The 115,343-nt window shown below is 67.9% G+C and carries 101 protein-coding genes, 1 pseudogene and 2 riboswitches (2 of these 104 running past the window's edge); of the genes and pseudogenes, 60 read left to right on the forward strand and 42 right to left on the reverse strand.

All coding sequences use genetic code 11. The features are described from left to right. Positions 1–1,991: the 3' portion of a magnesium-translocating P-type ATPase gene (gene mgtA / locus G6N34_RS10050; protein ID WP_085153386.1), read on the forward strand. The gene continues 604 nt to the left of window position 1, outside the view; the window shows 1,991 of its 2,595 coding nt (coding positions 605–2,595); the start codon falls outside the window, past its left edge; the stop codon is at positions 1,989–1,991. 97 nt (positions 1,992–2,088) lie between these two features. On the opposite strand, the gene G6N34_RS10055 is transcribed toward mgtA, so the two are convergent. Continuing rightward, a complete protein-coding gene (locus G6N34_RS10055) occupies positions 2,089–2,730 on the reverse strand; it encodes a VldE C-terminal domain-containing protein (RefSeq protein WP_085153384.1) in 642 nt (213 codons plus the stop codon). A gap of 143 nt (positions 2,731–2,873) precedes the next feature. On the opposite strand from G6N34_RS10055, the gene G6N34_RS10060 reads away from it, so the two are divergent. The 5 genes and pseudogenes from G6N34_RS10060 to G6N34_RS10080 all read left to right on the forward strand — a co-directional run bounded on the left by G6N34_RS10060 (position 2,874) and on the right by G6N34_RS10080 (position 6,649). Next, positions 2,874–3,155, forward strand: a complete 282-nt coding sequence (locus G6N34_RS10060; protein WP_085153382.1) for a DUF1876 domain-containing protein — start codon at positions 2,874–2,876, stop codon at positions 3,153–3,155. A 27-nt stretch (positions 3,156–3,182) separates the two neighbouring features. Further along, the gene (locus G6N34_RS10065; protein ID WP_085153380.1) at positions 3,183–3,380 is read left to right on the forward strand and encodes a hypothetical protein; all 198 of its coding nucleotides are present in this window, start codon (positions 3,183–3,185) and stop codon (positions 3,378–3,380) included. Positions 3,381–3,456: 76 nt separating this feature from the next. Further along, entirely contained in the window at positions 3,457–5,802 is a 2,346-nt protein-coding gene (locus G6N34_RS10070) for an AAA family ATPase (RefSeq protein ID WP_085153378.1), read from the forward strand. Between the two features lie 48 nt (positions 5,803–5,850). Further along, a pseudogene (locus G6N34_RS10075) lies at positions 5,851–6,048 on the forward strand (FAD-dependent oxidoreductase); the annotation flags it as partial. A gap of 169 nt (positions 6,049–6,217) precedes the next feature. Continuing rightward, positions 6,218–6,649, forward strand: coding sequence for a VOC family protein (locus tag G6N34_RS10080; RefSeq protein ID WP_234812973.1), 432 nt, complete (start codon positions 6,218–6,220; stop codon positions 6,647–6,649). 9 nt (positions 6,650–6,658) lie between these two features. Here G6N34_RS10080 and G6N34_RS10085 read toward each other — a convergent pair whose 3' ends face one another. Genes G6N34_RS10085 through G6N34_RS10100 form a run of 4 tightly spaced genes read right to left on the reverse strand, consistent with a single transcriptional unit; the run spans position 6,659 to position 13,211 of the window. Beyond that, the gene (locus G6N34_RS10085) at positions 6,659–7,603 is read right to left on the reverse strand and encodes a phosphotransferase (protein ID WP_085153374.1); all 945 of its coding nucleotides are present in this window, start codon (positions 7,601–7,603) and stop codon (positions 6,659–6,661) included. Positions 7,604–7,649: 46 nt separating this feature from the next. Beyond that, positions 7,650–11,030 (reverse strand): ATP-binding protein, encoded by a 3,381-nt coding sequence (locus tag G6N34_RS10090; RefSeq protein ID WP_085153372.1) that lies wholly within the window; start codon positions 11,028–11,030, stop codon positions 7,650–7,652. Continuing rightward, a complete protein-coding gene (locus G6N34_RS10095; protein ID WP_085153370.1) occupies positions 11,014–11,730 on the reverse strand; it encodes a DUF4194 domain-containing protein in 717 nt (238 codons plus the stop codon). Before G6N34_RS10095 ends, G6N34_RS10090 begins: the two co-directional genes overlap by 17 nt. Beyond that, the gene (locus G6N34_RS10100) at positions 11,727–13,211 is read right to left on the reverse strand and encodes a DUF3375 domain-containing protein (protein WP_085153368.1); all 1,485 of its coding nucleotides are present in this window, start codon (positions 13,209–13,211) and stop codon (positions 11,727–11,729) included. The genes G6N34_RS10095 and G6N34_RS10100 overlap by 4 nt, the downstream gene beginning before the upstream one ends. 235 nt (positions 13,212–13,446) lie before the next feature. On the opposite strand from G6N34_RS10100, the gene G6N34_RS10105 reads away from it, so the two are divergent. From G6N34_RS10105 to G6N34_RS10120, 4 genes are all read left to right on the forward strand, one after another. After that, the gene (locus G6N34_RS10105) at positions 13,447–13,626 is read left to right on the forward strand and encodes a hypothetical protein (RefSeq protein ID WP_133057791.1); all 180 of its coding nucleotides are present in this window, start codon (positions 13,447–13,449) and stop codon (positions 13,624–13,626) included. A gap of 211 nt (positions 13,627–13,837) precedes the next feature. Further along, positions 13,838–14,395 (forward strand): hypothetical protein, encoded by a 558-nt coding sequence (locus G6N34_RS10110; RefSeq protein WP_133057790.1) that lies wholly within the window; start codon positions 13,838–13,840, stop codon positions 14,393–14,395. 99 nt (positions 14,396–14,494) lie between these two features. Next, positions 14,495–16,732: an NADP-dependent isocitrate dehydrogenase gene (locus G6N34_RS10115; RefSeq protein WP_085153364.1), complete on the forward strand. Its 2,238-nt coding sequence runs from the start codon at positions 14,495–14,497 to the stop codon at positions 16,730–16,732. A 418-nt stretch (positions 16,733–17,150) separates the two neighbouring features. Further along, positions 17,151–17,627, forward strand: a complete 477-nt coding sequence (locus G6N34_RS10120; RefSeq protein WP_085153362.1) for a DUF5994 family protein — start codon at positions 17,151–17,153, stop codon at positions 17,625–17,627. Here G6N34_RS10120 and G6N34_RS10125 read toward each other — a convergent pair whose 3' ends face one another. Continuing rightward, on the reverse strand, positions 17,628–18,125 hold the full coding sequence (locus G6N34_RS10125) for an Rv2253 family sensor-like surface protein (protein WP_133057789.1): 498 nt from the start codon (positions 18,123–18,125) through the stop codon (positions 17,628–17,630). Between the two features lie 197 nt (positions 18,126–18,322). On the opposite strand from G6N34_RS10125, the gene G6N34_RS10130 reads away from it, so the two are divergent. Genes G6N34_RS10130 through G6N34_RS10140 form a run of 3 tightly spaced genes read left to right on the forward strand, consistent with a single transcriptional unit; the run spans position 18,323 to position 23,327 of the window. After that, entirely contained in the window at positions 18,323–19,660 is a 1,338-nt protein-coding gene (locus G6N34_RS10130; RefSeq protein WP_085153359.1) for an acyltransferase family protein, read from the forward strand. Positions 19,661–19,715: 55 nt separating this feature from the next. Continuing rightward, complete coding sequence (locus G6N34_RS10135; protein ID WP_085153357.1) at positions 19,716–20,897, forward strand: zinc-dependent alcohol dehydrogenase; 1,182 nt, start codon at positions 19,716–19,718, stop codon at positions 20,895–20,897. A gap of 36 nt (positions 20,898–20,933) precedes the next feature. Beyond that, a complete protein-coding gene (locus G6N34_RS10140) occupies positions 20,934–23,327 on the forward strand; it encodes a Tex family protein (protein WP_109788570.1) in 2,394 nt (797 codons plus the stop codon). Between the two features lie 20 nt (positions 23,328–23,347). Here G6N34_RS10140 and aceA read toward each other — a convergent pair whose 3' ends face one another. Further along, positions 23,348–25,636: an isocitrate lyase ICL2 gene (aceA, locus tag G6N34_RS10145; protein ID WP_085153353.1), complete on the reverse strand. Its 2,289-nt coding sequence runs from the start codon at positions 25,634–25,636 to the stop codon at positions 23,348–23,350. A gap of 192 nt (positions 25,637–25,828) precedes the next feature. Between aceA and G6N34_RS10150 the strand changes: the two genes are divergently transcribed. Continuing rightward, entirely contained in the window at positions 25,829–27,265 is a 1,437-nt protein-coding gene (locus G6N34_RS10150) for an HNH endonuclease signature motif containing protein (RefSeq protein ID WP_170311421.1), read from the forward strand. A 196-nt stretch (positions 27,266–27,461) separates the two neighbouring features. On the opposite strand, the gene G6N34_RS10155 is transcribed toward G6N34_RS10150, so the two are convergent. From G6N34_RS10155 to G6N34_RS10165, 3 genes are all read right to left on the reverse strand, one after another. Continuing rightward, positions 27,462–27,824, reverse strand: a complete 363-nt coding sequence (locus G6N34_RS10155; RefSeq protein WP_085150824.1) for a heme-binding protein — start codon at positions 27,822–27,824, stop codon at positions 27,462–27,464. Between the two features lie 86 nt (positions 27,825–27,910). Next, entirely contained in the window at positions 27,911–28,972 is a 1,062-nt protein-coding gene (locus G6N34_RS10160) for a phosphotransferase (protein ID WP_085150825.1), read from the reverse strand. 2 nt (positions 28,973–28,974) lie between these two features. Then, entirely contained in the window at positions 28,975–30,051 is a 1,077-nt protein-coding gene (locus G6N34_RS10165; protein ID WP_085150826.1) for an FHA domain-containing protein, read from the reverse strand. A gap of 166 nt (positions 30,052–30,217) precedes the next feature. Between G6N34_RS10165 and G6N34_RS10170 the strand changes: the two genes are divergently transcribed. Both G6N34_RS10170 and G6N34_RS10175 read left to right on the forward strand, forming a co-directional pair. Further along, the gene (locus G6N34_RS10170; RefSeq protein ID WP_085150827.1) at positions 30,218–31,105 is read left to right on the forward strand and encodes an FAD binding domain-containing protein; all 888 of its coding nucleotides are present in this window, start codon (positions 30,218–30,220) and stop codon (positions 31,103–31,105) included. Beyond that, a complete protein-coding gene (locus G6N34_RS10175; protein WP_085150828.1) occupies positions 31,098–31,571 on the forward strand; it encodes a (2Fe-2S)-binding protein in 474 nt (157 codons plus the stop codon). The genes G6N34_RS10170 and G6N34_RS10175 overlap by 8 nt, the downstream gene beginning before the upstream one ends. Before the next feature lie 70 nt (positions 31,572–31,641). Here the strand turns inward: G6N34_RS10175 and G6N34_RS10180 are convergent, their stop codons facing one another. Together G6N34_RS10180 and G6N34_RS10185 are read right to left on the reverse strand one after the other, a co-directional pair. Next, positions 31,642–32,325 (reverse strand): SRPBCC family protein, encoded by a 684-nt coding sequence (locus G6N34_RS10180; RefSeq protein WP_085150829.1) that lies wholly within the window; start codon positions 32,323–32,325, stop codon positions 31,642–31,644. Positions 32,326–32,327: 2 nt separating this feature from the next. After that, positions 32,328–34,694 carry a xanthine dehydrogenase family protein molybdopterin-binding subunit gene (locus G6N34_RS10185; protein ID WP_085150830.1) on the reverse strand — a complete coding sequence of 789 codons (2,367 nt, stop codon included), beginning with the start codon at positions 34,692–34,694 and terminating at the stop codon, positions 32,328–32,330. A gap of 106 nt (positions 34,695–34,800) precedes the next feature. Between G6N34_RS10185 and G6N34_RS10190 the strand changes: the two genes are divergently transcribed. Beyond that, the gene (locus G6N34_RS10190; RefSeq protein ID WP_085150831.1) at positions 34,801–35,265 is read left to right on the forward strand and encodes a hypothetical protein; all 465 of its coding nucleotides are present in this window, start codon (positions 34,801–34,803) and stop codon (positions 35,263–35,265) included. On the opposite strand, the gene G6N34_RS10195 is transcribed toward G6N34_RS10190, so the two are convergent. From G6N34_RS10195 to G6N34_RS10205, 3 genes are all read right to left on the reverse strand, one after another. Then, positions 35,249–35,686, reverse strand: coding sequence for a nuclear transport factor 2 family protein (locus tag G6N34_RS10195; protein WP_085150832.1), 438 nt, complete (start codon positions 35,684–35,686; stop codon positions 35,249–35,251). The genes G6N34_RS10190 and G6N34_RS10195 overlap by 17 nt on opposite strands. Next, positions 35,683–37,167 (reverse strand): aldehyde dehydrogenase family protein, encoded by a 1,485-nt coding sequence (locus G6N34_RS10200; RefSeq protein ID WP_085150833.1) that lies wholly within the window; start codon positions 37,165–37,167, stop codon positions 35,683–35,685. The genes G6N34_RS10195 and G6N34_RS10200 overlap by 4 nt, the downstream gene beginning before the upstream one ends. Positions 37,168–37,253: 86 nt before the next feature. Further along, a complete protein-coding gene (locus tag G6N34_RS10205) occupies positions 37,254–37,880 on the reverse strand; it encodes a TetR/AcrR family transcriptional regulator (protein ID WP_085150834.1) in 627 nt (208 codons plus the stop codon). 117 nt (positions 37,881–37,997) lie between these two features. Here G6N34_RS10205 and G6N34_RS10210 point away from each other — a divergent pair, with 117 nt between their 5' ends. Next, the gene (locus G6N34_RS10210; RefSeq protein ID WP_085150835.1) at positions 37,998–38,918 is read left to right on the forward strand and encodes a TIGR03619 family F420-dependent LLM class oxidoreductase; all 921 of its coding nucleotides are present in this window, start codon (positions 37,998–38,000) and stop codon (positions 38,916–38,918) included. Positions 38,919–38,922: 4 nt separating this feature from the next. On the opposite strand, the gene G6N34_RS10215 is transcribed toward G6N34_RS10210, so the two are convergent. After that, entirely contained in the window at positions 38,923–39,702 is a 780-nt protein-coding gene (locus G6N34_RS10215) for an SDR family NAD(P)-dependent oxidoreductase (protein WP_179965739.1), read from the reverse strand. A 243-nt stretch (positions 39,703–39,945) separates the two neighbouring features. Here G6N34_RS10215 and G6N34_RS10220 point away from each other — a divergent pair, with 243 nt between their 5' ends. Next, positions 39,946–40,794: an aldo/keto reductase gene (locus G6N34_RS10220; RefSeq protein WP_085150837.1), complete on the forward strand. Its 849-nt coding sequence runs from the start codon at positions 39,946–39,948 to the stop codon at positions 40,792–40,794. Here G6N34_RS10220 and G6N34_RS10225 read toward each other — a convergent pair. Further along, the gene (locus tag G6N34_RS10225; protein WP_234812814.1) at positions 40,791–41,549 is read right to left on the reverse strand and encodes a DUF2993 domain-containing protein; all 759 of its coding nucleotides are present in this window, start codon (positions 41,547–41,549) and stop codon (positions 40,791–40,793) included. The genes G6N34_RS10220 and G6N34_RS10225 overlap by 4 nt on opposite strands. Before the next feature lie 111 nt (positions 41,550–41,660). Between G6N34_RS10225 and G6N34_RS10230 the strand changes: the two genes are divergently transcribed. Then, positions 41,661–42,533, forward strand: coding sequence for an SDR family NAD(P)-dependent oxidoreductase (locus tag G6N34_RS10230; protein WP_234812815.1), 873 nt, complete (start codon positions 41,661–41,663; stop codon positions 42,531–42,533). Here G6N34_RS10230 and G6N34_RS10235 read toward each other — a convergent pair whose 3' ends face one another. The 3 genes from G6N34_RS10235 to malQ form a co-directional block, all read right to left on the reverse strand. Continuing rightward, positions 42,534–42,953: a hypothetical protein gene (locus tag G6N34_RS10235; RefSeq protein ID WP_133057730.1), complete on the reverse strand. Its 420-nt coding sequence runs from the start codon at positions 42,951–42,953 to the stop codon at positions 42,534–42,536. Positions 42,954–43,080: 127 nt separating this feature from the next. Then, a complete protein-coding gene (locus G6N34_RS10240; RefSeq protein ID WP_085150841.1) occupies positions 43,081–44,550 on the reverse strand; it encodes a serine/threonine-protein kinase in 1,470 nt (489 codons plus the stop codon). A 55-nt stretch (positions 44,551–44,605) separates the two neighbouring features. After that, positions 44,606–46,780 carry a 4-alpha-glucanotransferase gene (gene malQ, locus G6N34_RS10245; RefSeq protein ID WP_085150842.1) on the reverse strand — a complete coding sequence of 725 codons (2,175 nt, stop codon included), beginning with the start codon at positions 46,778–46,780 and terminating at the stop codon, positions 44,606–44,608. 64 nt (positions 46,781–46,844) lie between these two features. Here malQ and G6N34_RS10250 point away from each other — a divergent pair, with 64 nt between their 5' ends. Then, positions 46,845–48,041, forward strand: a complete 1,197-nt coding sequence (locus tag G6N34_RS10250) for an MFS transporter (RefSeq protein WP_234812816.1) — start codon at positions 46,845–46,847, stop codon at positions 48,039–48,041. Here G6N34_RS10250 and G6N34_RS10255 read toward each other — a convergent pair. Both G6N34_RS10255 and G6N34_RS10260 read right to left on the reverse strand, forming a co-directional pair. Further along, positions 47,995–48,321, reverse strand: coding sequence for a DMT family transporter (locus G6N34_RS10255; protein WP_085151192.1), 327 nt, complete (start codon positions 48,319–48,321; stop codon positions 47,995–47,997). The genes G6N34_RS10250 and G6N34_RS10255 overlap by 47 nt on opposite strands. Next, on the reverse strand, positions 48,321–48,674 hold the full coding sequence (locus tag G6N34_RS10260; protein ID WP_085151194.1) for a DMT family transporter: 354 nt from the start codon (positions 48,672–48,674) through the stop codon (positions 48,321–48,323). The genes G6N34_RS10255 and G6N34_RS10260 overlap by 1 nt, the downstream gene beginning before the upstream one ends. Before the next feature lie 97 nt (positions 48,675–48,771). Between G6N34_RS10260 and G6N34_RS10265 the strand changes: the two genes are divergently transcribed. The 7 genes from G6N34_RS10265 to G6N34_RS10295 all read left to right on the forward strand — a co-directional run bounded on the left by G6N34_RS10265 (position 48,772) and on the right by G6N34_RS10295 (position 56,080). Next, positions 48,772–50,319, forward strand: coding sequence for a carboxylesterase/lipase family protein (locus G6N34_RS10265; RefSeq protein ID WP_085150843.1), 1,548 nt, complete (start codon positions 48,772–48,774; stop codon positions 50,317–50,319). A gap of 47 nt (positions 50,320–50,366) precedes the next feature. Further along, positions 50,367–51,287: a sterol desaturase family protein gene (locus tag G6N34_RS10270; protein WP_085150844.1), complete on the forward strand. Its 921-nt coding sequence runs from the start codon at positions 50,367–50,369 to the stop codon at positions 51,285–51,287. 45 nt (positions 51,288–51,332) lie between these two features. Continuing rightward, entirely contained in the window at positions 51,333–51,815 is a 483-nt protein-coding gene (locus G6N34_RS10275) for a cation:proton antiporter regulatory subunit (RefSeq protein ID WP_085150845.1), read from the forward strand. 4 nt (positions 51,816–51,819) lie between these two features. Continuing rightward, the gene (locus G6N34_RS10280; RefSeq protein ID WP_085150846.1) at positions 51,820–53,001 is read left to right on the forward strand and encodes a cation:proton antiporter; all 1,182 of its coding nucleotides are present in this window, start codon (positions 51,820–51,822) and stop codon (positions 52,999–53,001) included. Between the two features lies 1 nt (position 53,002). Next, positions 53,003–54,418 carry an NAD(P)/FAD-dependent oxidoreductase gene (locus tag G6N34_RS10285; protein WP_085150847.1) on the forward strand — a complete coding sequence of 472 codons (1,416 nt, stop codon included), beginning with the start codon at positions 53,003–53,005 and terminating at the stop codon, positions 54,416–54,418. 151 nt (positions 54,419–54,569) lie between these two features. Continuing rightward, positions 54,570–55,178 carry a LysM peptidoglycan-binding domain-containing protein gene (locus tag G6N34_RS10290; protein ID WP_085150848.1) on the forward strand — a complete coding sequence of 203 codons (609 nt, stop codon included), beginning with the start codon at positions 54,570–54,572 and terminating at the stop codon, positions 55,176–55,178. Positions 55,179–55,399: 221 nt separating this feature from the next. Continuing rightward, a complete protein-coding gene (locus tag G6N34_RS10295; protein ID WP_109788386.1) occupies positions 55,400–56,080 on the forward strand; it encodes an Rv1815 family serine proteinase in 681 nt (226 codons plus the stop codon). Between the two features lie 7 nt (positions 56,081–56,087). Here the strand turns inward: G6N34_RS10295 and G6N34_RS10300 are convergent, their stop codons facing one another. Continuing rightward, positions 56,088–56,528 carry a nitroreductase/quinone reductase family protein gene (locus tag G6N34_RS10300; protein WP_085151195.1) on the reverse strand — a complete coding sequence of 147 codons (441 nt, stop codon included), beginning with the start codon at positions 56,526–56,528 and terminating at the stop codon, positions 56,088–56,090. Between the two features lie 100 nt (positions 56,529–56,628). Between G6N34_RS10300 and G6N34_RS10305 the strand changes: the two genes are divergently transcribed. From G6N34_RS10305 to G6N34_RS10315, 3 genes are all read left to right on the forward strand, one after another. Further along, positions 56,629–57,315, forward strand: a complete 687-nt coding sequence (locus G6N34_RS10305; RefSeq protein WP_085151196.1) for a TetR/AcrR family transcriptional regulator — start codon at positions 56,629–56,631, stop codon at positions 57,313–57,315. A 91-nt stretch (positions 57,316–57,406) separates the two neighbouring features. Continuing rightward, entirely contained in the window at positions 57,407–57,907 is a 501-nt protein-coding gene (locus G6N34_RS10310) for a VOC family protein (protein WP_085150850.1), read from the forward strand. After that, positions 57,904–59,391, forward strand: coding sequence for an FAD-binding protein (locus tag G6N34_RS10315; RefSeq protein ID WP_085150851.1), 1,488 nt, complete (start codon positions 57,904–57,906; stop codon positions 59,389–59,391). Before G6N34_RS10310 ends, G6N34_RS10315 begins: the two co-directional genes overlap by 4 nt. Here G6N34_RS10315 and G6N34_RS10320 read toward each other — a convergent pair. After that, positions 59,388–61,295: an ABC transporter ATP-binding protein/permease gene (locus G6N34_RS10320; RefSeq protein WP_085150852.1), complete on the reverse strand. Its 1,908-nt coding sequence runs from the start codon at positions 61,293–61,295 to the stop codon at positions 59,388–59,390. The genes G6N34_RS10315 and G6N34_RS10320 overlap by 4 nt on opposite strands. A 125-nt stretch (positions 61,296–61,420) precedes the next feature. On the opposite strand from G6N34_RS10320, the gene secA2 reads away from it, so the two are divergent. From secA2 to gcvP, 11 genes are all read left to right on the forward strand, one after another. After that, the gene (gene secA2, locus G6N34_RS10325; protein ID WP_456320145.1) at positions 61,421–63,778 is read left to right on the forward strand and encodes an accessory Sec system translocase SecA2; all 2,358 of its coding nucleotides are present in this window, start codon (positions 61,421–61,423) and stop codon (positions 63,776–63,778) included. Positions 63,779–63,802: 24 nt separating this feature from the next. Further along, on the forward strand, positions 63,803–64,405 hold the full coding sequence (locus G6N34_RS10330) for a CDP-alcohol phosphatidyltransferase family protein (RefSeq protein WP_085150854.1): 603 nt from the start codon (positions 63,803–63,805) through the stop codon (positions 64,403–64,405). Then, a complete protein-coding gene (locus G6N34_RS10335) occupies positions 64,402–65,307 on the forward strand; it encodes a DUF881 domain-containing protein (RefSeq protein ID WP_085150855.1) in 906 nt (301 codons plus the stop codon). The genes G6N34_RS10330 and G6N34_RS10335 overlap by 4 nt, the downstream gene beginning before the upstream one ends. Continuing rightward, positions 65,279–65,671, forward strand: a complete 393-nt coding sequence (locus G6N34_RS10340; RefSeq protein WP_179965740.1) for a small basic family protein — start codon at positions 65,279–65,281, stop codon at positions 65,669–65,671. Before G6N34_RS10335 ends, G6N34_RS10340 begins: the two co-directional genes overlap by 29 nt. Before the next feature lie 91 nt (positions 65,672–65,762). Then, positions 65,763–66,485, forward strand: coding sequence for a DUF881 domain-containing protein (locus tag G6N34_RS10345; protein ID WP_085151197.1), 723 nt, complete (start codon positions 65,763–65,765; stop codon positions 66,483–66,485). Positions 66,486–66,543: 58 nt separating this feature from the next. Continuing rightward, positions 66,544–66,939 carry a glycine cleavage system protein GcvH gene (gcvH, locus tag G6N34_RS10350; RefSeq protein ID WP_085150856.1) on the forward strand — a complete coding sequence of 132 codons (396 nt, stop codon included), beginning with the start codon at positions 66,544–66,546 and terminating at the stop codon, positions 66,937–66,939. A 153-nt stretch (positions 66,940–67,092) separates the two neighbouring features. Then, positions 67,093–67,572, forward strand: coding sequence for a glycogen accumulation regulator GarA (garA, locus tag G6N34_RS10355; RefSeq protein WP_085150857.1), 480 nt, complete (start codon positions 67,093–67,095; stop codon positions 67,570–67,572). Continuing rightward, the gene (gene ftsR / locus G6N34_RS10360; RefSeq protein ID WP_085150858.1) at positions 67,572–68,318 is read left to right on the forward strand and encodes a transcriptional regulator FtsR; all 747 of its coding nucleotides are present in this window, start codon (positions 67,572–67,574) and stop codon (positions 68,316–68,318) included. Before garA ends, ftsR begins: the two co-directional genes overlap by 1 nt. A 48-nt stretch (positions 68,319–68,366) precedes the next feature. After that, the gene (locus G6N34_RS10365) at positions 68,367–68,861 is read left to right on the forward strand and encodes a bifunctional nuclease family protein (RefSeq protein ID WP_085150859.1); all 495 of its coding nucleotides are present in this window, start codon (positions 68,367–68,369) and stop codon (positions 68,859–68,861) included. Positions 68,862–69,063: 202 nt separating this feature from the next. Beyond that, positions 69,064–69,669 carry a MerR family transcriptional regulator gene (locus G6N34_RS10370; protein ID WP_085150860.1) on the forward strand — a complete coding sequence of 202 codons (606 nt, stop codon included), beginning with the start codon at positions 69,064–69,066 and terminating at the stop codon, positions 69,667–69,669. 41 nt (positions 69,670–69,710) lie between these two features. Then, a riboswitch (glycine riboswitch) is annotated at positions 69,711–69,808 on the forward strand. Beyond that, positions 69,809–69,917, forward strand: a riboswitch (glycine riboswitch). A 29-nt stretch (positions 69,918–69,946) separates the two neighbouring features. Further along, the gene (gene gcvP / locus G6N34_RS10375) at positions 69,947–72,769 is read left to right on the forward strand and encodes an aminomethyl-transferring glycine dehydrogenase (protein WP_109788416.1); all 2,823 of its coding nucleotides are present in this window, start codon (positions 69,947–69,949) and stop codon (positions 72,767–72,769) included. Positions 72,770–72,899: 130 nt separating this feature from the next. On the opposite strand, the gene G6N34_RS10380 is transcribed toward gcvP, so the two are convergent. The 5 genes from G6N34_RS10380 to G6N34_RS10400 form a co-directional block, all read right to left on the reverse strand. Further along, entirely contained in the window at positions 72,900–75,188 is a 2,289-nt protein-coding gene (locus tag G6N34_RS10380) for a substrate-binding domain-containing protein (protein WP_085150862.1), read from the reverse strand. Between the two features lie 63 nt (positions 75,189–75,251). After that, complete coding sequence (locus G6N34_RS10385; protein ID WP_085150863.1) at positions 75,252–77,441, reverse strand: malate synthase G; 2,190 nt, start codon at positions 77,439–77,441, stop codon at positions 75,252–75,254. 139 nt (positions 77,442–77,580) lie between these two features. After that, positions 77,581–78,462, reverse strand: a complete 882-nt coding sequence (locus G6N34_RS10390) for a 3-methyladenine DNA glycosylase (RefSeq protein ID WP_085150864.1) — start codon at positions 78,460–78,462, stop codon at positions 77,581–77,583. Position 78,463: 1 nt separating this feature from the next. Next, positions 78,464–79,519, reverse strand: coding sequence for a hemolysin family protein (locus G6N34_RS10395; RefSeq protein WP_085150865.1), 1,056 nt, complete (start codon positions 79,517–79,519; stop codon positions 78,464–78,466). Continuing rightward, positions 79,519–80,889 (reverse strand): hemolysin family protein, encoded by a 1,371-nt coding sequence (locus G6N34_RS10400; protein WP_085150866.1) that lies wholly within the window; start codon positions 80,887–80,889, stop codon positions 79,519–79,521. The genes G6N34_RS10395 and G6N34_RS10400 overlap by 1 nt, the downstream gene beginning before the upstream one ends. Before the next feature lie 338 nt (positions 80,890–81,227). Between G6N34_RS10400 and G6N34_RS10405 the strand changes: the two genes are divergently transcribed. Genes G6N34_RS10405 through G6N34_RS10415 form a run of 3 tightly spaced genes read left to right on the forward strand, consistent with a single transcriptional unit; the run spans position 81,228 to position 84,908 of the window. Further along, positions 81,228–82,274, forward strand: coding sequence for an iron ABC transporter substrate-binding protein (locus tag G6N34_RS10405; RefSeq protein ID WP_085151198.1), 1,047 nt, complete (start codon positions 81,228–81,230; stop codon positions 82,272–82,274). A gap of 5 nt (positions 82,275–82,279) precedes the next feature. Then, the gene (locus tag G6N34_RS10410; protein WP_234812817.1) at positions 82,280–83,836 is read left to right on the forward strand and encodes an ABC transporter permease; all 1,557 of its coding nucleotides are present in this window, start codon (positions 82,280–82,282) and stop codon (positions 83,834–83,836) included. Next, positions 83,829–84,908: an ABC transporter ATP-binding protein gene (locus tag G6N34_RS10415; protein ID WP_085151200.1), complete on the forward strand. Its 1,080-nt coding sequence runs from the start codon at positions 83,829–83,831 to the stop codon at positions 84,906–84,908. Before G6N34_RS10410 ends, G6N34_RS10415 begins: the two co-directional genes overlap by 8 nt. Here G6N34_RS10415 and G6N34_RS10420 read toward each other — a convergent pair. From G6N34_RS10420 to G6N34_RS10435, 4 genes are all read right to left on the reverse strand, one after another. After that, positions 84,861–86,297, reverse strand: a complete 1,437-nt coding sequence (locus tag G6N34_RS10420; protein ID WP_085150867.1) for a GuaB1 family IMP dehydrogenase-related protein — start codon at positions 86,295–86,297, stop codon at positions 84,861–84,863. The genes G6N34_RS10415 and G6N34_RS10420 overlap by 48 nt on opposite strands. 44 nt (positions 86,298–86,341) lie before the next feature. Continuing rightward, complete coding sequence (gndA, locus tag G6N34_RS10425; RefSeq protein ID WP_085150868.1) at positions 86,342–87,805, reverse strand: NADP-dependent phosphogluconate dehydrogenase; 1,464 nt, start codon at positions 87,803–87,805, stop codon at positions 86,342–86,344. 72 nt (positions 87,806–87,877) lie between these two features. Then, positions 87,878–88,828: a M56 family metallopeptidase gene (locus G6N34_RS10430; RefSeq protein WP_085150869.1), complete on the reverse strand. Its 951-nt coding sequence runs from the start codon at positions 88,826–88,828 to the stop codon at positions 87,878–87,880. A 14-nt stretch (positions 88,829–88,842) separates the two neighbouring features. Then, positions 88,843–89,259 (reverse strand): BlaI/MecI/CopY family transcriptional regulator, encoded by a 417-nt coding sequence (locus G6N34_RS10435; RefSeq protein ID WP_085150870.1) that lies wholly within the window; start codon positions 89,257–89,259, stop codon positions 88,843–88,845. Between the two features lie 240 nt (positions 89,260–89,499). Here G6N34_RS10435 and G6N34_RS10440 point away from each other — a divergent pair, with 240 nt between their 5' ends. The 8 genes from G6N34_RS10440 (at position 89,500) to G6N34_RS10475 (ending at position 95,305) form a co-directional block, all read left to right on the forward strand. After that, positions 89,500–90,309, forward strand: a complete 810-nt coding sequence (locus G6N34_RS10440; protein ID WP_234812818.1) for an iron reductase — start codon at positions 89,500–89,502, stop codon at positions 90,307–90,309. Positions 90,310–90,476: 167 nt separating this feature from the next. Continuing rightward, the gene (locus G6N34_RS10445; protein WP_085150872.1) at positions 90,477–90,887 is read left to right on the forward strand and encodes a PaaI family thioesterase; all 411 of its coding nucleotides are present in this window, start codon (positions 90,477–90,479) and stop codon (positions 90,885–90,887) included. A gap of 70 nt (positions 90,888–90,957) precedes the next feature. After that, entirely contained in the window at positions 90,958–91,260 is a 303-nt protein-coding gene (locus tag G6N34_RS10450; RefSeq protein ID WP_085150873.1) for an urease subunit gamma, read from the forward strand. 26 nt (positions 91,261–91,286) lie between these two features. Then, positions 91,287–91,598, forward strand: coding sequence for an urease subunit beta (locus G6N34_RS10455; protein ID WP_085151201.1), 312 nt, complete (start codon positions 91,287–91,289; stop codon positions 91,596–91,598). Continuing rightward, the gene (locus tag G6N34_RS10460) at positions 91,598–93,319 is read left to right on the forward strand and encodes an urease subunit alpha (RefSeq protein WP_085150874.1); all 1,722 of its coding nucleotides are present in this window, start codon (positions 91,598–91,600) and stop codon (positions 93,317–93,319) included. The genes G6N34_RS10455 and G6N34_RS10460 overlap by 1 nt, the downstream gene beginning before the upstream one ends. Before the next feature lie 11 nt (positions 93,320–93,330). After that, positions 93,331–93,966 (forward strand): urease accessory protein UreF, encoded by a 636-nt coding sequence (locus G6N34_RS10465; protein WP_085150875.1) that lies wholly within the window; start codon positions 93,331–93,333, stop codon positions 93,964–93,966. A gap of 26 nt (positions 93,967–93,992) precedes the next feature. After that, the gene (gene ureG / locus G6N34_RS10470; RefSeq protein ID WP_085150876.1) at positions 93,993–94,670 is read left to right on the forward strand and encodes an urease accessory protein UreG; all 678 of its coding nucleotides are present in this window, start codon (positions 93,993–93,995) and stop codon (positions 94,668–94,670) included. Then, positions 94,670–95,305: an urease accessory protein UreD gene (locus G6N34_RS10475; RefSeq protein WP_085151202.1), complete on the forward strand. Its 636-nt coding sequence runs from the start codon at positions 94,670–94,672 to the stop codon at positions 95,303–95,305. Before ureG ends, G6N34_RS10475 begins: the two co-directional genes overlap by 1 nt. Here the strand turns inward: G6N34_RS10475 and G6N34_RS10480 are convergent. The 3 genes from G6N34_RS10480 to G6N34_RS10490 all read right to left on the reverse strand — a co-directional run bounded on the left by G6N34_RS10480 (position 95,302) and on the right by G6N34_RS10490 (position 98,456). Then, entirely contained in the window at positions 95,302–96,672 is a 1,371-nt protein-coding gene (locus G6N34_RS10480) for a type II NADH:quinone oxidoreductase Ndh (RefSeq protein ID WP_085150877.1), read from the reverse strand. The two genes, G6N34_RS10475 and G6N34_RS10480, sit on opposite strands and share 4 nt — an antisense overlap. A gap of 101 nt (positions 96,673–96,773) precedes the next feature. Continuing rightward, positions 96,774–97,691, reverse strand: a complete 918-nt coding sequence (locus tag G6N34_RS10485) for an LLM class F420-dependent oxidoreductase (protein WP_085150878.1) — start codon at positions 97,689–97,691, stop codon at positions 96,774–96,776. 87 nt (positions 97,692–97,778) lie between these two features. Further along, complete coding sequence (locus tag G6N34_RS10490; RefSeq protein ID WP_179965741.1) at positions 97,779–98,456, reverse strand: SDR family oxidoreductase; 678 nt, start codon at positions 98,454–98,456, stop codon at positions 97,779–97,781. A 322-nt stretch (positions 98,457–98,778) separates the two neighbouring features. On the opposite strand from G6N34_RS10490, the gene G6N34_RS10495 reads away from it, so the two are divergent. Together G6N34_RS10495 and G6N34_RS10500 are read left to right on the forward strand one after the other, a co-directional pair. Next, positions 98,779–99,783 (forward strand): APA family fibronectin-binding glycoprotein, encoded by a 1,005-nt coding sequence (locus G6N34_RS10495; RefSeq protein ID WP_085150879.1) that lies wholly within the window; start codon positions 98,779–98,781, stop codon positions 99,781–99,783. 157 nt (positions 99,784–99,940) lie between these two features. Then, on the forward strand, positions 99,941–100,261 hold the full coding sequence (locus G6N34_RS10500) for a GlsB/YeaQ/YmgE family stress response membrane protein (protein WP_085150880.1): 321 nt from the start codon (positions 99,941–99,943) through the stop codon (positions 100,259–100,261). Here the strand turns inward: G6N34_RS10500 and G6N34_RS10505 are convergent. Continuing rightward, the gene (locus G6N34_RS10505; RefSeq protein WP_085150881.1) at positions 100,258–101,250 is read right to left on the reverse strand and encodes an Acg family FMN-binding oxidoreductase; all 993 of its coding nucleotides are present in this window, start codon (positions 101,248–101,250) and stop codon (positions 100,258–100,260) included. The genes G6N34_RS10500 and G6N34_RS10505 overlap by 4 nt on opposite strands. Positions 101,251–101,377: 127 nt before the next feature. Between G6N34_RS10505 and G6N34_RS10510 the strand changes: the two genes are divergently transcribed. Then, entirely contained in the window at positions 101,378–102,382 is a 1,005-nt protein-coding gene (locus tag G6N34_RS10510; RefSeq protein WP_085150882.1) for a zinc-binding alcohol dehydrogenase family protein, read from the forward strand. Here G6N34_RS10510 and G6N34_RS10515 read toward each other — a convergent pair. Together G6N34_RS10515 and G6N34_RS10520 are read right to left on the reverse strand one after the other, a co-directional pair. Next, positions 102,379–103,146: a CPBP family intramembrane glutamic endopeptidase gene (locus G6N34_RS10515; protein WP_085150883.1), complete on the reverse strand. Its 768-nt coding sequence runs from the start codon at positions 103,144–103,146 to the stop codon at positions 102,379–102,381. The genes G6N34_RS10510 and G6N34_RS10515 overlap by 4 nt on opposite strands. 47 nt (positions 103,147–103,193) lie before the next feature. Beyond that, on the reverse strand, positions 103,194–105,659 hold the full coding sequence (locus G6N34_RS10520) for a phosphoketolase family protein (protein ID WP_085150884.1): 2,466 nt from the start codon (positions 105,657–105,659) through the stop codon (positions 103,194–103,196). A 157-nt stretch (positions 105,660–105,816) separates the two neighbouring features. On the opposite strand from G6N34_RS10520, the gene G6N34_RS10525 reads away from it, so the two are divergent. From G6N34_RS10525 to G6N34_RS10540, 4 genes are all read left to right on the forward strand, one after another. Continuing rightward, positions 105,817–108,165, forward strand: a complete 2,349-nt coding sequence (locus G6N34_RS10525) for a CaiB/BaiF CoA transferase family protein (protein ID WP_085150885.1) — start codon at positions 105,817–105,819, stop codon at positions 108,163–108,165. Beyond that, positions 108,162–109,598: an aldehyde dehydrogenase gene (locus tag G6N34_RS10530; RefSeq protein WP_085150886.1), complete on the forward strand. Its 1,437-nt coding sequence runs from the start codon at positions 108,162–108,164 to the stop codon at positions 109,596–109,598. The genes G6N34_RS10525 and G6N34_RS10530 overlap by 4 nt, the downstream gene beginning before the upstream one ends. 30 nt (positions 109,599–109,628) lie before the next feature. Next, positions 109,629–111,113 (forward strand): acetyl-CoA acetyltransferase, encoded by a 1,485-nt coding sequence (locus G6N34_RS10535; RefSeq protein ID WP_085150887.1) that lies wholly within the window; start codon positions 109,629–109,631, stop codon positions 111,111–111,113. A gap of 87 nt (positions 111,114–111,200) precedes the next feature. Next, entirely contained in the window at positions 111,201–113,261 is a 2,061-nt protein-coding gene (locus tag G6N34_RS10540) for an NAD-dependent epimerase/dehydratase family protein (protein ID WP_163645364.1), read from the forward strand. Here the strand turns inward: G6N34_RS10540 and G6N34_RS10545 are convergent. From G6N34_RS10545 to G6N34_RS10555, 3 genes are all read right to left on the reverse strand, one after another. Further along, positions 113,252–114,472 carry an NAD(P)/FAD-dependent oxidoreductase gene (locus G6N34_RS10545; RefSeq protein WP_085151204.1) on the reverse strand — a complete coding sequence of 407 codons (1,221 nt, stop codon included), beginning with the start codon at positions 114,470–114,472 and terminating at the stop codon, positions 113,252–113,254. The two genes, G6N34_RS10540 and G6N34_RS10545, sit on opposite strands and share 10 nt — an antisense overlap. Before the next feature lie 31 nt (positions 114,473–114,503). Beyond that, entirely contained in the window at positions 114,504–115,133 is a 630-nt protein-coding gene (locus G6N34_RS10550; RefSeq protein ID WP_085150889.1) for an HhH-GDP family DNA glycosylase, read from the reverse strand. Between the two features lie 92 nt (positions 115,134–115,225). Continuing rightward, positions 115,226–115,343, reverse strand: the 3' portion of a protein-coding gene (locus tag G6N34_RS10555) for a nitroreductase/quinone reductase family protein (RefSeq protein ID WP_085150890.1). The gene runs 269 nt beyond the window's last position; the window shows 118 of its 387 coding nt (coding positions 270–387); its start codon lies off the right edge, out of view; it ends in the stop codon at positions 115,226–115,228.

A 115,343-nucleotide genomic window follows, 5' to 3' on the forward strand; every position in this document is an offset into this window, starting at 1 on the left:
GGACCGTGGTGAGCGCGGGCGATGCCACCGCCGTGGTGTATGCGACGGGTGCCGATGCCGAGTTCGGCCGGATTGCGGCTGGGCTGGGGGAACGCGAACCGGAAACCGAGTTCCAGGTCGGGCTGCGCCGATTCTCCTACCTGCTGTTGCGCGTCGCGATGATCCTGACGGTCGCCATCATCATCATCAACCTGATGCTGGATCGACCGCTGGTCGAGTCCGCGCTGTTCGGTCTGGCGATCGCCGTGGGCATCACGCCGCAGCTGCTGCCTGCCGTCGTCAGCACCAGCCTGGCCGCCGGCTCGCGACGGCTGGCGCGGCGCAGAGTCCTGGTGAAACGGCTCGTGTGCATCGAGGACCTCGGCGACATCGACATCATCGTCACCGACAAGACGGGCACTTTGACGGAGAACCGGATCGAGCTGATCGACACCGTCGACCCCGAGGGCAGACTCTCCGAGTCGGTGCTTCGGCTCGGGATGCTGGCCACCGAGATCGACCCGTCGGTCGGGGGCACGTGCGCCAATCAACTCGACGCGGCGCTGTGGGCCGACCGCGGTCCCGTCACCGATGCCAGGCGGATCGCGCTGCTGCCGTTCGACCACACGCGCCGGGCCACGACCGCGCTCATCGAGGACGCTGCGGGACGTCACCTGGTGTGCAAGGGCGCGCCCGAGCAGATCATCGCAACATGCGATCGGGTGCCGGCCGCCGCCGAGCGGACGCTGGCCGCCCTGTTCGCCGAGGGCAGGCGAGTGGTCGCCGTGGCGACTCGGCCGGCTCCCGAACTGTCCAGCGTGTCGGCCGCCGACGAGACGGGTCTGGAACTCTGCGGCTTCCTGGTATTCGCCGACCCCCCCAAGGCGGCCGCCCGCGAATCGCTGCGACAGCTGGCCGCTTTGGGCATCGAGGTCAAGGTCGCCACCGGGGACAATCCCGCGGTCGCCGAAAAGGTCTGCGCTGACCTGGGTTTGCCGATCAAAGGGGTGGTCATCGGCGCGGACTTGGAGGGGATGGCCCCGGATCAACTGGATGTCCTCACCGCGGACAGCACGATCTTCGCCCGCGTCTCACCGGAGCAGAAATCCCGGGTGATCTCCTCGCTTCGGCGCCGCGGGCGTTCGGTGGGGTTCCTCGGCGACGGCGTCAACGACGCGCTCGCACTCCACTCGGCCGACGTGGGCATCTCCGTCGACAGCGCCACCGATGTGGCCAAGGATGCGGCCGACGTCGTGATGCTGGACAAGGACCTCGGGGTGTTGGCGACGGGGGTGGCCGAAGGGCGTCGCATCTTCGCCAACACGATCAAGTACGTACTCATGGGCACGTCGAGCAACTTCGGCAATATGTTCAGTGCGGCAGCGGCTTCGGCGGTCCTGACCTTTCTGCCTATGTTGCCGAGCCAGATCCTGCTCAACAACCTGCTCTACGACACGTCGCAGCTGGCGATTCCGACCGACCGAGTGGACGACGAACAGCTGCACGCTCCGTCGCACTGGAACATCGGGTTCATCCGTCGATTCATGCTCACCTTCGGCCCGATCAGCTCGCTGTTCGATTTCCTGACCTTCGGCCTCCTGCTCGGGGTGCTTCACGCCGGCCCGATCGAGTTCCGCACGGGTTGGTTCGTGGAGTCTCTCGCTACGCAGACCCTGATCATCTTCGCCGTGCGGACGCGGCGGGTGCCGTTCTTCCGCAGTCGGTCCAGCGCATCACTGATCCTGGCGACCGCGGCGGTGATCGCGGCCGGTGTCGCGCTGACCGTATCCCCGCTTTCCGGCCAACTCGGATTCACGCCGTTGCCCTGGCAGTTCTTCGCCGCGCTGGCGGGGATGACCGTGGCCTATCTGATCCTCGTCGAGGCGGCCAAGAAGGCCTTCTACGCCGAGCCCGAACTGGCGGCTGCCCCACCGGTCCGTACCCGCGGCCACGTCCATCGTGTGCATCGCCGTGCGGCGCGGTTCAACTCACCTGTCCGCGCGCGTCCGTAGAGATTGCCGAGTTCGGGTGGGTCGAAGGATGGACCTCAGTTCATCCGAAAGGACTGCCATGGCATCGGGCACCGTCATCGCCAAGGCGCCCGTCAGCTCAGCGCATCGAGTCGAGGTAGAAGACCTCGTCACCGGTCGGGTAGCCCCCGCCGATGGTGGCGATGTGGACGTGGTCGAAGTGGTTGGCCGTCTCATTGCCGTAGTCGGCGGTCCAGCTCGGCGCCCCGATGCCTGGATAGAAGCCCTGGCGCCAGATGACGTGCAGAACACCCCACCGTTCGGCGTTGGCCAATGCCAGGCCGGCGATCTGATTGCCCAGATCAATGCCCTGCTGGCTGCCGTGGTTGGGGATCATGACGTCGATCGCGAGGCCGTTGGGATGCCATTGCAGCGGATCCTGCCGGTACCCGCCGATGGTTTTGATCTCGGGGAACATCGCGCTGATGGCCCGGGCCGCCCAGATGGTCTTGACCTGCAGTCCACCCTCGGGCGCGACGCCCTGCGGCAACTCGAGTTGGAAGACCTTGGGGTCCGGAGGGCGGGTTGCGGCCAGCAGCTCGGCCTCCGCGGGCGCGGGCGCCGACGCCCCCGGCGCTGACGGTGAGTGAACCGCGGAGTGCGGCGGGTGGGTCTTCTCCGGGGTTGCGCTCTGCGCGTAGAGCATGCCCGCGGACAACGCAACGGAGGCGATGATCGCCAACCAGCGACCCCGTCCGTTCCCCAGCAGCTTCTTAGGCACGGAAAGCACTTTAGCTCTGTGGCCAGACGGTGAAGTGCAGAACCGTCTTCCAACTCTGCGTGCGCGGACATGGGACTTCCGCCCCTACCGCCGACCCATCGTTGTCTGGTCTTCTCGATGCATCGAGGTGTGGGGATGACGAAATGGCGACGAACGATCTCTCGGCCCGGGCGTGGCAGCTCGAATTGGCCGTCGACGAGCGGGACGAACGCACCCGTGCAGAGGTGCGGATGACTTGGCGGGGCGCCGAACTGGTCGGGGTCGGTCTGGCTCGACTCAATCCCGCCGACGAACCGAGCGCCGAAATCGGCGACGAGTTGGCGGTTGCGCGTGCACTGCACGATCTGGCGAACCAGCTGTTCGCGCTGACCGAATCCGACATCGAAGCCTCGACCCATGTGCCCGTGACCGGACTGCATCACTGAACACGGGCCACGGACTCAGGGGGCACGATGAACTCACCGGCAGACGCGGTTGGCGCGGATCGGGATGGCGACACCGCCGACTGGGCCCGAGCCGTCGACGAGGACGATCAGGCACCGGACGCAACGGCAGAGTACTGGTCCGCCTGGGAACTCACTGCGCTCACGACCCGCCGGTCGCTGATCGAGGACTTGGCGTCGCGCCACCAGCCGCACTGGCCACATTGATGACCACGGACACAGCCGGCAGCGGGGCGGCCCCGGACAGCGGGAGACGCCCCGTGTAGCTGGGTAGGGTGCACGCGTGGCGGATCTGGTGCTCACCGAGGAGTTTCGTGAGGCGCTGGCCCGGCTGGCCGCCGGCCAACACGTGTTCCTCACCGGTAAGGCCGGCACCGGCAAATCCACGCTCATCCGGCATTACATGGCCACCACCGATCGCAACGTCGTCGTGGTCGCCCCGACCGGCATCGCCGCGCTCAACGTCGACGGCTACACCATCCACCGACTGTTCGGATTCCGTACCACCACGACACTCGCCGACGTCACCGGTGGCGCCTATCGGCCCGGCAGGTTTGCCAAGACACTGGCGTCGCTGCAGACGCTGATCATCGACGAAGCCTCGATGGTGCGCGCCGACGTCTTCGACATGGTGGCCGGTGCGCTGCGGCGCTTCGGACCGCACCCGGACACCCCGTTCGGCGGCGTCCAGATCGTGCTGGTCGGTGACCTGTATCAGCTTCCGCCCGTCGTCGCCGAAGGGGAGAAGCACTACTTCTCCACCACATACGACACGCCATATTTCTTCTCGGCGCGCAGTTTCGAGCGCGCGGACTTTCCGACGGTGTCGTTGACGACGGTGTTCCGGCAACTCGGTGATGACCGGATGACGGCCATCCTGAACGAGATTCGTGAAGGTGTGCTGCTCGGTCACGCGCAGGAGCACCTCAACGCCCGCGTCGACAGTGACTTCGTGCCCCCCGACGACGAGTTCTGGTTGACGCTGGCGCCGACGAATCGGCTTGTGACGGCGCGCAACCGGCAACAGTTGCAGCGGTTGCCCGGCGACGAGATGGTGCACCGCGCGACGGAGACCGGAGACCTGTCGCTGTTCGACAAGCCGATCGAGGAGGAACTGCGGTTCAAGGTTGGCGCCCAGATCATGATGCTGAACAACGATCAGGGCAACCGCTGGGTCAACGGATCCATCGGACGTGTGGTGGGTGTCGGCTACGACCGCTACGGCGCGGTGGTCGACGTCGAATTCCCCGACGGCACAGTGGCCGACGTCGCGCCGTTCGTCTGGGAGGCCACCCGACCGGTCGTCGACGGCGGGTCACTCCGCCGGGAGGTCGTCGGCACGTTCACCCAGTTGCCGTTCAAACTGGCCTGGGCCATCACGATCCACAAGAGCCAGGGCCAGACGCTGGATCGCCTCGTGGTGGACCTGACCGGCGGCATGTTCTCCACCGGGCAGCTGTATGTCGCGTTGAGCAGGTGCACGTCGCTGGCCGGTCTGGTGCTCAAACGCCCTGTGCTGCCCAAGGATCTGAAGGTGGACCGGCGTATCGCGCGCTACCTGCGCGGGTCGGCGGGCAGCGGGCAGGATCGGCGGTTCTGCGCGATCGGACTGCTGACCGTCGGCGACGAGGGGCGCATGTCCCGCCCACGACCGGTGGAGTTCGCGGTCGCCTTCGACGACGGCACCGCGGTGACGACTCTCATCAATCCGCAGCGTGATCTGGCGGATGCGAGGACCGCCTACGGCATCGGGGTCTCCGATGTGCTGTTGGCGCCCACGCTTCGCGAGGCGTGGGCGGTGATCGCGCCGATGCTGGCCGGTTGCACGCCAGTCGGAGTCGGAGTGGATGAGACGTTGGGACTGATCGACTTTGAACTCAAACGCCTCGGCCACGTCACGCCGATGCCGCTGGGTGTCGATCTGCGCGGTGTGCGGGTGACGGGTGAGACTGCACTGGAACGTGCCCGCTCGGCGCTGGAAGCCCATGCCGCAGCAGATGTCTCGACCGGATCCACACCGTTCGACGAGCCTGAGGCCACCGAAGTCCAGTCGGGTCTGCTGCTGAGCCGCGATCCCGACGTGCCCACACCCGCAGCGCGGCACCTGCCTGCGCTCTCGGCGCTGCTGAGGCTCAGCCGCCACGTGGGTGCGGCGCTGCTCGGCGAAAGGGCGCCGGCCGGCGGTCCCGATGGCTGGGATGCCGCGGCCGCGCAGGCGGTGGCCGATCAACTGCGTGCCGCGGCGGCCCGGACAACGCTGCCCGACGTGGTCGTGGCCCGCCTGCACGAGGTGTCGGCGCTGCTCGGGATCGACGTCGTTGCCGACGCGGCCGACGCTGTGCGGCACGACATCGGCGCGGTGCTGGTGCCGGGTGCTCGCATCTGTTTCACCGGCACCGCGATGAACGACTCCGGCCGCATCGTGGAACGCGAGGAGATGGAACAACTGGCTGAGTCCGTCGGGTTGGCGCCGGTGCGCACGGTCACCAAGACCCGGTGCGAAGTGCTGGTGACCGCCGAGGCGGGCACGCAGTCCGGCAAGGCGCGCAAGGCCCAGGACTACGGCAAACCGGTGTTCACCGCCGAGGAGTTCTTCGCCTGGATTGAGTGGACGCGCGCCGCATATTGACGCCACCGTTCATCGGGAGTAGGCCTGAACCGACGGGCGGGGGCAGTCATGGATGTCGAATACTGCGTGGTGGGGGCGGGCTTCGCGGGGCTGACGGCGGCACTTCGACTCAAACAGGCCGGTCACTCGGTGACGCTGCTCGAGGCGCGAGATCGAGTGGGCGGGCGGACGTTCACCGAGACCCGCGAGGACGGAACGTGGATCGACCGTGGCGGCGCGTGGATCGGGCTGGGCCGGAACGGAATCCTCGGCGATCATGTACGGCTTCATCGACGGCGCCGTGCGCTCGGGGGAGCGGGCCGCGGCCGAGGTGGTGGCCAGCGAGACGTCGACATCGGGCACTCCTGTTTGACCTCAAGCGGCGTTGAGGTTCTAGCCTCTGGTGTGCCGATTGAATGACCGATGAGGAATGCTCGTGATTACTGATGTCGCCGCACAGTGGCCCACCGCGCTGCGGGTCGCGCAGGTCCGCGTCGCCCGCCCGACCGCCAAGCTGACCGAGATCGAACAGTTCTACGCCGGAATCCTGGGACTGCCTGTGCTGTACCGGTTTGAGAACCACGCGGGCTTCGACGGCGTCATGCTCGGTCTGCCGGGCAGCGCCCACCACCTCGAGTTCACCAGCAGCCACGCCGGCAGTCCCTGTCCGGCACCGTCGAGGGAGAACCTCCTGGTTCTGTACTTCGAGTCCGAGAACGCGATGTCCGACGTCGTGGAACGCCTGGCCGCGGCCGGGTGCGAGCCGGTGGAGGCCGAGAACCCATACTGGACCGACACCGGCGCGTGGACCTTCGAAGACCCCGACGGATGGCGCGTGGTGCTCGCACCCCGAGTGGTGGAGTTCTAGCGAGGCGGGTCAGTCGATCTCCGTGACCTCCGGAAGCTGGCGCCACCCGTCGAGCGCGGGGGCGACGGCATCGACCAACATGGGCAGCTCAGGTGCCATGGCCAGCACCGCCACGCTGGCCAGACGACCCGCGGCCTCGGTCAGCCGGAGCACCCGTCGGTCGACCCGACGCAGCCCGAGTTCGGTTGCCGCCGCGTCGTACGCGTTCACGGCGTCGTGACCGGCCATGGCCAGATCGGACTCGACGGCGCCCATGCTGACCATCTCGAAGTCCGACCACAGCAGGCCGTCGGCGGTGGGAATCATGTTGTAGTACGGCGCATCGCCGTGAACAGGTTGGACCGGCACCCCGGGAAATGTCGCCTCAAACGCCGCGCGGGACGTGAGCACCGGTGCCAGCGCCTCCCACTCACGTTGTGCCCGAGCCAGATCCGTGGCGTCGACCAGGCCGGGCAGATGCTCCAGCGCTGCCAGCGATTCCGGAATGTATGCGCCGAAGGGCGTCCAGAAACCGAGGCCGCTGCCGTCGTAGTCGCGAAGTTCGGCGTGCAGGCGTGCGGTGTGGGCAGCGCGGCGTACCAGGTCGAGTTCGGGCTCTTCCACCGCCTCGACCAACTGCCAGAACGTGATCGAGAAGCCGTCGTGGGGCACGGGCTCGCGCGGAACCAGTGGGCTCGGCCCCACCACCGGGCAGCCGCGGTCGGCCAACCAACCTGCCACGGCCAATTCGGCGCGCTGCTGCGCGTTCTGAACGTCCGGGGCGTCCAGATAGGCCTGCGGCAGCACGGTCGGAACCCGCGCCACCACCGGCGATGGCGCCAGATGCACGATGACGGAGAACATGTCGTGGAGCACCCGCGGAGTCTCGACCGCCAGGCCGAGATCCGCGGCAGCGAAGGTGGCGGCCGCGACGGCACGGTTGGTCCGCGCGGCGAGGTCATCTGGCGTGAGCATCCCTCCCAGTATCGGAAGGGATCACGCCCGCGTCGAATGAATAACGTCAGACCGGGGCGGGAACGCGCGCCTTGGCGGCCGAGGCGCTCATCTCCTTGCGCAGTGTGGTGAAGTCCGTGATCGTCTTGGTCGACACGGTCGCGACCGGACGTGCGTTGCGGCCCGTCGCCTCGGTCTTGGACACCATCACCACGTTGTCGATGTAGGGCTGGATCGTCGTCGCGTTCTGCACGGTCGCGACGATCACCAGCTGGAAGCCGAACTTGCGGAACGCCTGCAGGGCCTGCTGGGCGAACTGCGGGTCGGACTTGGAGAACGCCTCGTCGAGCATCAACTGCGCGAAGACAGGTCGGTTGTCGTCACTGTCGGGGTTGGCCAGGTTGAAGCTCAACGCGCCCGCAAGACAGAACGCCATGAGCTTCTCCTGCTCGCCACCGGAGTTGTCGCCGGCGTTGCTGTGTGTGCGGATGAGCTCATCACTGCGTACATCCCACTCCGCGCAGTCGAACGTGAAGCGATTCCGGACGTCGAGCGCATCGCGCGTCCACGCCTTGTCCTCAGGTGCTGTGGACGCCAACCGATTCCGCAGGCGAAGGATGTCGGCGTACTGATCGAGGATGGCCTGCTTGTCACCCAGACCGACCTCGGCGATGCGGCGCGAGATGGCCCTGACGATCTCGGTCAGCTCGGCGACCGCGGGCAACTGGCGCGGCGTGGCCCGCAGCGTCAACCGCGTGCCGCGGTTGAACTCGACCGCAGCCAAACCGGTGTTGACGCGGGCGATCTGCTCGCTGATGCGTCGAGTCTCCTGCTCGGCCACCCGGTGCAGCGTCAGGATCGCGTCGGGCGCCTGCTCGGTCACCAAGCGCATCATGCGCTCGTAGGCCTCGGGCAGTTCACGCTCGTCGATGTGGCGGCACAGCGCCACGTAGTCGTGCACCCGCTCGTCGAACACCTCGCTGTCGTTCGGGATGGCATCCGGGAACGCGGTGTCGAAGGTGTTGAGAATCCGCGCGAGTTCGTCGTAGGAGCGACGACGGCTCTCGCGCAACTGCTCCCGCTCGCGGCGCACCGCGGTGAACAACGCATCCCGATGCGGTTCCGGGTCCAGCAGTTCCAGCGACACCGGGACGTCGGCGGCGTAGCGGTGCAGAAGTTCGGTCAACGGTTCGGAGACGAACGCCGGCGACAGCCGTTCCTGCAGTTCCAACAGTCGGGTCCGGCGGGTGTCGAGGTCGTCCCGGCGGGTCTGGATGACACCGCGCCGGGTCATCAAGGACTGGATCTCCTCCCAGCACGCCTCGGCCCGCCCGTTGAGGGCCTCGATGTCGGGATGGTCAGCCATGAGAAGTTCGAACTGCTCGCGCAAGCGCTCGGCGTGCCCGTCGGCGGTCTCGGTGTCCACCTGATTCCACTGCGGGAACTGATCGCAGATCGCCTTGCTCGCCGCCGCCCGGTCCCGCCACTGCTGTCGTTCCGCGGCAAGGTCGTCGGCCTTCCGGCGGGCCGCCTGATAGGCCTCCTCGGCAGCCGCCAAGTCGAGGGTGAGCGCGTCGATCTTCGTCGCGACGTCACCCTGGTAGATGTACTCCGACGGCTTGATCGGACGCCGGTCATCCTTGACCGCGAGGCGCTCGGAGTCCTTGTAGAGGCCTGAGTCGGTGACGGCGCGCCGGAACCGGGGGAACGCGTCGGGGGAGCCGACGCAGACATGGTCACCGGCGCTGGCGATGATGTCGAGCGCCTCGGCCGCGCACGGGTGAGCCTGGTCGACGACGAAAAGCTTGCCCGCCAACGTGTTAGGGGCGGGCGTGACATCATCGGAGCCCGGACGCTGACGACGGACGTGGTGCAGCTGCAGGCGCCCGCGCATGTTCGTCTCGTTGACGAACCGGAGCACCGCCGCGTAGTGCTGATCGGGGACCAACAGGCGCAGGCCGACACCGCGCAGCACCTTCTCCACCGCCACCCGCCAACGACTCTGCTCGGGCCGCAGATCCAGAAGTTCGGCGATGTAGGGCAGCTCACCGGCATCGACGCCCACTGCCGTGCAGATGTGTTCGCGCATCATGAGCGCCGACTCCGGGAGTGCCGAGCCGACATGCTGCACACGCTGCAGTTCCTTGGCGGCGTCGTCGCGGGCGATGCGCGCGACCTTCTGCGTGTATTCGGCGTCGGTGGACCGCTCGCGCCCGCGCTCCAACCGCGCGAGCAGTTCGTTGGCCTGCGTGCTCAGTTCCTCACGCAGATTCCAGAACTCGTCGGCGGTGTCCGGGATGTCCAGACCCTGCGCGGTGAGCAGCGACTCGTAGGCGGCACGGCGCCGCGAGATCTCCTCGGCCTTGGCCTCGGCCGCGGCCACCTGCGACTGCAGCGGGCCGATGCTGGAACTGGTGCCACTGATCTGCGCGTTGAGCGAATCCGCTTCGGCCTTGGCCAGATTCAGTTGTCGGGTGACATCCTCGTACTCGTCGCCGAGCTGGTCGATCGTGGTGTCCAGCGCCTCGATCTGCCCGGGGCACTGCGCCAGGCGGACATGGTCGGTGTAGGCCCGCACCATCGGCTGATCGACCAGGTCGATGATGCCGAGGTCGCTGGACTCCGTGGCGTAGCGCTGCTGAATCTTCTCGATGTCTCCGAGGATTTTGCGTTTACGCTGCGCCACCGCGAGCAGTTCGCGGGCCTCCACCAGGGGGTCGATCTGCTTCAGCGCCTCGGGAAGCCGGGCCAGGCTGTCGGGTTCGTCGAGCATGAACTCGCGGACGAACTGCTCCAACCCGCCCACGCTCTTGAGCGACTTGGCCTTGCCGAGCAGTTGCTGCGCCGCGTCGGACCCGCGGATGCCGATGGTGGCGTAAAGGTGGGCCAGATACTGCGACTCCACCTTGGTGGTGAATCGCCAGCCGTCCTCCTTGAACACGCCGGTGTCGAATCGACCTGCCGCCCAACGGTTGCAGATCTGCTCGATGTCGCGGTCCCCGTCGGAGAGCACGAACCTGCTCGAGGAGTCCGATCGCGATTCGCCCGTCAGCCACTTCAGCACCAGGCCCGTGACGGTGCGTCCACTGTCGCTGCGGTACGTGACGGCCACGGCCGACCACACGGTGCCCTCGCCGCGCAGGTACATCACCCTGCTGGTGGAACCGTCGCTGCGCTGACCCCAGGCGCCGCGGACGTACTTGTCGACGGTCCGTCGTCCCGCGCTGGACCCGGCGGCCGAGTTGTCACCGGAGGCGTTGAAGTTACGTCGGTTGAACGGCAGGAAGCCCAGCGAGATCGCGTCCAGGAGAGACGATTTGCCGCTTCCCGAGGCGCCGGCGATCAGGGCGCCGCCCGCGCTGAACGGAATCGAGTGGTAGCCGTCGAATACGCCCCAGTTGATGATCTGCAGGCGCGAGAGGTGGAACTGCTCAGTCGTCTGCGTCATCGGTGCGGTCCTCCTCGTCCTGCGCCTCCTGCGGGGCCCCGCCCCGCAGCAGAAGCTCGAACTGCTGCTGCAGTTCGGTGATCACCGATGCCGTCATGACCGCGGTGATCACGGGGCTGATGGTGTAGCTGTCCTCGTCGTCGCGGCTTTTGCGGAGGATCTCCAGCGAGGCCAACCGCGCGATCGCGGCGTCGATGCGGGCCGTGAATGTGACCGTGTCCCGGTCGATGTCGTTGAGCACGCCGGAGAACAGGCCGTGCATCTCGTCTCGGCTGATCAACACGGCCTGATCGCCGGAGGCGCGCATCATCTGCGCCAGGTGCAGCGCCAGGATCGAGTCGTAGGTGCCCAACGGCTCACGGCGCAGCAGCTTGACCCCACGGGCGGAGTCGTACCGGGCCTGCTCTATGAAGGCGACGCCGCCATTGTCGAACACCCCCTCGACGACGCGCAGGATCAGGTCCAATTCGGACAACCGCACGCTCAGCTGATTCCGGTACTCGAGTACCCAGCTGTACACATCGGGTTCGGTTTCACTGCTGAGGTAGCGCCGCGTCAACAACTGCTGCAGCGCCCAGCAGGCACGGTCCGGGAGTTCCGAGACGTCGCCGTCGAACCGCGGCCGACGCTGGTGCGGTGGCCGGGCGGCCTGGTCGACCTGGGGCAGCGACGAGAAGTCGATGTCGGGTTCGGTGGTCATGTCGCAGCTCCCAGGAGGCTGGAGACGGGTTCGGTGAACATCAGATGGGGCACCTCGATCTGCCGGTCGTGGCCGTCCAGGGACTGGAATCGCACGGTGACCGATTCGGCGTCGGCCGACGCATTGGGTTGTTTGAGGGCCCACGACCACAGCACGATGACGTGTCCGAGGTAGGCGGAGTCGAGCATCGACACGGCATCCGGCAACGACAGCGGAGCCTCGACGATCGCGGTGTTGATCATGTCCGTCATCGCGGGGGCGTCCACCTGCGTGGTCAGTGCCGCGAAGCTGGTCAGGTCGAGTTCGCCGTGCGCGGCCTCGGCCGGCTTGGGTGCGGACAGGTCGCTGATCCGGAAACTCAGCGCCCCGACCGAGCTGATGGTGTGCCGGGCCAAAGGGACCTCAATGTCGAGGCGGGAGTCGGTCAGCGAGGACTTCAGCAGTGCCCGTGCCGCGCCGATCGCGTCGTTCAACTGGCGGGCCACGCCCCGGCTCTGCTCCAGGGTGCCGTAGGCCGTGAAGCGTTTGACCCGCTGGGCGCAGCGCTGCTGAATGCGCTCCACCTCGTCGATCTGGTGGCCGACGAGTTCGAAGAAGCCGGCCATCATCCGGCGCAGCGCTGGATCGAGGGCCGGCAGCGCCTCGGCGACCGCGGCGACGTCGGCCTCGAACTCGGCACGCTGGTCGGGATCATTGATCATCCGCAGGAATGCGCGGTGGGAGTCGCGGCCCTGCGACTCCCAGGCGGCCTGATAGTCGGCGTACATCTGTCGTTGCCGGTCGCGGTACTCGACGTTGCTGTCGATCGGTTCGTCGAGTGCGGCGGTCGCCTGTTCGAGCATCGTCCCGTATTGGCCGATGTCGGTGATCAGACGCTCCATCTGCAGAGCGATGGCCCTGGCCTCGTCGTAGGAGTCCGTGACCTCGAGGTCCGACTGGGCGCCGACGTCGAGGCCCTGGTCGAGCTTGTCGAGTTCGGCGTGCAGCTTGGCGATCTCGGCCTCGATGCTGGCCCGGATCCGGTCAGGGTCGTTGCAGACCCGGACCGCGACCTGTTTGAGCCGTGCCGCGATGCCGTTGATGGACCCGCCGGTGGCGATGGTGTCGTTGCGGCGCATCCCGCGCAGGAAGTCCAGCGCACGGCGGGCGTCTTGGGTGAGGTAGCAGACGTTGCGGTCACGCCCGTCCCGCTGCTCGATCACCCGGTGCAGCCAGCCCTGGCTGGCCCACGTCTTGATCAGCGCCAGTCCGGATTGTCCGTCGGGATGGCCAAGGTCGTCGAGGTCGCGTTCGAGGGCGACGACGAGTTCGGTCTCGGGCACCAGTCCGCCGGCCAGATGACGCTCCATGAGGGTCGCGTATACGCCGAGGTTGAGGGTGGCGAGCAGGCGGATCGTGGGGGAGGACTGGATGTCGCGATTGAGTTCCAGAAGCTCATCAGCCGACATCATGGTGTTGTCGTCCAATTGGCTCCCCTGCATCGACTCCCGGCCGATCCAAGATAGGCCACGGAGCCGACAACTCCGCGGAGCGGGGGCTTGGTTGCTGGGTGGTGTCGGCCTCATTGCGACGGGAGTTGCCGGTGGGGTTGCTGGGACTGTGCCGAGAGGCCTTAGCTCCGAGCGGAAGCCGGTGAACACGATCCCTGGTCGGCTGTCCACGGACTCCTCTGCGCGAGGAAATGTCGGCGGACTGGCTTTTATTTATTTTCCAGGTATGGTCGCGATTGAAGCTTCAATTGTGACCAATGCAAGGGAGCAGAGAATGGGTGTCAAGTCCAAGAACGCCACTTTGAAGAAGCCGCAGATGTCGCTCAAGGAGCGGCGGGCAGAAAAACGTGCCAGGGTTGCCGAGGTGCAGAGCGCGGTGTACCGCCGCAAGCGCGACCGCGCCTGAAATAGACTGCACCGCACGGTCGGCCGGGCTCAGCCCCGGCCGGCCGGCTCCCATCTGTGGGCGGATCATCCGCCGGGCGGCCGCCGCGCGTATGGCTTTTCATGTGAATTCCGGTGCGGCCATAAAAATGGCGCATTTGCGGAGTTAGTGTTTTTTCGAATTTGGAGGCGGGCTCATGGCTGTGCATAAAACGCCTTCCAACGTGGGCGCGGTGTCATTGGCTCCAGTCGTGGTGATGGGCCGTGCCGGGGATCTCTCGGCCGCCATCTCCTGCGCGCTGGCAGAGGCACGCATCGAGGCGGCGTTCGTGGGTGAGCCGCTGCCGTCGCCGGAGGCGGGGCAGCGCGGACCCGAACTCGATGGCGTCCCGTCAGAGGCCGACGCCGTCCTGGTGCTTGTGGACCGCGCCGCGGTTCAGGGCATCGTCGGCGAATCCGACTCGTGGTGGAAGCGCAGGGTGAACCGCACTCGCGAAGGCGACATCTGCGCCGTCGTGACCGACGCGGTTCTCGGGATCGGGGGGCGTCGACTCCTTGTGCTGTGCGACGGTCGCGGAACCACACCTCACCAGCGCTCTCGGGTCATCCGCTGGGTTCGGCACTTGACCCTGCGTATCCATTACGAATGTTCGATCAACGGTCTCGACGGCCTGGGCGTCGCCTATGAGGTCGTCGTGGACGACGCCGAGGCGAAGCGAATTGCGAGGTCGGTGGTGGAATGGCATGTCGGTGTGACGGGCGGCACACCGAACCCCCTCGCGCCCCTCTGAGCACCCCGCGCGATACTGGTAGCCGTCACACTGGGGTAGCCGCCATCGCTGGCGGCGGCCTTACGACCTGACCCAAAACTGAACGCCGGGAGAGAAGCAATGAGCGCCGAGCAGCCGACCATCATCTACACGCTGACGGACGAGGCGCCGTTGCTTGCGACCTATGGCTTCCTCCCGGTCATCCGCACCTTCGCCGACGCGGCCGGCATCGACGTCAAGACCAGCGACATCTCCGTGGCCGCGCGCATCCTCTCCGAGTTCAGCGACTACCTCTCCGACGAGCAGAAGGTGCCCGACAACCTCGCCGCGCTCGGTGAGCTGACGCAGGATCCGTCGGCCAACATCATCAAGCTGCCCAACATCAGCGCCTCCGTACCCCAGCTGCTCGCGGCCATCAAGGAGCTCAAGAGCAAGGGCTACGACCTGCCGGACTACCCGGGTGACCCGAAGTCCGACGAGGAGAAGGCGATCAAGGCCCGCTACGGCAAGATCCTGGGCAGCGCCGTGAACCCGGTTCTGCGCGAAGGCAACTCGGACCGTCGCGCACCCAAGGCGGTCAAGGAGTACGCCCGCAAACACCCGCACAGCATGGGCGAGTGGTCGCAGGCCTCGCGCACCCACGTCGCGACGATGAAGCACGGCGACTTCTACCACGGTGAGAAGTCGATGACCCTGGACAAGGCGCGCAATGTGCGCATGGAGCTGGTCACCGCGGCGGGCCCGACGATCGTGCTCAAGCCCGAAGTCAAGCTGGATGCCGGCGACGTCATCGACAGCATGTACATGTCCAAGAAGGCACTCATCGAGTTCTACGAAGAGCAGATCGAGGACGCTTACAAGACCGGCGTCATGTTCTCGCTGCACGTCAAGGCGACCATGATGAAGGTCAGCCACCCCATCGTCTTCGGCCACGCGGTCAAGGTCTTCTACAAGGACGCATTCGCCAAGCATCAGAAGCTGTTCGACGAGCTGGGCGTCAACGTCAACAACGGCCTGTCTGACCTCTACTCCAAGATCGAGACGCTGCCGGCCTCGCAGCGTGAGGAGATCATCGAGGATCTGCACCGCTGCCACGAGCACCGGCCCGAACTGGCGATGGTGGACTCGGCCAAGGGCATCTCGAACTTCCATTCGCCGTCCGACGTCATCGTCGACGCCTCGATGCCGGCAATGATTCGACTCGGCGGAAAGATGTACGGCGCCGACGGTCGCACCAAGGACACCAAGGCCGTCAACCCGGAGTCGACGTTCTCCCGGATGTACCAAGAAGTCATCAACTTCTGCAAGACGAACGGCCAGTTCGACCCGACCACCATGGGCACCGTGCCGAACGTCGGCCTGATGGCACAGCAGGCTGAGGAGTACGGCAGCCACGACAAGACGTTCGAGATCCCCGAGCCCGGCTATGCCCGGATCGTCGACAACGACACAGGCGAGGTGCTGCTGAGCCAGGAGGTCGAAGAGGGCGACATCTGGCGCATGCCGATCGTCAAGGACGCCCCGATCCGGGACTGGGTCAAGCTGGCTGTCACCCGTGCCCGGCTGTCGGGCATGCCGGTGGTGTTCTGGCTCGACGATGAGCGTCCACACGAGAACGAGTTGCGCAAGAAGGTCAAGACCTACCTGAAGGATCACGACACCGAGGGGCTGGAGATCACGATCCTGCCGCAGGTGTGGGCCATGCGGTACACGCTGGAGCGGGTGATCCGTGGGAAGGACACCATCGCCGCGACAGGCAACATCCTGCGCGATTACCTGACCGACCTGTTCCCGATCCTTGAGTTGGGCACCAGCGCCAAGATGCTTTCGATCGTGCCGCTGATGGCCGGTGGCGGGCTGTACGAGACCGGTGCCGGTGGTTCGGCGCCCAAGCACGTCAGCCAGCTGATCGAGGAGAACCACCTGCGCTGGGATTCGCTCGGCGAGTTCCTGGCCATCGGTGCCAGCCTCGAGGATCTGGGCAATAAGACCGACAATGCGAAGGCGAAGGTGCTCGCCGACACGCTGGACGCCGCTGTCGGAAAGCTGTTGGACGAGAACAAGAGTCCGTCCCGCAAGACCGGTGAGCTGGACAACCGGGGCAGCCAGTTCTACCTGTCGCTGTACTGGGCGCAGGCGCTGGCCGCGCAGACTGAGGACAAGGAGCTGGCCGAGCACTTCGCGCCGTTGGCCAAGTCCCTCGCCGCGAACGAGGAGACCATCGTCGCCGAGCTCAACGAGGTGCAGGGCCGGGAGGCCGACATCGGTGGTTACTACTACCCGGATCCGGAGAAGACGGCTGCGGTGATGCGTCCCAGCAAGACGTTTAACACCGTGCTGGAGTCCGCCCGGACGTAGTCCGCGGACGGGTGGTGCGTGGGGTTGGGGTGCTGGAGTCCGCCCGGACGTAGTCCGCGGACGGGTGGTGCGTGGGGTTGGGGTGCTGGAGTCCGCGCGGACGTAGTCCCTGACTTCAACTCCAGCCCAGACGTGGTCCTTGACTTCAACTCCAGCACAGACGCGGTCCAGATGGGAGAGTAGGGTCAGTTCATCGGTGACCCATGCATGCGGAACTCTTTTCGCGTCGTCGCCGGTTTGAACTGATCTGACCGATTCGCGGTCAAGACGGGAGCGTCGTATGACGCTGAGTTCGTCCTGGGATCGTCAGCGGGTTCTGCTTTGATGCGCCGATCGTGGCCGTTCCGGGGGCACCTGCGGGCCGCCGCGTCGATGAGCGGTTGTCGATCAGATGCCTGCTGAGAGACCGGTGTTGCGGATGACGTCCGCTGCGATGGGGCCGCCGTCGTTGCCGCTCGCGGTCTCGTCAGTCGCACAATCGCACCGCCTCGTGCTGTGCCCCCAGGAATCGCCCCGCGCAGGTGTGGACGGGGTGTGGTGGCCGAGGTCATCCGACCTGAAGGCCGAACTGCCGGATCTGGTGGCCGTGTTCAGTCGGTGGCTTGGCACTGTGCACCGCGTGGTCTATGACCCCGCAGCATGGATGTCGGCACCCTCGCGGATCATCCGGCACAACTCGGCGGTGACGGTCGACCCCTACCAAATGGTTGACCGCGAACTCGTCTACCTCATGGGAACGCATTCCAGAGACGCAGTCCTGTTTGCGGTCCCGTCGTCATGCACGCAGGTGACGGCCCGCAGGGTGCTGCGCCGAGCCGAGAGATCCGCAACTCCTCTCGGCGCCCGCGAGTTGAGACAGATCTGCGCTGAGTCGGCGCAGGTCGACGGCCTCTGATCAGGCGGGCTTCGCGGTCAGCGGTATCGTGACGGTGCCCTCGCAGGCGCCGGTGGTGATTGTGGTTTCGAACGTCCCCTTGAGCGTGCCGTCCGGTTGCGGCGTGTAGGTGGTCACGGACTTGGCGGCGTCATAGGTGATGGTCCCGTCGGGCAGCAGGCAGTCCCAGTTCCAGTTGTTGGAACGCGACCACACAGACCCCGTCCAGTCGAAACGCATTGCGCGCGTGACGTTCTCCTTGGGCACCGGGCCGTCGGTCGCAGAGGCCACGCAGGTTCCGGACGAACAGTCCGTGCTGAACACATAGGACGCGGTGTAGGGCGTCTCGATCTGCGTGGCGGCGATGCTGGTGCCGGTCTTCTGATCGGTGTGAAAGGTGACCTTGTACCGACCGCCCCAGAATGCCTCGTCGGCGGCGTGGGCGACTGGCGCCGCGGCGAGGGTCGCACTGACGACGGCGGCGGTGACGATCAGGGTGTGACGGTGGTGCCTGCGCATGGTGTCCACTGTGGCAGACGTGACGCACGGTGACGCCGGGAACTGGGGAAAACCGGGAACGCCGCGAGCGCGCAGCCACGTACGGTCCTGCGGTGGAAATGCGTACCTGAGTGCGCGCTGGGCGAGGAAGGGGCGCTCGCCCGAGAAAAGTAGTCCTACTCACGTGCGCCAGGGCCTGTCTCGGGCAGGCTGGCGTCATGTCGCTCACCAGGTCCTCGTCCGACCGCGCCGCCGCAGCGGACAAAGCCGTCACGACAGACAAAGCCGCCGCCCCGGTCGGCCGGGATCGCGCCGTCGACGTCGCTCGCCTGGCCGCACTGGTCGTCGTCATGTTCGGGCACTGCGCACTGTTGCTGGCCACCATCACGGACCAGGGTCTGTGGGTCGGCAACCTGCTCGGCGAGGTGCCCGCCCTCACGCCGATCACCTGGGTGGTGCAGGTGATGCCCCTGTTCTTCCTCGCAGGCGGTGCCGCCGGTGCCTACGGCTGGAAGCCCGGAACAGCTTGGGGAACATGGCTTTTCACCCGTGCGCAGCGGCTGTGCCGACCGGTGTTCTGGTACCTGGCGGGATGGACCGTCGGCCTGCTGGCGACGAAGGCCATCCTCGGGACGGAATCGGCCGACCGGCTCGGGCGCGAGTGTGTGGCCCTGCTGTGGTTCCTCGGGGTCTACCTCGTGGTGCTGGGTTTCGTGCCCGCCCTGACGCGACTTCGCAGCGGACGATCCGCGTCCCTCGTCGTGGCCGCGCTGCTGCTCGGTGCCACCGGGGTCGACGCGATCCGGTTCGCCGTCGGCACCCCGGAGTCCGGAACCGCGAACTTCCTCATCGTGTGGCTGATCCCCGTGGCCATCGGAGTGGCCTACGCCCGTCGCCTGGTGCGGCAACTGGTGGCGGTGCTGGGTGCCGTGCTCGCTCTGGCGGTGCAGGTCGTGCTGGCCGCGACGGGCACATACGAGGTGTCACTTGTGGTCACCGGGACCGAGCACATGTCGAACGTGTCGCCTCCGACGCTGCTGCTGGCACTGCAGTGCACCTGGATGTCGTGCGCGTTCGTCGCAGCGGCGGGTGCGGTCAACCGATGGGCCGCGTGGCCTCGCGTCTGGCGCGTCGTGGCGGTCGGCAACGGTGGCGCCATGACGCTCTACCTCTGGCACATTCCGGCCATCGCGATCGCGGCGTTCTCCCTGCATGCCGCCGGTCTGGACGCCTATGACGTGCACGCTCCCGGATTCTGGGGCCTGCTGGCCCTGCGAGCGTTGGTGTTCGCTGTCGTCATGGCGGTGATCTTCCGTGTGCTCTCGCCGCTGGAACATCGCCCGCTGCCGTGGTGGGACGCACCGGCCTCGGCACGCGGTGTCAGCTCAACCGCGGCGGGGGTGGCGATCTGTGTCGCGGGCGTTGCGCTGGTGCTGATGGCCAAGAACGGCTTGGCCGGCGCGCAGGGGTGGGCCGCCATGGGCGCGTTCATCGCCGCGGCCGCCGTCGCGCGGATGTGCGTGGGCGTTCGACGCATGCCGCCCCGCCGGGTTTGACAGTCCCGATCACGGGTAGCCGCTATCGCATCAGCGCAAGCGAGGAGATGTGGCGATGAAGGCCGTGACGTGGCAGGGCAAACGCGATGTACGAGTGGAAGAGGTGCCCGACCCGAGAATCGAGGAACCGACGGACGCGATCATCGAGGTGACGTCGACCAACATCTGCGGTTCGGATCTGCACCTCTATGAGGTCTTGGGCGCCTTCATGAACCCCGGCGACGTCCTCGGTCACGAACCCATGGGTGTGGTCCGAGAGGTGGGCGCCGGCGTGGACAACCTCAAAGTCGGTGACCGAGTGGTGATTCCGTTCCAGATATCGTGCGGGCACTGCTACATGTGCGGTCACCAGCTGTACACACAGTGTGAGACCACTCAGGTTCGAGATCAGGGCATGGGTGCCGCCCTGTTCGGCTATTCCGAACTGTACGGTTCCGTCCCCGGTGGTCAGGCCGAACTTCTCCGCGTGCCGCAGGCACAGTTCACCCACATCAAAGTTCCAGTGGGGCGGCCGGATTCGCGCTTCGTGTACCTGTCCGACGTGCTGCCCACCGCGTGGCAGGCGGTTGAGTACGCCAACATCCCGGACGGCGGGTCGGTCACGGTGCTGGGGCTGGGGCCCATCGGCGACATGGCTGCCCGGATCGCGAGCCGTCGCGGCCACCGCGTGTTCGCTGTTGACCGCGTTCCCGAGCGGTTGACCCGGGCCGAACTGTTCGGGGCCTACACCATCGACCTGGAATGCCTGGACGGGTCGGTCGGAGACGTCATCCGGTCGGAGACTGATGGCCGAGGCACGGACGCCGTGATCGACGCCGTCGGCATGGAGGCCCACGGCTCTCGTGTCGCCCACGTCGCCCAGCAGGCGGCGGGACTGCTGCCCGACGCGATCGCCAAGCCGATGATGCGCAAGGCGGGGATCGACCGCCTGGACGCGTTCTACACGGCCATCGACGTGGTGCGGCGGGGTGGCACCATCTCTGTGATCGGTGTGTACGGCGGCATGGTCGATCCGGTGCCGATGCTCACGCTCTTCGACAAGCAGGTGACGCTCCGGATGGGTCAGGCCAACGTCAAGCGGTGGGTGGACGACATCATGCCGCTGCTGACCGACGACGACCCGTTGGGTGTCGACGGCTTCGCCACCCATGTCCTGCCACTGGAGGAGGCGCCCCACGCCTACGAGATCTTCCAGAAGAAGACCGACGGGGCTGTCAAGGTGATCCTGAGGCCCTGACGAGGCAGTCCACAGGCTGGCCGTGTCCCGCCCGGGATGTGTCAGGAGAGTTCGGTAGGGTCTCGCTCCGTGAATTCGAGCGCCGCCCTCAAGTCTGTGAACGCCCGCCTCGCCGAGGAACTGGAGATCAGAGAATCCCAGGTCGCGGCGGCTGTCGGCCTGCTCGACGATGGCGCGACCGTCCCGTTCATCGCGCGCTACCGCAAGGAGGTCACCGGCAGCCTCGACGACGGGCAACTGCGCACGCTGGAGGAGCGCCTGCGCTATCTGCGCGAACTCGATGAGCGTCGTACCGCGGTCCTGGCCTCGATCGAGGAGCAGGGCAAGCTGACCGATGAACTGCGTGCGGCCCTGCTCGCCGCTGACACCAAGGCCCGCGTCGAGGACATCTACCTGCCCTACAAGCCCAAGCGTCGGACCAAGGCGCAGATCGCCCGGGAAGCCGGCCTCGAACCACTGGCCGAGCGCCTGCTCGCCGACCCGACGCTGGTGCCCGAAACCGAGGCCGCGGGGTTCCTGAACGACGACGTGGCCGACGTTGCCGCGGCGCTCGAAGGTGCCCGTCACATCCTGGTCGAACGCGCGGCCGAGGACGCGGAACTGGTCGGCGCGATCCGCGAGAAGTTCTGGTCCAACGGTGCCCTGCGCACCGCGCCCTGGTCGGAAGAGACCGTCAAAAGCGCTGATGCGCAGAAGTTTCGGGATTACTTCGAATTCAGTGAACCGCTGGAGAACATGCCGTCGCACCGTGTGCTCGCGGTGATGCGCGGCGAGAAGGAGAAGGTCCTGGCGCTGACCTTCGACGGCGGCGAGGATGCCGGATACGAGGTCATGACGGCTCAAGCCCTCGGTGTCGACCTGACGGCCGACGCCCCCGGCACCCCGTGGCTGGCCAGCACCGTCCGATTCGCGTGGCGCACCAGGCTGATGTTCTCGGCGTCCGTCGACGCCCGGGTCCGTCTGCGGCAGCGCGCCGAGGAGGACGCGGTCTCGGTGTTCGCCACGAACCTCAAGGACCTGCTGTTGGCGGCGCCCGCCGGCGCGCGCACCACGCTCGGCTTGGACCCGGGTTTCCGGACCGGTGTAAAGGTCGCCGTTGTCGACGGCACCGGCAAGGTCGTCGACACGTGCGCGATCTTCCCGCATCAGCCCCAGAAGCAGTGGGACACGGCCAAGGCCACGCTCGCCGCGCTGGTGGCACGGCACGGCATCGAGTTGATCGCCGTGGGCAACGGCACGGCCTCCCGCGAAACCGACGCCCTGGCCACCGAACTCATCGCCGACATCCGGGCCGCTGGGGCCAAGCCGCCGGCGAAGGCCATGGTCAGTGAGGCCGGCGCTTCGGTGTACTCGGCCTCGGCCTACGCCGCGCACGAACTGCCCGAACTCGACGTCACCCTGCGCGGCGCGGTCTCCATCGCCCGACGCCTGCAGGACCCGCTGGCCGAACTGGTCAAGATCGAGCCCAAGTCGATCGGCGTCGGCCAGTACCAGCACGACGTCACGCCCGGGACGCTGGCGCGCAGCCTCGACGCGGTGGTCGAGGACGCGGTGAACGCCGTGGGCGTCGACCTGAACACCGCGTCCGTCCCCCTGCTCACCCGGGTGTCGGGGATCTCCGAATCACTGGCTGAGGCCATCGTCGCGCACCGCGACAAGACCGGACCGTTCGGCAACCGCCGCGGTCTGCTGGAGGTTCCGCGGTTGGGCCCCAAGGCTTTCGAGCAGTGCGCGGGATTCCTTCGGATCCGCGGGGGAGACGATCCCCTGGATGCATCCGGTGTTCACCCCGAGGCCTACCCAGTGGTGCGGCGCATCCTCGACCGTGCCGGGGTCACCCTGGCCGAGATCATCGGCGACGAGCGTTCACTGCGGTCCCTCAAGCCCGCGGACTTCGCCGACGACAAGTTCGGCGTCCCCACGGTGACCGACATTCTGGCCGAGTTGGAGAAGCCGGGACGGGATCCGCGCCCCGCGTTCACCACCGCGACGTTCGCGGCGGGCGTTGAGAAGGTCGCCGACCTGAAGGCGGGCATGATCCTCGAAGGTGTCGTCACCAACGTCGCGGCGTTCGGCGCGTTCGTCGATGTCGGTGTTCACCAGGACGGCCTGGTGCACGTCTCGGCGATGTCGGACCGCTTCGTCTCCGATCCGCACGAGGTCGTGCGGTCCGGTCAGGTGGTGCGGGTCAAGGTCGTCGACGTGGACGTTGAGCGTCAGCGCATCGGACTGAGCCTGCGCCTGGGTGACGAGCAGCGGGGCGAACGCGGCAAACCGGCACGTGACACCCGCGCGGCCCCCAGTGGTGGAGGCCGCAGCGGCGGTCAGCAGCGAAATAACAACCGCGGCAAGGGATCCGGGCGACGCGAGTCCAGTGCCCCCGCCGGTTCGATGGCCCAGGCCCTGCGCGACGCCGGCTTCGGGCGATAGGCGCAGGGCCGGGGGCCGGCTCAGTCCTCCTTGCGAATCAGCCGGCCCAGCGCCTCGCGATCCGGTGCCAGGAGTTCGTCGATGCGTGGCTGGTTGACGTCGGCCACGATGATCTCGCCGACCTCCTGGTAGACGTTGCTGAAGATGCCGTGCGACTTCATCTTCTCGGTCTGATAGATGTTGTCCTCGGTGGGCGTCACGTAGTACACGATCTCGGGCTTGAACCGGTGGATCAGCCAGAGGTGGATCAGATCCATGAGGCGCTTCTGACGCATCTTCTCCGCGAACGTGTTCTGGTCGCGGACCGTCAGGATGTTGCGCCCATGCCGGTCCTTGATCGGGTCGACGACGACGTTGGCCAGCGGATCCTCGCCCTTGCCGAGGATTTGGAGGTCCAGCACGTCGGATCCGGCGCGGCGTGGCCGCAGTTGGACCCGCAGCGTCTCGCCCAGCTTGTAGTGCTCGGCCCACATGGCCAGCCACTCCTCGAGCAGCTTCTTGGGCACCTCGGTCTGCACCAGGTGCTGATGCTGGGTGGAACCCTTGCCCATCGACTTGGTCGTTGCGGTCCGACCCGACGACGCGGCCAGCGCGGCGTCGCTGCGCGGGCCGCCGACCAGTGTCTGCGGTGTGCGGTAAGGCGATTCGACCAGTCGCATCTTGCGCTGCAGCCTGGCGAGCGCCAGCATGCCCTCCTGCCGCAGTGACGTCGCGAACTCCTCACAGGCGACGCCGTCGACCTGATGACCGCCGTAGGTGATGAAGTTGAAGACGAAGCCGAGCTTGCCGAGTTCCTCGGGGAAGGCCCGCATCTCCTCGTCCGTCATACCGGTGGTGTCCCAGTTGAACGACGGCGAGAGGTTGTAGGCCAGCATCTTGTCGGGGTGGACGGCGTGGATCGCATCGGCGAACTCTCGTGCGTCGGCCAGGTCGGCGGTCTTGGTCTCCATCCACAGGATGTCGGCAAAGGGCGCTGCCGCAAGGGATTTGGCAATCGCGTACGGGATTCCGCCGCGCACCTGATAGTAACCCTCGGGTGTCTTGACGCGTTCACAGTCCCACGCCACGTCGGCGCCCAGTTCACGGGCCTTCTCGCGGGCCGAGTACAGCGATGCCCGCTCCGCGAACTTCCGCCATTCGGTCGCGCTCATGCCGGCCGATTCACCGTCGCGCTCACGGAATTCCAGCAGTTCGGCGACCGCTTCACCGTAGGTGTTGAGCCCGGCGTCCTCCTGCCACACGTCGACGAACTTGGATTCGGCCTGGTCGAACAGCCCGTCGACAGAGGTCTCGGTGCCGTCGAGCCACGCTCTGGCCGACTCCGCGACCAACGCGCCGATGCCCTGGCGGTCGAGCCAGGCGTCCGCGATGGCGTACTCACCCTCCGGCAGGGCATAGAGCATGTGGCCGTTGAGTTCGGTGACGCCCTCGTTGTAGAACCGGCGCATGAGCGCCAGGAAACAGGACTTGTAAGACGGCACCTTGAGGTTGGTGGCGCCCAGGAGGAACGGCTGATCGCGTTCGTCGGCCCGGCTGTCAATGAGATTCGCGGCCTCAGCGTCGGTGCGCGCGACGATGATGCCCGGCACACGCATGACGTCGAGTTGGAATCGTGCGGTGTTGAGTCGCTTGATCTGCTCGTCGGACGGCACCAGCACCTTGCCGCCCTGGTGGCCGCACTTCTTGGTTCCGGGGCGCTGGTCCTCGATGTGGTAACCAGGCACGCCAGCCTCGACAAATCGGCGAATCAGGTTGCGCACATGGGGATCTCCGCCGTGTCCAGTGTCGGCGTCGGCGATGATGAAGGGCCGGTAGTCGTACTCCGGTGTTGCGGCGCGCTGCTGCTCAGTCATCTTCAGGCGCAGATACTGCTGATTGCGGTCGGCGGTCAGCAGGGCTCGAACCAGTCCGGCGGCCTCTTCCGGCACCTGGCTCAGTGGGTAGCTGGCGAGGTCGGGGCCGGGGTCCTCGCTGATCGACCCCTTGGCCGAGGTGGCCCACCCTCCGAGATAGATGCCCTCGATGCCCATGCGTTTCATGACCACTGCCTGGCCGGGGGAGTACGGGCCGAACGTCGTGATGCTCTTCTTCTTGGCGAACAGCTCGCGCAGATGCGGGTGGAACGCGGTCGCGGCCTCGCGCGCGATGGGGTAGTCGGACGGGATGGTGCCGCGCTGCTCGGCGACCTGCCGCGCCGAGTAGAGGCGGATGATGCCTTCGAACCGGGGGCTGTCGAAGTACGCCTGGGTGGCGGTGACGTCCTTCTCGAAGGGTGAGCTGATCTCAGGGTGGGTTTCGATGGTCGACATGCGCAGTGCTCCTCTTCGAGCTCGGGTATGAGTTGATTATCCAGAGCCGAGCAGGGTGGGCGGGGCGGTTCCGAGGCTGAGTTTCCTGTGGGTCGGGATACCCGCCCGTCCGTGCTCTGGAACCCCTTCTGTCTCTTTGGTTTCTGGGGTAACATCTGCGTTTTTGTCGGTGGATCGAACTAGTGTTCGAGTATGACTTCCGCGATGGTGACTCGTGATGACGTGTTCAGCGTCCTCGCCGAGCTGGCTGCCGCGCAGGAGAAGTTGGCCGCGTTGCCGGTCGATGGGCTCAGCGCCCGCGAGGTGCTCGACGTGCTGGAAGTTCGCCAGCAGTTGGTATGGGCTGATGCCGCCGTCGACCACAAGCTGGTGGCCCGGTTGGGGGAGCTTGGCCCCGAAGCGTTGGGTGGGGACAAGGTCGCCAAAGTCCTGAGCCATCGGTTGCGAATCTCTGCCGAGGAGGCCCGCCAGCGCGTCGCCGACGCCGAGGTACTGGGTCCCCGCCGCGCGTTGACCGGTGAGGTGCTGGAACCGGTGATGCCCCACGTCGCCGCCGCCGTCGCTGAGGGCCGGGTGGGGCCCGCACATGTGAAGAGCTGCCGGGAGTTCTTCAAGGCGTTGCCTGATCATGTGGATCTCAGCGCCCGGGTTGAGGCCGAGAAGTTGGCCGCCGAACACGCCTTCACCCTGGGAGTGTCCGACTTCCGGGCGGCGTTGAACCGGATGCTGCTGTGGCTCGACCCCGACGGTGCCTTCAACGACGCCGACATCCAACGCCGCCGCGGCCTCACCTTCGGCAAACAGGGTGCTGACGGGCTCATCCGAGTCAGTGGACACCTCACCCCGGAAGCGTGGGCGGTCTGGGAGCCGGTGATGGCCAAGAACGCCGCACCCGGGATGTGCAACCCCGACGACGAGGCACCGTGTGTCACCGGCAGGCCCTCAGAAGCGCAGATCAAGGCCGATCACCGCACCAAAGCTCAACGCCAGCACGACGCTCTGCTCGCCGGCGGCCGGACGATCCTGGCGTCGAAGAAGCTCGGGAAACTCAACGGCCTGCCCGTCACGGTGGTGGTGACGACGACGCTCAAGGAACTCGAATCAGGCGCGGGGTTCGGGATCACTGGCGGCGGGTCTCTGCTGCCGATGCGCGACCTGATCCGGATGGCCTCCCACGCCTTCCACTACCTGTCGGTGTTCGACGATGACGGGCAGGCGTTGTATCTGGGGCGGGCCAAACGGATCGCCACCCCAGCACAGCGCCTGGTGCTGTTCTCCAAGGAGCGTGGCTGCAGTGCACCCGGATGCACCGCGTCGTTCTACCAATGCCAGGTTCATCACGCCGCCCAAGACTGGATCGAGGGCGGGGAGACGAATGTCAACGAACTGACCCTGGCGTGCGGGACCGACAACCGCAAGGTCGGCCCCGAACCTGAGAAATGGACCACGCGGATCCGCGATGACGGCCGCTGCGAATGGATCCCCCCACCGCACCTCGACAACGGTGGGCCCCGGGTGAATGACCACCACCACCCCGAAAACCTCCTCAACCCCTACAAGGAGGGCAACGAAGGGCGGACCGGGTCACCCCAACCGGGAGCCGATGGCCCCGACCCCGACGGCACCTGAGCTGTCGAGGTCACACGGGGTGCGCGCAGCCGGAACAGGCATGGCGCAACTGGCATGGCGCATGTGGGGTGACCGGTACCGGCGCAGCCAGGTTCGCGCCGCAATAAGAGACTGGCACGCAGACATATGATCTGCGCGCCAGTCAGGTAGACAGCGTGACCTCAGGTCACCAGGGTGAGTTCAGGTCAGTGTGACCTCAGGGCGCAAGCGGGAACTCGTCGACCGGGTTGCCGCAACGGGCCTTGGTGTCGACCATGGGCCGGCGGATGCCCGCGAGCTCAGCGTGGATCTGCGGGTTGGCAGCGAAGTATTCCTTCTGCTTCGCGACGATGGTCTCGCGGTCCAGGCCCTCGAGGCTGGTGAAGAACTCGTTCACGTCGGGGTGGGTGAACAGGTAGGCCGAGGTCGATGCGGCCACGCTGGACGCGACACCGGCCAGGTCGGCCGCGGTGCAGTTCGGCGGACGCTCGGCGCTGGCGGTGGGGGCGGCGACGAGCATTGCCGCTGCAGCACCTGCGCCGACAATTCCCGCAATGATGCGGCGGGCGGTGGAAGCCATGTGTCGCTCCTCTTTCAGGTCTGAAGGGTCGCTAAGAATTAAATCACCGCCACGTGGGGCGTGCCGGTGTTCGAGCAAACGAGAACCTACAACTGTTGTGCCAGAGCCCAACCGCGTTCGGCGATGTCACGATACCGGTTGCGGAACACGTCGGTGCCCGCGCGGGCATCGGCGGCGTTGCCGTCGAGTCCTCGACGCCACACGCCGGCGACGATGGATGCTAGGCGGAACATCGAGAACACCACGAACACATCCAACGACTCGGGAATCTCCCGGCCCGCGTGCGCACAGTACTGGGCAACGAATTCGCTCTGGCTTGGAATCCCGGTGCCGGTCAGATCCTCACCCGCGACGCCCTCCAAACCCGTTGGCCCCGCGTCGAAGTGGTACGTCAGGCAGGCATAGGCCAGGTCCGCGAGCGGATGGCCGATTGTCGCCAGTTCCCAGTCCAGGACCGCAACCACCCTGGGTTCGGTGGGATGCAGCAGCACGTTGCCCAGCCGGTAGTCGCCGTGCGCGATGCACGCCGGTTCGGTGTCGGGTGGCAGATGGCGGGGTAGCCAGTCGGCCAGGAGGTCCATCGCGGGCATGTCCTCACAGCGCGCGGCCTGCCACTGCCTGGTCCACAGGGAGACCTGGCGTTCCATGTATCCGTCGGGTCTGCCGAAGTCCTCGAGTCCCGCGGTGCGCCAGTCGACCCCGTGCAGTGCCGCGAGCACCCGCGCCAGGTCGGCGTAGACCGCGGCACGTTCGTCGGGCGTGCCCTCGCGCAGCACGCGGTCCGGGTAGATCCGGCCGGGCACATGGTCCATCACGAAAAAGGCCGTGCCGACCACGGATTCGTCCGTGCACAGCAGGCGGGCGGGCGGCACGGGCACATCACTGTCGGCCAACGCCGCTATCGCGCGGTACTCGCGCTCCACCGCGTGCGCGCGGGGCAGCAGCTTCCCGGGCGGCTTCTTGCGCAGCACGTACTCGTGACCCGGGACCTGCAGGTGATAGGTCGGATTGCTCTGCCCGCCCTGGAACTGGCGAACCACCAGGGGCCCGTCGAAACCGGGCAGGCGCTCACGGAGGTACGCCGACAACGCAGCCTCGTCGATGCGATGGGCGGGCAGCACCGGGACCAGTTCAGCGACACCGCCCATGCTCAGGATGCCTCGAGTTCGGCGAGCAGTGAGTCCACCGCCGACTGTGCCTGCGGCGGCAACGGTTGATCGGCCTCGGCGGCCTCGATCATGGTCGCGGGCAGGCCCGAAGCCAGCGCGGCGTCCTCAACGGTCAGGCTGGTCCGGTGCCGGGCCGCGAAAAGGCGTTGTCCGACAGTCGCATTGGGGGTGGCTGCGATCTTCAGCATCAGGTCGTCGTATCGGCGTCGCACTCCGCCCATCGCGATGACCAGCGCCGGCGCGCGAGGGGCATTGCGGGCCGCATCAGTGGCCACCGCGAGCAGGTTGCGCAGATCGCCCAGGATCGACGTGGCCGCCGCATGGAACTCGGGACTCGACGAACTCGGGAGCGTGGCCAACGCGGTGTCGACGCTCTTGAGGGCCAGGTTGATGGTCTGCGCGATCAGCGGCGAGGCCACCGACGTCGAGATCACCTGGGTCTTCTCCTCATCCGGTGAGGGCGCCCCCTGCCGGATCCCCGCGATCGCACCCTGCGGCCACTGCAGCACCTCTTCGAGCTTGGTGCGCGTGTTCTCGTGCGGCCAACTGCGCCCCTTCTCGAAGGAGATCAGGGCGCCGGCGTTGATGATCTTGTCGCGGGCCAACCCGCGTTGGGTGAGTTCGAGTTCCCGACGGCGGGCCGCAACAGCGGCACCGGCGCGAGCGATGTCCGGGTCGACCGCGACGGTCGACTCGTCGTCGTCGATCTCGTCCTCGTCCCACCCGAACGACAGGTCGACGGCGAACCCCTCGGCGTCGCCGAGCTTGATCGTCATCCCGTCGGTGACCACCACCGACTCATGGCGTTGCCCGTCGACGAACATGCCGTTGCGGCTGTTGTCGATCGCCACCCAATGAGCCCCCTCGGGACGCAGACGCATGTGGGTGCGCGACATCCAGTTGAAGTCGAAATGGATGGACGCGGTCGGATCCCGTCCTATCGTCAACTCACCGTGTGACGGATCGGCGCGGCGCACCCGGCCGCCGCAGCGGATCGTCAGGTCTGGGGCGGTGACGGGAACCGAGGGGTTAAGACCTCCGGTGGCCGCGGAATCCATCGTCAGGGTGTCCTCCTGCTACGTCATTGCTACATATTCGCAGTTCGGAAGCAGCATACCGCAGTGTAAGTGTTGCACCGCTACATTTTGGCGAGTTGGCCCCACCCGCTTCGGTGTGACGGGCGATACCCTAAACTGAGCGAGTGCACAGCAACTGGGATTTCTCGTGAAACCGGCACCATTCGCCTACCACCGTCCCCGTGATCTCGAAGACGTCGTCGACCTGCTCGACGAGTTCGGGGACGACGGCAAGATCCTGGCCGGCGGCCAGAGTCTCACCGCCATGCTCGCGCTGCGGTTGACCCATTTCGACAACCTGATCGACATCTCGCGGTTGGCCGAACTCCAGTACATCGAGCGTCGCGCCGACACCGTGTGGGTCGGGGCGGGCATCACGCACGCCGAGGTCGGCGCCCACGACCTCGTGCGCACGGACGTGCCCCTGCTGACCAAGGTCACGCCGCTGATCGGGCACTTCCAGATCCGCAACCGCGGCACCCTCGGTGGCGCGGTCGCACATGCCGACCCGGCGGGGGAGTTCCCCACCGTCGCGCTGACCCTGGACGCCACCATCGAAGCGACGTCCTCGTCGGGACGCCGGACGATTCCGGCCACAGAGTTCTTCACCGGCCTGTGGGAGACGTCGATGGCGCCCAGCGAAGTGCTCACGGCGGTGGGATTCCCGGTGTGGGGTGCCCGAAGCGGCTTCGCCGTGCATGAGTTCGCGCGCCGCCACGGCGATTTCGCGATCGCGGGAGCCACAGTGGCCACCGAGGTCGGCGACGACGACCGGGTGCGTCGGTGCGCCATCGGACTGATGGGGCTCAGTTCCACGCCGCGTCGCGCATTCGACGCCGAGCAGGCCGTCATCGGGCAGAAGCTCTCCGACGTCTCCGCCGAGGAACTGGGCCAACTGGCCATGCGGGGACTCGACGACGTGCCCTCCGATCTCCAGGGATCGGCGGGCTACCGAACCCGAGTGGGCGCCGCGATGGTCTCGCGCGCCTGGACCGATGCCAGCACCGAAGCCGCAAGGGAGAGCGTCAATGCATGAACACATCGTCGAGATGACCGTCAATGGTCGCCCGGTCGAAGCGGTGGTCGAGCCGCGAATGACGTTGGCCGACTTCGTCCGTGAGCGCTGCGGCCTGACAGGCACGCACCTCGGCTGTGAGCACGGGTCGTGTGGCGCGTGCACGGTGCTGCTCGACGGCAAGGCCGTCCGCGGGTGCCTGGTGTTCGCGGTGCAGGCCGACGGGGCCGAAGTGTCGACGGTCGAGGGAGTTGCGTCGCCGGACGGCGAACTGTCACCGGTGCAGTCCGCGATGCGCGAGTGCCACGGACTGCAGTGCGGATTCTGCACACCGGGCTTCGTCATGTCGATCACCGCACTGCTGCAGGACAATCCGAACCCCACCGACGAGGAGATCCGCGAAGGGCTCTCCGGGAACTTCTGCCGATGCACGGGGTATCAGGGCATCGTCAACGCCGTGCACCGCGCGGCCGAGAGCATGTCCTAGGTTTCCGAGCCGATCGCCAAAGAGTCGGGGCCCGCAGATCTGATCTGCGGGCCCCGAGTCGTGTTCAGGCTCAGTCCGTCTGCGACGGCAGCACGATCACGTAGGGCTGCCGGCGTCGTCCGCCCAACAGCAGGCCAAGCACCAGACCCGCCGCCAGACCCGCGGCCACTGGCAGGGCCCGCTTGGCGAGTGGCCCGGCGATCAACGAGAACGCATCGAGTGACACCGCGGCGTCCTCGCTGGCCGCGGGAGCCGAAGCCGACGCGGAAAGACCTGCCGCCGTGGGAGTCTGGACCGCACGCGGCGCGTCGCCGGCCAGCAGGTCGGCCTCGAGGCGTGCGGCGAACTGATCGATCAGCTTGCCCGCGACGTCGGCGAGCACACCGCGACCGAACTGGGCCGCCTTACCGGAGATGGTCAGGTCGGTGGTGATCACACAGGTGGACGAATCACCTTCGTCCTTGAGTTCGAGCGTGACCAACGCCGAGGCGTTGCCCTGACCGCGAGTCTCCTTGGCGGTGCCCTTGATGACGGCGCGGTGGGACTGGGCGTCCTTCTCCTTGAACGCGCCCTTGCCCCGGTACTCGACCGTGATGGGCCCGACCTTGACCTTCACCGCCCCGGTGAAGTCGTCGCCGTCGACGGACAGCAGGCGCGCCCCCGGAATGCACGGGGCGACGCGCTGGACGTCGGTCAGCACATCCCAGGCCTTATCGATGGGCACCGGGACGCGAAACTCGTTGACCAGTTCCACTCTTACTGTCCTCTGTTCTCGTTGTTCTGAGCCGCTTCGATCGCCGCGACGATCGTGGCCGGGGTGGCGGGCAGGGAGGTGATCGTGACGCCCAGCGGAGCCAGCGCGTCGTTGATGGCGTTGATGACCGCGGGTGGCGATCCGATCGCGCCGCCCTCGCCGCAGCCCTTGTAACCGCCGACGCCGGGGCCGGGGATCTCGACGTGGCCGTGCTCGATCGTCGGCACGTCGGCGGCAGTCGGCAGCAGATAGTCCACGAACGTCGACGACAGCGGGTTGCCGTCGTCGTCGTAGGCCTGATTCTCCAGCAGCGCGCCCCCGATGCCCTGCACCGTGCCGCCCGCGATCTGTCCCTCGACGATGTTGGGGTTGATCATCGGGCCGACGTCCTCGCTGACGATGTAGCGCGTCAACGTCACCTGTCCGGTGACGACGTCGACCTCACACGTGCAGGCATGAGTGGCGTTGGCCCAGTGGATCATTGCCGTCGGCGGCGACACGAACCGGGCGGTGGCCTCCAGAGTGGCCGAGGTGCCGGGCGGCACCATCCCCGGCTCGTAGTGCGCGCGATACGCCAGGTCGGCGAACGTGACGCTCTTGGTGTCGTCACCACGCACGACGGCCTTCGAGTTGGCCAACTCGATCTCGGAGGGTTCGACAGACAGCATGGATGCGGCCAATGCGGCCAGGCGATCACGCAGGATTGTGCCGGCCTCGTTGACGGCGCCCGCTGTCATCGGCCCGCTTCGACTGCCCTGGGTGCCAGCGCCGTACGGGGTCACCGCGGTGTCGCCCTGGATGGTCGAGACATCCTCGATGTCGGCGCCGAGCGCGTCTGCGGTCAACTGCACGACGGTGGTCTCGATGCTGTTGCCGGTCGACCCGCCGTTGACGTAGACGTTGATCTTGCCGGTGGGCTCCATCCGGATGGTGCACCCCTCCGAGCCGAGGTTGCCCGTGGCCGCGCCGGTCGGTTCGATGTACGCCGAGAAGCCGAGTCCGATATAGCGCCCCTGCTCCAGCGCCTCGCGCTGTTCCTTGCGGAAGCCCTCGTGGTCGAGGATCTTCACAGCCTGCTCGAACGTATCCGCCGGAGCGACATGGTCATACGGCATGCCATTGGGGTTGAAGTACGGCATCTCGTCGCCGCGCAGGATGTTGCGGCGCCGCAGTTCGACGGGGTCCAGACCCATCTGCCGGGCACCGATGTCCAACAGGATCTCGCGCGAGAGCGTCTCGTACTGCCAGGGCCCCCGGTAGGCGGCCAGACCGGCCGTGTTGGAGAACACCGTCTGATAGTTGAAGCTGCACTTCGGAACCCGGTACGGGCCGGGGAAGAACATCCCGATGGCCGCGGTCGTCAGCACGGGATACGGCGTCGGGTAAGCGCCGATGTCCTGTACGAAGTCGATGTCGGCGGCGAGGATGTTGCCCTCGTCGTCGAACGCCATCCGGACGTCGCCGTCGACGTGGCGGGCCTGCCCCGCCGTCATGAGGTTCTCGCGGCGATCCTCGATCCACTTGAGCGGACCCGGAACCTTGCGGGAGGCGAGCAGGATGCACATGTCCTCGCGCATCGGGACGACCTTCTGGCCGAAACCGCCGCCGGTGTCGCGCATGATGACGCGCACCTTCTGCGCGGACAGACCGAGCAGGCGCGCGGTGAACGCGCGCAGTTCATGCGGGGTCTGGGTGGACGCCCACACCGTGAGTTCGCCTGGTGCGGCCTGCCATTCGACGACCATGCCGCGGGTCTCGATCGGCACGGGCACATAGCTCTGTTGATAGATGTGGGCCTTGGCGACGTGCGCGGCGCTGCTGAACGTCTCCTCGTCGGGCGGGGCGCCGCCCATACCGCCGGCCTGGTTGTTCGCGTACTCGGCGTGCACCAGCACGTCGGACGTCTGGGCCTTGGTGAAGTCGGCGATCGCGGGCAGCGGTTCATAGTCGACGTCGACCAGTTCGATGGCGTCCTCGGCCAGGTAGCGGTTCTCCGCGATCAGCAGGGCGACCGGGTCGCCGACGAACTTGACCTCATCCTCGGCCAGTGGAGGCCGCGGGGTGTCGGGCATGTCCTTGCCCGCCACCGCGTGCCACGCCTCGCGGACATCGGGGTTGAGGTCGGCGGCCGTGAACACCGCGATGACACCAGGCAGCGCGAGTGCCGCCGAGGTGTCGATCGAGTTGACCTTGGCGCGCGCGAACGGACTGCGCACGAAGCAGGCGTGCAACATGCCCGGACGGACCACGTCGTCGACGAAAGTGCCGTTGCCGGTCAGCAGTCGGGTGTCCTCGACCCGTGCGACGCGGGTGCCCGCGTACCTGCTGGGCGGCGCTGCGGTCGCAGTCTCGAGCGCGGTGTCAGCCATAGACGATGTCCCTACCTCTCCAAGCAGCGGACGGTGCTGCTAAGCAGTCGCTCAGCAGCCTACTAGGTGCCTCCCGACGAGTACAGAACGCGCTAGGTTCGGATCTGTGGGCCGATGGATCGGGCAGGCGGAGTGCACCGTCGACGGCGTGGTGCCCGCGGCGCCCGCGCAGGTCCGTGCGTTCTACGTGGACCTCGACAACATGGTCTGCATCCACCCGCTGGTGGTGGCCGTGGACTTGGTCGATCGAGATCGGGAGCGCCGGGAGTATCGCGTGGTGGACCGCATCCCGCTGGGGCCGCTGACGCTGCGCACCCGCTACGCGGTGACGCTCACGGTGCCCGACGGCGACGAGGGGAATGGCGACGTCACCGCGGTGTCCCGGCAATTCCCGCGAGTCCGCCTGGACACCACGGTCTCGTTCACCGCGCAGGCTCAGCAGACGGTGCTCACCGAGCACATGCGGATCACCGCGCCGCGCCCGCTTCTCGCGGTGACGGTCCGGCAGGCCGTCGCCGCGCACACGACGATGCTGGAGGGCATCGCCGCGCATTTCAGCTCGGGCCGTTGACGAACCAGACGTTCTCCTCGCGCAGGTTGCGACTGCGCCAACCGTCGGACGTCCTGACCAGTTCGTGGTGGTAGTACCCGCCGCAGTACGACAGGTCGGTCACGCCGGGCAGCTGCATCGGGTTGTAGAACATCGCCCGCACCTTCGCGGAGTCACCCTGGTGCTCGAGGATCTCGATGTTGGTGATGTAGTGCATCGACATCGGGATCAGCGCGCCGAAGCCCTGTTCCATCCAGGCCGTGACCTCGTCGCGCGGGCCCGCAGCCGCACCTGCCGAGCTGTAGTCGATATAGGCGTCCTCGGTGAACACCGACCGGTACAGCTCCCAGTCCTTGGTGTCGACGGCCCGGGCGTAGCGATGCAGCAGGGCGTTGATCGCGAGCTGGTCCTCTACCGACACTTCGTTGTGCGCCAAGGTCATTCCGGCATACCGATCGTCTTGATGGCCAGGTACTCCTTAAAGCCCTCGGCGCCGTTGCGGTAGCCCAGGCCGCTCTGCTTGGTGCCGCCGAACGGGCTGTCGATACCGAAGTGGCTCTTGGCGTTGATGGTGACGTTGCCGGTGCGCATGCGGGTGGCCACCGCGAACGCGCGGTCGACGTCGGCGCTGCTGACCTCACCGGACAATCCGTAGATCGAGTTGTTGGCGATGGCCACGGCGTGGTCGTCGTCGTCATACGGGGTTACCGTGAGCACCGGTCCGAAGATCTCCTCCTGGGCGATCTGCGAATCCGGGTCGACGTCAGCCAGCAGCGTGGGCTGCGTGAAGTACCCGACCGGCAGGTTCTCGGGGACGCCGCCGCCGGTGATCAGGCGGGCGCCGGAGTCGATGCCGCTCTGGATCAGGCCGAGCACCTTCTGGCGCTGCGTCTCGCTGATCTGCGGACCCTGCATCACGCCCGGGGTCCAAGGGTCGCCGACGGGGAAGTTCTCCATGCTGGCCTTGAGGATCGCCAGCCCCTCCTCATAACGGCTGCGGGGCAGCAGGATCCGGCTGGGCAGGATGCAGCTCTGCCCGGACATCACGCAGGCCATCATCGCGGCCAGCGGCAGCGAGGCCGAGAAGTCCGCGTCGTCGAGCACGATGTGCGCCGACTTGCCGCCGAGTTCCAGCAGGGTCTTCTTCACGGTCGAGGCGCCCGCGGCCAGGATCGCCCGACCGGTGGCGGTGGACCCGGTGAAGGTGATCATGTCGACCCTCGGGTCAGCCGACAGGGCCGCGCCGACCTCATTGGCGTTGGACGTGACGACGTTGAAGACACCCGCGGGGATGTCGGTCTCCTCGGCGACGATGCGCCCGTACTCGCTGCCCGACCACGGGGTCAGCTGCGCGGGCTTGAGCACCACGGTGTTGCCGGCGATCAGGGCGGGCACGGTCTCGGCGATGTTGAGGTAGAACGGCACATTCCACGGCGTGATGGCGCCGACGACGCCGACGGCCTCGTAGTGCAGCTTGCGCCGCGCGGGGCCCAGCGGAGTGTCGTGGACGCCGTTGTCCACGAGGTACTCGAACTTCCGGCCGTGTTCGGTCCAGTGCTTGACCTCTTCGATGGGGCTCTCGATCTGGCTGCCGGTGACGCTGACCGGGCAGCCCACCTCGGTGATCAGGACTCGGCGCAGGTGTTCCTTGTTGCGCTCGAGTGCCTCATGCAACTGGGTCAGGCAGTGCACCCGGAAATCGAGGTCACGCGACCAGTCGGTCTCGTCGAAGGCACGCCGGGCGGCGGCCACCGCGCGGCCCATGTCATCGACCGTGCCGTCGGCCGCCTGGCCCGCCACCTGCTCGCTGGCCGGATGGACGACGTCGAATGTCGCGCCGCCAGCGGTCTGGACCAGTTCGCCGTCGATGAGCATGCGCGGATCTCCGGCGAGCACTCCCTGCTCGGCCTGCACAGCAGTCACTTTTGTCCCTTCAGTTCGCACGACGGTGCGAAAATGGTTGTGCCACCTGGTTTTCTGTGTCGACAGTACTGAAAGTCTCTCTACAGTTATAGAGAATCGCGGAAATTGGCCGAACTTTCCTCCCCGACGCCGCGAACGATCCCGGAGATCAGCGAGTCGAGTTCGGTGGCGGTGTGGAACCTCCGGTCCCCGGACGCGCAGGCGAGCATCACGCCGCCAATGAACATCTGGACGGTGTAGGTCTGGGCGTCGATGAGCGCGGCGTCGACGTCGGCACCTTCGGGCTGCAGTCGCACGACCGCATCACGGATCAACGCCGTGAAGTCGTCGGTGTAGCGGCGCAGGGCTTTGGCCAGTTCGGGATCCCGCGGGCTCTGTAGCGCCAGTTCGTTGCGCGCTTTGGTTCTGGTCAGGCGCGCCCCGTTGACCGAGCGGAACACCAGGGTGGCCAGGCCCGACGGCTGCGAGGACGGGTCGGTGCGGCGGGTCGCCGCAGTCAGGTCCTTGAGGTCCAACTCGGCGATGCGCTCGGCGACCGCGCGAAGCAGTGCCGAACTGGTGCGGAAGTAGAAGGACGTGGTGCCGTCGGGCAGGCCTGCCTTGCGATCCACCTTCAGGTGCGTCGCACTCTTGACGCCGTCGTCGGCCAGCAGCTGGATCGCCGCGTCGCACAGCGTCCGGCGGCGCTGCTCGGGGTTGGGGCTTCGTCGCATCGTGAGGATGAACTCTAGCGACCAACATCGCCGATTGTGGGTACATCGGGCTCAATTGACTCTATTGTCGTAGAGTCGCGCCGTCCGGCGCCCGGCCTGCCCCCGAAAGGTTCAGCAATGAAATTCGTCTTCGCGCTGCCCCATATGCTGCGACTCAAGGCCATGATGCAGCCGTGGGAGGCCGAGGTGACCGGGGCAGACCAGACCCGGATGGCACGCCGCGCGGACGAGCTGGGGTACGACATGATCGCCGTGCCAGAGCATTTCGTGATCCCCGCCGAGCACGTCGAACTGTCCGGCCCGCACTATCTGTCCTCAACCGTCGCGCAGGCCTACCTCGCCGGCGCGACGCAGCGGATCCGCCTCAACTCGTGCATCACGGTGTTGCCCCTGCAGAACCCGATCGTGTTGGCCAAGGCACTGGCCACCGCCGACTGGATGAGCAGCGGCCGCATGATGGTCACCTTCGGAGTGGGTTGGCTCGAGCGCGAATTCGAGCTTCTGGGCGTGCCGTTCAAGGAGCGTGGCCGCATCGCCGACGAGTACCTGGCGGCCATCGTCGAACTGTGGACCAGCGAGCAGCCCACGTTCGAGGGCCGTTACGTCTCCTTCAACGATGTCGCGTTCGAGCCCAAGCCCGTGCAGCGCCCGCACCTGCCCATCTGGATCGGCGGCGACGCCGATGCCGCGATGCGCCGGGCCGCGAAGTTCGCCTCCGGATGGTGGTCATTCCTGACCCCGCCCGAAAAGATCGCCGAGCGCATCGATTTCATCAAGTCGCAGCCGGAGTACGACGGCCGGCCCTTCGAGGTGGTGCACGGTATGGGCACCAACCGGGTCGGGGAGGGGCACGTCGCACAGGACGATCCGAACGGGCGGCCCGGAATGAGCGCGGCCGAGATCGTCGACCGTCTGGGCTGGCTGTCCGAGCAGGGGGTGACGGTCAGTTCGGTGCCGATTCCGGCGGTGCGCGACACCGAGCAGTACCTCGACTACGCGCAGTGGGTGATCGAGGAGATCAAGCCCCAGGTGCCGTGAGCGGCTACAGCGTCATGGAGTAGCCGCCGTTGACGCAGATGGTCTGGCCGGTGATCCACGAACCGTGGTCACTGGCCAGCACCAGCGCCAGGTGGGTGAGGTCGTCGGGGGAGCCGGGCCGCCGGATCGCATAGCTGGACAGGATGGCCTTGGCCTGCGGGGAGGAGCCGCCGTCGGCCCACAGGGGTTCGGTCATCGGGGTCCGCATGGTGCCCAGTGAGATGTTGTTGGCCGTGATGCCGAAGCGTCCGTTCTCCAGGGCCAGCGAGCGGGTCAGGCCCGCGGCCCCGGCCTTCGCCGCGCCGTAGACGGCCCCGCCCGGGTCGCCCGTGCGTCCGGCATCGGACACGATCGTCAGGATGCGGCCCCACCCGCCCGACACCATCGCCGGCAGGACGGCCCTGGTGCAGTGCAGCACGCCGTAGAGGTTGACGCGCAGGAACGCCTCCCAGTCGGCGGGTTCGGTGTCGGCGAACCGATTTCGCGTCCCGAATCCCTCGGTGCCTGCGTTGCCCGCATTGTTGACCAGGATGTCGATCGAGCCGGCCTGGCCGACAGCGGAGGTCACGGACTCGTAGTCGGTGACGTCGAACGGTACCGCCAGTGCGGTCCCGCCCGCCTCGCGGATCTCGTCGACGACCTCCTGGGCGCGTTCGGTCCGCAGGTCGTTGACCAGGACGTCGGCTCCGGCGGCGCCGAACGCGTGGGCCAAGCCCCGGCCCACGCCCTGGCCGCTTCCGGTGATGAGAACGCGTCGGCCGTTCAGTGTGATCGCAGTGCTCACGTGGCTCCATCCTGGGATACATGGCGGTTCACGCGGCAGACAGAACACCGGCCGCTCTATGATCATAGAGCGGCCGGGCCGGTGACGGGGCCGGTTGCGCCTCTGGCGCGAGTGGTCGCTCGAAGCGACGGTTCTGTGTTGGGGGCCGGGGCAGAACGACACCGTCGCGCTTTTCAACGCACCGCGCGACCCCCTGTATTCCAGGCGTAGCGTCGTAGCCGATCCCGACGAACTGGAGCCCAGATGAGCACGATTCCCGACATCACCCTCAACGACGGCAGCACCATCCCGGCACTGGGATTCGGCGTCTACCAGATCCCGCCGGAGGACACCGCCGCAGCGGTTCGTCAGGCGCTCGAGATCGGCTACCGCCACATCGACACCGCCGAGATGTACGGCAACGAAGAGGGCGTCGGGCAGGGCGTGCGGGATGCCGGCCTGGACCGCAAGGACGTCTACATCACGAGCAAGCTGAACAACTCCCTGCACCGTCCCGACGATGCCCGCCGCGCATTCGACGCCACCCTCGCGGCGCTGGGGTCCGAGTATGTCGACCTGTTCCTCATTCACTGGCCGCTGCCCACCCGCTACGACGGCGACTTCGTCTCCACCTGGAATGTGCTCGAGGAGTTCGCCGAAAGTGGCCGCGCCCGCAGCATCGGCGTCTCGAACTTCACGCCCGGACAACTCGACACACTGGCTGCTGGGTCCAACACCGTGCCCGCCGTGAACCAGGTCGAAGTGCACCCCTATTACGCCAACAACGACGTGCGGGCGTACGGACGGGAACACGGCATCGCCACCGAGGCGTGGTCGCCGATCGCGCAGGGCCGAGTGCTCGGGGACCCGGTGATCACCGGAATCGCCGAGGCTCTCGGCCGGACGCCGGCACAGGTGGTGCTGCGTTGGCACATCCAGCGCGGTGACATCGTGTTCCCGAAATCCATTTCACCGGAACGGATGAAGGAGAACGCAGCACTGTTCGACTTCGAACTCGACGGTCAGACCATGGCCGACATCAGCGGGTTGGATCGGGGTGTGGACGGCAGGCTCGGTCCGGACCCCGAGACGTTCGACTGGATCCCCGGCTAGAGCCAGCGGGTCAGGGTCAGCACCCGTGCCGTGCGCAACTGGTGCAGCAGCACCTCGACTCGGCGCCGGGAGAACTCCAGGTGCCACTCCGGCACTGTGCCGCTCAGGCGCAGCAGATTCGGTTCGAAGTGCACCTGCGTCAGCTCCAAGCCGTGCGGGAGTTCGGGCAGACGGACCCGATAGGCCCGCAGTCGCATCGGTATTCGCCGATGCCGTCGGCCGAGGACCAGGCTGCGGGGTGCGAACACCACCGCGGGCGGTCCGGACTCCTGCAGTCGGGCGTCGACCACCAGGTAACCCCAGCCGGCGCGGCGAGCCAGATGCACGCGGGCCACGCCGTCGTCACCCACGTCGCCGACGAACCATCGTGAGACCTGTCGGAACAGCACGTCGAGCGTCGCGGCGGGGATGTCCAGGGTCAGGTGGACCGGCGCCGCGACCAGCACCGGCGGTGTCCCGGGCCTGATCCGTACATTGTGCAGTCGTGCGGTGCCGTGCGTGAAAACGCAGGTGTCCCAGGTGATGTCATCGGCACGCAGCCGGACGTCGTCGAGCCGCCCGCGGGCCATCGCGAGGACGTCGAGCCGGGAGTCGAACGCCGTCACCGTCATGGCGATGTCACCGCGGTCCAGTCGGGCTGTGATCCGCCGGCCCAGCACGAACCGGCGTGCGGTCAGGAACAGCGACCGGTATGCGGCGCCGGTCCCGGCCGACAGTGGGGGGACACCCGCGGCCGACGCCCAGAGGGTGCTCACCAGATCGCGTCGTGTCCTAGGTTCGGAACCCCGGTTGGCACTCATGGCAGTATTCCCACTCTAAGCCGCAGTCCAGCGTCGGGCAGTGCGGTCTGGAGGACGGAAGTGGCAGTGCGCGAACCCAATCTGGCCGGAAAATCAGCCATCGTCGTCGGCGGCACCCGAGGAATCGGACGGGCCGTCAGCGAACTGTTGGCGACCCTGGGCGCCAATGTCGTGGTCAACGGCCGAAGCGCGGATGCGGTGTCTGACACGGTGTCGGCGATCAACACTGCCGGCCGCACCGGAGTCGGCTTCACCGGGTCACCGACTGACGACGAGACTGCCGGGGCCCTTATCGCCGCGTGCACTGAGGCCTTCGGCGGCATCGACATCCTGATCAACTGCGCGGGAATTCCCGAACCGCCGCGGTCGTCGATCCTGACCATCAGCAGCGCAGAATTCGATGAACTCATCGACACGCACCTGGGCACGGCCTTCCACACCTGCCGGGCGGCGGCGCCGCTGATGGTGGCGCAGCGTTCCGGTGCGATCGTCAACACCAGTTCGTTCGCGTTCCTCGGCGACTACGGCGGTACGGGTTATCCGGCGGGCAAGGGTGCGGTGAACGGCCTGACCGTCGCGATCGCCGCCGAACTGGCCGAGCACGGGGTGCGGGCGAACGTGGTGTGCCCGGGTGCCAAGACACGACTGTCCACCGGCGCCGACTACGAGGAGCAGATCTCCGACCTGAATCGACGGGGCCTTCTTGACGACGTGTCCGCCCAGGGCGCGCTCGACGCCGCGCCTCCGGAGTACGTCGCGCCGTTGTATGCGTACCTGGCCAGCGACCTCGCGTCGGAGGTGACCGGTCAGATCCTGATCGGCGCGGGCGGGTTCGTCGGGCGGTTCGCCAAACCGACCCCGGCGCTGCTCGGTTACCGCGACCACCACGCGTCGGCGCCGTGGTCGCTGTCCGAACTGCACACGATGGTCAGCGGTTAGCTACCCGACTGGGCGCGGCGTGACCGTCACGGTGCCGGCGCCCGGAGTCGGCCGGCCGGGGTCGGCCGGTGCCTGCTGGCCCGCGGTGCCCCCCGGCACTGATCCGCCGGGCGGAACGAGCGAGTGTGTGTTGGGCGCCTTGGGCTGCTCCTGGCCGGGCTGCAGGTTGCAGTCGAGGCGCAGGCGAACGTTGCGGCCCGCGGGCTGCTGCTCGAGCACGACGCACTGTGACTGCGGCAGATCGTTGCCGATCGAACCGCCGAAGATGGGCTTGTAACCCTGGCTCTTGAGGATCGCCGCCGCACGGCCGAACGTCTCGCCGGTCACATCCGGCACGGCCGCGGTGGCCGCAGAAGCGCCGATCACCGCCATGGAAACGGCAGCTCCCGCGCCTCCGAGGAACAGAGCAAGCTTCTTCACGCACGACCTCCAATGGTTCTGCGGAGTGAAGATATCGCAGTTGGGACACCTGTGAAACTTATGGTTGATCGGCGCAGCGGCCCACAATGTTTCATCGCGTGGTCCACCGTGGTCGCCGGAGGCGCCGTCACTGGGCGTTTCCGCGCAGGATCTGCTCGGCGCAGCGCAGCCTGCTGTGGCCCGTCTGGTCCATACAGATGCGCACCGGTGACTCGGTCTCATACGGCGGCGCGGTCGCGGGGGACGTGGTGACCACGGGATTGGGGATGACGCCCGACGACAGGGACCACAGGTACCGGTCGGTGTACTGCAGGTTCGAGCAGTAGGCGGTGGCGCCCTCGGCCGTGGTGGCGGTGGCGCCGGGCTGACTGCAGGTGCCACCCACAACGACGGTCGCGTCGGCGGACGCGTCCGTCGTGGTGATCTCGGTCTCAGTCTCGGTTTCGACGACCACATCGGTCGTGTCGGTCACGGTCTCCGTCGGCGGAGCAGGCGCCGCGGTCGCCGCGGCGGGCGGGGAGGTCCGCGCGGTGGTCCGGGCTGTGGTGTGCCCCGACGTCGTTGCGCGGTCACCCTCGAACTCTCCGACAGCGAACGCCACGGCGGCCACCAGCAGCACCGCCAGCACAGCGGGCAGCAACACCGCCGGACGAAGCCAGGCCGGTTTGGGGGCCGCCGCGGCCCGGTGCGTATGCGAACTGTGCGACGCCGGGGCCAGTTGGGTCGGTTCGACGAATCCGGCCGCCTCCGTGATCGGCGTACCGGCCTGGGGATTGCCCAGGGCCCTGGCGAAGTCGAGGCACCGGGCGTACCGATCCGCGGGATTCTTCGACAGCGCTTTGGTCAGCGCGGGATCCAGCGGCGCGAGTTCCGGGCGAAGTCCGCCGAGTCGGGGCGGCGCCGCCGTCAGGTGCTGGCTGATCACAACCGCGGGATTCGAATGCGAGAAGGGCGGTGATCCGGTGAGCAGATGGAACGCCGTGGCGGCCAGCGCGTACTGGTCGGCGCGTCCGTCGAGGTCGGTGCCCATGAGCTGCTCAGGCGCCGCGTAGGACACCGTGCCGACCGTCATGTTGGTGGCGGTCAGGCTGTTGGTTTCATCGTCGCGCCGGGCGATGCCGAAGTCGGCCAAAAGAATTCGCTCGTCGGTGGTGCCGGGGTCGGCGACCAGGATGTTGGCGGGCTTGACGTCGCGGTGCAGCAGATGGCGGGCATGGGCGTAGTCGAGCGCCTCGGCGACCGCGGTGATGATCGGCACCACGGCGGCCAACGGCAGGCCCGAAGGATTGCGCTGCAGGAGTTCGGCCGCGTCGATGCCGTCGACGTAGTCCATGGAGATCCACAGCTTGCCCTCGTGTTCGCCGCGGTCATGCACCCCGACGATGTGGGGGTGCCACAGGGCGGCGACCACGTCGGCTTCGCGATCGAACCTGCTGCGGTATTCGGCGTCCTCGGTGCATGTCTCGGTCAGCACCTTGAGGGCGTCCTGGCGATTCAGCCGGGGATGGCGCGCCAGATACACCTCACCCATGCCTCCGGCGCCCAGGAGACGGATGATGGTGTAGCCCGCGAACGTGGCACCGTCGGCCAACGGCATGAGGCGAATATACAAGCGCCAGCGAAATCCGCTCGGCGAATGGAGCGCTGCCCGGTCAGGTCCCGGTGATCTCGCGCAGAACCTCACACAGGGCGGCGGCCCGAGCGTCGGCGAAGACGTCCTCCAACAGCACTGGTCTACCAGTCGAATCAGACAAGGGCACACGCCAGTTCGGATATTCGTCGGTGGTCCCCGGCTGATTCTGCGTGCGGGGATCGCCCAACGCGTCCGGCAGCGCCAGGGCCAGAAGCCGCGACGGCGTCCGGCCGAGGTACCGGTAGAGCGCGGCGATGACGGCTTCGCTGTCCGAATTCTCTTGTCCGACAGCACCCGAATTGTCGCTCGCGACAGTATCTGTGGCATCGTCGAGCAGGCCCACGCGGCGAAGTTCGGCCAGCCAGGCCTCCTGCGCGCGACGGTCGTCGGCCATCTCCTCGTCGGCCGAGCGCGTCAATAGGCCCAGGGAATCCCGCAGGCGAACATGCGAACCGGCCAGATAGCCGGCCGTCGGCGGCAGATCGTGTGTGGTGACCGAGGACAGGCAGTATTCGCGCCAGTGCTCGGCCGCCAGTGGGCCACCGTGGTATTCGTCCTGTTCAAACCACAGAATCGACGTGCCGAGAATCCCGCGGCCACGCAGATAGTCGCGCACCCAGGGTTCGACGACCCCGAGGTCCTCGCCGACCACCACGGCGTTCGCGCGCTGGGCCTCCAAGGCGACGATGCCGATCATCGCCTCGTGGTTGTAGCGCACATACGTGCCCGCGTCGGGTGGCGCGCCCTGCGGAATCCACCACAACCGGAACAGGCCGATGATGTGGTCGATCCGGACCCCGCCGGCGTGGCGCAGCACATGCGCGATGAGTTCGCGGAACGGGCGATACTCCTGCTCGTCGAGTTGGTCGGGCCGCCACGGCGGCTGCGACCAGTTCTGGCCCAGCTGGTTGAACTCGTCGGGCGGAGCGCCCGCGGTGACACCCAGCGCCAGCACATCCTGCATGGCCCATGCGTCGGCGCCGTTGGGGTGCACGCCGACCGCCAGATCGTGCATGACTCCCAACGCCATTCCGGCCTGCACCGCGGCGGCCTGCGTCGCCGTCAGCTGCTCGTCCAGCTGCCACTGCATCCAGCGATGGAAATCAACTGCGGCCCTGTTCTTCTCGGCGAACGCCGCCACCGCGGGCGATTCCGGATGCTGCAGTTCCGCGGGCCAGTCGTGCCAGTCGGCGCCGTAGGTCTCGGCCAGCGCGCACCAGATCGCGAAATCGTCGAGGGCAGCGCCACGACGATCTCGGAACGCCGCGTAGGACAACTCCCGTCCGGCCGATCGCGGCACCCGGAACACCATTTTGAGCGCCTTGCGTTTGGCCTCCCAGGCGGCATCGCGGTCGATGGCGTCGAGGTCGCGCGTGCGTGCACGCAGATCGGCACGCAACCGGCGCAGCCGGCGGCGCTTGGGAAGGTCGCCGTACTCCGTGATGGCCTCGACCCGCAGGTAGAGGGGATTGACGAAGCGACGCGAGGTGGGCAGGTACGGTGAGGGTTCCATGGGTCGCGTCGGGGCGGCCGCGTGTAGTGGGTTGACCAGGACGTACCCGGCGCCGTGTCGCGAGGCCGACCACACCGCCAGATCGGTCAGATCGGTCAGGTCACCCACGCCCCAGGACCTTTCCGAGCGCACGCTGTACAGCTGGGTGGCCAGGCCCCAGGTGCGGCCATGCCCCATCCGGGCCGGCAGTCCCAGCCACGCCGGCGTGACGATCAACGCCGCGCTCGCCTCGGTGTCACCGCTGCTCAGATGGAGGCGGTGGTATCCGGGCGGCAGGTCGGCGGGCACCGCGAACGTCGCCTCGCCGACCAGCCGTCCGTCGAGATTGAAAGGGGGAGTGAGGTTCTCGAGCTGACGCAGGCCGGACCGAACGGTGCCGTCCTCGAGTCTGATCCACAGGTGCGCCGGATCGCCGTGGGTGACGTGCACCCAGAACGCGGTTTCGCCGCCCGCGGTGCTCACGATGGTCGGCGGCAGTGACCTGGCCCAACGCGCGCGGTCGACTTTCCTCAGTGCCTCGTCGCATTCGGCGGCCGTCGACGCGGGCACACCCAGCGCGGACAGCACCGCGATCAGCGTCTCGGCCGCCACGGGGACCCGGCGGCCGGTCCAGTCGTCGAACTCGGTGGCGACGCCATGACGTGACGCGAGGTCGAGCAGGGCCGTGTCGGGTGGGGTCATGCCTCAATCTTGCTGGCTTACCGCGGCCACGTCGCGCGAGACGCGGATCCGGCACGATCGTGGGGTGTCGCAGCAGCGGATTCGACGGGAGCGGACGGCGGTCGCTGCGCTGTTCTTCACCAACGGCGCGCTGTTTGCGAACCTCGTGCCGCGGTTCCCGGAGATCAAGGCCGACCTGCAGTTGTCGAACACGGCATTCGGCCTGTCGATAGCGGCCTTTTCGGCGGGCGCCCTGCTGTCCGGGTTGACCGCGGCCGCACTGATCCGGCGGTTCGGGCCGGGAGGTGTCGCGGTGTTCAGCAGTCTGCTGCTCGGGGCGCTGACCGTGGTCGTTGGGGTGGCGCCGACGTCGGCGCTGTTCGCGGTCGCGTTGTTCGTCGCCGGGTCGGCCGACGCCGTCACCGACGTGGGGCAGAACGCCACGGGCCTGTCGGTGCAGCGAGAGTACGGGCGGTCGATCATCAACTCGCTGCACGCCACATGGTCGGTCGGTGCGATCAGCGGCGGCGCGGTGGCCGCTGCGGCGATGGCACTGGGGGTGCCGCGGGTATGGCAGTTGCCGACGGTGGCGGTGGCGTGCGCAGTGGTGTGCCTGCTCAGCCTCCGCGCGCTGAGCGACGTGCCCGTGGTCACCGATCCGGCCGCGAAGTCCCAGGAGCGGGGCGCCTCGGGCACCGCCGTTCCGGTGGCGCTGGCCGCCCTTGCCGCCCTGGCCATCGCGGGGGCGTTCGTCGAGGACGCGGGCAGCTCCTGGGCGACGCTGTACCTGGGTCAGATGGGTGCGCCTCCCGCGCTGGCGGCGGGTGGATTCATCGCGCTGGTGTCATTCCAGTTCGTCGGCCGATTGATCGGCGACCGGCTGGTCGACCGGTTCTCCGAGCGGACCGTCGTACGGGCCGGGGGAGTCCTGATCGCCGTGGGGATGGGGACAGCACTGGCCTTCCCGACCGTTCCGATGACGGTCGTCGGGTTCGCACTGGCGGGACTCGGCGTAGCCAGCGCGGTGCCCGCAGCATTCCATGGCGCCGACCGGGTTGCGGGGCTGCGCCCCGGCACGGGCCTGACGATCGTCAGCTGGCTGATGCGGGGAGGTTTCCTGCTGTCGCCGGTGCTGGTGGGCGCGCTCGCCGACGCCGCGAGCCTACGGTTCAGCCTGCTGTCCGTGGTGGTGGCCGGCGTGGCGATCGCCGTGCTGGCCACGGCACTTGCACCCGTCAGGCGTGGACCGAGCCCATCAGCTGGATCACCAAGACACCGCTGATGATCAACCCGATGCCCGCGGCCATCATGGGCGTCAACCGCTCGGCGAACAGGAACCGCGCGATCACCGCGACCAGCGCGACACCGCAGGCTGACCACACGCCGTAGGCGATGCCCACCGGCATTCCCAGCGACAACGACCACGACAGCATCACAAACGAGGCGACGTAGCCCAGGATCACCGGAGCGATCCACACCCTGCGTCGGAGGCCCTCGGAGGCCCGCAGCGACAGTGTCGCCACGACCTCGATGACGATCGCAGCGGCGAGCGCCAGCCACATCATGCGGTTTCTCCCGCTGCCGGCGCCTCGGCGGCGTTGTGCGAGCCGAACTCGACCAGCAGCACACCCGCGATGATCAGCCCGATCCCGAGGATGATCGGTGCCGTGAATGGATCGTGGAAGATCAGCGTCGCCAACACCGCGGTCAACGCGGTGCCACACGCTCCCCAGATTCCATAGGCCACACCGACGGGCATTCCCGTGCGAAGGACGTTGGCCAGGAAGACGAAGGACAGTACGTACCCGGGGACAACCACAGCAAGGAACGCCGAGTGATCCTGGAAGGCACGCAACGCCAGCGTCCCGGTGACCTCGGTGAGGATGGCTGCGGCCAGCAGCGCCCATTTGCGCATCGCGCCAGGATAGGTGGCCATATGACCACGAATCGGGCCGGGTGCCGCGAGTAGCCTTGGCGAATCACCACGCTGTGCGACGAATGGAGAACCCACAATGACCGGGGCCGCTTCTCCCACACTCACACATCCCGTCGTCGAGACGAGGTCCGGACCCGTCCGCGGCGTCGATGACGGCACTGTCGCGGCCTGGAAGGGCATCCGGTACGCCGCACCTCCGGTGGGGGATCTGCGGTGGCGTGCCCCCGTGCGACCCGAACCGTGGCGTGAGGTCCTCGACGCGACGGCCTACGGATCGGTCTGCCCGCAACCCGACAGCCCGATCCCCCTCGGAACCGGCACGCGCGCCTCCGAGGACTGCCTGTTCCTCAACGTCTGGAGTCCGTCGCAGGCGCTCGCGGATCAGAAGGGCCGCCCGGTCATGGTGTGGGTGCACGGCGGCGCCTACATCTTCGGTGCGGCCAGCCAACCCCTCTATGACGGACGGGCGCTGGCCGGTGAGGACGTCGTCGTCGTGACGCTCAATTACCGGATGGGCGCGCTGGGCTTTCTGGAACTCGGCGGCCTCGGCGGTGACGGCGAGTTCGACACCAACGTCGGTATGCGCGATGTGCTGTTGGCCCTGGAATGGGTCCGTGACAACATCGCTCGGTTCGGCGGCGATCCCGGGCAGGTGACGCTGTTCGGTGAGTCGGCAGGCGCCGGGATCGTGACCACGCTGCTGACCTCTCCGTCCGCGGCCGGTCTGTTCCACCGCGCGATCGCCCAGAGTTCGCCAGCCACCTCGGCCTACGACAGCGAGCGCGCCCGCAGCGTCGCCGCCCTGCTGCTGGACGGGTTGGGCGTCACGGCCAGTGAGGCACGGTCGGTGCCCATCGAGGCGTTGGTGGACGCGTCCCAACAGGTGTTCGACGCGGTGCCGACCACCAAGCCGGGGACTTTGGCGTTCGCGCCGATCGTCGACGGTGACCTGGTGCCGGACTATCCGGTGAAGGTCGCCCGGGACGGCCGATCGCTGTCCGTGCCCCTGATCATCGGGACCAACCGGGACGAGGCCTCGCTGTTCCGCTGGATGAAGTCCCCGCTGATGCCGATCGCCCCAAAAACCATTCGCGCGATGTTCGAGGAGATCGCGGCCGAACAGCCTGAACTGGCGATCCCCTCGGAGGCCGAGATCGGTTCGGCCTACTCCGGAATCCGGACCCGGGTGCGGGGGATGCACGTCGCGCGTGACGTGGGCTTCCGGATGCCGACGTTGTGGTTCGCCGACGGACACAGCGCGGTCGCCCAGGTCTACGTGTATCGGTTCGACTGGTCGACGCCGATGTTGAAACTCCTGCGCCTTGGTGCCGCACACGCCACCGAACTGCCGTATGTGTTTGGGAATCTCGTGATGGGGCCCAAGGACATCACCTTCAAGCTGGGCGGCCTCAAGATCGGGGAGGCGATCTCGGCGAGAATGCGGGCCCGCTGGGCGAACTTCGCCCGAGGTGGAGAACCCGTCGGCCCGGCGGGGGAGCCGTGGCGGCCCTACACCGCGACCGATCACTGGGCACTGGTGATCGACCGCCACGACCGCGTGGTCGATGACCCCGACCGCGACATCCGCGCCGCGTGGGGCGACGAGGTGTTGAGCTTCCGCTGAGCTGGGGTTGAGATACGGCTCATGGCCCGCGACTAGACTGAATCGCCATGCAGGACCTCTTGGCGGCGCTGCCACCTCAGATGCGAGACCCCGTGTTCTTCGCGGTGCCGTTCTTCCTCCTGCTGCTGACCATCGAGTGGACGGCGGCCCGCAAGCTCGAGACCCTCGAGGATAGAGCTGGCGAGGACGGTCAGCATCCCGCCGGTGGGTACCACACGCGGGACGCGTGGACGAGCCTGTCCATGGGCCTGGTGTCGGTGGTCACCACCGCGGGCTGGAAGTTTCTCGCGCTGCTCGGGTACGCCGCGCTCTACGCCTATGTCGCACCGTGGCATCTGTCGCCGTCGAAGTGGTACACGTGGGTCATCGCGATCGTGGGTATCGATCTGCTGTGGTACCTCTATCACCGGATGGCCCACCGGGTTCGGCTGGTCTGGGCCACCCACCAGGCGCATCATTCGAGCCAGTACTTCAACTTCGCCACCGCGCTGCGGCAGAAGTGGAACAACAGCGGCGAGATCCTGATGTGGGCGCCGTTGCCGCTCTTGGGTGTTCCGCCCTGGATGGTGTTCTTCGCGTTCTCGCTCAATCTCATCTATCAGTTCTGGGTGCACACCGAGCGCATCGACAAGCTTTGGCGCCCATTCGAATTCGTGTTCAACACGCCGTCGCACCACCGTGTGCACCACGGTATGGATCCGGAGTACCTGGACAAGAACTACGGCGGAATCCTGATCATCTGGGACCGCATGTTCGGCACCTTTCAGCCCGAGGTGTTCCGCCCGCACTACGGCCTGACCAAACAGGTCGGCACGTTCAACATCTGGCGACTGCAGACCCACGAGTACGTGGCGATCGGCCGTGATGTGCGTGCGACCCGCGGACTGCGGAACCGATTGGGCTATATCTTCGGCCCACCCGGATGGGCACCGCGCGGCAGCGAAATGCCTGCGGGGGTCTCCGGATAGGCAAAGCGCGCCGCGACCGCACCTCGGCGGGGAGTATTGACCCACATGGACGTCAAAGAGGTGCTGTTGCCCGGTGTGGGCCTGCGCTATGAGTTCGACAATTCCGATGGCGACCGAATCGGTGTGGTGGCCAAACGGACCGGAGACTTTGAGGTGGTCCTCTACGCCGCCGAGGACCTGGACGTCGCGCACCCCCTGTTCCGGCTCACCAACGACGAGGCCGAGGCATTGGCGCAGATCCTCGGCGCACCCCGGATCGCCGAACGGTTCGCCGACCTGACCCGCGAGGTGCCCGGGCTGAGTGCAGGACAGGCCGTGGTGCGGCCCGGCAGTCCGTTCGTCGACCGACCCCTGGGCGACACCGGGGCGAGAACCCGGACCGGGGCGTCGATCGTGGCCATCGTGCGCGACGACGAGGTGCTGCCCTCGCCGGGGCCCAAGGAGGTACTGCGCAGCGCCGACGTCCTGGTCGTGATCGGCACCGACGACGGGATCGCCAGCGTCGAAGAGATCCTCGACAAAGGTTGAGGCCGTGCACGTCTCGGTGGCTCTGCTGCTCGAACTCGGGCTCATCCTCGTCGCGCTCACGCTGTTGGGCACGTTGGCCCGGCGCTTTGGGCTGTCACCGATTCCGCTCTACCTCATCGCGGGTCTCGCGCTCGGAGAGGGTGGTCTATCCGTCCCCGCAGCCGCCGACTTCATCTCCTCAGGCGCCAGCATCGGCGTCGTCCTGCTGCTGCTGACCCTGGGGCTGGAGTTCTCGATCGCGGAGTTCGCCGCGAGCCTGCGTCGGCATCTGCCGTCGGCGTGGGTGGACCTGCTGCTCAACGCGACCCCGGGAGCCATCGCGGGTTGGCTGCTCGGGCTGAACGCGATCGGCGTGCTGGCGATGGCGGGTATCACCTACATCTCATCCTCGGGAGTGGTGTCGAGGCTGCTCAGCGACCTGCGTCGACTTGGCAACCGGGAGACCCCGTCGGTGCTGTCGGTGCTGGTGCTCGAGGACTTCGCGATGGCGGCCTATCTGCCGCTGCTGACCGTGCTGGCCGCTGGGGGCACGTGGTTGCAGGCCGCGTTCGGCATGGCGATCGCGATGACCGCGCTGGCTGCCGCCTTCACGGTGTCCTACCGCTGGGGCCATCACGTGGGTCGCATGGTGTCCCATCCGGATTCCGAGCTGCTGCTGCTGCGAATCCTCGGGCTGACCCTGATCGTCGCCGCGCTCGCGGAGTGGGTGCATGCCTCGGCAGCCGTCGGTGCATTCCTGGTGGGCCTGACCCTGACAGGGGAGACCGCCAAGCGGGCCCGCGACCTGCTTTCGCCGCTGCGGGACCTGTTCGCCGCGGTGTTCTTCCTCGCGATCGGGCTGTCGGTGGATGCCTCACACCTGCTGCCGATGCTGCCGATCGCGGTCGTGCTGGCCGTCGTCACGGGCGCGACGAAGGTGTTGACGGGGATGTATGCCGCGCGTCGCGAGGGCGTAGGCAGGCAGGGGCAACTGCGCGCGGGCACGGTGCTGATCGTGCGCGGCGAGTTCTCCCTGGTGATCATCGGATTGGTCGGAGAGGCCATCGAGGTGGTGGAGTCCGTCGCGACCGCCTACGTCTTCGTGCTTGCGATCGCCGGTCCGCTGCTCACCAAGCTGGCCGGCGGCCGGGTCGTCGCGTCGCCCCGATTCCCGGCTCGCCGAGAGTCGGGGCCGTACTCTGCCTGACGTGGAAACCGTCTTCGATCGTCCCGTCGACCCGCAGTTGATCGACCGTGCCCTCACCGACTCCGCGTTCGGTTCGATGTGGCTGGACGGGTTGGGTGACACCAGGCCCGAGTTCCCCGCACTCGCGGGCCCGGTGAGCTGCGACCTGCTGGTGGTGGGCGGTGGGTACACCGGTCTGTGGACCGCACTGCACGCCGCTCAGCGAGACCCATCGGCCCGCGTGGTGCTGCTCGAGGCCGACCGAGTGGGCTGGGCCGCCTCGGGTCGCAACGGTGGATTCGTCGACGCCAGCCTCACCCACGGCGCTGAGAATGGCAGGTCGCGTTGGCCCGACGAACTGGACCGCCTCGACGAACTCGGCCTGGAGAACCTCGACGGTATGCAGGAGGAGATCGCGCGACTCGGCCTGGACGTGGAGTGGGAGCGCAGCGGGATGCTGACCGTGGCCACCGAGCCTCATCAGGTGGAGTGGCTCTCCGAGTCCGCCACCGAGGGAGGAGGCCAGTTTCTGGACCGTGAACAGGTTCGAGCCCAGGTGAATTCGCCGACCTATCTGGCGGGGCTGTTCGACCCCAAGACCTGTGCGATCGTCAACCCGGCCAAGTTGGCGGTCGAGTTGGCGCGAGCCTGCGCCGAGGCCGGTGTGCGAATCCACGAGCACACCCCGGTGACGGGGCTGACCCGGGCGGGATCGGAGGTGCGGGTCAGGGCCGGTGCGCATGCCGTGATTGCTGCGCGCGTGGTGCTGGCCACCAACGTGTTCCCGAGCCTGCTGCGCCGCAACCGGTTCCACACCGTGCCCGTCTACGACTACGTGCTGGCCACGGAACCGTTGTCCGAGTCCCAGTTGGCGTCGATCGGCTGGGACGGCAGGCAGGGTGTGGGGGACAGCGCCAATCAGTTCCACTACTACCGACTCTCGGCGGACAACCGGATCGTGTGGGGCGGTTACGACGCGATCTATCACTTCGGCCGGCGGGTCGATCCGTCCTATGAGCATCGGCCGGAGACCTATCGGCGCCTCGCGGCGCACTTCTTCCTGACGTTTCCGCAGTTGGAGGACGTCCGCTTCACGCACCGGTGGGCTGGGGCCATCGACACCAACACGCGGTTCTGCGCGCACTGGGGCACGGCGTACAAGGGCAAGGTCGCCTACGTCAACGGATTCACCGGACTCGGTGTCGCGGCGGCCCGATTCGCGGCCGACGTCTGCCTCGATCTGGTCGAGCACAGGAGGACTGCGCGTACTGAACTGGAGATGGTGCGGAGCAAGCCCCTTCCGTTTCCGCCCGAGCCGTTGGCGAGCGTGGGAATCCAGGCGACGCGGTGGTCACTCGATCGCGCCGATCACCAGGCTGGGCACCGCAATGTCCTCCTTCGAACTCTCGATCGCCTCGGGCTCGGCTTCGATTCCTGACGGGCATCGATCACGGTGACTCCAACCCTTCCGCAGCAAACAGAGCATGAGTAGGCTCAAAGTTGCCGACGACGGCGGTCGACCGATCGTGAGTCTTCGCGCGCAGGGCTGGCCCGAGGGTCAGGGACACCTTCTATGAAAGAGGTTGATCGTGGGAGACACGCTCACCGAAGGACAGAAGCTCGAGAAGGGTGGTGTGCTGACGTCGAACAACGGCGCGTACACGCTGACCCTCCAGGACGACGGGAACCTGGTTCTCGCCGCACGCGGCAACGCGGTCTGGGCGACGGCGACGAACGGCCAGGACGTCGTTCGTGCCGAGGTCCAGAAGGACGGTAATTTCGTCCTGTACACCTCGGATAAGCCGGTCTGGCACACCGACACCAAGGGCAAGAAGAATGTTCGCCTGGTGCTCCAGGACGACCGCAACCTGGTGCTGTACTCGGGAGACGACGCGGTGTGGTCGTCGAAGACCGACACCAGCGAGCCGCCGCCACCGGCCCCCGAGGCCACCCGGGAAGCTGCCCCCGAGCCTGAGGCCGCCGCTCCCGAGGTCGCACCGGCTGCCGTCGAGACGCCCCCGCCGCCCCCGCCGCCGGCTGCCCCGCGGACCTACACCGTGGTCTCCGGCGACACGCTGTGGGCTATCTCCGAGCGCTTCTACGGCGACGGCAGCAAATATCAGCGAATCGCTGATGCGAGTGGCGTCGCCAACCCGGACTTGATTCATCCGGGACAGGTGCTGACCATTCCCGATTGATTCCCCGACACCGATGCGGCGGCCCGATCCCCAGTGGATCGGGCCGCCGTTGTCGTGTCGGGAACAAGGGCCAGAAATCGCGCGTACCTGTTTTTCGGAAAACGGTAACGAACTGATCTCTATTCGCCGATAACTGTGTAACGCATGGATCTGGCCGGGGCCTCCACACCACGGTCACCTAGTGATCGGAGCTGCCGGTGCGCGGTCTGAGGATGAGGTCAATGGCAACGGTGTGCTCCGCCGTGGCGTCGGCGGTCGGCGCGCTTCTTCTGGCGACGCCGGCCGTACCGGCCGCCGCTGCTCCGGTCCTGGTGCATCCCGGCATGGAGATCCGGCACGCGGCCAATGTCTGCACTCTCGGTTATGTCGATCCTGTTCTGCGCGTGGCCTTCACCGCCGGACACTGCCGCGGCGAGGGGCCGGTGACGGACGCGAGCGGCGCAGCGATCGGCAACCTGGCGGCGTACCGCGACAACACGCCCAACGGCGCCACTGTGCGCACCGAGGATCTGATCGCCGACTACGGCGCCATCGTGTTGAACGATGACGTCGCGGTCAACAACATCCTTCCCCGCGGGCTGGCCCTGGAGTCCGAGCCGGGCCGGGTGCCTGCGCAGGGCCAGGCGATCTGCCACTTCGGCATCATCACGGGCGAGAGCTGCGGGACGGTCGAGCGGGTCAACAACGGTTGGTTCACCATGGCCAACGGCGTCGTGAGCCAGAAGGGCGACTCGGGCGGCCCAGTCTATGTTCTCGACGGTAACCGCGCGGTGATGGTCGGCATCTTCAACAGCACATGGGGCGGGTTCCCGGCGGCGGTGTCGTGGGAGTCCACGTCCGGTCAGGTCAGCGAAGACGTCGGCGTCGTGAACACTGCGTCGTTCATCCGTCCGGCCGCCTGAGGCTGCGTCAGCTCGCGAGCGCGAAGACTGGGATGTCCGGGGCCGCGGCACGCAACTGCCGGTCGTCGGAATCCGGTGTCAGGCCCGCGATGTGGCCTTTGACCTCCCAGTACCACCGCTGAAGGTAGCGCCTGAGGACGTCGGGCTTGGCGTCGTCATCGAGTTCGACGATCGCGCGGGTCCGGCGATGCCAGCGCGGCCCGATCTCCACCCACCCGGCGGCCCGCGCATTGCGGACCCACTGAGTGTGGCCGCGTGGGGAGACGACGTAGTCGACGCCGTCGATGGACAGCAGATTGACCACGACGCTGCGCATCCTGCCGCTCTTGCGGCCGCGGATTCGCAGCGCGCGGGTGCCGGCAATGCTGACGCCGGCCTCAGCGAGCCAGCGCAGGACGTTGTTGCCCGTCCGTGCCGCCAATCCCGGTGCCTCATATCGAGTGGGCATCTCGTCCTCCTTTGTGAGCACTGCTCTCCTTTTTTCAGGGTGTCACGTCGTGGTCGCAAATTCAAGAGCAGTGCTCTCGCTGTGTGACACACTGGTGCCCGTGGGCAAGCGAGCCGAGACGCGTGAACGGATCGAGGCGCAGGTCATCGAGATCGGGCGGCAGCATTTGGCGACCTGCGGGGCGGCCGGGCTGTCACTGCGCGCGGTGGCCCGCGAGTTGGGGATGGTGTCCTCGGCGGTCTACCGCTACGTCGCCAACCGCGACGAACTGTTGACCCTGTTGCTCGTCGACGCCTACACCGAACTCGCCGACGCGGTCGACGGCGCCCGCGGCCGGATCGAAGGCGGCGCGTGGGACCGGCAGGTCATGGAGATTGCGCACGCGGTGCGCCGGTGGGCGGTGGAGCACCCGGAGCGCTGGGCGCTGCTGTACGGCAGTCCCGTGCCCGGGTACCACGCGCCGCGCGACGTCACCGTCGCGCCAGGCACCCGCGTCGCTCGCGCGCTGTTCGAGGCGATCGGGGCAGGGGTGGCCGCCGGTGCCGTTGCTGATACGGACGTCGTTGTTGCGCAGACCGTCTCGGCCGACTTCCGCCGAGTCTGCGAGGAGTTCGACGTCGCCGCCGGAGACGCCGCGGTGGCGCGGGGTTTCGTGCTGTGGGCCGCCTTGATCGGGGCAGTCAGCCTTGAGGTGTTCGGACAGTACGGCGCCGACACGCTGACCGATCCCGCCGAGGTCTTCGACCTTCAACTGCGGATGGTGCTGGACTCGTTCGTCGCGGAATAGAACGTGTTCTGATCGCAACGCCGATGCCGATCGTCCCAGTTGCCGGGTTGTTTCTAGGCGCGCCGAGGGCTCTGGGCTATCCTTCGACGTGATGAGCACTAGTGTCCGGACGCCTGTCCAGATCGCGTGGGTGACGCGTGACCTCGACGCGACGGAGACCGCACTGACCGCACTGCTGGGCGCCCGCAAGTGGGTCCGCATGCCCGACGTGCACTTCGGTCCGGAATCCTGCACGTACCGCGGCGCCCCGGCCGACTACGTCGCCGACATCTCGCTCAGCTACGTCGGCGACATGCAGGTTGAACTCATCCGACCGGTCCGCGGCGACAACATCTACGACGACTTCCTGCGCGCAGGCGGCACGGGACTGCACCATATCTGCATCACCGCAGACGACCCCGTGGCGTTCGCCGCGGCCCTGGCCCAGGCTGAGGCCGAGGGTGCCGAGGTCGTGACGCGTGGTGTCATGCCCGGTGGCATGGAATTCGCCTACGTCAGCGCGCCGGACGCCGGCGTGCCCTACATCGAGATCGCCTACATCCCAGACGAGATCAAGTCCTTCTTCGACTACATCAAGCAGGAGCAAGTGTGAGTAACGAGATCCCGGCAACCCGCAACGCCAGCACCGTCGAACAGTGGTCCGACGACGTCGACGTCGTGGTGATCGGCTTTGGAATCGCCGGCGGATGCGCCGCGGTCAGTGCCGCGTCGGCCGGGGCGAACGTCCTGGTGCTCGAACGCGCGGCGGCGGCAGGGGGAACCACGTCGATGGCGGGCGGGCACTTCTACCTCGGCGGAGGCACCGCCGTGCAGCAGGCCACGGGGCATGACGACACTTCCGAGGAGATGTACAAATACCTCGTCGCCGTGGCCCACGAACCCGACCACGAGAAGATCCGCGCCTACTGCGAGGGAAGCGTCGAACACTTCAACTGGTTGGAGGACTTGGGCTTTCAGTTCGAGCGCAGCTTCTATCCCGGCAAGGTCGTCGTCCCGCCCGGCACCGAAGGGTTGTCCTACACGGGCAACGAGAAGGTGTGGCCCTTCGATGAGCAGGCCAAGCCCGCACCGCGCGGGCACTCCGTGCCGGTCCCCGGTGAACTCGGCGGCGCGGCGATGGTGATCGACCTTCTGCTCAAGCGCGCCGACTCACTCGGTGTGCAAATGCGCTACGAGACCGGCGTGACCGGCCTGATCGTCGACGACGAGGGCGCGGTGGTCGGGGTCAGTTGGAAGCACTTCGGCGAGACCGGCGCGGTCAAGGCGAAATCCGTCGTCATCGCCGCGGGCGGATTCGCCATGAATCCTGAGATGGTCGCCGAGCACACCCCGGCACTGGGCCAGGAGCGAAAGACCAAGCACCACGGCAGCGTTGCGCCTTACATCCTGGGCAACCCCAACGACGACGGCCTCGGCATCCGGATGGGGGTGTCGGCCGGTGGCGTGGCCAAGAACCTCGACGGCCTGTTCATCACGGCCGCGGCGTACCCGCCGGAGATCCTGCTCACCGGCGTGATCGTCAACAAGGATGGTCAGCGGTTCGTCGCCGAGGACTCCTATCACTCCCGGACCTCGGCCTTCGTTCTCGAACAGCCCGATCAGATCGCTTACCTGATCGTCGACGAGGCGCACATGCAGATGCCCGAGATGCCGTTGATCAAGTTCATCGACGGTTGGGAGACGGTCGCGGAAATGGAAGCGGCCCTTGATATTCCGCCGGGCAACCTGGCAGCCACGCTGGACCGCTACAACCGCAACGCGGCCGAGGGGCACGATCCCGACTTCCACAAGAAGCCCGACTACGTCGCCGCACAGGATCAGGGTCCGTGGGCCGCGTTCGACTTGTCGCTGGGCCGCGCCATGTACTCGGGATTCACGATGGGCGGGCTGGCAGTGTCACTCGACGGCGAGGTGCTGCGCGAAGACGGAACACCCGTCGCGGGTCTGTACGCCGCGGGCGCATGCGCGTCGAACATCGCCGAGGACGGCAAGAACTACTCGAGCGGCACGCAATTGGGCGAGGGCTCGTTCTTCGGTCGCCGCGCCGGAGTGCATGCGGCGACCCGCACCCGCTAGGCGGGCGCAGTCGCCTCCTCGCACGGGGCCAGCCGCCACTCGCCACCGCCGAGCAGCTCAAGACGCTGCTCATGGTGCTGCCCCACGGTCGACCGGTGCGCCACACTGACCAGGATCGTGTCGGGCAGTTCGGTGCGCACCAGTTGGTAGAGCATGTGCTCGAGGCCCTCGTCGAGCGCGGAACTGGCCTCGTCGAGGAACACCACCTTGGGCCGGGTGAGAAGGATACGGGCGAACGCGATGCGCTGCTGCTCACCGGGGGAGAGCACCTTGGCCCAGTCCGCCTCCTCGTCGAGGCGACGGGCGCACTGCGGCAACGCCACCTTCTCCAGGACCGCGATGAGGTCCGCGTCGGGGATCTCGCCGGGCTGCGACGGATAGGACACCACGGCGCGCAGATCACCCAGCGGCACATACGGCATCTGCGACAGGAACATCGTCTCGTGCTCGCCGGCCGGGCAGTGCAGCGTGCCGGTGGTGAAGGGCCACAGCTGGGCGAGGCTGCGCAGCAGCGTCGTCTTACCGGTGCCGGACTGACCCGAAATGATCAGCGTGTCGCCCGTGTTCAGGCGGAGGTCGAGGTCGTCGATCAACTGCTCGCCGGTCGGGGTGCGCACCTCGACGTCGGTGAGTTCCAGCACGGCATCGCGACTGGGCTCGACGTTCAGCGTAGGCAGGGCGCGGCCCTCCTCGTTGGCCACCACCAGTCCGTGCAGACGGATGATCGAGGCCTGCCACCCGGCGAAGTTGTCATAGGCGTTGCGGAAGAACGACACGCCGGAGGTGACTGAACTGAACGCCGACGCAGTCTGGGTGACGTCGCCGAGTTTGATCTCACCGGCGAACATCCGGGGAGCCTGGATCAGCCAGGGCAGGGGCACGATGGACTGACTGATGGTCAGGTTCCATCCCAGGAAGCCCGCCATCCGGTTGATGTAACGGCGGTAGTTCGCGACGACCGGCTCGAAGCGCTTGCGCAGTTGCAGGCGTTCGGCCAATTCGCCGCGGTAGAACGCGACCGCCTCGGAAGCATCGCGCAGGCGCACGAGCGCGTAGCGGAACGCCGCGTTGTACTTCTCGTTGTCGAACGCGCGCCGGATGATCGGACGGCCGATCCAGAAGGCGATGATCGTCGCGACGACCACATAGAGAAGGCCCACCCAGAACATCGCGCGCGGCATCGTGACACCGAACAGAGTGAGTTCGCCCGACAGGTTCCACAGGATCGCGGTGAACGAGACCACCGACAGGATGGCCTCGATGGCGCCGAACAGCAGTGTGCTCGTGGTGAGCTTGTTGGGCGTGTTCGGCAGCGAGTCGGCGCCGGTGGTGAAGATGTCGATGTCGGCCTGGATGCGCTGATCAGGGTTGTCGATCGTGTGGTCGATGAAACGCGTCCGGTAGTAGGCGTGCCCGTCGAGCCAGTCCCCGGTCATCCGGTCGGTCAGCCATGCCCGCCAGGCCAGCATGAACCGCTGCATGAACCACAGATCCACCATGGTGCGGACCACATGCAGCGTCGCCAAGGCTGCGAACACGATCCATGACGTCCAGAAGCCGTGCACACCGGAATCGCGAACCGCAGGATTCTCGCCCGTGACACCGAGTTGCGCGGCCGAGTACATGTCGTTGTTCCAGAAGCTCAGCAGCACGTCGATCCGCACGCCGGCGACGACCAGCAGCAGGATCAGCGACAGCCACAGCCACACCTTGACGCGGGATTCTGGCTCAGTGAAGTAAGCACCCGTGATCCGCCAGTACTGCCTGCCCCAGGTGGTGAACCGGCCGATCAGAAACAGGACGAACAGCGTGGCGATGGCGGTCCAGAACCAGGCCTTGGCGATCCACAGCAACGAGACCACCAGCTCGTTGCCCCAGTCGAGCGACGTCGTGAACAGTTCCACCCCGGCAACCTACCCCGACAGGATGGGCTCAGCCGTTCCGCCGCGGGGGTTTCACCCGCGACATGCCCTGTTCCGCTGACAGAGGACACCGCAGGCCGTGGGGGTGCAACGCGTACCGTAAGGCTGTGGCACGTAGTTCCAAGACAGAGAACAGGTCCAAGGCCGAGAGCCCCAGCGCGAAGCCCGGACGCTTCAGCGGGCGATTCTGGAAGCTGTTGGGCGCCAGCACGGATAAAAATCAGGCGCGTTCGATGGCGGAGGTGGAGGCTTCGGCGCAGTTCGACGCCAAGGCCGCCGACCTGGACGACGAGCAGTTGCGCAAGGCCGCCCAGCTTCTGGTCCTCGAGGACCTGGCCGACTCGTCGGACATCTCGCAGTTCCTGGCGATCGCCCGCGAGGCCGCGGACCGGTCGACGGGCCTGCGCCCGTTCGACGTCCAGTTGCAGGGCGCGCTGCGGATGCTGGCCGGGGACGTCGTGGAGATGGCAACCGGTGAAGGCAAGACTCTGGCGGGCGCGATCGCTGCGGCGGGTTACGCATTGGCCGGCAGGCACGTGCACGTCATCTCGGTCAACGACTACCTCGCTCGCCGCGACGCCGAATGGATGGCGCCGCTGTTCGAGGCGATGGGCCTGACCGTCGGCTGGATCACCGAGGAGTCGACCGCCGCCGAGCGCCGGGACGCCTACGGGAGCGATGTGACCTACGCGTCGGTCAATGAGATCGGTTTCGACGTCCTGCGCGATCAGTTGGTGACCGACGTCGAGGATCTGGTGTCGCCCAACCCCGACGTCGCATTGATCGACGAGGCCGACTCGGTGCTGGTCGACGAGGCCCTGGTCCCGCTGGTGCTCGCCGGCACGACCCACCGCGAGACACCCCGACTCGAGATCGTCGAACTCGTCGGCTCGCTGACACCGAACGTCGACTACGAGACCGACGCCGACAAGCGCAACATCCACCTCACCGAGACGGGCGCGCAGAAGGTCGAAAAGGCCCTGGGCGGCATTGATCTCTACTCCGAGACGCACGTCGGCACCACGCTGACCGAGATCAACGTCGCCCTGCACGCCCACGTGCTGCTGCAGCGCGACGTGCACTACATCGTGCGCGACGGCGCCGTGCAGTTGATCAACGCCTCCCGCGGGCGGATCGCGCAGCTGCAGCGCTGGCCCGACGGCCTGCAGGCCGCCGTGGAGGCCAAGGAGGGGATCGAGACCACCGAGACCGGTGAGGTGCTGGACACGATCACGGTCCAGGCCGTGATCAACAGGTACCCGACGGTCTGCGGAATGACCGGCACCGCGCTGGCCGCCGGCGAACAGCTGCGCCAGTTCTACAAGCTCGGCGTGTCACCGATCCCGCCGAACACCCCGAACATCCGCGAGGATGAGGTCGATCGCGTCTACATCACGGCGGCCGCCAAGACCGACGCGGTCATCGACCACATCACCGAGGTGCACGCGACGGGCCGACCCGTCCTGGTCGGCACGCACGACGTGGCCGAATCCGAGGAACTGCACGAGCGTCTGGTGAAGCGCGGCGTGCCTGCGGTGCTGCTCAACGCGAAGAACGACGCCGAAGAGGCCGCCGTGATCGCCGAGGCGGGCAAGCTGGGCGCCGTCACGGTCTCCACGCAGATGGCCGGCCGCGGCACCGACATCAGGCTCGGCGGCTCGGAGGAGGAGCACCACGACAAGATCGTCGAGCTCGGCGGCCTGCACGTGGTCGGCACCGGGCGGCACAACACCGAGCGCCTCGACAACCAGCTGCGCGGCCGCGCGGGCCGTCAGGGTGATCCGGGTTCGTCGGTGTTCTTCGCGAGCTGGCAGGACGAGGTCGTGGTCTCGCACCTCGACCCCGGCAAGCTGCCCACCGAGACCGACGACGAGGGCCGGATCCTGAGCCCGAAGGCCGCGGACCTCATCGACCACGCTCAGCGCATCGCCGAGGGTGGGCTGCTCGAGGTGCACGCCAACACGTGGCGCTACAACCAGTTGATCGCGCAGCAGCGCGCCATCATCGTCGAGCGGCGCAACACGCTGCTGTCGACGACGGCCGCGCGCGACGAACTCAAGGAGCTGTCGCCCGACCGGTACGAGGAGCTGGCCGAGACGCTGTCGGAGGCGGACCTCGAACGGATCTGCCGGCTGATCATGCTGTACCACCTCGACCGCGGCTGGGCCGACCACCAGGCGTACCTCGCCGACATCCGGGAGAGCATCCACCTGCGTGCCCTGGGCAGGCAGAACCCGCTCGACGAGTTCCATCGGATGGCGGTCGACGCGTTCGCATCGCTGGCCGCCGACGCGATCGAAGCCGGCCAGCAGACGTTCGAGACCGCCAACCTGCTCGAAGGGGAGCCCGGTCTGGATCTGTCGAAGCTCGCGCGGCCGACCTCGACGTGGACGTACATGGTGCATGACAATCCGCTCAAGGACGACACGCTCTCGGCGCTGAGCTTGCCCGGGGTCTTCCGTTAGCCAAACCGGATTAACCTAGGCGCCATGGACGCCGAAACGCCCGATCAACGCGATCGGGTGCTGACCGTGCCGAATGTGCTCAGCGTCGTTCGGCTCGTTCTGATCGGCGTGTTCGTCCATCTGCTGCTGAACGAGCACGCCTATGCACTCGCCGTGGCTGTGCTGATGATCAGCGGAGCGTCGGACTGGGCCGACGGCAAGATCGCCCGCGTGATGAATCAGTCGTCTCGGCTGGGGGAACTGCTGGACCCCGCCGTGGACCGGCTGTACATGGTCGTCGTCCCGGTGTCCTTCGCCATCGCGGGGATCATCCCGTGGTGGGTGATCGTCGTGCTCATCGCGCGAGACGCCGTGCTGGCGGCCATGCTGCCGGTGCTGCGCAGCCGCGGTCTGTCGGCCCTGCCGGTGACCTACATCGGCAAGGCCGCCACGTTCGCGCTGATGTCGGGATTCCCCCTGATCCTGCTGGGACAGTGGGATGCGTTGTGGAGCCACGTGATCGGCGCAGTCGGCTGGGGCTTCCTGATCTGGGGCATCTGGATGTACCTCTGGTCCTTCGCGCTCTACGTCGCCCAACTCGGCTTGGTTGTCCGGCGGATGCCCAAGGTGTCCAAGGCGGCGCGGTGAGCACCCCCGACCGGGCGTTGGGCGGCTACGAACCGGTCGCCGGACTGTCCGCCAACCAGGCTCAGAAGGTCCGGAAGCTGCCGGTGCCGTCGCTGCTGCGCTCGCTGCTGTCCGAGCATCTCGACCCCGGCTACGCCGCTGCCGCGGCCGAGCGCGACCGCACGGGTGCCCGGCGCCGGAACGACTGGGTCTGGCAGGCGCTCGCGGCACTGCTGATCGCTGTGGTGTTCGCCGCGGCGATGGCGCAGGCACGGTCCACCGCACCCGGCGTGTCGGCGACACAGCGCGGTCTGGCGAATTCGGTGAAGGCCGCCGCGACGACGACCGACGACCTGGCGCAGCGCCGCGACACCCTGGCCGCTCAGGTCGACGACCTGGCCCGCAGACAGTTGACCGATGACGCCGAGGGGCAGAAGCTGCTGGACGACCTCGACGGCGTCAGTCTCGCCGCGGGCAGCACCGCGCTGATCGGCCCGGGCCTGACCGTCACGGTCACCGAACCGGCCCTGGGGCGAGATCTGACCGATGTCTCAAAACAACGCCTGCCGGGCAGTCAGCAGGTCATTCTCGATCGCGACCTGCAACTGGCCGTGAACTCATTGTGGGCCGACGGCGCCGAAGCGATCAGCGTCGGCGGGATCAGGGTCGGCCCGCACGTCACCATTCGGCAGGCCGGCGGCGCGATCCTGGTCGACAACAATCCGATCAGCAGCCCGTACACGATCGCGGCGATCGGCCCGCCGAACTCCATGCGGGAGAACTTCGAGCGCAGCACGGGTCTGCAGCGTCTGCGGTTGTTGGAGACGTCCTATGGCGTGGGAGTGACAGTCAGTTCCGGCGACGGTGTTTCGGTGCCCGCGGGCGCGAGTCGCGATGTCGTGTTCGCCAGGCAGAAGGGATGATGATGATGGTCGGGGTGCAGGGGGAGCGATATTGATCGGCATCGCCGCATTGGTGGTCGGCATCGTGCTCGGGTTGGTGTTCCAGCCGAGCGTGCCGGAGTTTGTCGAGCCCTATCTGCCGATCGCCGTCGTCGCGGCGCTCGACGCGGTGTTCGGTGGTCTGCGGGCCTATCTGGAACACATCTTCGACGCCAAGGTCTTCGTCGTCTCGTTCGTCTTCAACGTGCTGGTCGCGGCCCTGATCGTCTACGTCGGCGATCAACTCGGGGTCGGCACCCAGCTGTCCACCGCGATCATCGTGGTGCTCGGAATTCGCATCTTCGGCAACGCCGCCGCGCTGCGGCGCCGCCTGTTCGGGGCGTGACGTGACCGACGAGACGCCGATCGCCCCCGAGTCGCCGGATCCACCTCCAGAGCCGACGGAGCCGGCGGAGCCCGAGCACGGCCGCCATGAGATGCCCGACGATGCCGACGGGTCGCCCTCGTCGCGGCGGCAGTTGTTGTTCGGCGCGCTCGCGGTGCTGCTGTGTGTCGTGCTCGGTGTCGCGATCGCCACACAGGTCCGCAGCACGGATTCCGGGGACTCTCTGGAGACCGCGCGTCCCGCGGATCTGCTGGTGCTGCTGGACTCGCTGCAGCAGCGGGAGGCCGCGCTGAACACCGAGGTCGTCGAACTGCAGCGCACGCTGGCGTCGCTGCAGGCGTCGGGCAGTTCGGATCACGCCGCGATCGACACCGCGCGGGCCCGGCTGGCGGCACTGTCGATTCTGGCCGGAACCGTCGGTGCGACGGGACCCGGCGTGACCATCCGGATCGAGGACCCGGTGCGGGGCGTGGCGCCCGAGCCCATGCTCGACGTCGTCAACGAACTGCGCGCCGCGGGCGCCGAAGCGATCGAGATCACAACACCCGAACGAGGCGTCCGAGTCGGCGTCGACACCTGGATCACCGGGTCGCCGGGTGCCCTGCAGATCGACGGCGTCACCCTGGCGCCGCCGTATACCGTTGCGGCCATTGGTGATCCGCCGACGCTGGCGGCGGCGATGAACATTCCGGGCGGAGCCGTCGACAGCGTCGAACGGGTCGGCGGGTCGATGACGGTCGAACAGTCCGACCACATCGACGTCACCTTGTTGCGACAACCGAAACCGCGCCAATACGCTCAGCCCGTCAAATGAGCAGCCGTGGCGGCAACCCGCCGCCACAACCGTCAACCGACCCAATGTCAGGAGCGTCGTGAGCGAGGTCCCCTCCGATCTGCAGTACACCACCGAGCATGAGTGGGTCCGTCGCACCGGCGACGGCACCGTGCGGGTGGGCATCACCGACTACGCCCAGTCGGCCCTTGGCGATGTGGTCTTCGTCCAGCTTCCCGAGGTCGGCGCGCAACTGACCGCCGGCGACACCTTCGGCGAAGTGGAGTCCACCAAGTCGGTGTCCGATCTCTACGCGCCCGTGTCGGCCAAAGTGATTGCCGTCAACGGTGATCTGGAGGCGAGCCCGGACTTGGTCAACTCCGATCCGTACGGCGCCGGATGGCTGCTGGACCTGCAGGTCGAGCAGGCCGATCTCGACGCCGCGGCACCGAGCCTGCTCGACGATGAGGCCTACCGCGCCACACTCACCGAGTGACTGTTGTTAGGGTGCCTGCCAGCATCCTTTCTGGCGTGCCGGGCACATCGACGCCCGTCGCGCGGTAACGTCGAAGTGCGCAACGGCACGAGACGTGAGGGTGGCCAAGTTTCACCGGCGATATCGCCACAAGCAGCCTGTGAGGAGCAGCGTGTGACGGAAAAAGACAGCGGTTCGGGCGCGGACAAGTCATCTGAGGAACTCACCGTGGAGACCACCTCGGTCTTCCGGGCCGACTTCCTCAACGAACTGGACGCACCGGCCGCGACCGGCGGGGTGGGCACGGTGTCCGGAGTCGAAGGACTCCCGGTCGGCTCCGCTCTGCTGGTCGTCAAGCGGGGTCCCAACGCCGGTTCTCGGTTCCTGCTGGATCAGGCCACCACATCGGCGGGCCGCCACCCCGACAGCGACATCTTCCTCGACGACGTCACCGTGAGCCGGCGGCATGCCGAGTTCCGCCTTGAGGGCAGCGAGTTCCAGGTGGTGGACGTGGGCAGCCTCAACGGCACCTACGTCAACCGCGAACCGGTCGACTCGGCCGTGCTGGCCAACGGCGATGAGGTCCAGATCGGCAAGTTCCGTCTGGTGTTCCTCACCGGACCGAAGACTGACGACGGGGGACCAGAGGGCTAGTGACCGCACCCGATACTCCCGCACTCGCCGGGATGTCGATCGGAGCGGTACTGGATCTGCTGCGACCCGATTTCCCGGATGTCACCATCTCCAAGATCCGCTTCTTGGAAGCCGAGGGGCTGGTCACGCCTCAGCGCTCGGCGTCGGGATATCGGCGGTTCACGGCCTACGACTGTGCGAGGCTGCGGTTCATCCTGACCGCGCAGCGCGATCACTATCTGCCGCTGAAGGTCATCAAGTCCCAGTTGGACGCCCAACCCGACGGTGAACTGCCGAGCAGTGGGTCGCCGTATGTGGTGCCTCGACTCGTCGCAGACGGGCCGGAGGCGCCCGAGAACGGCGTGGGCCATCGTGTTCGGTTGACCCGGGAGGACCTCCTCGAGCAGGCGGGCGGCGACACCGCCGAGACCGACGAACTGCTCGGCGCGCTGCTCAAGGCCGGCGTGGTCACACCGATCTTCAAGAGCGCCACGGCGGTGTTCTTCGACGAACACGCCGTGGTGATCCTGCAGTGTGCGCGGGCCCTGGCCGACTACGGCGTGGAGCCTCGGCATCTGCGGGCATTCCGGTCGGCCGCCGACCGGCAGTCGGACCTCATCGCGCAGATCGCAGGGCCGCTGGTCAAGGCCGACAAGGCCGGTGCCCGGGACCGCGCGGACGACTTGGCGCGTGAGGTGGCGGCCCTGGCGATCACTCTGCACACGTCGTTGATCAAGTCGGCTGTGCGCGACGTTCTGCAGCGGTGAGGACTAGAGTTGGCCGTGGCATTGCGGTCATGCGGAGGGCAGACGCTGATGGGTGAAGTTCGTGTGGTCGGCATTCGTGTGGAGCAGCCGCAGAACCAGCCGGTACTGCTGCTGAGGGAGACCACGGGAGATCGGTACTTGCCGATCTGGATCGGCCAGCCGGAGGCTGCGGCGATCGCCCTGGAACAGCAGGGCGTGGAGCCGGCACGTCCGATGACGCATGACCTGATCAAGGATCTCATTGCCGCGCTGGGGCATTCGCTCAAGGAAGTGCGCATCGTGGATCTGCAGGAGGGCACGTTCTACGCCGACCTGGTCTTCGATCGCGACATCACGGTCTCGGCGCGTCCCTCGGATTCGGTGGCCATCGCGCTGCGGGTGGGGGTGCCCATCTACGTGGAGGAGGCGGTCCTGGCGGAGGCCGGTCTGCTGATCCCCGACGAGAACGACGAAGAGTCCTCCGGGCCTGTTCGCGAGGACGAGGTGGAGAAGTTCAAGGAGTTTCTCGACAGCGTGTCGCCGGACGATTTCAAGGCCACCTGAGCTGCCTTGGTCACGGATCAGTCTCGTGAGGCTCGACACGCCGATCGCAAGGTCGGGCGAGTCGACCGCAACGTCCATACTTGGGACATCTGAACGGGTCGTGGACCGGCTGCAGTATGCAGTGCAGCGGGCCTGAGAAACCGTTGGGAAGACGTTGAGGAGCGTATGCTCTCTACAAGCCTGATCGGCGAGAGGAAGCACGGTGAGCGAGCAGCCACGTCAAGGACAGTTGGACCTCGACGACTCGGTGCCGGCCCCGGTGTCTGAGCCGGTACAGGCCGGTCTGTTCCCCGACGACTCGGTGCCCGACGAACTGGTCGGCTACCGCGGCCCCAGCGCCTGCCAGATCGCGGGCATCACCTACCGTCAGCTCGACTACTGGGCGCGCACGTCGCTGGTGGTTCCGTCGATCCGCGGCGCCGCAGGATCCGGCAGCCAGCGTCTGTACTCCTTCAAGGACATCCTGGTCCTCAAGATCGTCAAGCGCCTTCTCGACACCGGCATCTCGCTGCACAACATCCGCGTCGCGGTCGACCACCTGCGTCAGCGCGGTGTTCAGGACCTCGCCAACATCACGCTGTTCTCCGACGGCACCACGGTTTACGAGTGCACGTCGGCCGAAGAGGTCGTCGACCTGCTCCAGGGCGGTCAGGGCGTGTTCGGCATCGCCGTCAGCGGCGCGATGCGCGAACTGACCGGTGCCATCGCCGACTTCCCCGGTGAACGCGCCGACGGTGGCGAGTCCATCACCGCGCCCGAGGACGAACTGGCCTCGCGGCGCAAGCATCGCGACCGCAAGATCGGCTGATCGCCACCCGGGCTCCGACCCCGGGTAAACTACTCAACGCATCGCTCAGCGCGGGAGAGTTCCGTGGTTGCCAGCCACGGACGCCGAAGGAGCAACACCTCTCCGTCAACCTCTCAGGCCCCAGGACCGCGCCTGGCCACGGTGCCTCTGGAAAGCGGCGAGTCCCCACCGGGACCGCCCGCCCATGGGGAAAGGCGCACAGCCGAATCTCTCAGGCGCCCGTTCGGGTGGACGACAGAGGGGGAGGGTGCGCTTTCGCCTGCCCGAGGAGCCCGCTGTGACCGTCCACGATCTGTTCTCCGACCGCCATATCGGTCCCGATTCCGATGCCCTCGCGACGATGCTCGACGTCATCGGCGTCGCATCGCTGGACGAACTGGCGGCCAAGGCACTGCCCGCCGGGATCCTGGACGCACTCGAGGCCGGCGTCGCCCCCGGCCTCGACCACCTGCCCGCGCCGGCCGCCGAACATGAGGCGTTGGCCGAACTGCGGGCCATGGCCGACTCCAACACCGTCGCGGTGTCGATGATCGGCCAGGGCTACTACGACACCCTCACGCCGCCGGTGCTGCTGCGCAACATCATGGAGAACCCGGCCTGGTACACGGCCTACACGCCTTATCAGCCCGAGATCAGCCAGGGCCGCCTCGAGGCGCTGCTCAACTTCCAGACGATGGTCGGCGACCTGACCGGCCTCGAGGTGGCCAACGCGTCGATGCTCGACGAGGGCACCGCGGCGGCCGAGGCCATGACGCTCATGCACCGCGCGGTGCGCGGTCCGGCCAACAAGCTCGCGGTCGACGTCGACGTGTTCGCCCAGACCGCGGCGATCCTGGCGACCCGGGCCGAACCTCTGGGCATCGAGATCGTCACGGCGGACCTGCGGGACGGCCTGCCCGACGGCGACTTCTTCGGTGTCGTCGTGCAGTTGCCTGGCGCCAGCGGACGCGTCACCGACTGGTCGGCGCTGGTCACCGAGGCGCATGAGCGCGGCGCCCTGGTCGCCGTGGGCGCCGACCTGCTCGCGGCCACCGTCGTGACCCCGCCTGGGGACTTCGGCGCGGACGTCGCCTTCGGCACCACCCAGAGATTCGGCGTACCGATGGGCTTCGGCGGCCCGCACGCGGGATACCTCGCCGTGCACGCCAAGCACGCCCGTCAACTGCCCGGTCGCCTGGTCGGTGTCTCGGTCGACGCCGACGGCTCACCGGCCTACCGGCTGTCGCTGCAGACCCGCGAACAGCACATCCGCCGTGACAAAGCGACCTCGAACATCTGCACCGCCCAGGTGCTGCTGGCCGTCATGGCCGCGATGTACGCCAGCTACCACGGGGCCGAGGGCCTCGTGGCGATCGCGCGCCGCGTGCACGGCCACGCCGAGGCCATCGCTGCCGCCCTCGGTGACGCTCTTGTGCACGACAAGTACTTCGACACCGTGCTGGCGCATGTCCCCGGACGCGCCGACGAAGTGATCGCGGCCGCGAAGTCGCAGGGCATCAACCTGTGGCGCGTCGACGCCGACCACGTGTCGGTCGCGTGTGACGAAGCCACCACCGACGCCCACGTCGCCGCGGTGCTGGCCGCCTTCGGGGTGGCGCCCGCCGATCCGCGCGGCGCGGGTGTCGTCACCCGGACCTCGGAGTTCCTGACCCACCCGGCGTTCACCAGCCACCGCACCGAGACCGCGATGATGCGCTACCTGCGGGCACTGTCCGACAAGGACATCGCGCTGGACCGCAGCATGATCCCGCTGGGTTCATGCACGATGAAGCTCAATGCGGTCGCCGAGATGGAGGCCATCACCTGGCCCGAGTTCGCCCGCCAGCACCCGTTCGCGCCCGCCTCGGACACGCGGGGCCTGCGCCGCCTGATCGCCGACCTGGAGTCGTGGCTGACGGGCATCACGGGATACGACGCGATCTCCCTGCAGCCCAATGCGGGATCACAGGGGGAGTACGCGGGTCTGCTCGCCATCGCCGACTACCACCGCGAGCGCGGGCAGATCCACCGCGACGTGTGCCTGATCCCCTCGAGCGCGCACGGCACCAACGCGGCGTCGGCCGCGCTGGCCGGCATGCGCGTCGTGGTGGTGGCGTGCCGTGAGAACGGCGACGTCGACCTCGACGACCTGAAGGCCAAGGTCACCGAGCACGCCGAGAACCTGTCGGCCCTGATGATCACGTATCCGTCCACGCACGGCGTGTACGAGCACGACATCGCCGAGATCTGCGCGGCCGTGCACGACGCGGGCGGTCAGGTGTACGTCGACGGCGCCAACCTCAACGCGCTGGTCGGCCTGGCCCGGCCCGGCAAGTTCGGCGGCGACGTCAGCCACCTCAATCTGCATAAGACGTTCTGCATTCCGCACGGCGGTGGTGGCCCCGGGGTTGGCCCCGTCGCGGTGCGTTCCCACCTGGCGCCGTTCCTGCCCGGCCACCCGCTGGCGGACGAACTGCCGCAGGGGCATCCGGTGTCGGCCGCGCCGTATGGTTCGGCCTCGATCCTGCCGATCACGTGGACCTACATCCGGCTGATGGGAGCGGCGGGCCTGCGGCGGGCCACGCTGACCGCGATCGCCTCGGCCAACTACATCGCCCGCCGCCTCGATGAGTACTACCCGGTGCTCTACACCGGGGAGAACGGCATGGTGGCCCACGAGTGCATCCTCGACCTGCGCGGGATCACCAAGGCCACCGGTGTCACGGTCGACGACGTTGCAAAGCGGTTGGCGGACTACGGCTTCCACGCGCCGACCATGAGTTTCCCGGTGGCGGGCACGCTGATGGTGGAGCCCACCGAGAGCGAAAGCCTGGCCGAGGTGGACGCATTCTGTGACGCGATGATCGCCATCCGTGCCGAGATCGACAAGGTCGGCTCCGGACAGTGGCCCGTCGACGACAACCCGCTGCGCGGGGCGCCGCACACCGCCGAGAGCCTGCTCGTCGAGGACTGGACGCACCCGTACACCCGGGAGGAGGCCGCCTACCCGCTGGGCAAGGCCTTCCGGCCCAAGGTGTGGCCGCCGGTGCGGCGTATCGACGGCGCCTACGGCGATCGCAACCTGGTGTGCTCGTGCCCGCCGATCGAAGCCTTCAGCTGATCGCGGCGGCCCGTCGGCTCAACTGAAGCGTCGACTGGGCAGGTTGTCGGTGACGAACTGCGTTATCGCCACCGATAACCTGCACCCTCGATGGGCGGCGGTCGGTAACTGATCGCGGGCACTGCCCGGATCACTTGAGCATCGCCGCGATGGCCGCGGCCATCTCCGGCGAATCCGACGCCGGCACATGCTGATACGTGCCGCCGCTGATCTGAGCAACCGATTCCCACGTGGGCCGGTCCGGGTCGTTGCCGACATTGATGACGTCGACCGCGACGGGGCGGGCCGGGTCCGCGCTGCGGCGGATCAGGTCCTGCAAGCCCGCGGAGTCCAGCGACTGGTCGGTGTGCGGGCCCGAGGTGATGACGAGCACGCGGTTGGTGTGGCCCGGGGTGAACCTCTCCAACGCCTCGGCGTACACGTTGCGCAGCGTCGTGAACGACACCGCGCCTCCCGTCGGGGTCAAGCCCGACAGCGAGGACGTAATGGCCTCGCGGCGAGGCTGCCCGTCGACATCGTCGGAGAGCACACCGAGATTCACCACGGTGGTGCCCACGGCACCGTCGAAGGTGGTCAGCCCGACCGCGGCCGACGGTGGCAGAGCATCGACGGCCGAGTTCAGGCCGGCGATCACGGGCGCCAGATTCAACGACCGGTCCAGCATGATCGTCACCGCGGCGTCCGAGGCTGACGCAGGTGCGGCGACAGGCTCACCCACGGCGTTGGCCAAGGCCACGCGCACGGTGTCGTCGCCGACGGACAGGGTCTGCTCGACGGCAGCGCCGTCGGTGATATCGCTGGTCGGCGGATCGGACCCCTCGACACGGAACCCGGCCTCGGTCAGCGTGGCCGTCTGTTCGGGCTTGCGCAGGAAGTTCTCGAAGGAACTGGCGGCGGCCACCTGCGGATCCTCGAGCCAGTCGGCGACGAAGAGCACCGCGGGGAAGTCCGCGACAGCGGTGGGACCCGGCGGAATCCAGGACGCCAGCACATTTTTCGCATCGTCGATGTCACGGGCCTGGTGAATCAGGTGCTGTTCGGTCGTGACGACCGCGTGCACCGGTCGGGCGGCCGGATCGTCACCGTCGAGCAGGGCCTTCATGGCCTCGTCGGTGCTGTCGTCGGCCAGCTTGGGCGCACCGGACAGCAGTGCCGACACGGCGCCGACGCCCGAGTCCGGGGATGCGCCGGGGGCAGCCGAGGCCGCGGCGACCGCCTCTGCGGCCAAGTACGCCGCATCGCTGTCACCGGTCTTCGGCAACGCCAACCGCAGCGACCCCCAGCCGGGCAGGTTGAGCTTGTTGAGCGACTCGGGGTCGTTCTGCAGGTCTGGCAGCGTGGCCCAGGTCTGCTGCTCGAGGACGGGCTTCAACTGCGGCGCCAGGGCCACCAGAACAGGGGAGGTGGCCAGCGAATTGCTGGACGCGATCTTCGGGCCCCCGGCCGCCTGCAGTCGGGCCTGCGACACCGAACTGCCCGGAATCCACAGGGCCGGCTTCTCTCCGAGGTTCTCGGGCCACTGCCCGACCAGCCCGGCGACCACGGCGTCGGAGTCCGCGGTGGTGACGTTCACGACGGGGCAGTGGTCGCCCACTGGGCCCGTGGTCTCGTTGAACGTCTTCGCGATCTCGCCCAGAGTCCCGGCGATCGCTGGGTCGGCCACCACCGCGACCGTGGCATCACCCTGTAGGCATCGGTCGGCGGCGACGCCGGAGCGATCCGAGAGCGCGTCGCCGAAGAACTTCCAGATGATGAAACCGGCGACGACGACCACCACGGTGACGAGAGCGGCGATGACGCCGAACGACACGCCGCGCCGGCCCGGTGTCACGATGCGGTGGCTGCCGGTCCAGTCCCCTTCGTTGCGGTGTCCACCCGAGGTCTGCGGCGAGTCGGGCGCACCCGCGGCCACCAGGGCGCGGGTGTCGCTCTCGTCGTAGACGTCCTCGTCGTACTCGGTGTCGTAGTCGGTGTCGTAGTCCGAGTAGACGCCCTGACGGTCGTCGTGATGGTCAGCGTCGTACCGACGGTCGCCGTACTGGTCAGCGCTGTACTCATCGGCGCTGTACTGACCGGAGTCGTACCGAGCCGAGTCGTTCTGAGCCGAGTCATACTGGCCGGCTTCATTCTGATCAGCGCTGTACTGCCCGGCATCAGCGTCGTAGTCGGCGCTGGAGTCCCCGGCGACGAACCCGTCGTCGGAGTCGTAGTCGTCGTAGTCGTCGCCCTCGTAGGTGTCGGCGGCATACCCATCGGCGGCGTACGTGTGATCCGGGTAGCCGTAGCCGGCGGTGTCCTCAGGCTCGGAACGGTGATGGTGGCCCGCCTCGGGTTCCGAAGACGGCGGACTCTGCTCGAAGGCGGACTCGTCGGCGACCTCATCGGGTTCGTCGGGGTCAGGAATGCTGTGTCTACCCATGCCTTTTCACCCCTGACTCGCTACCGCTGTGTGTCGCCGGTCCGCCATTCGAGCTGAGTGTAGTCACTGGCCGAGACTGGCCTTGAACTCCCGACGACGCCGGTGCAGGATCGGCTCGGTGTAGCCGTTGGGCTGCGCACCGCCCTCGAGGATGAGTTCCTCGGCCGCCTTGAACGCGATGCTGGAGTCGAAGTCCGGAGCCATCGGCCGGTATGCGGCGTCGCCCTCATTCTGCCGATCCACCACGGGCGCCATGCGTTCGAGGCTCGCACGGACGTCCTCGGCCGTGATCACGCCGTGCCGCAGCCAGTTCGCCAGAAGCTGGCTGGAGATGCGCAGTGTGGCGCGGTCCTCCATGAGCGCGACGTCATGGATGTCGGGCACCTTGGAGCAGCCCACGCCCTGGTCGATCCAGCGCACCACGTAGCCCAGGATCGACTGGCAGTTGTTGTCGACCTCCTGATGGATCTCCTCGGGAGCCCAGGTCAGGCCGGCATCGGCCAGCGGAAGGGTCAGCAGTTGGTCGATCGTCGTGCGCTTCTTGCCCGCAAGTTCCTCCTGGACGGCGAACACGTCGACCTGGTGGTAGTGCAGCGCGTGCAGCGTCGCGGCGGTGGGCGAAGGCACCCAGGCCGTGGTGGCGCCTGCGCGCGGCTGACTGATCTTCTGCTCGACCATGTCGGCCATCAGGTCAGGCATGGCCCACATGCCCTTGCCGATCTGGGCGCGACCCGACAGCCCGGCGGCCAGGCCGGTGTCGACGTTGGCGTCCTCGTAGGCGAGTATCCACGGCTGGCTCTTCATGGTGCCCTTGCGCACCATGGGGCCGGCCTCCATCGAGGTGTGGATCTCGTCGCCGGTGCGGTCCAGGAACCCGGTGTTGATGAACACCACGCGGTCGGCGGCGGCCTTGATGCAGGCCTTGAGGTTGACCGACGTGCGGCGCTCCTCGTCCATGATGCCGACCTTGAGGGTGCCCTGCGGCACGCCGAGGACGTCCTCGACGCGACTGAACAGCTCGCAGGTGAAGGCGACCTCGTCGGGGCCGTGCATCTTGGGCTTCACGATGTAGACGGAGCCGGTCCGGCTGTTGGTCAGAGGACCGTTCTCGTCGGAGGCCTTGAGACCGTGCAGCGCGATCAGGCTGGTGAACAGTGCGTCCTGGATACCCTCCGGAACCTCGGCACCGCCTGCGTCGACGATCGCGTCGTTGGTCATCAGGTGGCCCACGTTGCGCACGAACAGCAGGCTGCGCCCGGGCAGCGTGAACTCGCTGCCGTCGCCCGCGGTGTAGGTGCGGTCGGGGTTGAGGACGCGGGTGAACGTCTTGCCGCCCTTGCTGACGTCTTCGGACAGGTCGCCCTTGTTGAGGCCGAGCCAGTTGCGGTAGCCGAGCACCTTGTCCTCGGCGTCGACCGCGGCGACCGAGTCCTCGAAGTCCATGATCGTGGTGATCGCGGACTCCAGGACGACGTCCTTGATACCCGCGGAGTCGGTCGAACCGATCGGCGACTCGGGGTCGATCAGGATCTCGAGGTGCAGGCCGTGGTTGACCAGCAACACCGAGGTGGGCGCGTCCGCGTCGCCGGTGTAGCCCGCGAACTGCTCCGAGGTCGCCAGACCGCTGGTCTGGTCCTCTCCGAAGGCCGCGACCAACTGGCCGTCGACGACCTTCAGACCCGTGATGTCGGCCCACGAACCCGACTGCAGCGGGGTGGAGTCGTCGAGGAACTTTCGGGCGTAGGCGATGACCAAGGCGCCGCGCACCTGGTTGTAGCCCGAGCCCTTCTCGGCGCCGTCGGATTCGGGGATGACGTCGGTGCCGTACAGCGCGTCATACAGTGAACCCCAGCGCGCATTCGAGGCGTTCAGAGCGAAGCGTGCGTTGAGGACCGGCACCACCAACTGCGGACCCGCCGTCGAGGCGATCTCCGGGTCCACGCCCGAAGTCGTGATCGTGAAGTCCTCGGGTTCGGGGAGCAGGTAACCGATTTCGGTGAGAAAGGCTTTGTAGGCCTCGGCGTCGTGAGGCTCGATGACGCGGAGCCGATGCCACTTGTCGATCTGCGCCTGCAGGTCGTCGCGGCGGGCCAGCAGATCCTGGTTCTGCGGCGTAAGGTCGGTGACCACCTTGTCCACACCGGCCCAGAAGCTGTCGGGGTCCACACCCGTGCCCGGCAAGGCCTCGTTCGTGATGAAGTCGTGCAGCACCTTGGCAACCCGCAGGTTGCCGACGTTCACGCGGTCACTCATTGGTCCTCCTCGCCTGGCAATCCCATCCATCCTATCCGTCTGCCTTCTGTGGCCCTGGACACATCGCAGGTCACAACGATGCCGCTCAGAGGGCATCCGATCCCGCGGGGGTCAGTTCGGCGCCCGCTGGCAACCTCGCTCAGGCAGGCTCCGCCGCGGAGACCAGTAGTTCGCACCGCCGGATGAGGGCGTCGCGAAGCGGCGCGGCCCGCCGGGTGATCTCGGCCTGCGCGCGGACGTACTCGGCGCGCCCCGCGGGGTCCTCGATGCGGATCGGTGCGAACCCGTACTCGGCGAGGTCATACGGGCTGGCCCGCATGTCGAGTTCGCGGGCGTCGGCCGCAAGCTCGAGGCAGTCGAGGAGCAGATCCGAATCGGTCAGCGGCAGAAGCTTGAACGTCCACTTGTAGGTGTCCATCGCGGCATGAAGGCAGCCGGGCTGTTCATTGGCGGCCTGAGTCTCGCGCGACAGTTCGACCGCGTTCTTCGGGCGTGCATCGGCGGTGAAGAAGCGGAAGGCGTCATAGTGCGAGCACCGCAGCGGCATGGACTCGACCACCGCGTCCGTCCCGTCCTGTCCGAGGCGCAGGGGCACACCGCCGTGACGGATGGCGGCGTCCGGGCGGTACACCATTGCCCACTCGTGCAGACCGAAGCAGTTGTGTGCCGGGGGACGCGCTGCGGTCCGGCGCAGCAGGTCGAGGATGAAGCGCACGGTGCCCAGGCGGGCGTGCAGCCACGCCGCGCTGACGGTCGCCCCCGCCGGGTGCCCCGTGTATCCCGTGCGCTCGACGTAGTCGCGGGCTGCGGCACCGCCCAGCACGACTCCGTATCCCGGGTGCCACCGCAGCAGTTGGCGCGGCCGCAGGCTGTAGTAGGTGAACAGAAAATCCCACACCGGGTGCGGTTTCGGACCCGTGTGCGCGGCCAGGAACCTCTCGGCGCGAGCCCGGTGCCGTTGCGCCGCCTCAGTCCAGTCCTGTTCCGTCAGGACGATTTCGGCGATTGCGGTGGGCGGCATGTCAGACCCTGTGGGTCCCGTCCCGGACGGTTCCGACCAGGTCCTCGACGAGATCCTCGAGCGCCACCATCGCCACCACTTGGTCCTCTTCGTCGGTGACCAGCGCCAGGTGAGTGTTGATGCGCCGCATACGGGACAACGCGTCGGGCAGGGGCAGCTTGGCCGCGACCCGCGGTAGCGGTCGAACAACCTGCGGGTCGACCACCGCGTCGGGATCGTCACCGAGTGCGAGCACATCCTTGATGTGCAGGTAACCGATGAAGACTCCCGTCGCATCGGCGACCGGGAACCGGGAGTAGCCCGTGTCGGCGAGGGCCTGTTCCACGGCGGCGACCGTGGGTCCCGATCCGGGTTTGGCCACGGGCACCGCACGGATCTCCCGCAACGGGACCGCGACGTCCGCGACGTGGCGGTTGCGGATCTGCAGGGCGCGAGTCAGTCGCGTGTGCTCTTCGGGATCGAGCAGACCCTCGGACACCGATTCGGCGATCATCTCGGAAAGCTCCACGGTGGACACCGTGACGTCGAGTTCGTCCTTCGGTTCGACCCGCATCATCCGCAGCGTGACGTTGGCGCACCAGTTGTAGAACGCGATGAACGGCCGGGCGGCCTTGATGTACACCAGGTAGATCGGGATCAGCAGCATCGCGGTGGACTCCGGTCCCGCGATCGCGATGTTCTTCGGCACCATCTCACCCAGGAGCACGTGCAGGATCACCACCAGGCCCAATGCCACCACGAAGGACACGGTGTGCAGCACCGCATCGGGGACGCCCAGCAGGTCGAAGGGCTTCTCCAACAGATGGGCCACCGCGGGTTCGCCCACGCGGCCCAACAGGATCGAACAGACCGTGATGCCCAGTTGGGCACCGGCCAGCATCAGCGACAGGCGCTCGCCGGCGCGGATCACGGTCACCGCACTGCGCTTACCCTGTTCGGCCAGGGCCTCCAGGCGGTCGCGGCGCGCCGAGATCAGCGCGAACTCCGAACCCACGAAGAACGCGTTGGCCGCCAGCAGCACCACCGTCAGCAGCACACCGAACAGATCGCCACCCATCAGTGGGCCCTCCCTTCGGTGTCATGCTCGTGCCCTCGGCCCAATTCGGTGAGCTCCAGCTGATCTATTCGGCGCCCGTCCATCCTGATCACGGTGGCGCGCCAGCGCACGGGATCGTCGTACCCGCCGTCGGGGTCGAACGCGCGCAGCACGACCGACTCCCCGGTGTCCGGGATGTGGCCGAGTTCGTCGAGCACCAGGCCGCCGATGGTCTCGTAATCGCCTTCGGGCGCGCGGAATCCGGTCGCACTGGCGACCTCGTCGATGCGCAGAAGGCCCGACACCTGCCAGCCGTTGCCAGCCTCGACGACGTCGGGTGTCGCGTCGTCGTGCTCGTCGCGCACGTCACCGACGATCTCCTCGATGAGGTCCTCCACGGTCACCATGCCCGCGGTGCCGCCGTACTCGTCGACCACGAGCGCGGTCTGCATACCGTTGGCGCGGATCTGCGTCATGACGGTGTCGCCGTCCAGGGTCGACGGCACCACCGCGACGGGCTGGGCCAGCACCGCGAGCTTGGTTTCCGCGCGGCGCGAAGGCGCGATCTCGAAGACCTGTTTGACGTGCACGATACCGATGGTCTCGTCGAGGTCGCCCTCGATGATCGGGAAGCGCGAGAATCCGGTCTCGGTCGCGGCCCGGACCAGGTCCGCCACGGTGTCGTCGGCCTGCAGGGCCTCGATCTTCGAGCGTGGCGTCATCAGTTCCTCGGCACTGCGGTCGCCGAACTGCAGTGAGCGGTCCACCAGAGTGGCCGTCACGGCGTCAAGCGATCCGCTGCGGGCCGACGTGCGCACGAGCGACACCAGTTCCTGCGGCGAGCGTGCCGACCGCAGTTCCTCGGCCGGTTCGATGCCCATGCGCCGCAGAATCCAGTTGGCGGTGCCGTTGGTGGCTTTGATCGCCGGGGTGAACAACGCCGAGAAAAGGAGTTGCGGCCCAGCCGAGGCGCGCGCTGTCGGAACGGGTTTCGACACCGCGAGGTTCTTGGGCACCAGTTCGCCGAACACCATCGACAGCGAAGTCGCGATGAGGAGCGCCAGGGCCAGTGCCAACCCGCTGGAGAGGTTCGGGGGCAGTCCCGCCGCGTCGAGCAGCGGATGCAGCAGGCGGGCGACCACCGGTTCGGCCAGGAAACCCGTGGCCAAGGTGGTGATCGAGATGCCGATTTGGGCGCCGGAGAGCTGGAACGACAGCGTGCGGTGCGCCCGCTGGACGAACTTGTCGCGCCGATCACCGGTGCGGGCGTTGGCGTCGACGGTGCTGCGCTCCAGCGCGGTCAACGAGAACTCGGCGGCGACGAACATCGCGGTCCCCGCGGTCAGGACCAGGATGGCGAGCACGCTCAGTGCCATGACCCACCCGGTCATGCGAGGGCCTCGAAATGGGCGCCGGGCACATGGCCCGGCTGACTAGAGGAGGGTTCGTCAGAGTCGGCGGAGGCGGGCGCGTGCCGCGCCTCCTGGAGGTCCCGCTCAATTGGAGCGGCCTCGACGGGTGCCTGCGGCACGTGGTCCCTTTCAACGTCGGCGCGTGCGCGAATCCGCGCAGTGTGACCACATATCGTAGCGGGATTCTGGTCGCCTGCGGTCCATCACCGGACCCGAGACCTTCGGTTAGGCGATCCTCAGTCGATGGTAGGTTGCGGATCGAGGCTGCTCACCGCACCACCCCCGATCGGACAGACAGGTGTATCTGCATGGCGACGATGATGGCGAAGCTCACAGCGGGATTGAGTTCGATCGCATTGGCGGCGGCGTTGTCCGCGTGCTCCAGCGGTGAATCCGGCCCGGAGTCCGCGGGCGGCGACAACGCTGAGAAGACCGAGAAGGTCGTCGTGTACTCCGGTCGCAGTGAGGACCTGGTGGCGCCGCTGTTCGAACAGTTCACCGCCGACACCGGCATCGAAGTGGAGGCCCGCTACGCCGGATCCGGCGAGCTCGCCGCGCAGTTGATCACCGAGGGCGACAAGTCTCCGGCGGACGTGTTCCTGTCCCAGGACGCAGGCGCGCTCGGCGCGGTGTCGAACGCCGGACTGTTCGCGCCGGTGGCGGTCGAGACGCTGGCCGTGGTGCCGAAGCAGTACTCGGCGGCCGACGGCACGTGGGTCGGAGTGTCGGGGCGCGCCCGCGTCATCGTCTACAACCCGGAGTTGGCGCCGACGCCGCCGGACTCCATCGACGGGCTGCTGGCTCCGGAGTGGAAGGGCAAGATCGGGTTCGCCCCGAGCAACGCGTCGTGGCAGTCGTTCGTCACCGGCCTGCGGGTTCTGCGCGGGGACGACGGGGCGAAGCAGTGGCTGACGGCGTTCAAGGCCCAGGACCCGAAACCGTACGAGGGCAACGGCGCGGTGCGCGACGCGGTGAACGAAGGCCAGATCGCGCTCGGGCTGATCAACCACTACTACCTCTACGAGCTGATCGACAGCAAGGGTGCCGAGAACGTGGTGGCCCGCAACCAGTTCCTGGCCGCGGGTGACCCCGGCGGCCTGGTCAATGTCGCGGGCGTTGGCGTGCTCGCCGCAGCCCCGCATCCCGAGGCCGCACAACAGTTCGCGGCGTATCTGGTGGGGGAGTCGGCCCAGAAGTACTTCGCCAGCGAGACGGCTGAGTATCCGCTGATCGCGGGCGTCCAACCCGACGGCGACATGCCGGCACTGGCCGACCTCAACCCACCTGCGGTGGATCTGTCGTCGCTCGATGATCTCGAGGCCACCCAGCAATTGCTGGTGGAGACCGGACTGTTGACCAACTGAGCGGGTTGGGATTCGCTCGGCCAGCGCGCACCCGCGCGGGAGGCCGTCCGCCCGCGCTGCTGACGCTGGTGGCGGCCGCGGTCGTGGCAGCCACGTTGGTGCCGCTGGTCTATCTGTTTGAGCGAGCGCTGGGGCGCGGCGCCGGTTTCGTGCTCGATGAACTGCTGCAACCCCGCACGGCGCTGCTGATCGGGCGGTCGGCGGCGCTCGTGCTGCTCGTGACCGCGGCCTGCGTGGTGCTCGGTGTGGGATTCGCGGTGTTGGTGTCGCGCACCGACGTGCCGGGCCGCCGGTTTCTGGCGGTGGCGCTGACTCTGCCCATGGCTATGCCGAGCTATCTGGTTGCCTTCCTGTGGATTTCGTTGTTCCCGTGGTTGCAGGGACTGTGGGGCTCGGTGTTGGTGCTGACGCTGGTGAGCTATCCGCTGGTGTTCCTCACCACGCTGGCCGCGTTGGCCCGGACTGATCCGGCGCAGGAGGAGGTCGCGCGGTCACTCGGTCACCACGGCTGGTCGGTGCTCTTCGGGGTCACGCTGCGGTCGGCCAGGCCCGCGATCACCGCCGGTGCCCTGCTGGTGGCGCTGTACGTGCTCAGTGACTTCGGTGCGGTCGCGGCGATGCGCTACGAGGCGTTCACGTGGGTGATCTACGGCGCCTACCGGTCCGGGTTCAACCCGTCCCGCGCCGCGGTGCTGGCGCTGCTGCTGTTGGTGTTCGCGGTCGCCCTGGTGGTCGCCGAGCGACTGGCCCGCGGGAGGGCCGACGCGCGGGTGGGATCGGGGAGTCCGCGTCCGGCGGCGGTGATTTCGCTGGGGCGCTGGCGCCCGGTGGCGACCGCCGTGGCGGTGGCGGTTCTGCTCGCCGCCATCGCAGTCCCGCTCTTCGCGTTGTCGGACTGGCTCAGCGCCGGCGGCCTTCGGTGGGACGCCCAGCAGTGGTGGGACGCCTTGGCCGCCACGCTGTGGTTGTCGGCGATCGCCGCCGTGGTCAGCACGGCGGCCGCGCTGCCGCTGGGAGTGCTGGCGGCGAGGTATCGCACGCCGAACACCAGACTGCTTGAGAGCGCGTCCTATGTGAGCCACGGGCTGCCAGGCATCGTCGTCGCGATCGCGATGGTGTCGCTGGGAGTGCTGCTGCTGCACCCGATCTACCAGCGTGCACCGTTGCTGATCCTCGCGTACGCGGTGCTGTTGATTCCGCTGGCGGTCGGATCGGTACGTGCGGCGGTGGAGGCCAGCCCCGTGCGCCTCGATGAGGTCGCTCAATCCCTCGGGCGCTCACCGGTGCAGGCGTTCGCGTCCGTGACGGCCCGCAACGCTGCGCCCGGGATCGCCGCCGCGGCGGCCCTGGTGCTGCTGACGTGCATGAAGGAACTCCCGGTGACTCTGCTCCTTCATCCGACCGGCACGGACACGCTGGCCACTCGGCTGTGGGCGCACAGTTTCGTCAGCGACTACTCCAGCGCCGCGCCGTATGCCGTGGCGCTGGTGATGTTCGCAGCGATACCGACTGCGGCACTGGGGATCTGGACGACGAGAGCGGGAGGGGTGCGTGGTGGCTGAGGCGTCCGCCGAGGTGACTTTGAGCGGGATAAGCAGAGCGTTCGGCGCACTGCGGGTGCTCGACGGTGTCGACCTGCAGGTGCCCGCGGGCACCATGACGGCTGTGCTGGGACCGTCGGGGTGCGGTAAGACGACCCTGCTGCGGATCGTCGCCGGCTTCGAGAGCCCAGACGCCGGTTCCGTCCGGATCGCGGGGGACGTCGTGGCCGGATCGGGCGCCGCGGTCCCCGCTCATCGGCGCCGCGTGGGGTTGATGCCGCAGGAGGGTGCGCTGTTCCCACACCGCACGGTCGCGGGCAACATCGCATTCGGTCTGCGCGCAGCGCACCGGCGAGACTCGGCCGCGGTCGTGGCGCGGTGGCTCGAGGTGGTCGGACTGTCCGGGCTTGCCGACGCCCGTCCGGGGCAGTTGTCCGGTGGGCAGCAGCAGCGCGTCGCATTGGCCCGCGCGCTGGCGGCGGGTCCGCGGGTCCTGCTGCTCGACGAACCCTTCGCGGCACTGGACGCGGGGCTGAGAGTGCGTGTCCGAGAGGACATCACGGCCATCCTGCGAGAGTCCGGGACGACGGCGATCCTGGTCACCCACGATCAGGATGAGGCGCTGTCGCTGGCCGACACGGTGGCCGTGCTGTTCGACGGAACCATCGCCCAACACGCCGCTCCGGCAGACCTGTACGACCGTCCCGCGACGCTGCAGGTCGCGCGATTCGTAGGTGGCACAGTCGAATTGGCCGGAGACTGTCGCGGGGGCGTGGTGCGCACCGCGCTCGGCGCACATCCGGTCCGGATTCCGGTTCCCGACGGCCCGGTCACGATGGTTGCGCGGCCCGAACAGCTGCACCTCGGCGGAGGTGACGATCCGCGCGGCACCGTGACCGACAGGCGTTACTACGGTTCGCGCGCCGTCCTTCGCGTTCGGTTGGACGGCGGCGCCCAGGTCAGCGTGCACACCCAAGCCGACGTCGCGGCCGCCTCCGGCGATCAGGTCACCGTCGGGGTGCGCGGCACGGTGCTGGCGTTCGCCTCACCATCCGGTGGGCAGGGGATGGCCCTCGGCGAACCCGGCGGCTGACTGCACCCCGAGTACGACCTTCTCGTGCAGTTCGGGCAGTGTCGCGGCCCCAACGTAGGTGCACGTGCTGCGTACGCCGGAGGTGATGTGGTCCAGCAGGTCCTCGACACCGCCGCGTTCGGGGTCCAACGCCATGCGCGACGTCGAGATGCCCTCCTCGAACAGGCCCTTGCGGGCGCGGTCGAATGCATCGTCGCCCGCGGTGCGGGCCGCGACCGCGCGCTTGGAGGCCATGCCGTAGCTCTCCTTGTACGGTTGGCCGTCGCGGTCGCGCATCAAGTCGCCGGGGGATTCATAGGTGCCGGCGAACCACGAGCCGATCATCACGTTCGACGCACCCGCGGCCAGCGCCAACGCGACGTCGCGGGGATGCCGCACACCGCCGTCGGCCCAGACATGCGCGCCGAGTTCCCTTGCAGCCAGCGAACATTCGAGCACCGCGGAGAACTGCGGGCGACCCACGCCGGTCATCATCCGGGTGGTGCACATGGCACCGGGACCGACACCGACCTTGACGATCGTGGCGCCGGCGTTGACCAGGTCGCGCACGCCGTCGGCTGAGACCACATTGCCCGCGGCCAGCGGCAGGCCCAGATCCAGCGAGGACACCGACTTGATCGCGTCGAGCATCTTCAGCTGATGGCCGTGCGCGGTGTCGACCACCAGAACGTCGACGCCGACCTCGGCCAGCGCCTGCGCCTTGGCCGCGACGTCGCCGTTGATGCCGACCGCCGCCGCGATGCGCAGGCGGTTCCGGGAGTCGACGGCCGGGGTGTAGATGCCAGCCCGGACGGCGCCGGTCCGGGTCAGCACCCCGGCCAGGCTGCCGTCGGCCTCGGTCAGCACCGCGACGTCGATCGGCGCGTGCTCGAGCATGTCGAAGATCCCGCGCGGGTCGGTCCCGACGGGGGCGCTGACGAAGTCCGGCGCGGCGATGTCGCGGACCCGGGCGAACCTGTCGACGCCCACGCAGGCCGCCTCGGTCACCAGGCCGATGGGCCGATTCTCGAAGACCACGACCGCCGCGCCGTGCGCGCGCTTGTGGATCAGTGCCGTGGCGTCGGACACCGAGTCGTCGGGGGAGAGCATGACCGGGGTGTCGGCGATCAGGTCGCGGCTCTTGACGAAGTCCACGGTCTCCTTGACCGCGTCGATCGGCAGATCCTGGGGTATCACCACGATGCCGCCGCGGCGGGCCACGGTCTCGGCCATCCGGCGCCCAGCCACTGCCGTCATGTTCGCCACCACCACGGGGATCGTGGTGCCGGTGCCGTCCGATGTCGACAGGTCCACGTCGAACCGGGACGTGACGTCACTGCGATTGGGGACGACGAAGACGTCGTCGTAGGTCAGGTCATACGCCGGCTGGTGGCCGTGAAGGAACTGCACGCCGCCGAGTCTAGTTTCCCCCCCGCGACAGAGGGGGGTGAGTGCTAGGCCTCGACCTCGGTGCGGTCGCCGCTCCACAGCGTGTGGAACCGCCGGGCCGGATCGGTGTCGATGCGGCCGTAGGTGTGGGCGCCGAAGAAGTCGCGCAGCCCCTGGGTCAGCGCCGCGGGCAGTCGCTCGGTGCGCAGGCCGTCGTAGTACGACAGGGCCGAGGAGAAGCCCGGGATCGGGATGCCCAGTTCGGTGGCCTTGACCACGACGCGGCGCCAGCCGTCGATGGCGTTCTCGATCGCGCTGCGGAAGTACGGGTCGACGATCAGTGTGGGCAGATCGGGGTCGGTGTCGAAGGCGTCCTTGATCCGGTTGAGGAACTTGGCGCGGATGATGCAGCCGCCACGCCAGATGGTCGCCATATCGCCGGGCGTGATGCCCCAGTTGTATTCGGCGGAGCCGGCTTGGATCTGGTTGAAGCCCTGCGCATAGGCGATGATCTTCGACGCGTACAGCGCCTGACGGATGTCCTCGGTGAACTGTTCTGCGTCACCGGGTTTGGCGCCGAGGTCGCCGGAGGCCAGTCCGGTGGTGGCCTTGCGCTGGGCAACCGAACCCGACAGCGCACGGGCGAACACGGCCTCGGCGATACCCGTGACCGGCACGCCGAGATCAAGTGCGGACTTCACGGTCCAGCGACCGGTGCCCTTCTGCTCGGCCTCGTCGAGGATCAGGTCGACCAGCGGCTTACCGGTCTTCGCATCGACCTGCTTGAGCACCTCGGCGGTGATCTCGACCAGGAAGCTGTCCAGGTCGCCGGAGTTCCATTCGTCGAACACCGCGGCGATCTCGGAGGCGGACTTGCCCAGGCCGTCGCGCAGCAGTTGGTAGGCCTCGCCGATCAACTGCATGTCTGAGTACTCGATGCCGTTGTGCACCATCTTGACGAAGTGTCCGGCGCCGTCGGGGCCGATGTGGGTGCAGCACGGCACGCCGTCGACGTGTGCGGAGATCTCCTCGAGCAGCGGGCCCAGGCTCTCGTAGGACTCGGCCGGGCCGCCCGGCATGATCGACGGGCCGTTGAGCGCACCCTCTTCGCCGCCGGAGATGCCCGCACCGACGAAGTGCAGTCCGCGGGCGCGGATCGCCTTCTCGCGGCGGATGGTGTCGGTGTAGAGAGAGTTGCCGCCGTCGATGATGATGTCGCCGGGCTCCATGGCGTCGGCAAGCTCGTTGATGACGGCGTCGGTCGGGTCGCCGGCCTTGACCATGATCAGAACCCGGCGCGGCTTCTCAAGTGCGGCAAGGAATTCCGGGATGGTCTCACTGCGCACGAAGTTGCCTTCGGATCCGTGCTCGGCGAGCAGGGCGTCGGTCTTGGCGATCGAGCGGTTGTGCAGCGCGACGGTGTAGCCGTGCCGGGCGAAGTTGCGGGCGATGTTGGAGCCCATGACGGCGAGGCCGGTGACTCCGATCTGCGCGGTGCCGTTCGTGGACTCGGAGCCGGGGGAGGTCATGGAGCGCCCTTTCGTTCAGTTGTGGAGGAGGTTCGGTTGTGGGGGATGTGTCGAACAGGCTATCGGCACAGCTCAGCCGGTGATGAGGCGCTTCAGCTCGGTCAGCCACGGGACCGCGACGGCGATCGTGGGCACGACCAGCACGGCGACCGCACTCAGATACGCCGCGGTGGCGAACGCCGGGCTGTTCGGCCGGCCCGCGAGCCTGCGGACACGGACGACGGTCGTGGGGCCGCCGGCGGCCAGGGCCCCGGACGGCGGGCGGGCCGCGGCGCAGGCCACCAGGGCGCGGGCGAGCGGTGTGGGCCCGGCCGCGCGCACCGCGGCGTCGTCGGCGAGGAGTTCGATCAGCAGTCGCACCGCATCCAGCGCGCTCGCGCTGCGGACAAAGCGCGGGAACGCGGCGTGCACCGCGGTGAAGGCCTCGAGGACCAGGTCATGCCGGGCCCGCAGGTGTGCGCGCTCATGCGTGAGGATGGCCGTGACCTCGGAGTCGTCGAACGCGGCCAGCGCGCCTTCGCTGACCACCACCCGGCTGCGGACACCGGGTAGGCAGTAGGCCAGTGGCTGTTCGACGTCAAGGATGCGCAGCTCGCTGGCCCGCGTACACGCCTGTGCGGCGGGGGAGCCGTGGTTGACGCTCAGCAGGTCGACGAGCATGCGATGGTGTGCGCGGCGGCGGCGGGTGGCCACGGCCACGCCGATGATCTTCACGATCAGACGCGCGCCGACCAGCAGTGTGACCGCGAATGCCGACACGTACAGGAGCCACAGCGGCCAGCCGAGCCGGTCGATTTCAGCCGTCAGCGAGCGGGTTGGACGTCCGTCGAGGCCGGGTGCCAGCAGGCCGCTGGCGATGGCGATTCCGGCGCTGAACGTGGACAGGACGGCGGCCACGGCGACGGCCTGCCACAGCACCAGGGCGGCCCGGGGCGCCCGCAGCGGCCACTTCGCCCGTGCCAGCACCGCCGGAGCAGGACCAACCAGCACCACAGCTAGGAGGGCGAAGGCCAGCGCGGACACGCTGACAGTGTCTCTCAGCCGACGGCGGTTTCGCCAGCGGGCCCTGTCAGGCCATGCTTCGCCTCGAGTTCGGCCAGCGCTTGGCGCAGCGCCCGCGCTTCGTCGACGCCCACGCGCTCGACGAAGTGGACCAGCGCCGCCCGACGGATGCCGCTGTCGGAGGTCTGCTCGAGTGCGTCGACCATGAGGCCCGCGACCAATTCGTCGCGTCCATGTGTGGGCGCATAACGATGCGCCCTGTCGTCGCGGTGCTGCACGACCAGATGCTTCTTGGCCAGTCGCTGGAGCACTGTCATCACCGTGGTGTAGGCCAGGTCCCGCCGTTCGCGCAGCGCTTCGTGCACCTGCCGCACCGTTTGGGGCTCGGGGGCCGCCCACAGGTGGTCCATGACCGCCTGTTCCAGCTCCCCTAGCCGCGCCATTTTCGTCATGATCCGTTCATCTCCGTACGCAATGGGCTCAGACTACTCGGATTTACTACCCGGCGTCGTACACAACTGGGTCGTGGATCAGTTCGCACACCGGCTCCAGGCCCGCTCGCAGGCACAAATCACCTGGAAAGAGGCCATCACAGAGACTCCTTTGTGTGAGAGCGGTCACAAGATGCCGTCGAAATCAGCGGCATACTTTTATGGTTAGGCTTACCTAATCATAACTTGGGAGGTGTCCGGGTGACCGCTTTAGTCGACGACCCGTTGATCGCGGGGATGGCGATCCGCCGCATGCTGCCGCTGCATGAGTCGAGTCGGCGGCTTCGGTCGCTCTATCCCGAATGTCCGCGGGTGTACGGCGTGGCCGTCATGGAGGACGTGTCGAAACGGCGGTGGTGGCCCCTGGCGTCCGCGCTCAGCGGTGAGAAGTTCGAGCAGATGTACCGCGACGCCGCACTTGAGATGGATAGTCGCACGGCCGCTGCGCAGCAGTTGGCCGCGACGCTCGCGCATGCGGTGATTGGGCGCGTGGTCGCGTTGGTGGTGCTCGAAGGTCGGGCCTGGGACACCGGCCTGGAGAACCTGTGGGTGCACGTCGACTCCGAGGGTGCGATCGATTGGCTCGGCGTGGTCGACCCGACCCTGCGGGTTCTGCCCGAGGATCCGTGCAGCGCCGCCGAGGGCGTCGTCGAACTCCCCAGTGAGGCCGCGCTTGCCACGTGGATCGCACACCGATGCCACCGCTCCTTGGCGCCGCTGTTCCGCAGGCTCCACGAGGTCAGCGAGGGAGTGGTCAGCGTCGCGTCGATGTGGCACACCGTCGGCACGGCCATCGTGGTCGCCGCCACCCAGGTGCCGCAGCTGGCCGGCTCGAGTGAGGTCGTCGGGATGCGTCGCGGACAGGCGGTCCTGGACGCGCTGGTCGGCTTCGGCCTGCCGGTGCGCGGCGAGGCGGGACTGCGCGGACGCGCTGCCGGGCAGCGCCCGAGATTTCTGCGGGCGAGCCGACACGAAGGCCTTGCAAATTTAGGGCAGCCTTGCCTATCATGATCACCATGAGCTGACGGACCGCGCCGGAGTCCTGAGGGCTGCAGAGACCCCCGGTCCATCGAAGACGAGCCCCGTGCCAATGGCACGGGGCTCGTCGCCTTTTCGGGTCCCGTGCCGCAGCGCGCCCCGCAGTCCGCTCTGCGGACGCCGGCGTGTAGACAAGAACCGTGCATGAAACCCATTCGGCGTTCCCGGAGGGCTTCGAGTCGCCCTTCGACAATGAACTCGGGCTCGTCTTCACCGAAGTCACCCCGCACGGCATCAAGGCTCAGTTGGACGTCAAGCCGACCCTGCTGCAGCCGATGGGCATCGTGCACGGCGGCGTGTACTGCTCGGTCATCGAGGCAGTCGCCAGCACGTCGGCCTACGTGTGGCTGGCCGAGCACGGCGGCGGCAACGTGGTCGGCGTCAACAACAACACCGACTTCCTGCGCGCCATCTCGGCCGGCACGGTCTACGCCACCTCCGAATCGTTGCACCGCGGACGGCGCCAGCAGCTGTGGATCGTGACCATCTGCGACGAGAAGGACCGTGTCGTGGCCAGGGGTCAGGTGCGTCTCCAGAATCTCGAGGCCTGATCTTCCCCCTCTGCGGCCCAGACCTGTTCGCGTCCTGCCGAATCCGGTCGGGCATGGCAGGATCGCTCGAATGCGACTGACACCGCATGAACAGGACCGACTGCTGCTGTCGTACGCGGCCGAACTCGCGCGCCGTCGGCAGGCCCGTGGCCTCAAGCTGAACCACCCGGAGGCGGTGGCGGTGATCACCGACCATCTGCTCGAGGGCGCTCGAGACGGACGGACCGTCGCCGAGTTGATGGTCAGCGGTCGCTCGGTGCTGTCCCGTGACGACGTGATGGAGGGGATCCCGGAGATGCTGCACGACGTCCAGGTCGAGGCGACGTTCCCCGACGGCACCAAGCTGGTCACCGTCCACCACCCGATCGCATGAGCGGAGCCGACGCGACGCCGGGACGGATTGTGCCCGGCGAGATCCTGTTCGCCGATGGCGTCATCCAGCTCAACGCAGGTGCCGACCGTGTGGAGCTTGAGATCGTCAACACCGGCGACCGGCCCGTGCAGGTCGGCAGTCACGTGCATCTGCCGCAGGCCAACGGTGCGCTCGACTTCGACCGCACCGCGGCGCACGGGCATCGTTTCGACATCCCGGCCGGCACGGCGGTCAGGTTCGAACCCGGTGTGCCGCAGCGCGTGAGCCTCGTGCCGCTGGCAGGAACCCGCGAGGTGCACGGACTGAGCCTGACTCCACCAGGAAAGCTGGACGGCTGATGACAGAACTGTCCCGGCAGCGATACGCCGCGCTGTTCGGCCCGACCACGGGCGACCGCATCCGACTGGCCGACACCGACCTGCTCATCGAGATCACCGAGGACCGCAGCGGCGGCCCGGGACTCGCAGGTGACGAGGCCGTCTTCGGCGGCGGCAAGGTGCTCCGCGAGTCGATGGGGCAGAGCCGGGCCACCCGGGCCGACGGCGCGCCCGACACCGTCATCACCGGTGCGGTGATCCTCGACCATTGGGGAATCATCAAGGCCGACATCGGCATCCGCGACGGCAGGATCGTCGGCATCGGCAAGGCCGGCAATCCCGACATCATGTCGGGGGTGCACCCGAATCTGGTCGTCGGCCCGTCCACCGAGATCATCGCGGGTAACGGCAGGATCGTCACCGCGGGCGCCATCGACTGCCACGTGCATCTGATCTGCCCGCAGATCATGGCCGAGGCGCTCGGCGGCGGCATCACGACGATCATCGCCGGCGGCACCGGGCCCGCTGAGGGCAGCAAGGCCACCACCGTCACGCCGGGCGCATGGCACCTGGCCCGCATGCTGGAGTCGCTGGACACATGGCCGCTCAACGTCGCGCTGCTCGGCAAGGGCAACACTGTCAGCGCGGAGGCCATGTGGGAGCAGTTGCGCGGCGGCGCAGCGGGTTTCAAGCTCCACGAGGACTGGGGTACCACGCCGGCCGCGATAGACGCCTGCCTCACGGTGTCCGAGGCGGCGGGCGTGCAGGCCAACATCCACACCGACACGCTCAACGAGATGGGCTTCGTCGAGGACACACTGGCCGCCATCAAGGGCCGCTCGATCCACGCCTATCACACCGAGGGTGCGGGCGGCGGCCACGCGCCCGACATCATCACCGTCGTCAGCCACCCGAACGTGCTGCCGAGTTCGACCAACCCGACTCGGCCGCACACCGTCAACACCCTCGACGAGCACCTCGACATGTTGATGGTCTGCCATCACCTCAATCCCAGCGTCCCCGAGGATCTGGCGTTCGCGGAGAGCCGGATCCGGCCATCGACGATCGCCGCCGAAGACCTTCTGCATGACATCGGCGCGATCTCGATGATCGGCAGCGACGCGCAGGCGATGGGCCGCATCGGCGAGGTCGTGATGCGGACCTGGCAGACCGCACACGTGATGAAGCTCCGGCGTGGCGCACTGCCGGGAGACGGTGCCGCGGACAACCATCGGGCGCGGCGCTACGTCGCCAAGTACACGATCTGTCCGGCGATCGCCCACGGTCTGGACGACGAGATCGGGTCGGTCGAGGTGGGCAAACTGGCCGACCTGGTGCTGTGGGAGCCGGCCTTCTTCGGCGTGCGCCCACACGCGGTCCTCAAGGGCGGCATGATCGCGTGGGCGGCCATGGGGGATGCCAACGCGTCGATCCCGACCCCGCAGCCGGTGCTGCCACGCCCGATGTTCGGCGCCGCCCCGGCGGCCGCCGCGGCCACCTCGGTGCACTTCGTCGCGCCGCAGGCGATCGAGGACGGGTTGGCCGACCGGCTCGATGTTCGTCGAAAGCTGGTGCCGGTCAAGAATGTTCGGCAGGTCGTCAAGGCGCACATGCCGCTCAACGACGCGACGCCGGCGATCGAGGTCGACCCGGACACCTTCACGGTCCGCATCAACGGCGAGGTGTGGCAGGAGCAGCCCGCCGCGCAACTGCCCATGGCGCAGCGCTATTTCCTGTTCTGAGAACCCCGACGATGACCAATCTGATCACCCTCCTGACGCTGACGGATTCGCGGCTGCCCACCGGCGGCCACGTCCACTCCGGCGGAGTCGAGGAGGCCATCGCCAGCGCGCTGGTGGTCGACCTCGGCACGCTGGATGCCTTCCTGCGCCGCCGGATTCGCACACAGGGCCTGGTCGCCGCCTCGATCGCGGCGGCCGTGCACACCGAACGGCTCGACGTGCACGACGCCGAGGCCGAGACCGATGCCCGCACCCCGTCTGCGCCCGCCCGTGCGGCATCGCGCAGTCAGGGCCGCGGCCTGCTTCGGCTGGCGCGGCGGGTGTGGCCGGACGGGAAGTGGGCAGACCTGCGTCGCGATCCGCACCTGCCGATCGTGGCCGGAATGGTCGGCCGCGTCACCGAACTGACTCCCGCGCACACCGCGATGGTGCTGGTCTACACCACGATGACGGGGACCGCGACCGCCGCACAGCGACTGCTGGCGCTCGACCCCGCCGACGTCGCGGCGCTCACGTTCGAACTCGCCGACCTGTGCGAGCAGACCGCGGCCGAGGCGGTCACGGGCCTGGCGGATCTGTCCGATCCGCTGCTCGACGTCCTGGCCGAACGGCACGCCCGCCGCGACCGACCGCTGTTCGTGTCCTGACGAGGTCCTGAAGAGAAGGAATATCCATGCCTCCGCATTTCATCGACGGGAAGCCGCACGACCACGTCGAGCGCCCGCGCCGGGCCCGGCGCCCCGGGGAACCGCTGCGGATCGGCGTCGGCGGGCCCGTCGGGTCAGGCAAGACCGCACTGGTCGCCGCCTTGTGCCGCACACTGCGCGACGAGTTGTCACTGGCGGTGCTGACCAACGACATCTACACCACCGAGGATGCCGACTTCCTGCGTCGCCACGCCGTGCTTCCCGACGACCGCATCGCGGCCGTGCAGACCGGCGGATGCCCGCACACCGCCATCCGCGACGACATCACCGCCAACCTCGATGCGATCGACGACCTGATCGCGGCCCATGATCACCTCGACCTGATCCTCGTCGAATCCGGTGGGGACAACCTGACCGCGACGTTCTCCTCGGGCCTGGTCGACGCCCAGATCTTCGTGATCGACGTCGCCGGGGGGGACAAGGTTCCGCGCAAGGGTGGGCCGGGCGTGACGTTCTCCGATCTGCTGGTCGTCAACAAGACCGACCTGGCCCCGCTGGTGGGTGCCGACCTCGACGTGATGCGCCGCGACGCGGGGGCCGTGCGGGACGGGCGGCCCACCGTGCTGATCAGCCTGACCGAGGACCCGTCGGCCGCTCTCGTCCGCGCCTGGGTGCATGAACAGTTGAGCGTTCCAGTACCGTGATCGACTCCCGCGTCCTGGTGGTTGCCCGCCGAAACATGTTGCCGCATCTGGAATCCCGCGGCGGCATCGTCGGGCGGATCACGGGCGAGGACACCGTGCACCTGGTGTCGGCCACCGCGACGCCGCTGGGCGGGGACACCATCGAGATCCGGGTCGTCGTCGAACCGGGTGCGACGCTCTGCCTGCGCAGCGTCGCGGCGACCATCGCGCTGCCCGGTCGTGACACCGACACGTCACACTCTAGGATGGCCATCGAGGCCCACGGCGACCTCGACGTGGATCTGCAGCCCACCGTGGTGGCGGCCACCGCGATGCATCACGCGGATGTCGAGGTGGCGCTTGGCGAGACCGGGACAATCCGTCTGCGCGAACGGGTTCAGGTGGGCCGGACCGGAGAACGGCAGGGGTTCTGGAGCGGCGGCCTGCGCGTCGACGCGAGCGGTCCCGTGCTGCGGCACCGCGTGCAGATCGGAGCCGGGTCCGTCACCGACGACGCCCTGGCGTCACCCCGGGCGTCGGTCAGCGAACTGCACTATCCGGGCGCACCAGCACATCCCGACCCGCGCGCCACCGTGTTGGAACTCGCGGCCGGGGGAGTGCTGACCACCTGGCAGGGGGATGTGCTGCCCGGCTAGCTTGCGGCCTTCTCGTCCTCGATCGCCGCCGCGATCTCCTCAAGCTGCTCGATCCGGGTGCGGGCGAAGGCCTGCTGCTCGGTGATGGTGAGCTGTCCGCGCTGGCGGGCCAGGAACGTCGTGGCCCACGACAGCAGCGTTGCGATCTTGGTCTTGAAGCCCACCAGGTAGATCAGGTGCAGGAACAGCCATGCCAGCCACGCGATGAATCCGCCGAACTCGAGCTTGCCGACCTGGGCCACCGCGGAGTACTTCGACACCGTGGCCATCGAGCCCTTGTCGAAATACTTGAACGGCTCGCGCGACGCCGGATCGGCACCCTTGAGTTCGGCCTTGATCAGATTTGCGGCGTACTTGCCGCCCTGGATCGCGCCCTGCGCCTGACCGGGCACACCTTCGACGGCCGCCATATCGCCCACTACGAACACATTCGGGTGACCGGGGATGCTCAGATCGGGCAGCACCTTGACGCGGCCCGCGCGGTCGAGTTCGACGCCCGACTGCGTGGCGAGGTCCTTGCCCAGCGGGCTCGCGGAGACGCCGGCCGACCAGACCTTGCACGCCGATTCGATCCGCTTGGTGGTGCCGTCCTTGTACTTGACGGTCAGGCCGTTGCGGTCGACATCGGTCACCATGGCGCCCAACTGGACCTCGACGCCCAACTTCTCCAACCGCTTCTGCGCCTTGAGACCCAGCTTCGGGCCCATCGGCGGCAGCACCGCGTCGGCACCCTCGACGAGGATGACGTGTGCCTCGGTCGGATCGATGTGACGGAACGCGCCGCGCAGGGTGTCGTCGGCGAGTTCGGCGATCTGCCCGGCCATCTCGACACCGGTCGGGCCGGCACCGACGACCACGAACGTCAGCAGCTTCTGGCGGCGCACCGGATCGCTGGAGCGCTCGGCCTGCTCGAAGGCGCCGAGGATGCGGCCACGCAGCTCCAGCGCGTCGTCGATGGTCTTCATACCGGGCGCCCACTCGGCGAAGTGGTCGTTGCCGAAGTAGGACTGGCCGGCTCCCGCCGCGACGACCAGGGTGTCGTAGGGCGTGCGGTAGGTGTGGCCGAGCAGCACCGAGTCGACGGTCTGGTGCTCGAGGTCGATGTGGGTGACCTCGCCCAGCAGCACCTGAGCGTTGCGCTGCTTACGCAGGATCAGGCGCGTGGGCGGTGCGATCTCACCCTCCGAGATGATGCCCGTGGCCACCTGGTACAGCAGCGGCTGGAAGAGGTGATGCGTGGTCTTGGCGATCATCTTGATGTCGACGTCGGCACGCTTCAACTTCTTGGTCGCGGTCAGCCCACCGAATCCGGACCCGATGACCACGACCTTATGCCGATCGGTGGGGGTTGCTCCGGGATGGCTCACTGTTTGCTCCTCGACGGGGACACATCGGTACAACGTCTACCGTAGTCGCCCGTTTCCCGAAGGGCGCGGCGGTATCGGTGAGATCGGCCACCCGCGGCGCCTCAGAAGGGCAGGACGGCCTTCAGAGCGGCGCCGAGTTGCGTGAGAACTCCGGGCTCATAGGTCTTCAGGTTGAAGATGACACCCGTGGCGCCCGCATCGAAGACCTTGGCCTTGACCTGCTCGGCGATGGCCTCCGCGCCGCCGGCCACGGTGTTGCCACGGGCCCCCTCGGGAATGTCGTCGGGAGAACGCTTCTCGTCGGCGATCACCGTGATCAGCATGCTGGTCTCCAGCGTGGCCGGGTCGCGGTCGATGTCCTCACAGCGCTGTCTGACGACGTCGACCTTGCCCGCCAGCTGATCGAACGACGTGATCAGGTTGAGGTGGTCGAAGTGCCGGGCCGCCAGTGGGATGGTCTTCTTCTCGCCGCTGCCGCCGATCATGAGCGGAATGTGTTCGCGGTAGCGGGGATTGGCCACCGCGTCCTTGGTGCGGTAGTACCTGCCCTCGACGGTGGGTCGCTCGCCCGCAAGCATCGGCAGGATGATCTGCAGTGCCTCGCCGAGCTTGTTGAAACGCTCCGTGAAGGTGCCGAATTCGAAGCCCAGCTGCTCGTGTTCGAGTTCGAACCACCCCGTGCCGATGCCGAGGACGGCGCGCCCGGCGCTGATCACATCCAGCGTGGTGATGGCCTTGGCCAGCAGGGTCGGATTGCGGTAGGAGTTGCCAGTGACCAGCGTGCCCAGTTGCACGTTCTGCGTCGCGGCAGCCAGCGCACCCAGGGCCGTGTAGGCCTCGAGCATCGGCTCCTCGGGGGCGCCGAGCATGGGCAGCTGATAGAAGTGGTCCATCAGGAAGACCGCGTCGAAGCCCGCGGAGTCGGCCTCTTGGGCCTGTGCGATGACGGTGGGGAAGAGCTTCTCGACGCCGGTGCCGTAGGAGAAGTTCGGGATCTGATAGCCGAGTTTGATCGTCACATCTCGACGTTATCGAAGAAGCGTCCACCGCCGTCGGCGAGTTCGCTTCTCGCAGAAGCTGCGCAGTGTGGGAATAAAGTCCGCAGGTCAGCCGAAGTGGGCCGGGGCGCCGCTGCTGACGTGCAGCGTCTGGCCCGTGATGTGGCGCGCCGACGAGGTCGTCAGGAACAGCGCCATGCGGGCGATCTCGGCGGCCACTGACGGTGACGGCGTGGTCAGGCCGTCGTAGGTGCTGTCAGTGCCGCGCCCGGTGGCCACGACGTTGACGGTGATGCCGCGGGTGCCCCAGTGCTCGGCCTGGCCCTGGGTCCAGTCCGCCAGTGCGGCCTTGATGGCCGAGTCGGCGGTGCCGCCACGCGGTGTCTCGGGGACGACGCTGATGATGGCGCCGCCCGAGCGCAGGTGATCGCCGATGGTCTGCAGGGTCAACACCGGTGCCAGCACAGCGGCATCCACGGCGTTGTGCCATGCGGCAACCTGCTCGGCAAGGGAGAAGGTGCGTGGGTCGCCGGCCTGGTAGCGCGGAGCCGGGACGTTGACGATGGTGTCGAGGTGGTGCGGGAACTGCGTGCGGGCCTCGGCCATGCTCACGGGGTCGGTCGGATCGCACACGACGGACGTGATCTCAAGTTCCTTGGCAGCGATCTCGAGTTCGTCGCGGCGTGCCCCAGAGATCACCACGTTGTGTCCGGCGTCGCGGAATCCCTCCGCCACCGCACGACCCAGTTCGGTGTCTCCGCCGGTGACCAGCACCTCCATCGTCATGCCCTCTCCTCGAGTGTTCGCCGTTGAACCCCACGCGGGACGGCGTCGACCGTGCTCGATGTTACTGGACAGTAGCTATGCGGCGAAACTCAACGCGGGCACGCTTCGGCCACGATCTGGCTGGACGGCGCACCGGGTCCCCGGGCGCGGCGGCAAAGCTGCTGGTGGAGACGACGCTGAGGCAGCGGCATCAGGGGCGACGAGACTCTGCGCACGTTGGGCTCGGACGGGTGTGTGTGACCCGCCGTGGCGCGTGTCGGCCGACACGCATCGTGAGCAGTACACACTTGCGTCACGGCGGTAACACGGTAGGTTCGTCGCCATGAGTCAGCCTGACTTCACCCCGACGCGGCGCGTCCGCCTGCAGAGGTCGTTGGCGGTCGCCGCAGCCTCCAGCATGGGCGTCGTGACACTGGTATTTCCCGCCGTGGCGCACGCCGAGCCTGTGCCGCCGCCCCCGCCGCCAGGCACCGAGGCCCCGCCGGCACCGGCAGGCCCGCCCGCGCCTGCGCCGGCCGATCCGAACGCGCCTGCGACTGCGGCTGCCGATCCGGCCGCTCCCGCGCCGCCGCCGGCAGACCCCAACGCTCCACCGCCCGCGCCGGTCGATCCGGCCGCTCCTGCGCCGGCACCCGAGCCTGAGCCGGGCCGGGTGGACAACGCCGCGGGTGGCTTCAGCTACGTCGTACCCGCAGGCTGGGTCGTCGGTGACGCCAGTCGGCTGAACTACGGCCAGGCGCTGCTGACCAAGGAGACCGGACCGGCGCAGCCGGGCCAACCCGCCCCCACGTCGACCGACACCAGCATCCTGCTGGGCCGACTGGACCTGAAGCTGTTCGCCGGCGCCGAACCGGACAACGCCAAGGCCGCCGTGCGTCTGGCCTCCGACATGGGCGAGTTCTTCATGCCGTTCGCCGGCACCCGCGTCAACCAGCAGAGCGGTGCGCTGAATGCCAACGGCCTGCCCGGGGCCTTCTCGTCCTACGACGTGAAGTTCACCGACAGTGCCAAGCCCAACGGCCAGATCTGGGCCGGCGTCGTGGGCTCCGCCGCGGTCAACGCGCCGCGCGGCCAGCGCAACGAGCGCTGGTTCGTGGTGTGGTTGGGCACCGACAAGGACCCGATCGACAAGGCCGCCGCCGAGGCGCTGGCCAACTCGATCCGGCCGTGGGCGCCGCCCCCGCCACCCCCGCCGGCCGCCGTCGACCCGAACGCACCGGCGCCGGAACCCGATCCGAACGCACCCGCGCCGGTGCCGGGTCGCAACCCGGTCGGTGTCCCGATCCCGGTGGAGACTCCCGTCCCCGAGATGATGCCGCCGGCCTGAGCCGCGCAAGCCAACCGAAGCGAGCCCCGACCTGCCAAAGGTCGGGGCTCGCTGCTGTCATCGTTCCCGTAATGCTGGCCAAATCGTTACCCGCAGCCGGTATATGTGGGGAGTGACCCGCCGTTGAAGCGGCGGGTATGACGACGAGGAGATCCTGATGGACACAGTGCTCGTTTCACACCTGGCGTCGAACGTCGAGTTCCTGGCGCGATCCTCGACACTGACGAGTGTGGGTTGGATCGGCTACATCATCATCGGTGCGCTCGCGGGCTGGATCGCGAGCAAGATCGTGAAGGGCGCCGGATCAGGCATCCTGCTCAACATCGTGATCGGCATCGTGGGCGCCCTCATCGGCGGCTTCCTGCTCAGCTTCTTCCTCGACACCGCCAGTGGCGGATGGTGGTTCACGCTGTTCACCGCGATCCTGGGCTCGGTGATCCTGCTCTGGATCGTCGCCAAGGTTCGCACCAAGTCCTAGCTGAGGACGATCGGCGACCCGTCGAGCCGGCTGACCACATCGGTCAGCGGCCGGCGGGGTGTCGCCGGCAGGGGATCGGCGTTCAACGGCGCCCACCCGACCCGCAGCAGCATCTGCGGGATGCAGTCCCGGTCCAGGACCGTGGTGCGCACCAGTTCACGGGTCTCGGCGATCTCCAGTGGCTCGGTGATCGGGCAGCTCGACAGGCCGAGTGCGGTGGCGGTCAACAGCACCACGCCCGTCGCCTCGCCGGCGCGCAGCACCGCGAGCGGGTCGTCGGTCGCGGTGCCCAGGGCCAGCACCACGCCCGCATCGGTTTCGGGTGCCGCACCCTCGGGCTGCGGCAGCACCGGATTGGCGAACGCGCGGGCCGGCAGCGTCGAATGTGGGGCGGCCGGCGGCGTATTGCGCGCCGGTACACCGGCCAGCGCGCCGTAGCGACCGCTCCACTGCGACAGTTCGATCAGGTATTCGGTGTCGTCGGCATGGCGATGCATGGCCTCCAAGATGACGGTTGCGAGGCGTTCTGGTGCCGCCACCCGGCGCAGCATGACGCCGCTGCGTGCGGCCCGCGAGGACATCAGCGCGATGTCGCCCGCAGGCACGGGCCACGAGCTGTAGAGCCGCCGGTCGGTGCGTCGCCGGGGTATCGCGGCGGCCAACGCGATGTCCTGCTCGCTGGCGGTGCTCGCGGAGATCTCAATGCTGGCCAGATGATCTGGGTTCGCCGAGTTCGGCATGCGATGCACATGGGCCTGCCAACCGAGCGCCGCCAAGGCCACGGTGAAGTGCTGCAGCGCCGCGCCGCAGCTGAGGATCAGGTCGCGCCGCTGCGGATCGATGTGCGGCAGGTGGTGCGTCGAATCGGCATAGAGGTGCACACCCTCGTCCCCGAGGCGCCACAACCACGGCTGCGTGTTGTGGACCGACGGTGCGCGCTGAGCCAGTGCAAGGGCAGCCAGGACAGTGGCTTCGTCTGGCAGGTTCATACGTCCACGATGGCACCGCCGACCACGCGTTCGGCACCGCACAATGGCCCGAACCCGGTGGCCATTGGTCCCTTCGGCCCCGACGGCGGGCAACCGCGTCCACTATGGATGGATGGACGCATCGACGATGTCGGCGTGGCAGGTGCACAGGCCCGGCCCGATCGCCGGCGGACCGCTGCGCCGGGTCCGCGCACCGATCCCGGAGCCCGCACCCGGTGAGTTGTTGGTGGCGGTGCGGGTCTGCGGCGTGTGCCGCACCGACCTGCACGTCGCCGAGGGGGATCTGCCGGTGCACCGCCGGGATGTGGTGCCCGGTCACGAGGTGGTCGCCGAGGTGGTCGACGTATCCGCGGCCGGTCCCGACTGTGATGTGGTGGCTGGGGATCGGGTCGGCATCGCCTGGCTGCGTCACACCTGCGGGACGTGCCGGTTCTGCCGCTGCGGGCGGGAGAACCTGTGCCCGGAATCGACGTACACCGGCTGGGACGCCGACGGCGGTTATGCCGAGTTCGCCACAGTGCCAGCCGAATTCGCCTACCGGCTGCCGGACGGCTACTCGGACTCCGAACTGGCTCCGCTGCTGTGTGCGGGCATCATCGGCTACCGCTCGCTGCGCTGCGCCGACGTCCCGCCCGGTGGGCGGCTGGGGATCTACGGTTTCGGCGGCAGCGCCCACCTGACCGCACAGGTCGCGATCGCGCAGGGTGCGGAGGTGCACGTGATGACCCGCGGTGCCGGGGCGCGGGAATTGGCGCTGTCGCTCGGGGCGGCGTCGGTGCAGGGGGCCGACGACCCGCCGCCCGTGGCGCTGGACTCGGCGATCCTGTTCGCGCCCGTGGGCACGCTGGTGCCGCCCGCACTCGCTGCCCTGGATCGAGGCGGCACTCTGGCAGTCGCGGGCATCCACCTCAGCGACATCCCGGAACTCAACTACCAGCGGCATCTGTTCGAAGAACGCGTACTGCGCTCGGTGACCTCCAACACGCGCGCAGACGCGCGGGAGTTCCTGGATTTCGTCGCACGCCATCGCATCGAGGTGAGTGCCCGCGAGTATCCGATTGAGCAGGCCGACCGCGCGCTGGCGGACCTGGCCGGCGGTCGCTTCTCGGGTGCGGCGGTGCTGACGGTCTAGGCGGTGGCGTGCCAGACCAGGGCGGCCGCCAGGGCGCCCATGCCGTTGAGTGACCAGTGCAGCGCAATCGGCGCGATGATGCTGCCACTGCGTCGGCGCAGCCAGGTGAACACGAAACCGGCGGCCGCAGTGGCCAACACCGCGCCGACGACCCCGACCAGCATGCCGAACACACCGCCGCCGAACAGACGCGTGAATCCCACGTTGCTGGCCGTCAGCCCCATCGAGGTGGCGATGTGCCACAGGCCGAACAGCAGTGAACCGGCGGCCGCGACACCACGGAAACCCCATGCCCGGTTCAACGCTCCGTGCAGGACGCCGCGGAACGCCAACTCCTCGGGGATGACGGTCTGCAACGGGATGATCACCATGGACGCGATCAGTGCGCCTGACAGCGTCGCGTAGTTGTCATTGAGGAACATCGGCCGAGTGATCGGCAGCAGCACGCCGATGGCGATCACGGTGGCCACGAGTGCCACGGCGGCCGCCGCGTAGCCGACGCCGGAGCGCCAGTGGTCGCGGCCCAGGCCGAGTTCGGACCAGCCGAGTCCGCGGGACCGGACGAGCACCAACAGGCCGACGGCGGCGGCGGGGACGGTCGCGATGCTGGCCCACGGCGTGGTGAAGTGCGCGATCAGGTTGGTCAGCGCGAGCACCACGACGACTACGGCGATGTCGACGTAGATCCGGAAGTGATGCAGCGCCGACAGCTGTGCCAGAACGGGATGCGGAGCATCCATGGCGGGGGCTGCGGCGTCAGACATAACCGGGCCAGCGTACCTGAGGCATCAATAATCCCTGTTCAGAGCGATTATTCGTTGTCACCGCCGGTCGCGGACGCGGCGCTGGCCCCGTCCGGTCCCATACTGCCGCGAGCGGCGGGCCACACCCAGTCGCGGACCTCCGGGATGTCGTCACCGTGTTCGCGGGTGTACTCCCGCGCCGCGATTCGGCTGTCCATCATCTCCTGACGCAGCGCCGCGCAGGTCGACTTCAGTCCCGGCACGCGGTCGATCACATCCATCACAAGGTGGTAGCGGTCGAGGTCGTTGAGCATCACCATGTCGAACGGCGTCGTGGTGGTGCCCTCCTCCTTGTAGCCGCGGACATGGAGGTTGCCGTGATTGGTGCGTCGGTAGGTCAGGCGGTGGATCAGCCACGGATAGCCGTGGTAGGCGAAGATGATCGGCTTGTCGCGCGTGAAGATCATGTCGAACTCGTCACTGGAGAGCCCGTGCGGATGCTCGGTCGCGTCCTGCAGCCTCATCAGGTCCACGACGTTGACGAAGCGCACCTTGAGGTCGGGCAGGTGCGCTCGCAGCAGGTCGGCCGCGGCCAGCGCCTCCAGGGTGGGGACGTCACCCGCGGCGGCGAGCACGACGTCGGGGTCGCTGCCCAACTCCTCGGTGCTGGCCCATTCCCAGATGCCCAGTCCACGCGTGCAGTGCGCGATGGCCTGCTCCATGGTGAGGAAGTTGGGCGCGGGCTGCTTGCCGGACACCACGACATTGACGTACTGGCGCGTCCGCAGACAGTGGTCGTAGGTGGACAGCAGCGTGTTGGCGTCCGGCGGCAGGTACACGCGCACGACGTCGGCGCTCTTGTTCACCACATGGTCGATGAATCCGGGGTCCTGATGCGAGAACCCGTTGTGGTCCTGGCGCCAGACATGGCTGGACAGAAGGTAATTCAGGCTCGCGATGGGGCGCCGCCACGGGATGTGGTTGGTGACCTTGAGCCATTTGGCGTGCTGGTTGAACATCGAGTCGATGACGTGGATGAACGCCTCGTAGCAGTTGAACAGGCCGTGCCTGCCGGTCAGCAGGTAGCCCTCGAGCCAGCCCTCGCACTGGTGCTCGGACAGCATCTCCACCACTTGGCCCGCCCGGGCGAGGTGCTCGTCGACCTCCGGTGAGAGGTACTCGGCGTCCCACTGCTTGTCGGTGGCGTCGTAGACGGCCTGCAGTCGGTTGGACGCCGTCTCGTCGGGTCCGAAGATGCGAAAGTTGTCGGGGTTGCGGCGCACCACCTCGGTCAGCCACTGCCCGAGGACGCGGGTGGCCTCGGCGACGGTCGCGCCGGGAGCGGGGACGTCGACCGCGAAGTCCCGAAAGTCGGGCAGACGTAGATCTTTGAGCAGCAGACCGCCGTTGGCGTGCGGGTTGTCGCTCATTCGCAACTGGCCGTCGGGGGCCAGCGCGGCGATTTCCGGATCGATGCGGCCGTCGGCGTCGAACAGTTCGTCGGGCCGGTAGGAGGCCAGCCAGTCGGCCAGCACCTGCAGATGTTCTGCGGTGTCGCGGGCATTGGACAGCGGAACCTGATGCGCGCGCCAGGATCCGGTGGTCTTCTTGCCGTCGATGTAGGCCGGGCCGGTCCAGCCCTTCGGTGTGCGGAACACGATCATGGGCCAGCAGGGGCGTCGCTCGTCGCCCGCGGCGGCCGCGGCCTTGAGCGTGGCGATCTCGTTGAGCACCTCGTCGAGCAGGGTGGCGAAGCGTCGGTGCGCGTCGGCGGGATCCCCGGCGTGTTCCTCGTCCTCGGACACCTCGAAGAAGTACGGGTGGTGGCCGTACCCGACCATCAGGCTCGAGAGCTCCTCGGACGGTATGCGCGCCAGCACGGTCGGATTGGCGATCTTGTAGCCGTTGAGATGCAGGATGGGCAACACCACGCCGTCCTTGGCGGGATTCAGCAGCTTGTTGGAGTGCCAGCTGGTGGCCAGCGGACCGGTCTCGGCCTCGCCGTCGCCGACCACGGCGGCCACCAGCAGGTGCGGATTGTCGAATGCCGCACCGTAGGCGTGCGACAGCGCGTAGCCGAGTTCGCCGCCCTCATGGATCGATCCCGGCGTCTCGGGTGCCACGTGCGACGGGATGCCGCCCGGGAACGAGAACTGCCGGAAGAGTCGCGTCAACCCCTCGGTGTCACCGGTGATGTCGGGGTAGATCTCGGTGTAGGTGCCGTCGAGGTAGGCCGACGCGACCAGGCCGGGGCCGCCATGGCCGGGTCCTGTCACATAGATCGTGGACTGGCTGCGCTCAGCGATCACGCGGTTGAGATGGGCGTAGAGGAAGTTCAGGCCCGGCGTGGTGCCCCAGTGTCCGAGCAGGCGCGGTTTGACGTCGTCGCGGGTGAGCGGGGTGCGCAGCAGGGGATTGCGCAGCAGGTAGATCTGGCCGACCGACAGGTAGTTGGCGGCCCGCCACCACCCGTCGAGTCGCGTGAGCGTGTCATCGGGCAGGGGAGCGGCGTCGCGGTGTGTCCAAGAGGTCATGCTCGTGGTCATTCCCTTATCCAACGCCACCCAACACAGTTGCAACCGGGTTCGAGGCAGGAATTAACGAGTTGTTCGGCCAAACACCCCACCGGTTGGTTGGTCGAGGGTGTTCGACGCTATCGTTGCAGCGCTGGCGATGCGAAAGCGAGGGACGATGGCTGACGGCGCGGAGTTGTTAGCGGGGTTGCGGGTGCTCGACCTGTCCCGCGGTTCCGGTGACGCGGTGGGACGCATTCTGGGCGATCTCGGCGCCGACGTGATCAAGGTGGAACCGCCCGGCGGGAGCCCGGCGCGGGCCGAACTTCCCCGCCTGGGTGACACCAGCATCGCGTTCGCGCTGCACAACGCCAACAAGAGCAGCGTGGTCCTCGACCCCGACCAGGACGGTGACCGCGAGCGGCTGCTGGAGCTGGTCGCCGATGCCGACATTCTGATCGACTCCGGCATTCCCGGTCAGGCCGCCGCCTACGGCACGTCGTGCGCAGCACTGGCCGACCGTTTCGAGCATCTCGTGGCGTTGTCGGTCACCGACTTCGGCACCGAGGGACCCCGTTCGTCGTGGCAGGCCACCGACGCCGTGCTCTACGCGCTGTCCTCGGCGTTGTCCAAGTCCGGCCCGCCGACGGGTATGCCGGTGCTGCCGCCCAACGGGATCGCGTCCGCGACCGCCGCGGTGCAGGCGGCGTGGGCCGCCCTGGTGGCCTACTACCACCGCCTGCGGACCGGACTCGGTGACTACATCGACTTCTCCCGCTACGAGGCCGTCCTGCTGGCGCTCGATCCGCCGTTCGGTTCGCACGGTCAGGCCGCATCCGCAGCGGGCGGGCAGTCGAAGTGGCGGGGCCGGCCCCGCATGCAGGACTCGTATCCGATCCTGCCGTGCGCCGACGGGTGGGTGCGCATGGTGGTGCTGGCACCGCGGCAGTGGCACGGCCTGCGCGCGTGGCTCGGTGAACCCGAGCAGTTCCAGGACCCCAAGTACGACACCATCGTCGAGCGCTTCCTGGCCTGGGGGGAGATCGGCGGGCTGCTGACCGAGAAGTTCTCCAAGATGACCATGGCCGAGATCTCCGATGCCGGGGAGTCCTACGGCGTACCGGTCGCGGCCGTGCTCGAGCCCTCCGACGTCGGGGACTCCGAGCACTTCGCGGCCGTCGGCGCCTTCACCGAGGCCGAGGTGGTGCCGGGCGTGCGGACACGCGTGCCGGTCGGTTACTACACCGTCGATGGGCAGCGGTTCGGGTTCCGGACCGCGGCGCCGGCCGTCGGTGCCGGACCGGGACGGTTCGCCGACCGTGCCGCCCGGACGACCCGCGCCGAAGACCTCGGCGGCAAGCCGTTCGCCGGACTGCGGATTGTGGACCTGGGCATCATCGTCGCCGGCGGTGAACTGAGCCGGCTGTTCGGCGACCTGGGCGCCGAGATCATCAAGGTCGAGAGCAAGCAGTTTCCGGACGGGCTGCGTCAGGGCCGTCCCGGACAGATCCTGACCGAGTCGTTCGCGTGGACCCATCGCAACAACTCCAGCCTGGGTCTGGAACTGCGGTCCGAGGGCGGGCCCGAGGTGCTGGCCGAACTGGTGCGTCGCTCGGATGCGGTGTTCGCCAACTTCAAGCCGGGAACGCTTACGGGACTGGGCTTTCCGTACGAGAAGCTCAAGGAGATCAACCCGTCGGTCGTGCTCGCCGAGAGCAGTGCGTTCGGCGACACCGGACCGTGGAGCTCCCGCCTGGGCTACGGCCCGCTCGTGCGCGCCTGCACCGGCGTCACCGCGCTGTGGACGGCCCCAGACCGTGCGGCCAAGCCCGGCCGGCACCCGTTCTACGACGCCACGACGGTCTTCCCCGACCACGTGGTCGGGCGCATCACGGCCATCGGCGCGCTGGCCGCGCTGATCCACCGCGATCTCACCGGGGAGGGTGCGCGCATCCACGTGTCGCAGGCCGAGGCCGGCATCAATCAACTCGACACCGTCTTCGTCGCGCAGCGGGCCCAGCAGGACGCGCGCGGGGCCGTCGTGCCCAGCGAGGCCACCGACTCCGTCTTCGCCTGCCAGGGCGAAGACGAGTGGGCCGTCATCTCGCTGCGCCACGAGGCGGACCGTCAGGCCGCGATCACGATCATGGGGGACCCCAGCGGATGGGCCGACTGGACCAGCGCCCGCACCCCGGCCGAGGTCGCAGAACTGCTGCAGGCCGCGGGCGTGCCTGCAGCGCCCATGAACCGCCGTCCCGAGGTGAGCGCCGATCCGCAGTTGGCCGTGCGGGGTCTCTACGAGGAGATGACGCATCCGCTGATCGAGGCGCCGCTGCCCGCCGAGACCGGTCCCGCGCCGTTCCGTCGCATCGCCAAGGCGGGCACGCGGCCAGCGCCCATGCCCGGTGACGACACCCGCGAGATCGGCCACGACGTCCTGGGTCTCGACGACGAGGCCATCGACAAGCTGGTGGCCGACGGAGTGCTGTACGTGGGCAAGGACGCCAAGGAGACGGTGCAGGCATGACAGCGGTCTCCGGACAGGTCTTCATCGGCAACCGGTTCCGTCCCAGCGCGGAGGTCACGCCGGTCCTCGAGGCCGCCACTGGTCTGCCGCTGGGTGACGGTGCGAACGCGGGCACCGCCGATGTCGACGCCGCGGTCGCCGCCGCCCGCGCCGCGCTGCGGGCTTGGAGGACCACCTCGGCGGAGGACCGCGCGGCGGTCCTGCGCGCCATGGCGGCCGAACTGAAGTCGCGCGCCGCGGCCACCTCCGAATTGGTGACCCGCGAGAACGGCATGCCGACGTCGTTGTCGCGGGGGGCCAACGGCGCGTTCCCGGCGCTGCTGCTCAATTACTACGCCGACCTGATCACCACAACACCCGACGAGGAGGTGCGGCCCGCCGCCATCGGGCACACGATCGTCCGGCATGAGGCCATCGGTGTGGTCGCGGCCATCACGCCGTGGAACTATCCGCAGGCTCTGGCGGCGTTCAAGCTGGCTCCCGCGCTGGCTGCGGGCTGCACCGTGGTGCTCAAGCCCGCACAGGAGACCGCGCTGGACGCCATGGTCTTCGGCGAGGCCGCCGCCGCGGCGGGCCTGCCCGAGGGCGTGCTCAACATCGTGCCCGGTGGGATGGCCACGGGCGAGCACCTGGTGTCGCACCCCGGCGTGGACAAGGTCTCCTTCACCGGGTCGACGGCCGCGGGCCGCGCGATCGGCGAGGTGTGCGGACGCCTGCTGCGACCGGTGACCCTGGAACTCGGCGGCAAGTCCGCGGCCATCATCCTCGACGACGCCGACCTGGGCGTGACGCTGAAGGGCCTGCGCACGCAGTCCTTCGCCAACAATGGCCAGACCTGCTACCTGAACTCGCGCATCCTGGCACCGCGGTCGCGCTACGACGAGATCGTCGAGGCCCTGGCGGACCTGGCCAGCGGCATGACCGTCGGCGACCCGCTGGATCCGGCCACCGAGATCGGGCCCGTCGTCAGCGAGCGGCAGCGTCAGCGCATCCTGGGCTACATCGAGGCCGGCACCGCCGACGGTGGCAAACTGGTTGCCGGAGGGTCGATCCCGAAGGACCAGCCGCGCGGCTGGTTCGTCGAGCCCACGGTGTTCGCCGACGTCGACAACCGCCACCGCATCGCGCAGGAGGAGATCTTCGGCCCGGTGCTGGCCGTGATCCCTTACGACGACGACGAACACGCCGTGGCGTTGGCCAACGACAGTGAGTACGGCCTCGGCGGCACGGTGTGGTCCACCGATGTCGACCGCGCCACCGGCGTCGCGCGCGCGGTGCACACCGGCACCATCGGCGTCAACGCCTACAACCTCGACATCGCGGCGCCCTTCGGCGGCGTCAAGAGCAGCGGGCTGGGCCGTGAACTGGGCCCCGAGGGCCTGGCCGCGTTCCGCAGCACCAAGTCGATCTACCGCGCCGGCCCTGCTTTTTGACACGTGTCAACTACTGATAGGTTTTCTTCCATGTCTCTGGATCCCCGCACGCCCGTACTCGTCGCCTACGGCCAGGTGAATCAGGCCGACAACACCCCAGAACCGCTGGAACCGGTGGCGTTGATGGCCGCCGCCGCGCGTGAGGCCGCCGACCCGCGGGTGCTCGCCGCGGTCGACGCGATCCGGGTGGTCAACCTGCTGTCGTGGCGCTACCGCGATCCCGGGCTGCTGCTGGGTCAGTTGATCGGCGCAGACAACCCCAGCACGCGCTACACCGGTGTGGGTGGCAACGTGCCGCAGACGCTGGTCAACCAGGCCTGCCTGGACATCATCGCGGGCCGCAACGAGGTCGTGCTGATCGGCGGCGCCGAGACTTGGAAGACGCGGAAGCGCCTGAAGGCCAACGGAATCCGTCCGGACTGGACCAAGCAGGACGAGTCGGTGCCGGTGCCGCCGGGTGCCGACGACGCCGTCGAGATGAGCAGTCCCTCGCAGGACCAGGTGGGCCTGCTGCTGCCGTCGCACGTCTACCCGTGGTTTGAGGAGGCGCTGCGCATCGCCGCGGGCGAGACCCAGGACGAGCACCGTCGTCGCATCGGCGCGCTGTGGGCCCGCTTCAACGAAGTGGCGCAGACCAACCCGCACGCCTGGAGCAACAAGGCCTACACGGCCGAGGAGATCACCGAACCGGGCCCGGACAACCGGATGATCAGCTGGCCGTACACCAAGCTGCTGAACTCCAACAACATGGTCGACCAGAGCGCGGTGCTGATCCTCACCTCGGTCGAGAAGGCCGAACACCTGCAGATCCCGCGGGAGCGCTGGGTGTTCCCGTGGGCCGGCACCGACGCGCACGACACCTACTCGATCGCCGAACGTCTGGACTACAGCCGTTCGCCGGCCATCCGGATCGGCGCCGGTCGTGCTCTGGAACTGGCCGGTCTGGGCATCGACGACATCGACTTCATCGACATCTACTCATGCTTCCCGTGCGCGGTGCAGGTGGCCGCCAACGAGATCGGCGTCCCGACCGACGACCCGAACCGGCCGCTGACCGTCACCGGTGGCCTCACGTTCGCCGGTGGCCCGTGGAACAACTACGTGTCGCACTCCATTGCGACCATGGCCGAACGCCTGGTGGCCGAGCCGGGTAAGCGCGGCCTGATCACCGCCAACGGCGGCTACCTGACCAAGCACGCCTTCGGTGTCTACAGCACCGAACCCCCGGCCGACGGCTTCCGCTGGGAGGACGTGCAGGATCGCGTGGACGCTGAGCCGACCCGCGAGGCCGTCGTCGGCTGGGAGGGTGTCGGCACGGTCGAGACCTGGACCGCCCCGTTCGGTCGTGACGGCAACCCGGAGAAGGCGTTCGTTTCCGTGCGGATCTCGGAGGAGCCGGACTCGGCGCGCGTGTTCGCGCTGCTGGACGCCGAAGGTGCGGCCGCTGCAGTGCGCGGGGACATCGCGGGGGCAAAGATTCGTGTGGAGGCGGACGGCACGGCGACGCTGGTGTAGACCAGGTTCTGACGTCCGGGCTAAAATCTTCCGCAAGTGCTTCCGCGCGCTTATCCTCATCTCGTACCGATGGGGGTCGGGATAATAATGCATATTCTGATTACCGGCGCTGACAGCGTGATCGGCCAGACGGCCGCCGCGCGACTCGCCGCGGCGGGGCACCGCGTGGTCGGAGTTGTGCAACGCACGCCGAGCGGCCTGGATCGCCGGGTCGAATGGGTGCGCGCGGGACTCGAGGCCGCGGCACTGCAGCGGCTCGCAAACTCCGCGGACGCTGTGCTGCATCTTGCTCCGATCGAGCCGGACGTGCCGCACAGCGCCGGAATCGCGGGTGTCGTGCAGGTCAGCCACGTGGCGGCGCGGGCGGGTGCACGCCTGCTGTTCGTCTCGCAGGCGGCCGGGGACCCGGCGCTGTACCGACAGGCCGAGGAACTGGTCGCGTCGAGTTGGACCCCCAGCCTGATCATCCGCGTCGCCGCACTCGTGAGCCGTCAGCGCGACTGGATGGTGGACCGGACCGCCGCGGCGATCGGATCCGCGGACGTCGACACCAGGGTGCGGGTGCTGCACACCGACGATCTGCACCGGTTCCTGCTCCGCTCGATCGGCTCACATCGCACCGGCACCGTCGACCTGGGCACCGAACCGGTGCCCGCCTCGTCGGCCCGCCGGTGGCTCGACGGCGCCGGGCGGCGACGGCGCCGGGGACCGGCCTGGCCCGTGCTGCATGCGCCGCTGGACACCGGCGCCCTGCGCAACGAGTGGGACTTCAGCCTGGGCTGGGGTGCGGCCGAAGCCCTGGCCGATATGGGCCGCACTGTGGTCGCCGGTCCCGTCATCCCGGTCGCCGAGGTGGTGACGCCGAGTCCCGGAGCGCGCGCGAGCACCCACTCCGGGGAGTTCGACGACACCATCGCGGCCGCGTTCCCGATGTTCAGCGCGTGGGGCACCTCCGACGCGCTTCCGGGACCGCTGACCCCGATGACGATCGACGTCCAAGGCCGCGGTCTGCGTGCGGCGCACCGGGTCACATCCGAAATCCTCGGCCTGCGAGGCGAACTCGCCGGTGAGTGGCAGCACCGTTCGACCGCGGTGTTCGGGCATCGACTGTTCACCGGGGTGTCGGTGTCCGAGGCGGTGGCCGCGACCGTGCCGCAGGCCATGCGGCGGCCCGCGGTGATCGCGCGGCTGTCCCAAGTGAGCCGGCACTACACCCGCTGGTGTGACGACCATTCGCGGCTGCCCGGACATGCCGGTGGCAGTTGGAGCGGTACGACCGACGCCGGCCTGGACACTCGACTCCTGCTGTTGCGGGACCGGATTGCGCAGGGCTGGACACTGGCCTCGATGGGGTCGCTCGTCGAGAACCTTCTGCTGCGGTTGGTGGATCGGGATCTGGCCGGGATCCCGTCGCCGTCGGAGATGACGGCTACGCCGCACCTCGCACAGGCGACCGCGCTGCTGGCCGCCGAGCTGCGTCGCAACCCGCGGTTGCGCGAGATCGCGAAATCGGGAGACCTGGGTGCGCTGCGCACTGAGTCGCCGTCGGCCGCGGCATCCATCGCCGCGGCGATCGGTCGCGTCGGACACCGCGGACCCGGTGAGGCCGAACTGGCCAATCCGGTGACAGCGGATTCCCCAAGCCAGCTTCTCGCGGCGGCCGCGCTCGCGGTCGAGGTTGAGCCCGAGCGCGTCGTCGTCCAGGGTCGGCGCGGTCTGCCGACTCCGCTGCGCCGGGCCGAGGAGATCCGAAGGGCGCGGGAACTCGTCTGGGATGTGACGATGCGCAACACCCATGAGCTCCGAACCGCCCTGCGCGCCAAGGGTGCTCGCCTGACGGCCAGCCGCAGGCTGGCCGCGGCCGAGGACATCTGGTACCTCACGCTCGACGAGGTTGTCTCGCCGCCGATCGGCACCCGGTTGGTGGTTGAGCGCAGGCGCGCGGAACGCGAACGCCTGCAGGCGTTGTCGATGCCGCAGACCATCTCGGTGCGCTGGGTCCCCCTGCCCGTCGCGGACGACGACGTCGAGGTCGGCGACGTGCCGGTGAACGGGGTCGCCGCGAACGGTGCGGCAGCCCACGTGACGGAACTCGAACCGCAGGTCCAGGGTCAGGCTCAGACCCTGGAACCGCAGGTTCAAGCCTGAGCGGTCGCGAGTCGGTCGGCGTCCACGGTCTGCCTGGACCTGATCAACTCCTTGATGTCATCGAGGCCCTCCCAGATGTTGACGTTCATCCCGGCCAGGACGTGCTGATCTGAGTCCAGCCAGAAGGCGGTGAACTCCCGACCCGGCACGTCACCGCGGAACACCACCCGGTCATATCCCGCGGCGTGCCCGACGTACTCCATGCCGAGGTCGTACTGATCGGTGAAGAAGTACGGCAGTTCGTCGTACTGCGCCGGCGGATCGCTGCGGCCCATCATGTTTCGGGCCGCCACCGCGGGTTGTTTGAGCGCGTTGGCCCAATGCTCCGTGCGAATCCTGGTGCCCAGTAATGGGTTTTCGGCAGTGGCGATGTCGCCCACGGCGTAGATGTCGGGGTCGCTCGTGCGCAGTGAGGCATCGACGCGCACACCGCCGTCGGCCATGTCCAGGCCGGCCTGCTGTGCCAACTCGACGTTGGGCGCGGCCCCGACTGCGACCAGCACCGCGCGCGCGGTCACGGTCGATCCGTCGTCCAGTATCAGACCCGTCGCGTGGCCACCCTCGACGGTGATCTGCCGAACCCCGGTGTTCAGGCGCAGATGGACACCGTGTTCGCGATGCAGGGCGGCGAACACTCGGGCAACCTCCTCGCCCATGGCCGCCAACAGGGGAAGCTTCGCGGCTTCGACGACCGTCACGTCGGCGCCCCGTTCGCGCGCCGCGGCAGCCACCTCGAGGCCGATCCACCCGGCGCCCACGATGGCCAGCGTCATTCCCTTGGCCAGGACGCGATCGAGTGCCTCGGACTCTTCCACGGTGCGCAGGTAGTGCACGCCGGCCGCGTTGGCGCCGAGCAGGGCGGGGTGTCGTGGCCGGGAACCCGTGGCAAGGAGGAGTTTGTCGTAGGCCACGGTCGACTCGTCGGGCAGTGACACGGTGTGCCCGGACGGATCGACCGCGCTGACTTCGGTGCCAAGGCGGAGGTCGACGTCATGATCGCGGTACCAGGCGGCCTGCTGCACGGTGAAGTCGGCGAGCGACTTCTTGCCGGCCAGGAATTCCTTGGACAGAGGCGGGCGCTCGTAGGGCAGTTGTTCCTCAGCGCCGAACAGGATGATGTGACCGTCGAAGTCGTTCTCGCGCAAGGCCTCAGCGGCCTTCGCGCCGGCCAGTCCGGCGCCCACGATGACGAATGTGGTGGATCTTGACATCTGCACCTCCGTTGGAACGGTCGATCGTCGGCTAGGCGACCTCTGCGAACAGGTCGTCGTTGAGCGACACCCGGATCAGCGCTGCGGCCAATTTGGCGCACCTGCGGGGTGTCAGCGCGCCGAGTGCGGCGGGGGTGCCGGGCAGTCCGAGCCTGCGTGCCGTGTACAGCGCCCGGTCGTCGAAGTAGGGGCGCACCCAGGTCCAGGTGTCCTGCACCTCGCGCAGGAAGATCGCGGCCCCGGTGTGCCCGATGCCCGTGAACTGCTCCAGACGCCGATGCGCCTCGCCGACGTCGCCGTGACATTCGGCGGCGAGGCGGCGCAGATCACCGCCGTAGTCGTCGCGCAGTTTCTCCGAGATCGCGACGATCCGGGTGGCCGAACTCTCGTCGTAGCGGGCATACCCCGCCCGACCGAACGCTGAGATGAGCTTCGCGCGCGGAGTGGTGAGCGCACTGTGTGGCGTGCGGGCGCCCGCGGCGAACACTTCCCGGGCCGCCGCCACCGCGGTCTCGGACCCGATCGGCTTGGCCGCGAGCATCGCGAATGTCAGAACCTGAAACAGGGGCATGGGCGAATCGGCCAGGCGGATTCCCGCCTCGGCCGCGTACGTGGTGCCGGCGCGCCTTATCAGCCGCCGGACTTGTCTCGTGGCGTCCATGTCGGTCGGCTACCCCCGGTCGGGAGCGCTGACACCAGTCTGACAGAGATTCGGGGGATAGTCGCCGGGCGAAATCCTCGTCGCGGGGTGCGTCAGTCGAGGTCGATGCGGATGGTGAGCAGATCGCTTCCCATCAACCGCACGACCGCGCTGTTGAGCGTGGGCAGCCCACCCAACCGGGCGACGGGGTCGTCGTCGGGAAGCAGATGC

Origin of the sequence: Mycolicibacterium confluentis (assembly GCF_010729895.1) — a bacterium.
In the GTDB taxonomy this organism is placed as follows: domain Bacteria; phylum Actinomycetota; class Actinomycetes; order Mycobacteriales; family Mycobacteriaceae; genus Mycobacterium; species Mycobacterium confluentis.

Coding starts and splice junctions, on each gene's coding strand:
- G6N34_RS10060 (WP_085153382.1), top strand. CDS start 2,874: ATGGCGACGAACGATCTCTCGGCCCGGGCGTGGCAGCTCGAATTGGCC.
- G6N34_RS10065 (WP_085153380.1), top strand. CDS start 3,183: ATGAACTCACCGGCAGACGCGGTTGGCGCGGATCGGGATGGCGACACC.
- G6N34_RS10085 (WP_085153374.1), bottom strand. CDS start 7,603: ATGCTCACGCCAGATGACCTCGCCGCGCGGACCAACCGTGCCGTCGCG.
- G6N34_RS10090 (WP_085153372.1), bottom strand. CDS start 11,030: ATGACGCAGACGACTGAGCAGTTCCACCTCTCGCGCCTGCAGATCATC.
- G6N34_RS10095 (WP_085153370.1), bottom strand. CDS start 11,730: ATGACCACCGAACCCGACATCGACTTCTCGTCGCTGCCCCAGGTCGAC.
- G6N34_RS10100 (WP_085153368.1), bottom strand. CDS start 13,211: ATGCAGGGGAGCCAATTGGACGACAACACCATGATGTCGGCTGATGAG.
- G6N34_RS10105 (WP_133057791.1), top strand. CDS start 13,447: ATGGTCGCGATTGAAGCTTCAATTGTGACCAATGCAAGGGAGCAGAGA.
- G6N34_RS10115 (WP_085153364.1), top strand. CDS start 14,495: ATGAGCGCCGAGCAGCCGACCATCATCTACACGCTGACGGACGAGGCG.
- G6N34_RS10120 (WP_085153362.1), top strand. CDS start 17,151: ATGACGTCCGCTGCGATGGGGCCGCCGTCGTTGCCGCTCGCGGTCTCG.
- G6N34_RS10125 (WP_133057789.1), bottom strand. CDS start 18,125: ATGCGCAGGCACCACCGTCACACCCTGATCGTCACCGCCGCCGTCGTC.
- G6N34_RS10130 (WP_085153359.1), top strand. CDS start 18,323: ATGTCGCTCACCAGGTCCTCGTCCGACCGCGCCGCCGCAGCGGACAAA.
- G6N34_RS10135 (WP_085153357.1), top strand. CDS start 19,716: ATGAAGGCCGTGACGTGGCAGGGCAAACGCGATGTACGAGTGGAAGAG.
- G6N34_RS10140 (WP_109788570.1), top strand. CDS start 20,934: ATGTGTCAGGAGAGTTCGGTAGGGTCTCGCTCCGTGAATTCGAGCGCC.
- aceA (WP_085153353.1), bottom strand. CDS start 25,636: ATGTCGACCATCGAAACCCACCCTGAGATCAGCTCACCCTTCGAGAAG.
- G6N34_RS10150 (WP_170311421.1), top strand. CDS start 25,829: ATGACTTCCGCGATGGTGACTCGTGATGACGTGTTCAGCGTCCTCGCC.
- G6N34_RS10155 (WP_085150824.1), bottom strand. CDS start 27,824: ATGGCTTCCACCGCCCGCCGCATCATTGCGGGAATTGTCGGCGCAGGT.
- G6N34_RS10160 (WP_085150825.1), bottom strand. CDS start 28,972: ATGGGCGGTGTCGCTGAACTGGTCCCGGTGCTGCCCGCCCATCGCATC.
- G6N34_RS10165 (WP_085150826.1), bottom strand. CDS start 30,051: ATGGATTCCGCGGCCACCGGAGGTCTTAACCCCTCGGTTCCCGTCACC.
- G6N34_RS10175 (WP_085150828.1), top strand. CDS start 31,098: ATGCATGAACACATCGTCGAGATGACCGTCAATGGTCGCCCGGTCGAA.
- G6N34_RS10185 (WP_085150830.1), bottom strand. CDS start 34,694: ATGGCTGACACCGCGCTCGAGACTGCGACCGCAGCGCCGCCCAGCAGG.
- G6N34_RS10195 (WP_085150832.1), bottom strand. CDS start 35,686: ATGACCTTGGCGCACAACGAAGTGTCGGTAGAGGACCAGCTCGCGATC.
- G6N34_RS10205 (WP_085150834.1), bottom strand. CDS start 37,880: ATGCGACGAAGCCCCAACCCCGAGCAGCGCCGCCGGACGCTGTGCGAC.
- G6N34_RS10210 (WP_085150835.1), top strand. CDS start 37,998: ATGAAATTCGTCTTCGCGCTGCCCCATATGCTGCGACTCAAGGCCATG.
- G6N34_RS10220 (WP_085150837.1), top strand. CDS start 39,946: ATGAGCACGATTCCCGACATCACCCTCAACGACGGCAGCACCATCCCG.
- G6N34_RS10240 (WP_085150841.1), bottom strand. CDS start 44,550: ATGCCGTTGGCCGACGGTGCCACGTTCGCGGGCTACACCATCATCCGT.
- malQ (WP_085150842.1), bottom strand. CDS start 46,780: ATGACCCCACCCGACACGGCCCTGCTCGACCTCGCGTCACGTCATGGC.
- G6N34_RS10255 (WP_085151192.1), bottom strand. CDS start 48,321: ATGTGGCTGGCGCTCGCCGCTGCGATCGTCATCGAGGTCGTGGCGACA.
- G6N34_RS10260 (WP_085151194.1), bottom strand. CDS start 48,674: ATGCGCAAATGGGCGCTGCTGGCCGCAGCCATCCTCACCGAGGTCACC.
- G6N34_RS10265 (WP_085150843.1), top strand. CDS start 48,772: ATGACCGGGGCCGCTTCTCCCACACTCACACATCCCGTCGTCGAGACG.
- G6N34_RS10270 (WP_085150844.1), top strand. CDS start 50,367: ATGCAGGACCTCTTGGCGGCGCTGCCACCTCAGATGCGAGACCCCGTG.
- G6N34_RS10275 (WP_085150845.1), top strand. CDS start 51,333: ATGGACGTCAAAGAGGTGCTGTTGCCCGGTGTGGGCCTGCGCTATGAG.
- G6N34_RS10295 (WP_109788386.1), top strand. CDS start 55,400: ATGGCAACGGTGTGCTCCGCCGTGGCGTCGGCGGTCGGCGCGCTTCTT.
- G6N34_RS10300 (WP_085151195.1), bottom strand. CDS start 56,528: ATGCCCACTCGATATGAGGCACCGGGATTGGCGGCACGGACGGGCAAC.
- G6N34_RS10310 (WP_085150850.1), top strand. CDS start 57,407: ATGAGCACTAGTGTCCGGACGCCTGTCCAGATCGCGTGGGTGACGCGT.
- G6N34_RS10330 (WP_085150854.1), top strand. CDS start 63,803: ATGGACGCCGAAACGCCCGATCAACGCGATCGGGTGCTGACCGTGCCG.
- G6N34_RS10340 (WP_179965740.1), top strand. CDS start 65,279: ATGTCGTGTTCGCCAGGCAGAAGGGATGATGATGATGGTCGGGGTGCA.
- G6N34_RS10345 (WP_085151197.1), top strand. CDS start 65,763: ATGCCCGACGATGCCGACGGGTCGCCCTCGTCGCGGCGGCAGTTGTTG.
- G6N34_RS10365 (WP_085150859.1), top strand. CDS start 68,367: ATGGGTGAAGTTCGTGTGGTCGGCATTCGTGTGGAGCAGCCGCAGAAC.
- G6N34_RS10380 (WP_085150862.1), bottom strand. CDS start 75,188: ATGGGTAGACACAGCATTCCTGACCCCGACGAACCCGATGAGGTCGCC.
- G6N34_RS10385 (WP_085150863.1), bottom strand. CDS start 77,441: ATGAGTGACCGCGTGAACGTCGGCAACCTGCGGGTTGCCAAGGTGCTG.
- G6N34_RS10390 (WP_085150864.1), bottom strand. CDS start 78,462: ATGCCGCCCACCGCAATCGCCGAAATCGTCCTGACGGAACAGGACTGG.
- G6N34_RS10395 (WP_085150865.1), bottom strand. CDS start 79,519: ATGGGTGGCGATCTGTTCGGTGTGCTGCTGACGGTGGTGCTGCTGGCG.
- G6N34_RS10400 (WP_085150866.1), bottom strand. CDS start 80,889: ATGACCGGGTGGGTCATGGCACTGAGCGTGCTCGCCATCCTGGTCCTG.
- G6N34_RS10405 (WP_085151198.1), top strand. CDS start 81,228: ATGATGGCGAAGCTCACAGCGGGATTGAGTTCGATCGCATTGGCGGCG.
- gndA (WP_085150868.1), bottom strand. CDS start 87,805: ATGACCTCCCCCGGCTCCGAGTCCACGAACGGCACCGCGCAGATCGGA.
- G6N34_RS10435 (WP_085150870.1), bottom strand. CDS start 89,259: ATGACGAAAATGGCGCGGCTAGGGGAGCTGGAACAGGCGGTCATGGAC.
- G6N34_RS10450 (WP_085150873.1), top strand. CDS start 90,958: ATGCGACTGACACCGCATGAACAGGACCGACTGCTGCTGTCGTACGCG.
- G6N34_RS10460 (WP_085150874.1), top strand. CDS start 91,598: ATGACAGAACTGTCCCGGCAGCGATACGCCGCGCTGTTCGGCCCGACC.
- G6N34_RS10465 (WP_085150875.1), top strand. CDS start 93,331: ATGACCAATCTGATCACCCTCCTGACGCTGACGGATTCGCGGCTGCCC.
- ureG (WP_085150876.1), top strand. CDS start 93,993: ATGCCTCCGCATTTCATCGACGGGAAGCCGCACGACCACGTCGAGCGC.
- G6N34_RS10490 (WP_179965741.1), bottom strand. CDS start 98,456: ATGACGATGGAGGTGCTGGTCACCGGCGGAGACACCGAACTGGGTCGT.
- G6N34_RS10495 (WP_085150879.1), top strand. CDS start 98,779: ATGAGTCAGCCTGACTTCACCCCGACGCGGCGCGTCCGCCTGCAGAGG.
- G6N34_RS10500 (WP_085150880.1), top strand. CDS start 99,941: ATGGACACAGTGCTCGTTTCACACCTGGCGTCGAACGTCGAGTTCCTG.
- G6N34_RS10505 (WP_085150881.1), bottom strand. CDS start 101,250: ATGAACCTGCCAGACGAAGCCACTGTCCTGGCTGCCCTTGCACTGGCT.
- G6N34_RS10510 (WP_085150882.1), top strand. CDS start 101,378: ATGTCGGCGTGGCAGGTGCACAGGCCCGGCCCGATCGCCGGCGGACCG.
- G6N34_RS10515 (WP_085150883.1), bottom strand. CDS start 103,146: ATGTCTGACGCCGCAGCCCCCGCCATGGATGCTCCGCATCCCGTTCTG.
- G6N34_RS10520 (WP_085150884.1), bottom strand. CDS start 105,659: ATGACCTCTTGGACACACCGCGACGCCGCTCCCCTGCCCGATGACACG.
- G6N34_RS10525 (WP_085150885.1), top strand. CDS start 105,817: ATGGCTGACGGCGCGGAGTTGTTAGCGGGGTTGCGGGTGCTCGACCTG.
- G6N34_RS10530 (WP_085150886.1), top strand. CDS start 108,162: ATGACAGCGGTCTCCGGACAGGTCTTCATCGGCAACCGGTTCCGTCCC.
- G6N34_RS10535 (WP_085150887.1), top strand. CDS start 109,629: ATGTCTCTGGATCCCCGCACGCCCGTACTCGTCGCCTACGGCCAGGTG.
- G6N34_RS10540 (WP_163645364.1), top strand. CDS start 111,201: ATGCATATTCTGATTACCGGCGCTGACAGCGTGATCGGCCAGACGGCC.
- G6N34_RS10545 (WP_085151204.1), bottom strand. CDS start 114,472: ATGTCAAGATCCACCACATTCGTCATCGTGGGCGCCGGACTGGCCGGC.
- G6N34_RS10550 (WP_085150889.1), bottom strand. CDS start 115,133: ATGGACGCCACGAGACAAGTCCGGCGGCTGATAAGGCGCGCCGGCACC.